Below are 111,835 nucleotides of genomic sequence, written 5' to 3'. Positions count from 1 at the left end.
CGCGAAAATGGACAGCCGAAACCCCTAACTTGTATCGTTGTGTGGTCAGCTTGCTCGATGAGCAGGGAGAAGTTGTTGATATAGAAGCTTATGACATTGGTTTTAGAAAAGTCGAAATAGTCGATGGGCAATTATGTGTAAACGGTAAGCCGTTGTTGATACGCGGCGTCAATCGCCACGAACATCATCCAGAGACAGGGCACGCTGTATCAGAGTCAGACATGATTGCAGACATTAAGTTGATGAAACAAAACAACTTTAATGCGGTACGCACCGCCCATTATCCTAATCACCCCCGTTGGTATGAGCTATGTGACGAGTTAGGTTTGTATGTGGTAGATGAGGCCAATATTGAAACCCATGGCATGTTTCCTATGGGCAGGTTAGCTGCCGATCCCCAGTGGGCCGGCGCTTTTATGTCCCGCTATACCCAAATGGTCGAGCGGGATAAAAACCACGCGTCTATCATCATTTGGTCTTTGGGCAACGAGTGTGGCCATGGAGCCAATCATGATGCGATGTACGCTTGGTCAAAAAGTTTCGACCCGTTGCGCCCCGTGCAATACGAAGGTGGCGGCGCAAATACCTCTGCTACTGACATTATTTGCCCTATGTATGCACGGGTAGACACCGATATCGAAGATGAGGCGGTACCTAAATATTCCATCAAAAAATGGCTGAGTTTACCAGGTGAAACTAGGCCCTTGATTTTATGTGAATATGCCCATGCTATGGGCAACAGCTTAGGCAGCTTTGATGATTATTGGCAAGCCTTTAAAGAATACCCAAGATTACAGGGTGGTTTTATTTGGGATTGGGTAGACCAAGGGTTATCTAAAACAGATGCAAACGGCCAGCACTACTGGGCTTATGGTGGTGATTTTGGCGATACTGTCAACGACCGGCAGTTTTGTATTAATGGCTTGTTGTTTCCCGATCGCAGTGCTCATCCTAGCTTATTTGAAGCCAAATATTGCCAGCAGCATCTTAAATTTACTCTAGCAGCCCAAAGCCGTCAGAATGAATATCAATTATCCATTTTTAGCGATTATGTATTTAGAACCACAGATAACGAAAAGTTAGTGTGGCGATTGCTACAAAACGGCGTTGAAGTTGAACAAGGTGATGTGGTGCTGAGTATTGTACCGCAAAGCGCTCAAGAGATAGTTATAAAACCACAAACGCCATTTGTGCAAGGGGCGCAATATCACTTAAACCTAGATGTTGAACTAATCAATGCATGCAGTTTCGCTCCAGCAGGGCATGTTATGAGCACCGAACAATTTGTACTGGCCAATCAGCAAAGTTTAACTCTAGGTTCATTCGACAAAGCTGTTGTAGCAACGCCGCTGCTGTTAACTGAAGATGCAAATGTCATTGGCGTTCAAGGCGCGGGTTTAGCTCTAACATTCGACCGTAAAACCGGACTTATTCAAACTTGGCAGCAAGATAACAAAGAGGTTATCGCCCGCCCGCTGGTTGATAATTTTTATCGCGCACCGCTTGATAACGACATTGGGGTGAGTGAAGTGGATAATCTCGACCCCAACGCATGGCATGCCCGCTGGTTACAAGCTGGGATTGGTCAATGGCAACGCAAATGTTGTCATATAAGTGCGATATCATCACAACAAGATGTACGCATTATTTGTGTATTCGAGTATGACTATCAAGAAACACGCTGCGCCCAAACAAAGTGGGTTTATTGCATCGACAATAGTGGCGAAGTGACAGTTAACATTGAGGTGCAGTTAAATGAAATTTTACCGCCACTACCAAGAGTAGGACTGAGTTTCGCTATATCCAAACAAGATAATATGCAGGTTAAATGGTTAGGCTTAGGGCCATTCGAAAACTACCCTGATCGTCAGTCGGCCGCACGTTTTGGCGAATACAATATGGGTCTAAGAAACTTGCATACCCCTTATATTTTTCCCACTGATAACGGATTGCGTAGTGATTGTCAGCAACTCAAGCTCGGCAAACTCCAAGTGCAAGGAGAGTTTTTGTTTGCTGCAAGTGAATATTCGCAAAACCAACTATCAATGGCTAATCACACTAATGATTTAGCAGCAGATGAAGTGATTCATGTTTACTTAGACAATCAACATATGGGAGTGGGCGGTGATGATTCGTGGAGCCCTAGTACCCACAAAGAATTTCTATTAACTCCTAAACAATATAGTTATTCGTTGCTGTTTAAAGTGTAAACACTGGTGATTACAACACCAGTGTTTTGGGAGGGGCTCGACTGATAATAGTGGTTGAATCGAGATCTGTTTCAGTAATGTCTTCAGGTTGGTAGACTAAAATATAACTGGCAATGAAAATCGCGTCTCCAGCTTGCAATGTATAGGGGCTTTCAATTGCCTTACCATTCACTTTGGTGCCATTCAATCCAATATTTTCAATAATTTTATCATCGCCTTTCGATGTAATAATGGCGTGTTTACGCGACACTTTAGAATCAGGAATACTCACAACACAGCTTGCGTCGCGGCCCAACACAAAGTCATTGTCATCAAGCTTAAACGAAGCTTGCAGTTCGTAATTCGCGTACATATCTAGCCGAGCCATAAATCTTAATTCCTAGTAGAGATAATGTGAAGTTTTATAATTTGGATAGTGAAATCATTGAGTTACCGCTAGACCACTGAACCAAGGGTTTCCCTTCGTTGATTTTAAAAGTGTACTATTCGGTTAGTAATTCGTACAGTAAATTGTATACTTTTTCTTCTCATCAACCTAGACTAGCTTTTACTGATCGGCCAGATTTAAAGCTTGTAGTTAACACACGCTGACTAGGAGTTACTAGGGTTTCTTAAAAATTGAAGTATTTAAGGAGCCTGTAGAGTAGTTTTACAAGTTGATGGAACACTATTTAATGGACACATCTGTTACCCGCAAGTCTAATGAAACAATAGCTGATACAGACAATAGTATTATGCTAAACGAGCAAGATCGCCAAATCCTTTCGGGTTATGGTGAAATAAAACTGCTATCTGCAAAAGATTATTTGGTTACCGAAGGTGCGGGCGATACCTGCTTTTATTTATTATTAGCAGGTGATTTGGTTAAAGAGCAGCAGGCGAAAGCCAATATGTTAGGGATGCATAAGCAGCTGGAAGTCGGTGAACTGGTAGGCCTACTGAGTTTCTTTACTAAAGAAAAACATACACATTCAATTGTTGCCCGTACCGAGAGCAAAATCGCAATAGTTACCCGAGAAATATACGATTCATTGTTGTCTGAACAACCTTTATTGTGGCGTAAATTGCAAAATATTGGTTTACATATGATGCGCAAACATCGATTAGCCATCCATCTGGATAAGCTCTTTGGGCCGTTTGGTGCCATGTTACCTTTTGTATTGGCCGATATAGAGAATGAACTGGAATGGGTTACGCTGCCAAGTGGGAAAACCTTGTTCCAACAAGGCGATGTACCAGACGGTGCTTATATAGTGGTGTCAGGGCGCTTGCAAATGACCACAAAGCTGCTCATAGGAAACGAAGTGGTTAATGATGTTGTTTCAGCTGGGGAAACCATCGGAGAAACCGCGCTTTTAACCCATCAGCCCCAAGCGCATACCGTCTATGCGGTTCGGGATAGTGAACTAGTTAAATTATCAAACTTTAGTTTTGAGTTAATGCTACAGCGAAACACTAGAGCTATACATAACATTGCTAAAATCTTGGGTAAACGCCTTAGTAACTTACCTACAGAAAAAGCCTTAGCAAAAACTCCGGTTCGCTGTATTGGCTTGCTGCCCGCAAATGACAGCGTGCAGCTAACAAACTTTGCACAAGAATTGTGCTCAACAATGTCTGATTATGGCACAACGCGCTACCTTAGTAGCGACATAGTTAATTCTGAGCTCGCCACAGATGGGATTGCTCAAAGTCAAGAAAATCAAGCATCGAGCTTGCGACTGGTGGAGTGGTTACATGCACAAGAAGAGCAGTGTCAGTTTTTAGTATATCAGTCTGATCCCAAATGGTCTGAGTGGAGTGCTAGATGTGTTCGACAAACCGACCAGATTATTGTTGTGGCTCGGGCTGGTTCAGATACCGATTTAGCTGCTTTGGTACCACATTTGTCAGGAGAGCGTCAGCGATGGAGTTTAGTCTTACTGCATAACGCTGATACCGATAGACCAAGAAACACCTCTGCATGGTTTTCTGCCAATCAGCCAGATGCTGTTTTTCATGTACGGGATCAACATGCCGCCGATTTAGCCAGACTCGCGCGAATATTGTCGGGCAATGCCGTTAGTTTAGTGTTGGGCGGGGGCGGTGCACGTGGCTTTGCCCATTTAGGCGTTATTAAGGCTATGGAAGAGTTAGGGGTTCCAATAGATATGGTGTGTGGTACCAGCATGGGTGCCCCCCTTGCGGGAATGCTCGCTCAAGGAGCGAATGCTCAAGAGGTGATAACTCGTTCTAAGCAGGCATACAATAAGATTATTGATTTTACCTTCCCCATAGTTTCGCTAATCGCAGGAAAGCGCATTAGCCAAGCAATAAAAGAGCAGACTTTGGGCTGGAATATAGAAGACTTTTGGTTACCGTTTTTCTGCGTATCAACTAATTTAACAACTACATTACCCGTTATTCATAATCGCGGAGATGCCTGCCTGGCGGTGCGCAGTAGCGTATCGATACCCGGAGTGTTACCACCTGTACCCCATGAATCCGATTTGTTAGTAGATGGAGGCGTGTTAAACAATTTACCTGTGGATATTATGCGCGAAATGAATCCCTTTGGAGACATTGTAGCGGTTGACGTAGCACCGCCTATTGGACCCAAAGCTAAGTCAGAATTTGGCACTGAAGTGTCTGGATGGCGTTTGTTATTCAAGCGTTTATTACCTTGGTCAAAAGCACCTTCTGTACCAGGGTTAGGGGCAACCATTATGCACGCTATGGTGGCGGGTTCGGCACTTAAACGTCAGAAAATAATCGAACAACAACAAGCTGATATTTATCTCAATATCCACGTAAAAGGAGTAGGTATGCTGCGATTTGATGCACAAACAAAAGCCACAGAGATTGGTTACCAAGCGAGTATTGATAGACTTAGAACGCATTTCGAGTCATCCGAAAAACATTCAATCGCCAGAAAGGGAGAATAATATGAAGGCTTCATTTGTAGCGACTACTCTTGTCGTGGCTAGCCTATCAACGCTAATGGTACAGGCAAGTGAGATCTCTTCAGTTGCTGCATTAGGAAGAATTGAGTCTGAAAATGGCATTATGCTCATTAGTGCAGCCTCTACCCCAGAATCATCTACTGGCTCGTTAATCTCTAAATTACATGTAAATGAAGGAGATAACGTGACTAAGGGGCAGTTACTAGCAGAAACAGATTCGGCAGCAGTCGCGCAAGCATTAATACTCGAGGCGGAAAAGGAGTATGAGTTAGCCCAAAGACAGTTTGATGCAGAAAAAAGCGTTGCCGACGCTGCCTGTGTACAGGCCGATACCGCAAAAAATGAAGCAGACAGACGGGAAAAATTGTTAAAAAGAGGCTTAGCTGCTGCCGAAGAAGTGGATCAGGCTCAAGGTGAAGCCAAGGCATTGAAAGCATCTTGTCAATCAGCGCGAGTGTCGGCGACTGCGGCAGAAATGGCCATTGAAGTCGCGAGTGCGAGGTTAGCGCGGCGTCAAGCCGAGTATCAGCGTAAAATGATCTATTCACCTATCGATGGCATGGTATTACAAATAAATGCCTATCCAGGTGAATTTGTGCATTTAGATGGCATCCTGGAGTTAGCTGCAGTACAAAAAATGTATGCCGTGGCGGAAATCTATGAGACAGATATCAAGCGAGTAAAGATTGGTCAAAGTGCAGTAGTAAGCAGTGATGCACTAGATGAAAAACTAACCGGAAAAGTGACCTACATCCACCCTAAAGTACAAAAACATGATGCAATTGGAACTGATCCCGCGTCGCGCAAAGATGCGCGAATCATTGAAGTTGATGTATTGCTAGACAAACCACAGGCGGTAAGGCGATTAATAAATCTGCAAGTTGAAGTCGTCTTAGAGTAATAAAAACATGATACCTATGCAGACCAAAGTTGCGTGGTTGCAACTTAAATATCGACCTGTAAGACTGATAGTCGCTTTGTGTGGAATTGGCTTTGCGGTGTTGTTGATTTTAATGCAATTGGGCTTTAGATCTGCGCTATTTGAAAGTGCGGTTCGTTATCATGAAAGACTCAACTACGACATTGCCCTATTTAGCCCTGACAGTGTGTTTATAGTCCGGCCCCAAGCATTTTCTAAACGCCGCCTTTATCAAGCGCTGTCTTTGGAAGAAGTAGAACAAGTGATGCCCATTAATATTTTCCCCGCAGTATGGAAAAACCCGTGGAATAATGGCAGTCGCAGTATCCATACTATGGGGTTTGATCCCGGCGACCCAATATTTGAAGGTGTCGAATTTGATAAACTTAGACTCAAAATGAAGGCGCGGGATGCCATGATATTTGATTCTGCTTCGCGACCTGAGTTTGGCCCTGTTAAGGATACTGTTACCGACGATGAAGTATTGGTAACTGAAATCAACAATCGCCAGATTGACGTGGTGGGCTTGTACCATATGGGCACATCATTTGGACTAGATGGCAGCGTGTTTATGAGTACAGATAATTGGTTTCGACTATTTCCAGACCGCTCCAGAGAAGATATTCAAATGGGCTTAATCAAGCTCAAAGATGGCAAGGACGCCAATATAGTGCGAGATAAGCTCAAAAATTACTTACCCAATGATGTGTTAGTGATGACCAAGAGTGATTTTGTTGAAAGGGAAACCGCTTATTGGAATTCAGCGACGCCAATTGGTTATGTGTTTACTTTTGGTTCAATTATGGGGTTTGTTGTTGGGGCTATAATCGTTTATCAAATCTTGTTTGCAGGCGTATCAGAATATATCAGTGAATATGCCACTTTAAGAGCCATGGGATATTCCAGTGCCTTTGTGTCTGGCATTGTGGTGCAACAAGCTATGTTGTTAGGGGCGCTGGGATTTATTCCCGGTGTGGCAGTGGTGATCTGGCTCTATTCAGTCGCCGCTGGTGCTACCAATTTACCTCTGTATTTAACGCAAGATAGAGCAATCTTAGTCTTTATTTTGACTATGCTAATGTGTGCGATTTCAGCCTTGCTGAGTGTCAGAAGAGTGGTAAGTATCGACCCTGCGGAGGTGTTCTAATGGCCGCAGAAATATCCATCAGTGTCAAAAACTTAGATTTTTCTTTTGGCAGTGGCGACCTTAAAAAACAAATTTTATTTGATATCAGTACCGATATTTATGCCGGTGAAATTGTCATTGTCACCGGGCCTTCAGGCTCAGGAAAAACCACACTTTTAACCATAGTCAGTGCCTTAAGGTCGGTTAATACCGGTAGTGTTCAAATACTCGGTAAAGAGCTTTGTGGTGCGAAAGGCAAACAATTAGAGGAAGTTCGCAAAGATATTGGATTTATATTTCAACAACATAATCTAATTGGCGCGTTAACTGCCTTACAAAACGTGGTGCTGGGCATTCGAATAAGTGGCAAATTTAAAGGTAGTCAACTTGAGCAAAGAGCACGTGAATATTTGCAGATAGTTGGGTTAGGAGAGCGTATACACTATTATCCCGATCAGTTATCCGGTGGGCAGCGCCAACGTGTTGCCATAGCAAGAGCTATGGCTGCTGAACCTAAAATTTTAATGGCAGATGAACCTACAGCGTCATTAGATAAACAGTCAGGCCGAGATGTAGTTGAACGCATGAAAACTTTGGCCAAAGAACAAGGTTCAACGATTTTACTGGTAACCCACGATAATCGTATCCTAGATGTGGCAGATCGTATCGTTTATCTTGAAGATGGTCATATCGCAAGCTTTAACGAAGCGGTCATCGATAATAGTCAGCAAATGATGAATGTGGTGGCCGATACGCCTTCAGCGTTACCCAATAACCAAGCAGAAAGTGATTTTGATTTTCAATATTTTATGGTGGATTTATCTTTACAATCACAGCGGATATTAGCATTAAAAAGTAAAATCAACCCCATAGCGTTCAACGGTGTAGTGACAAATGCACTTTCTAAATTTACTTCTCAAGCTGCTGAGAAATTTAAAACCCAAGGTTTTCCGTTTTATCTCGTCTCAGATGATGGCTGGATTGTATCTTCTCTTGGTGATGTAGCTGCGACAAATATCGCTAACTACCCAAATCAGGGGGGATTGGTCAATTTTGTAAGAGACGCTAAGCAGTCAATATTGATCACTGATTCGTTAGCTGATGCTCAAGTCACTCCAGTGATAGATATGCAAACTGATGCAGCACAAATGATAATGGCGGTCCCTTTAAAGAGACGAAGCGGCGAAGTATTTGCGGTATTACAATGTCGAGAATTAGTGACCCAAGCAAGCTATACCTCAGCAGACTTAAAATCCTTTGAACTTTTCTGCACCAGTATTACTGGACTGTTGGATGCTTATACGAAGTTGTAATGACTAAAATGGTATAGGTTTCGCTTAAGCCATATAAAAAAAGCGCCAATTCTGGCGCTTTTCAGTTTGTTGAGAATCAAGCCTCGGTGGGTGAGTTTTCAACTGTAGTCGATTTTTTTCTCTTAAATATCTTGCCAAATAGTGAAAAAAACCATCCGAATTTAGCTTTAAGATCTTCAAGTATCATGTACAAACAAGGTACCAGCACCAAGGTTACCAGTGTCGCATAAAGTACTGCAAAACCCAGAGCTACTGCCATAGGTACCACAATTTTTGCCTGAGTGCTGGTTTCAAACATGATGGGCAATACACCCACAAAAGTGGTAATCGAGGTCAAAGTGATGGCTCTAAAACGCGCGCAACCCGCTTCTGTTACCGCAGCTAATATAGAGTGGCCTTGTTTACGTCTCTGATTCACAAAGTCGGTCATGACTAAGCTGTCGTTAATCACTACCCCCGCTGCTGCAATCAACCCAAACAGCGATAACATACTGAGATCCATGTCGAAGATAAAATGCCCCCATATGGCACCAGTAAAACTGAACGGGATAACCGACATAATAATCAATGGTTGACCATAACTTTTTAATGGTATGGCTAATAATATATAAATCATCAACATACCCGCGATAAAGAAGGTAAGCTGCTCGGCTTCTTGAGCCTGCTCTTCTTCAATAGAGCCACCCAATTCAGATTTTACTCCTGGGAAATTAGACTTAAGTTGCGGTAACAAGGTGTCTTCCACTTCTTTAATCACGGCATTAGGCTCGACGACTTCTTCGTCGATGGAACCGTATACGTAAACACTTCTGTAGCCTTCTTCGCGGCGTATGTAGTTAATACCAGGCGCTTCGGTTAATGTGACCACATCACCAAGCATCACTTCTTTACCTTGAGGCGTGGTAATGACCGCATATTTCAATTCGGCAAAACGTTCGCGAGTGAGTTTAGGGTAACGTACCATCACCCTTACTTCTTCACCATCACGTATCACTCTTTGGGCTTCGCCTCCAAAGAAGCTAGCCCCCACTTGACTAGCAATATTGGATAAATCTAAGCCTAAATCGTAAGCAACAGGTAACAAATCCATTTGGATTTCTTTACTGGCTGGATCGATAGTAGAACTGATATCAAACAAACCTTCTTGTTGTTGCAACATGGCGATGAATTCGCGACCGGCGGAGTTTAATAAATCAATGTCGGCACCGAATAGCATAAAGCCAAATTCACCACCATTGCCACCGCCACCTCCGCCTCCCATGAGGTTATCTTGTATGGTGATAGATTTCATACCCGGAATAATAGGCATCACTTCGCGCCATCTTCTGGCCAGTTCAAAGGCATCAAAGTGGCGGTCTTCTTCGTTGACTAAAGGCACCATAATTCTGCCAGCGGTGCGGCCCTGATTAAACACCATAATATCTTTCATCATAGTGGAGCCAAATTCCGCGGTAATTTGTTTATCCACATCAAGTACCATTTTTTCTATGGTTTTCAGTGCGTTTAGGGTCGTCTCATCTGAGACGTTTTCGTTCATTTCAATATTGATACCGGGAAAGTCACTGGCAACTTTTGGGGTCATGACCGTTCTCACGTAATCACCTTGTATCATCCCAATGCTAATAAACAACAGCGCCATAAAGGTGGTAAAGACTAACCAGCGCCATTCAATGCAGCGAGTGATGAATCTTTGATAAGGACCGTTTACAAAGCCAAAAAAACCTTTATTAAACCGCGCTCGCCAACTGCTTTCTTTGATTGGGGTAAATTTCATATGAGCTAAATGGGCAGGTAAAATCCATTTAGATTCGATTAAACTAAAGACCAAACATAAAATGACGACCACCGAAATATTGGTGAAAAACGACGCTTGTGGCCCTGAAGCAAATAGTGATGGAGCAAATACCGCAATAGTGGTTAACACGCCAAAGGTGGCAGGTGTGGCCACTTTTTTGGCGCCTCGAACCACACTTTCTACGCCGCCGCCTTTTTCCTCAATCTCGGTATATGCGGATTCACCTATTACAATGGCATCATCCACCACTATGCCCAGCACCATGATAAAAGCGAACAAAGACAATACGTTAAGGGTAACGCCAAACACAGGCATCATCATGATAGCGCCTAAAAAACACACGGGTAAGCCCAACATTACCCAAAATGCCAGCCTGAAACGTAAAAATATGGTGAGCAACAAGGCCACTAACAGCGCGCCCTGAAACAGGTTGCTAATCATCATATCCAGACGCGAGTTTAAATAAAATGTCATGTCTACTAAGATTTTAAGCTGTAATCCTTCAGGCAAGGTTTTGTTGCGAGCTTCTATGTAGGACTGAACCGAATTGGCAATGGGCACTGTGCTTTGATCTTTGGTGGCTTTAACACTTAGAGAAATGGCATTAACCCCTGAATACTTAAAGTAACGCTCACCTTCAGTAAAGCCATCTTTGATTTGCGCCACATCTTCAAGTAACACTTTGGCCCCATTGGCACCAATTTTAACGGGGATCTTTCTGAATTCGTCGCCGCTATAAAGTTGGTTTTCGACCCTTACTGCTACAATGCCCGAATCGGTGCGTAGCTGGCCGGCAGATATGTCGGCAGAAAAACGTCTAATGGCTTGAGTCACATCAGCAATGGACAAGTTGTATTTACGTAGAGTGTCGGGTTCTATTTCTATGGCAATTTCGTCATCTGGTGCTTCTAGCTGCACTAAAGATACATTCTTTAATGCCATCAATTCGTCTTCAACTTGTTTCGCAATTGGCTTTAAATCTGAAATAGGTAAATCACCTACTAAGGCCATTTCAATCACGTCTTGTTGAAATTCAACTTGGGCGATATTGGGGGGCTCCATATCGGCAGGGAAAGTCGCGATGCTATCTATCCGTGCTTTTACTTTATCTAGTACTTCAGATAGATTTTTCTTGGGATCAATCTCTAAAGTAATGGTGCCACTGCCACGGCGCGCTCTAGAAGTACTTTCTTTGATTTCAGAAATATCTTTTAGGGCTTCTTCCATTTTGATGAGGATGCTTTGCTCAATTTCTTGAGGAGAAGCTCCCCGATACACAGCACTCACATTGATATAGTTGATCTCAATGTTAGGAAACATTTGTCGCTGCATAGTAAAATAGCTAAAGAAGCCCATGATAATGATGAATATCATCATTAAGTTAGCTGCAACTGAGTTATTCGCAAAAAAGGCGATTAGGCCTTTTTCTTTAGGCGCAACATTAGGGTTTGGGTTTACATTGGACATAATTTAAACCTTATGATGACTGCTGATTGACTTGAGCGTCGTTTGGCTTGGCCACTTTTACCTTCATGCCTTTTTGTGGGTATTCAGGTAAGGTTAAAATCAATTGGTCTTGATCTTTTAAGCCTTCGCTAATTAAGAAGTAGGCTCCTTCTTCACGTAATACTTCTACCCGTTGTGGTTGCATTTCTTGGTTTTCGTCTAGTACCCAAATGATTCTATTGTTTACCAATTCTTGAGGTAAACGGTAAATTTGGTTTAATGTTTTTCCAGCAAAACTTACTTCCACATAATGACCAAACTTCAATGGCGGCTGTGATGAGTTAAGACTATAGGGATCTTCTATTCTCACCACTAATTGGCTCATGCGAGTTGCTTGATCAATGATACCTAAATCGCGGCTAATCTTACCTTCGCGAACAATAGCGTTATGACCTTTAGTGGTGATTTGGGCTGTTTTTTGAGCTATGTCAGCCGGTAAAAAATCTCTGTCAAAACCCGCAATCGGAAACGACACCTCTGCAGTTTCAATATTGTACAACTCACCAACTTGGGCACCTTGATTGACATACTGGCCAACACCTAAATTGCGCTGAATGACTAAGGCATCGTATGGCGCTTTTACTGCACAATTATCTAAATCGCGTTTAGCAATTTTTAATCTGGCCTGTGCTGATTTTACAGAGGCTTGAGCGCTTAACATTTGAGGCTTACGTAAATACAAATCAGATACTTTGCTGCTTCCAGCTTCACGTTTTGCCACATTGGCTCTGGCCTGTTCTTCAATAAGGTTTGCTTGGGCTAAGCTAAGGTCGGCTTCAGCTTTTAGTAAAGCGGCTTCATAGGCGTCTTTTTCAATGGTAAATAAAGTATCACCACGCAACACTAAACCACCTGGAACAAAGTTGCTGTGCCACGAAAGCACTTCTCCCGAAACCTGAGCCGATACCATAGTGCTTTCAAGCGGTTTAACTTCACCGTAACTAGTAATTTGAACTTGGTAGTCTTGGGCAATAGCAGTTTCAACTTTAACAGTTGGGCGAATATCAACGGCTTCTTGCTCGCCTTCTTTTTCGCCCGATGCTTTAATAACATTCATGCCACCAATACCAATTACCAATATTACTAAGGGTAATATTTTCTTAAACCACTTCTTTTTCATATTTTGTGCCCATCACGCCTATTTTGAGCGGCGTATAATAACTTAGCGAAGCCAAGAAACATAAGTTCATTTGTAAATATATGTGATTTAGTAAGGTTGAGACCACTTCTTTATACTGAATAGTATTATAGTGTTTACACGTTCATCCTTTAACAATGAAAATACCTATGAAACGTTGTGCATTTCTATCCATGGACAGTCTTAAAGACTTTTTTGCCTACGACACTATGCTGTTTGAGCCTTTAAAAGCAAAAGGTTGGTTAGCCGAAGAGGTGTCGTGGCGAAAAACTGATGTAGATTGGAATAGCTATGATGTGGTGGTTATTCGTACCACTTGGGATTATCAAGACGATGTGGAAGCATTTAAGGCTTGTTTGCAACGTATCGAGGCGTCAACTGCACAATTGCAAAACAGCCTAAATATAGTTCAGTGGAATATCAGTAAAAACTACTTAAGAGATTTGCAAAACCAAGGCATTAATATTGTGCCAACCTTGTGGTTTGACTCGTTTTTACTATCAGAGTTGCAGGCTGGTTTTAAACATTTTGATACCCCTGAAATAGTGTTAAAACCTTTGATTAGTGCCAATGCCGATCATACTTATCGATTAACACCAGAAAAACTGAGTGCCCAGGCCGACCAATTAAAGGCGGTATTTGCAGAGCGTGAATTTATGCTGCAACCCTTTTTGACTGGCATAGTAGAAGAAGGTGAATATTCACTGTTTTATTTTGCTGGCCATTATAGCCACAGTATTTTAAAGGAGCCTGAGTCTGGTGATTTTCGCGTGCAAGAAGAGCACGGTGGGCAACTTAAATCGATCCAACCTTGCGAACAGATGTTAACCACAGCGCGGCACTGCTTAGCAGCCTTACCCGAAGATGTGTTGTATGCGAGGGTCGATTTAGTCAGGCACAAAAGTGAATTTGCGGTGATCGAAATAGAGCTAATTGAACCCTCTTTGTACTTCAATATGGACGAAGGCTCGCCGCAGCGTTTTGTTGATGCTTTTGTGGAAATGTTATGACGATCTATAAATAAAAACTAACCGGTAATCACCTTGATTATGTTATGTTTTATGGATTAATTTGAAGTTGAGGGCGGTCTGTTGGCGCTAGAATTACAAGATGTTAGTTTGCTGGTCGACGCGCAACCTTATCTTACTGATATTTCACTCGAGTTTGCACCAGGCTCTTTTAATGTGCTGTTAGGCCGTACATTAGCAGGTAAAACCTCGCTATTACGAGTGTTAGCTGGCTTAGACAAGCCCAGCCAAGGACGGGTTTTTTATAACCAGCAAGATGTCACAGGTGTTGCCGTGCAAAAGCGCGGCTTGTCTATGGTGTATCAGCAATTTATTAATTACCCACATTTAACCGTATGGGAGAATATTGCTTCTCCCTTAAAATTAGCGCGGGTATCGGCCAATGAAATCACTAAGCGGGTCAATCACATTGCCGAAATGTTGCATATTGGCGAATATTTACAACGTTTGCCGTTAGCGCTTTCCGGTGGTCAGCAACAACGCTGCGCTATGGCAAGAGCCTTAGTAAAAGACGCTGGCATTGTATTGTTCGATGAGCCCTTAGTGAATTTAGATTACAAATTACGGGAAGAGCTACGCAGCGAACTTAAAACCTTATTTAAAAGCCGCGAAACCATTGCCATCTATGCCACCACCGAAGCCCATGAAGCCTTAGCGTTAGGCGGCACCACCACTTTGTTACATCAAGGTCAGGTGTTGCAAACGGGCAATGCGCAACAACAGTTTGCTAAGCCGATAAACTTAGCGGCTGCCGACTTATATAACGAACCTCCGCTCAATGTGTTTTCAGCTAAAGTACAAGATGGCAAACTGTTACTTCACGATGCCATTAACCTAGCCAGTACTGCTCATTTAGCTCAGTTGCCAGATGGCGAGTATCAATTTGCGATCCGTCCAAACCATATCTCATTGCAAGCCAATAAAGCGGCCAATATTGCTTTAAAAGCTAAAGTTGATTTGGCAGAAATAAGTGCGTCGGAAACCTATTTGCACATAACCACCCTCTTGGATAACAACCAACCAAGCATGAACTGGATGGTGCATATTCTCAGCATTATGAATTTTCCCACTGGCAGTGACATTGAAATTTTTTTACCCTTAGAAGATCTCTTTGTGTTTGACCTTACAGGTAACGCAATTTGTTGGCCTGCAATGCAAATTGTGGGGGCAAGATAATGGCCACTATTACTCTAAAAGGGTTAGCTCATAGCTATCAAGCCAAACCAGAGGCCCCCCAAGACTATGCCATTCAAGCGTTAGATCATGTGTGGCAACAAGGTGGTGCTTATGCGCTGCTGGGTCCATCGGGTTGTGGAAAATCGACCTTGTTGAATATTATTTCCGGGTTGCTTACTCCCTCAGAAGGCCAAGTGTTATTTGATGAAAAAGTTGTTAACGACCTAAGTCCAGAGCAGCGCAACATTGCTCAAGTGTTTCAGTTCCCTGTGGTGTACGATGCCATGACGGTGGCCGAGAATTTGGCCTTTCCGCTGAAAAACATCAAAATGCCTAAGGGGCAAATTCAACAAAAAGTGCAAGAAATTGCCGAGCTTTTAGAATTAACCGACTCGTTGCATAAGAAAGCCCAAAATTTAAGCGCCGATCAAAAACAAAAAGTGTCGATGGCGCGGGGCTTAGTGCGCGAAGATGTATCGGCCATCTTGTTTGATGAACCGCTCACCGTTATCGACCCTAATTTAAAGTGGAAATTAAGACGCAAACTTAAACAAATTCACGAGCAGCTGAATATTACTATGCTGTACGTGACCCACGACCAGCTTGAAGCCGCCACCTTTGCCGATGAAATTGCCTTGATGTATCAAGGAAAAATTGTGCAGTTTGGTACGCCTCAAGAATTATTCGAGCGCCCTAACCATACTTTTGTTGGCTATTTTATTGGCAGCCCCGGCATGAACTTTATTCCGGTGGAAAAACATCAATCCGGTGTCAGTTACCAAAACATCAATATCCCTATTAATGCGCAACAACAACTTGCCTTGCAAAACAGCAGGTCGAGCAACCTAAAATTAGGTATTCGCCCCGAGTTTGTTGCGCTAAGTGACACAGCTTCACCACATAGCTTTGCGGCCACATTAGAGTCTGTGGAACATTTAGGCAGTTATCAATTGGTGTCGGTAGTGTTTGCTGGTTTAAAAATGCAGGTTAGAGTGTCCGAAAAAATGCAATTTAAAGGTCAAGAGCTACACCTAAGTTTTCCAAGCCAATGGTTAAAACTCTATATCGACGAGTATTTGGTAGCCGAACCGGCACCACAAGCACAAGGCCATAACCATGAATAAAGTTAAAAATAACAAGGCATGGTTATTGGTGTTACCTATGTTTTTGTTGGTGGCGTTTTCGGCGATCATCCCTTTAATGACAGTAGTGAATTATTCTCTACAAGATATTTTTGACCAAAATACAGCCTATTTTGTCGGGGTTGAATGGTATCAAGAGGTGCTGCGCGACACCCGCTTACACGACTCGTTATTGCGCCAATTTGGATTTTCGTTTTCGGTGTTAATGATTGAAATTCCTCTGGGTATATTGGTGGCGTTAATGATGCCAACAAGAGGCTGGCAAGCGTCAGCGGTGCTTATTTTATTGGCCTTGCCGCTGCTCATTCCTTGGAATGTGGTAGGCACAATTTGGCAAGTATTTGCGCGAGGTGATATTGGTTTATTTGGTTGGAGCTTGGCAAGTTTAGGTGTTGATTATAACTACACCGCCAATCCAGTTGACGCTTGGTTAACTGTGTTATTGATGGATGTGTGGCATTGGACATCGCTGGTTGCGTTGTTGTGTTACTCGGGATTACGAGCTATTCCCGATGCGTATTACCAAGCGGCTAAAATCGACCGAGCTTCGCGCTGGGCAGTGTTTCGTTTTATTCAATTACCGCGCTTAAAAAACGTTTTGGTGATAGGTGTGCTACTGCGATTTATGGATAGTTTTATGATTTACACCGAACCTTTTGTATTAACAGGCGGCGGCCCCGGAAATTCCACCACCTTTTTAAGCCAAACCCTAACCCAAATGGCGGTAGGGCAATTTGACTTAGGCCCAGCGGCGGCGTTTTCTTTGGTGTATTTTTTGATTGTGATGTTGGTGTCATGGCTATTTTTTACCACTATCACTCACATGGACAAAAGCGAGAACAAACATGATAAGTAGACGCAACTTAGGCATGATCATCTATCTTATTTTTGTGTTGTTGCCGATTTATTGGTTAGTGAATATGTCGTTCAAAACCAACGACGAAATTTTAGGGCAACTCACATTCTGGCCAGAAAACTTCACCTTTGATAACTACATCACCATATTTACCGATGCCAGTTGGTACATGGGTTATGTGAATTCAATTACCTATGTGGCCATGAATATGGCGATCACCTTGCTGGTGGCGCTGCCCGCCGCTTATGCCTTTAGTCGTTATAAGTTTGTAGGCGATAAACATTTGTTTTTTTGGCTGTTGAGTAATCGAATGGCACCGCCAGCGGTATTTTTACTGCCGTTTTTTCAATTGTATTCATCGGTGGGGTTGTTCGATACTCACTTGGCTGTGGCCCTTGCCCACTGTTTGTTTAGTATTCCGTTGGCTGTATGGATTTTAGAAGGCTTTATGTCGGGCGTACCCAGAGAAATAGACGAAACCGCCTATATCGATGGATACAGTTTTGGTCATTTCTTTATTAAAATTTTTATCCCGATGATCCGCTCGGGCATAGGTGTGACCGCCTTTTTCAGCTTTATGTTTTCTTGGGTAGAATTGCTGTTAGCTCGCACTTTAACCTCGGTCGAAGCCAAACCTATTTCAGCGATTATGACCCGCACAGTCGGTGCCGCTGGTATTGATTGGGGCGTGTTAGCCGCTGCTGGTGTGCTCACTATTATTCCGGGCATTTTAGTGGTGTGGTTTGTGCGCAACCATGTAGCCAAAGGTTTTGCCTTGGGGAGAGTGTAAAGATGCTAAATTGGATGGCTTGGACTCTGCCCAGCGGGTTATTTTTTATCGGCATAGCCAGTATTTTATTGGTGATGACCATTTGGGAAATCCGCAAACCTTGCGTTGAACGAAAAGGCTGGTTACCCATCAGCACCACGCGGGGCGACAGACTATTTATTGGGTTACTCAGCAGCGCCTTTGTGCATTTGCTGTTTTTAGGGCTAACGGATTTATCTCTATGGATCGCCTTCGCCATATCGATAATTTTATTGGTGATACTGATCCGTTGGGGATAACGGTTCACATTTTTTACGCGTAACAATATGCACGGGGATACTATGCAAAACAAAAAATACTTAGCGAGTTTAATGTTGCTGTTAGGTCTATTAGCACCTAACGCTATGGCCGATGAAGAGGCTGCTAAACGTTGGCTTAAATCAGAATTCAGCGACTCTACTTTAACGCCCGAGCAGCAATTGCAAGAGATGCAATGGTTTATCAAGGCTGCCAAACCATTCGAGGGCATGAGTATTAATGTGGCCTCTGAAACCATAGTCACCCATGAATACGAATCAAAAGTGCTGGCTAAAGCCTTTAGCGAAATCACAGGTATCAAAATCACTCATGACCTAATTCAAGAAGGTGATGTAGTCGAAAAATTGCAAACCCAAATGCAGTCGGGGCGCAATATTTACGATGCTTATGTGAATGATTCTGACTTAATTGGCACCCATTTTCGTTACGGCAAAGTGGTGGCCATTTCTGACATGATTAAAGGCGATGCCAAAGATGTCACTTTGCCTACTTTGGATTTAAAAGACTTTATCGGCTTAAGTTTTACCACAGGCCCAGACGGTAAAGTGTATCAATTACCCAGCCAACAGTTTGCCAACTTATACTGGTTTAGGGCCGATTGGTTTGAACGTGAAGACCTAAAAACTAAGTTCAAAGATATATACGGTTATGAATTAGGGGTGCCAGTGAATTGGTCAGCCTATGAAGACATTGCCGAATTTTTTAGTAAAAAAGTCAAAATGCTCGATGGTAAACCTGTGTATGGCCACATGGATTACGGCAAAAAAGACCCGTCACTAGGCTGGCGCTTTACCGATGCGTGGTTTTCAATGGCAGGCGCTGGGGATGTAGGCATTCCAAATGGTTTACCTGTTGATGAATGGGGTATTCGCGTAGAAGGGTGTCACCCAGTTGGCTCAAGTGTGTCTAGAGGCGGCGCAACCAATGGTCCTGCGGCTGTGTACTCCACCCAAAAATACGTGGATTGGTTACGCCAATACGCGCCACCCGAAGCCCAAGGCATGACTTTCTCAGAGTCTGGCCCAGTACCCGCCCAAGGCGCGATTGCTCAGCAAATATTTTGGTACACAGTATTTACCGCCAGTATGAATCAACCGGGCTTGCCAGTAGTCAACGAAGACGGCACACCAAAATGGCGTATGGCACCTTCACCTAAAGGACCTTACTGGGAAGAAGGCATGAAGCTAGGCTACCAAGATACAGGCGCTTGGACCTTCTTAAACTCCACCCCCACTAAACGCCGATTAGCCGCATGGTTATACGCCCAGTTTACTGTGTCTAAAACTGTATCGTTAAAGAAAACCTTAGTGGGCTTAACGCCATTTCGTGAGTCTGATATCAACTCACAACAAATGACAGATGCCGCACCTAAGTTGGGTGGTTTAGTGGAATTTTACCGCAGCCCTGCTCGCAAACAATGGACCCCAACAGGTACTAACGTGCCAGATTATCCAAAACTGGCACAACTTTGGTGGAAGTACATATCTGAAGTCGCTAGTGGCGAAAGCTCTGCGCAAAAAGCCTTAGATGGATTGGCCGCGGCACAAGATAAAGTCATGCGCCGTCTTGAGCGCGCCAAAGTGCAAAAAGAATGTGGTCCTAAGTTGAATAAACCTAGAGATCCTAGTTATTGGCTTGCTCAACCCGGCTCACCGAAAGCCAAATTAGCCAATGAAAAACTCCAAGGGCAAACAGTGGCTTATGGGGAGTTGTTGAAGAGTTGGCAAGGGGAGTAATGGTTTTAATAAGGGGTTCGACTGGATTCTTTAGAAGCACTGCTTCGCCTAGTTGAATAAGCTGACAAGGATGTCAGGTTTGGGTGACGATCATCAAGGATGATGATTGACTAATTCGAAGTTTTTACGGGTGTCTAATAAAAGAGCATGCGCTGGCACTTACAGGCGTCCTGCCTGTTTTGACTCGAATCCTTTCGAGCCAGTTACTCTTTTTTCTACAGCAAAAAAGAGAGTAACCAGATAAACGCCGCTCGATACAATGCACTTCATCCGATTATTTTGCGAGCATTCATTCGAGGAAAATCAAAAGCAGTGGCTGCGCCACCTAAGGCTATCGGCTTTGCCGAATGTGTCTTTTTCTTGTTTTTCCAAAACTAAAAAACTGGACAAGTAAATGTCTCGTTATTGATAATAGAGAACTAGAGGATTTCCCCCATTTTTAGTCATCATTACTTTTTATTATACTTCGCCGTGAGTGCAATCTCGCTTTCATCCTCAGAAACCCAGTCACTTTGATTTCTATAATAAACCGTAATTCGGTCATCATTTCGTTTTGCTGCAATCATATAATATTTAGCTGTGTCGGATTTGGAGTAAATTGTAAATCCCGCTTCTGCCAGGCTCTTTCTATAAAACTCTATAACGAACTCACGTGACTGTTTGGTAGAAAATTTTGCTACTGATTCTTCCCTATCTCCTGTCGGACTATCGAATACATCACTAATCACCAATTTTGCATTGGGAACGGTAGTTAATCCAAATGGCAAGGTAAATTCTGAGTCAGCAGCTGTCGCTGTGCCCGAATTTAGCGCTGTGATTAAAGTCAATATGGATAAAATGTTTTTCATTTTTGTGCCCCGCTGTATCTTTGCAGATAAGGTATATTTGTACTCTACTAAGTCTCGCTAGTTTTGTCATTAAAGGTCACTGGATACCCGATAACAGCTCTCGGGTATGACATTTTTGCACTGTCTTTTTCGAGAGATTTATTGTTTTGTCATTCCCGAAGTTTTTTGATCGGGAATCCAGAGACTTGTGTTATTTGCGATAAATTGTATAAGCCTAGCTAGTTATTCTGTCTAAAGTGATTACGAACTAATTTAATTCTCAAATGCTAACTCTAAACTAGCTGTTGGGAAGGTATAGAAGGCAATATTCAGCGCCCATGTCACTTGTATGTCTTTAAATTGTCGTGTTAGTGTCAGTTTGAAAAGTTAATTTTTGCTTTAGTCTTAGAATTCCAAACACAACTATGAGTGTTCAAAGTGATTTCAAGTGATCAAGTTAAGTTTATGCGTTTGCAACATGGTTGGTCTCAGCAACAACTTGCTGCAATTACGGATATTAGTGTTCGTACTATTCAAAGAATTGAAAAACAAGGTGAGTGTTCTCTCGAATCGAAAATGGCTTTAGCTTCTGCTTTTGGTGTTGCACCAAATGAACTGGACACACTTCCAAGCGTTGCTTTAAAAACTCACTCTCAATCTATCAACGCGTGGTTATTCATAGCCTTGTGCGCAGGAATATTAACTTTGTTGTATCTTTTTACGGGTACATTACAGATATTACTTGCTCCAAAAATTATGCTTTTTTTCTTACTGTTTTTCATTTCCATGTCCACAGTTTCAAGTGGAATTGAAAATTTTTTTGGGGTGTTCAAGGTTGTTAACTGGTTAATATTTAATAGAACGAATATTGAAGAACCTCGATGCCATATAAAAACCATAAGTAAACAAATTGGTCACTGTTATGCAGCTGGTGTTGGCGCGTTTCTTATAAACTGTCTCATTTTGTTCAGCAGAGAGAGTCATTTGTCTATGGAAGTTATCCATGTTCAAATAATTGTAGGAATAGTTCTTAGCACTTTTTATTCGGTGGTTTTATCTGAACTAATATTAAGGCCTTTAAAACAAATGTTAGAATTGGAGTTGTCTAATAATCGATAGACAACAAGAATTACGAATGAATTTCGAAGACACCCTTGATAATTCCTTAGTAGCAAAGCCTTCTCAAACTCTCAGTCGGCAAAGCCGATGCTTTTAATTTTCACTCGAATGAATGCTCGCCAACTATCTCATGAATCTAGCAGGTGGAATACATGGACGAATTTCTTAAAAGAGTAACTGGCTCGAAAGGATTCGAGTCAAAAACTGACAGGGATGTCAGTAAGCGCTAGCGCATGCTTTAAAACAACGATAATTAACTACTTCAAGTGATTTTGAGGCAATTGTGATCGACCTAAAACAGCAACTACTAGGATAAAGTTGTTTTCTTTGGTGAAGTAAGCAACATGTTTTCCGACTGGGAAGTAGAATCCACTTGGATATATTTCACTACAACTTCTTCCCAAATCTGGATTGTCAGCTAGCATTTGGAAACCAGTTAAGAGTGTTTCTTTGTAGGATTTCCACTGTGATTCGGAGAAGTTTTCTAAAGTGTAGCTTTTGATTTTAAGTAGGTGTTCTTGAGCTAAACTACTAAGTTTGTATTCTTTGCCAAGCATGTAGATTGATACACGAATGGGTATTAAAGTGCATTTAGGAAATTCTGGCCATCAACGGCATGACCATTAGCTAAGTCTTGTTTGGCAGATTCAAAACAGTGTTTTAGGTATTCAGCTTTCATCACTTCAAGCTCTTTATAATCTTTGATGGACATAACCACCACGGCATCTTTGCTGTTTTTGCTAATCTTAATTGGCTCTCGTTGAGCATTTAAAAGTAACTCACCAAAGTTTCGTTTGGCATCATTTGCGGTCAGTGTATGCATTTGTTTCGTGTCTTTGTTCGGATGGATAGCAATATTATAGTTTTTCCAATGAAGTAATCAATTTAATTAAATCGTGCGATTTGTGTGAAGGTGAATGAGAGAGAGCAAGTTCTTAAATGTTCTAAAGGTGGTTTTTCTGAAACTTGCAACGTTGCAGGTTGCACTTTACAATTAGATAAAAGTCCTAGAGTTACTCTAATGATTGTTAGCTTTAAGTCCAAGAAATTAGAAACCCTTTGGATGACAGGTGATTTAACGTTATTACCAAGCACTTACGCTTGGGAAGTTGCAGAGATCCTCGACCTTTTAAATGCGGTTACTGTTGTTAAGGATTTAGAGTTGTTAGGTGGATTTATATTGGATGAATACAAGCCCAATCAATGGGCTGTTACTGTTACCGTGAATAATGTGGAGCCGATAGGTAGCGTGACATGTCATTATTTTGATGGCAGAGCTAGCGAAGTAGATTTAAATGAATTTTCATAGGGTCGTTAATGATGATTGAAAGAAGCAATAAATTACCTGTAAAGCATCCTGGGCTTATATTTAATGAGCGTATTTTGGTTCGTCATGAAATTAGTATTACTGAAGCAGCTAAAAAGCTGCATATGAGTCGCAAGCAGGTGTCTTTGTTTGCCAATGGTAATAGTGATGTATCTGTTTCTTTGGCTAAGAAGTTAGAAGTTTCAACAGGTATCTCAGCTGGTTTTTGGCTAAATACTCAAAAATCTTATGATCTTTTTAAATCTAAGGATGTTGTAGTTGAGGCTGAACCATTATATTCATTTGGTTAAAAACTCTGTTGCCATTCCTGAACTACTCTTCCTCCAACGCATAAGCAATCACATAACCACCTTTACCATCTACTGGGCTACTTGAGTCAGTGTATGTGTTGGTCTTTGGATCCCGAGGATAAATCCAACTGGGATTGGGTACAGTTACAATGACATACTGTTTACCGGTTTTTCGTGACAAATAACTCATAGGTGTAGATTGACTGTTACCGGGCAAAGCATGGGACCATTTTACTTCGCCAGTGCGTACATCATAAGCTCTAACGGTTGAGTCCATAGTTGAACTAATAAAAGTTAAACCGCCGCGAGTGGTTAAGGTGCCTGCTCGCACCGCAACACCTACATCTATGGGTAAACTAGACTGCCAGCCAAATGGACCGGCGTTTTTCATATTGCCTAAAGGACGGCTCCACAACAGCTCTTTGGTATTTAGATCCATTACTGCAATTTTTGACCAAGGGGGTTCAAAGCAAGGTACGCGAGTGCCTAACTTAGACATAAAGGGTTCGGGGAAACCATAATATTTAATGCGCACATGATCAAAAGGGTCATCTGGATTGGGCTCTCGTGGCTCTGGCATAGGATCATCTTTGTTCATTCTCACTGCGGGATGATGGGAGCCTAATATTAAGCGAGCCATTGGTCCTGCCGCAGCAATTTGTGCGGGTGTGGCCATGTTTAAGCGATGAGCCAACATTTGCGGCGCGGCAATTAATAAGCCGTTGTCAGCATCAACCGAGACACTGCCCCAGTTAAATCCACCAAAATTGCCCGGCGCTAACATAGTGCCACCTATAAATAGTGGCCCATCAGCAGAGGGCGGAGTAAACATGCCTTGGTAATTCATAATATTATATTCCACCCGGCACAAAAGCTGATCGATGGGGGTTAAGCCCCACATGTCTTTTTCGTGTCTGTAGGGATGAAAATTGGGTAAAGGTGATACTGGTTGAGTAGGGGACAGAATTTCGCCATACAAGTCACTTTGCGGTACTGGGCGTTCTTCGATGGGATGCACGGGTGAACCGTCGCGCCTGTCTAATAAAAATATATCGCCCATTTTAGTGGGCACGGCAACCGAAGGTATGGTTTCGCCATCACGCTCTACATCCACTAATACAGGTTGTGCCGGTAAGTCGTAATCCCACACATCGTGATGCACAGTTTGGTATTTCCAGCGGGGCTCGCCGGTCGCGCCATCGAGAGCGACCACAGCTGACGACCATTGGTCGTCTTCTTCACGCCTTACGCCGCCCCAATAATCCGGTGCCGCATTGCCTGTGGGGGCGTAAATGAGATCCAGTTCTGGATCGTAGCTCATAATAGTCCACACATTGGGTGTACCCGGGGTGTAGATTTCACCTGCTTTAGGCTCGCCGTAGTAACCTGGGTTACCTAAGTCCCACGCCCATGCGAACTCGCCAGTGGTGGCGCTAAATGCTCTTACTACGCCAGATGGCAGCCCTAAATCTTGGGTGTCTGCTACTAGGCCACCAACCACAGCCACATCATCGGCGATAAGCGGCGGCGACGTAATGTAGTATTCGCCTAAATTAAATAACCCCATGTCTTTGGTTAAATCTACTGCGCCGTTTTCTCCAAAGTCGCTGCATGCTTGACCTGTTAAAGCATCAACCGCTATCAGCCGTGCATCCACTGTGCCTACTAAAATGCGTTTTGGGCATTGTCCGCTGTAATCAGCGGGGGCTTGGTGATAACTAATGCCTCGGCAAGTGCGGGCATATTGGCTGCTGCCTGTTGGTACGGCTTTGGGATCATGGCGCCAAACTTCGATGCCGCTATCGCTGTCTATGGCCATTAAAACGTTGGATGCGCCGCAAATATACAAAAAGTTGTCAACTTGTAAGGGGGTCATTTTGAAGGCTTTTTCCACACCAGTTCGGTAGCGCCACACTTCTTTAAGTTTGCCTACTGTTTCGGTATTGATCTGCTGCATTTGAGCAAAACGAGTGCCGCCATCGGTGTTGCCGTATTGTCGCCAATCGGTGATTTCAGCGGCGCGGGTAATATTGCGATCGGTTCCTGTGGTATGTTGTTCATAATCCTGGAAAAACGCGGCAATCAATACCACAACAGATAAACCACTTGGAATAAGGATCCAAGAACGTTTTAGTTGTTGTTCATTGCTATCAGGTTTAAGAGATACAGCATACCAAGGGCAGATAAACCAGAGTCCCAACACCAGCCAAAAAGCCAAGCGTGGCAGCAATGCTAACCAATACATATCAGATTCGTAGATAGCCCAAACAAGTGTGACGGCTATTAGCGCGGCAAATATTTTGTATGCTTTGGTGTTACCTTTGAACATATAAAAAGTAGTAAACAACAGCGTTAGACCTGCGGCAAAGTAATAAAAGCTGCCGCCCAGATACACTAAGTAACCGCCAAGGGAGATTAAAATCAAACTAATAACTGAAAAAACAAGCAGTAACGCCCAGTGGAAAATTCGCGGCATCATAAGCGGGGTAGCTCCCATAAAATAATTATTACAAACAGGTGAAAGTAAATAACTTTAACTACTAGCCCATGCCGTTATTTTTAAAGTTTTTGGCTGAAAATGGTGACGCAGCTGGCAAAGCTTGGAAACCTAGCAAGTTACCATCTGGATCTCGCCCAAAAAAGGTCTCGCCATCGGTGAAGGTTTGGCCTTCTTTAACTAATGTGCCCCCCGCCTCTAAGAACTTGGCTTTTGCTGCTGTAAGGTTAGTTACGTCAAACATGATCATATTGAAACCAGTGGCGTCTATGGGGCGCGGTTTGTTTAGGGCTTTTGCCTCTGGATTAAAATATTGGATAATTTCTAGCTCAAGGTTTCGCACTTGAAACCATGCCATTTCAGTTTCGCTGTCTGGCAAGCCTGATACTTTATCTAGAGACTCACCGCTATTGTGGAAAAAACGCCCCCAACGACGAGGATCTTTGGTTTCAAGCAAAATAGAGTAAAAATCTATCAGTCTTGGCATATCTAAGGTAGCCAGCGATATATGACGAATACGCCTGTCGTTAGCCGGTGGTTTGGGTAAATCAAGAGCAGCAACATCGACGTGTTCGACTTCAACGATAGCATCGTCTAAATCAAAAGCGTATGCATAGGAAACATGGGTTTTAGGGTTTTTCCACATCTCTTTGGCTCCAATGTGCTTGGCACCACCGGCTAAGAATTGTTGATAGGTTTCGGTTCTATCGACTACTTGGAAAGCTAAGTGTGCCAAGCCCGGGCCATTTGCCTTGATTGGCACAGTATTTTTAGCGGCTTCTGAAGGTTGGGCAAATTCCATAAAGAGCACTTGGGCATTGACACTTTTCATTAAGCGGGTTTTTATTGACGTATCTGCGCGCTGAGTTAGCTCATTTATTAGAGGATGGTTTTCTATCACACCGTTTTGTACAACTTGGACATCGGCGGCGTCGCTGTATAGTTTTTCGCTGCGGTCTAAATCACGCACAGTCATGCCAACATAATTCACCCCTTCAACAATAGGGTTTTCAACACGACTAGGTGATGTGATTAGCCACGAGCAACCGCTAAGCAACAATGTTGTAGCTAGCCCAATTAGAATGTTACGCATAGGATTTTCCTGTATTTAATTATTCTTATTACGTTTAAAAGGTAAAAAACCATAGCATGCAAAATTACCATAAAGGATTTATTGAACACAAGTTCATTAACAGGTGTTATTTTGACGTATCAGTAATTTAAACTCTTTGATATTGCATTAATATTAGCTTTTTGTGATGATTAAAAGTCAAATGTTCAATAGAGACAACGATGCGACGTTTTCTGTTTTTCGCTTTGCTGGCAAGTGCATTTACAGGATGTACCGATACCAGTAAATTCAAGGCGCTTACCACAGCTAAAAGCCACATGGGGCTAGTATCTAAAACTATTACCGTTAACAGTCTTAATTTTCATTATGTGGAAAAAGGTAGTGGCGATTTGATGTTGTTTTTGCATGGTTTTCCTTATTTTAGTGAAGTTTGGTATAAGCAGATACATGCTTTTGGAAACCGTTTTCATGCAGTGGCTCCTGATAATAGAGGCTATGGCTATACCGACAAACCTGAAAATGTGTCTGATTATCATTTAGCAAAATTGGTGTCTGATGTAGAGCAACTCATCACTAAGCTGTCACCCAATAAAAAAGTGATTTTAGTGGGGCATGACTGGGGAGCCGCGCTAGCTTGGGGTACCGCGCAATTGCATCCTAATCTTATAAAAAAAATCATCATTATAAATGGTGTGCCTTCTAATGCTTTTTTGAATGTGCTCGGCAATAGTGAAAAACAACGAGAAAAATCTAAATACATTGGCAAATTAGATAGTTGGCTAGTAAAGCTGCTATTTGCGGTGAAAGGACCAGAGATGATTTGGCAAGGCGTGTCGCGGCTGCATGAGGCGGGTCAGGTTGATGATGCCTTTAAGCAGGCATTTTTAACCGCATGGGACCAACCACAAGCCGCTCAATCTGCTATCAATTGGTATGCGGCCAACTTCCCTGAATTCGATAACATTCAAGCACAAGACTATTGGCCCAGTAAACAGGCCCGAGTGACAGTACCTAGTTTATTGATTTGGTCTAAGAATGACCCTGCATTCACAGATGAGGTGTTTAACGCCATTCCTCAATATGTAGATGATTTAACTATTAAAGTCATTGACACTGATAGTCATGCACCTTTTATTGATCACTCTGAAAAAGTGATAACCTTTATGGAAGAGTTTATTCAAAATTGACAGCATGGTACTAGTGAATAAGGTGCTAGATAATGTCAGGAATTCGATAACATAATTGGAGAATAAAATGGCAAAGTGGTTAGATGCAAAAGTTGTGGGCAGAACAGACTGGAATGATCATTTATTTAGTTTACGCTTCGCATGCGAAGATTTTCCTCGGTTTAAAGCTGGGCAATTTACTAAAGTGGGAGTTGAGCAAGGTGATAAGGTTTTGGCTCGTCCGTATTCTTTAGTAAGTGGGCCGGATGACAAAGAAATCGAAATTATCGCTGTGCCCGTTGAAGATGGCATGTTGTCGCCCCAGTTACATAAATTGCAAGTGGGTGATCCATTAAAAATCATGTCCCCCGCCACTGGGTTTTTAGTGTTAGATGAAGTGCCAAAAAGTCGAGATTTATGGCTAATGGCAACGGGAACTGGTGTTGGTCCTTTTCTATCAATTTTAGCCACAGAGCAAATTTGGCAAACCTATGAGAATGTTGTTTTGGTCTATGGTGCTCGATTCGAACACGACTTGGCGTATACAAAATTAATTGAAACTTACGCAGAACACCATCCAGATAACTTCCATTTTGTACCTATTGTTAGCCGTGAAACTATAACCAATGGCTTGCATGGCCGTATTCCTACCTTGCTTAAAACTCAGTCTATTCAGCAAAAAGTTGGATTAGATATTCATCCAGATAATAGCCAAGTGATGTTATGCGGTAATCCAGCCATGATCGAAGATGCTACCCAAACTTTAATCGAGCTAGGATTGTCTAAGCACCTAAGACGGTCGCCTGGGCATATTTCCTTGGAAAGGTATTGGTAGGGTAGGAACAGCTTCTCGCTTAGAGTCGCAAACTTCGAGCAAAAAGTAGGGGCATAGTGTCATTTTTGTATGCCTCTACCCAGAGTTACTGTCATTAACCCCAATTCGGATTAGTTAAATCTTTCCCAGTAATCGACTCACCAAACTTATATCGTCTTCACTCCAATTTTCAAAAATTTGACTGCACTTTTGTTGCATAGTCACAGTGGCATCTTCAAAAATGGTGGCACCTGAATCGGTTATTTTAACAAGGCTTACTCGTGCATCTCTTTCTCTGATGTCTTTGGTAATCAAGCCTGTTTTTTCCATAGGTAACAATACCCTAGTTATGCCTGACGCCGACTTCCCTAAATTATCGGCAATATCTATGCGTTTAAGTGCTCTTGTTGAAATAGACATAAGGGTGTCTAACACTAGATACTCAGTTAACCCAATGCCGTGAATCGAGCCTAAAGCACTATCTAAACGCTTTGAAAGCGTTGTTGTTTTTTTTATAAGCCGTAATGCTACAGCGATATCGTTCGATCTGTTTTCCATATTCTTCTCCTTTTGGTCCTGAAAATATCAGCTTCTCCCAGTTATTTAGTTGCATAATACTTCATTAATCAAGTTTTATGCAACTAAACATGCAATTAAAATTAGTGCGGCAATCGCGATAAGTGCGTATCAATAACTGTGAATCCATTGGATGTGTTTACTTCAAGCCCAGAGAGTTGGCTTGTTAACCCTAAGTAATTGCACCTAAGGTCTAGATTTAAAAAAGGATACCAATTATTGCGCCAATAATGTTTAATAATTGTACTTCTACTAATTTGAGTGTCAGGACACCCGTAATAATGACTTTTGTGGACCATTGTTTGAAGCATCACAATACCTTTGACTACATATTCACTGTTGACGTTTATTCTGTATGCTTTTAAAAGAAGAATTATTGTTAGAGATTATTGATCAACTGCCTATAGCGGTATTTGCGAAGGATCCTAAGAACGATTTTAAGTTTGTTATTTGGAATAAAAAGATGGCATCGATGTTTGATGTTCCATCAGACAATATCATCGGTATTACTGATTTCGAGCTCTTTGATGATATTGAGGCAGCGAAAAAATTCAGAAAAATAGATGAAGAGGTGATGGCCCAAGGCCGAGTGGTCGATATCCAAGAGGTCGTCACAGCGGCAAAGGGTGACATAACCTGTCATACATTAAAGTTACCCCTAAAGTTGGCTGATGGCCGTGAGCTCCTGGTGGGTATGCTTGATGATATAACGGATGACAGCGCCAATAAAAAACAGCTTGAGGCGTACCGCAATGACTTGGAGTTATTGGTAGAAAAGCGTACTGCACAATTACAAGCCTTAGCCAATACTGATTCTTTAACAGGTTTAGGCAATCGAAATTTTTTCATAGCGGAAATAAAAGAGTTAATAAAAGGCCGTGACCGCTCTGTGCCATTTTCAGTTATGTTTATTGATCTCAATGGTTTCAAATTGCTCAATGATAGTTACGGACACCGATTAGGTGACGAATTACTGCGCGAGATGGGAAAACGGCTTTATGAATTTAACACTCATGCCCCAATCGTTGCTCGTCTAGGGGGGATGAGTTTGTTCTTGCAGTTGAGTCGGGAGAAAAGCACACATTAGTTGAGCTTGCAGAAACTATTTATGACGCCATTTCATTACCTTTTAGAATGCAACGGCAAAATTTTCAAGTAACCTGCGCGATAGGAATTAGCACTTGGCCATACAACGGTGATGAAGCCACATTATTATTGCAATCGGCAGATTTGGCAATGTATCACGTTAAGCATTTAGACTCTAATGAAGTACATTATCAATTTTATGAAGAAAAAATGCTGGTTAATAGCCAACGCACCCTTGAGGTACAACAGCATTTGCGTAATGCCATAGCTGAAAATGAATTGTATCTGGTGTTACAACCGCAATTTTCTTTGGATGACTCACAAGCTTTGTGCGGTGCGGAAGTATTATTACGTTGGCAATCAAAAAAGTTAGGCTTAGTTTCGCCTGCTGAGTTTATTCCTATCGCTGAAAAATCGGGTTTAATTTTGACTATTAGTGCTTGGGTGTTAGAGCAAAGTTGTCGCCTAATTAAGCAACTACAAGAGCAGTTTAGCAATTTTCCAAGAGTCAGTGTCAATTTATCGGGAGATGAAATAAGCGTAGGGTTAGCCAAGCGGATCAATACTCAATTGACTGCGTTTGGTCTATCTTCTCAATCAATCATGTTAGAAATAACTGAAGCGCAATTAGTGAAATTTAACGACCAAGTGACCTCAGAAATCGATCAATTACGCCGTCAAGGTGTGCGAATATCTCTTGATGATTTTGGTACAGGCTATTCTTCCATGTCATATTTATCTTCACTAAGGTTTGATGAAATCAAAATTGATCGGACTTTTATAACAAAGATTTCTACTGATAAAAAAATTTTACTGCTGGTAAAAGCTATCGTCAGTATGGCTCAGGCACTTGAATGTAAAATTGTGGTTGAGGGGGTTGAAACAACCGAAGAATTAGATTGCTTAACAAATATGGGGATTGATGTGCTACAAGGATATTTATTTGGTAAACCAATGCCTTGCGAGAAATTAGTTGCTCACCTCAACTCTGGTAAATATAAAATTTTAGAGTCTAGCTTTAATATTTAATCTCTACATCAGATTATTTAATCATCGTTTTACTGTTGGTCACTTTCTTCCATGGCGGCTTTATATATGCTGTTCAAAGGATGAGCAAAAATTGTCATCACCATAGGCTCAAAAAACGCTATCGGCAATGTGTCATATTCAGGATCAAAAGCAGGGCAGTCATACTTTTCAATAAATTCTTCGGTAGCAGCAAAATACTGATGCCCTCGAAATTGCTCGCGCATATCAGGATCGAGCCCAATATGATGAAAGAAGTTTTTACCTTGAAATATACCGTGATGCTGCACAATCCAGTGTAATTCTTCAGATACAAAAGGTTTGATGATGGCCGCCGCCACATCGGGGTGGTTATAGGCCCCTAAAGTGTCGCCAATATCATGTAATAGAGCCATCACCACATAGTCGTCTGGTCGCCCGTCGCGATATGCTCGTGTGGCAGTTTGCAAACAATGGGTCAGTCTATCAACGGGAAAGCCACCATAATCGCCAGCCAGTAAACTCAAGTGCTCAAGAACCCGCTTGCCACCATTTGCAGCAAAGGGGATCTGCTCTTTTATAATAATGCCCCAATCTTCTGGTGTACTTTTTGCCATATTGTTAAAGCTTGCTTTTGGGCGAGTGATCTTGGTCATGAGAAGCCTTTTGCACTTGTGATTAAAAAAACAGTCTGAACTATATCTTATGTTGCGATTATAAATTTTTAGCTCTGGTTTTTTCAGCATACTCTATAAAGGAGCCATCAAAATACTTTTTATGTGGGCCTTCTATCAAAACGCCAAACCCTGCCGAAAGAACCATACCTTCAACTAACGCTTTTCTGGACTGCCAACTCCTTTGGGAAATCATATTGCTTTCTTTTTGGATGAATAGATTTTCTACATGTCGCACTTCTGCTGCAAACATATAAAATCCAAAGTTGAGTTCGTCTTCTGATAGGGCTTGCGGATTTTCACGAAAAAGAGTACTTATTTTGGATGATTCTATAGAACTTCCCATTCTCAATAAAAGATCAATATCTAAAGCGGCAATGCTATGAAAGGCGTTTGCTTGCGTTGCGCGGGTATTTTCCTTTATTTGGAAGCCTACAAAAATCAACGATATTATAATTGCGATGGCGGAAATAATTTCTGCAATTAAAGCGAATTCTTTTAGTATATCGGTCATGGCCACTCCAAATCGAACAACATAAAAATGTTTTTCTTTTGTAACATACCATCTAAGTGATTGCATTTACGCAAGTTTAAAAAACTAGATTTTTTACGCTTTGATTTCTAAGTGAAAAAGGCCAATAAAGTTAGGGAAAGATAACAAAGTAGTATTTTACTCGAAACTAGCTATCACTTCGCCAATTCAACTTTTTATGTAAACTCACCACCGACCCCACAATGATTAGCGCGGGTGGCTTAATCCCAGCGTCTTCTGCTTTTTGTTGAATATCTTTAAATGTTCCTGTTATCACTTTTTGATGAGTAGTCGTTGCTGACTGCACCATAGCAATGGGTGTTGTATTTGCTAAACCGTGTTTAACCAGTTGTTCACAAATAATAGCTAAGCCGGTTAATCCCATATAAAACACTATGGTTTGGTCAGGTTGGGCTAAACCTTGCCAGTTGAGGTTAATGCTATTGTCTTGCAAGTGGCCTGTGGCAAACACAACGGATTTGGCGTGATCCCTGTGCGTGAGAGGAATACCAGCATAACTAGCGGCGCCGTTGGCGGCAGTAATACCAGGTACAACTTGAAACCTTACGCCATGTTCGACTAAGGTTTCGAGTTCTTCTCCGCCTCTGCCAAAAATGAAGGGGTCTCCGCCTTTTAATCGGACGACGCGGTTGCCAGCTAAGGCTTTTTTAACCAGTAAGTCGTTAATTTCGTTTTGGGGAACACTGTGTTTACTTTTTGCTTTGCCCACGTAAATTTTTTCAGCGTCGCGCCTTACCAGCTCAAGTATTTCTGGTGATACTAGGCGGTCGTAAACCACTAGATCGGCTTTTTGCATCAAACGTAGGGCTTTAAATGTGAGTAAGTCTGGATCGCCAGGGCCTGCACCGACTAAGTACACTTCGCCTCTTGTTTTAGCAGTATCCGTAGCGTTTAGTTTGGTTAAGAACTTTTGCTGAGCAACTTGTGCGTTACCTTGCAATACACTTTCGGCTATATCGCCTTCTAACACGTCTTCCCAAAAGTAGCGGCGCTCGGTAACGGATTTAAAACGTCTTTTAACAGATCCTCTGAATTTATTGGAAAATTGTCCTAACAAACCCACATTGTGGGGAATAACCGACTCGAGTTTTTGGCGTAGGTATCTTAATAACACCGGCGCAACGCCACCGCTACTAATGGCAATAGTAATAGGTGCGCGATCCACAATTGAGGGCGTAATAAATTGGCAAAGTGGCGTGTTGTCGACCACATTGACCAGTATCTTTTGGGCCCGCGCTTGGTCATGAATTAGGGTATTTAACTCACTATTATCGGTAGCAACAAAGACCATTTGCTGGTTGCTTAAGTCTGCTTCACCGTAAGCTCTATTGATAAGCTTGATTTTCCCTTCTTTAGCAAAGGCCTGTACGGTGTCGCATACAATTGGGGCAACAACTGTGATGCTTGCAGAGGTTTTTAACAGTAACTCTACTTTGCGAGCGGCGACTTCTCCAGCGCCCACCACTAAGCAGTTTAGGTCTGTTGTATCTAAAAATATTGGGAAGTATTGCATCTGTTGCTACTCGTTAAATAATGGAGCTAAGTGTGCCTTTTTATTATAGAACTGAAAACCTTCAAAATCCGAATTGTTATTCCACAAAGTTATTAGTGATCTAGTTAAATTAACTTTGAGGCATAAAAAAGGGGCTAAATAGCCCCTTAATCAATTTCATAAGCTAAAAGCCTAGTCACGATTGGCTGGATTACCACGTTTCTTAGGTGGTTGATCTGACCATTCACGCATACCTAAACTACGACCTGCAACGCGGGTCTTTTGCAAGGTGTCTTGGGTCGCTCTAGGCATATCTTTAGGTAAATCTACTGTACTGAAATTATCGTAAATTTCGATAGAGCCAATATTTTTACTGCTGATATTGGCTTCGTTAGCAATCGCACCTACTATGTTGCCAGGCTTGACTCCATGAGTGTGGCCTACTTCAATACGGTAACGTTGCATGCCTTCGCTAGGTGGACCAGATTTACGTTCGCGCTTACCACGTTCACCGCCACGTTCGTTTCTGCCACCGCGTTCGTTACGGCCACCGCGATCGTTTCTGTCGTTACGATCATTTCTTGGAGGACGCGCATTTAAGTCAGGGCGGTCGCTTTCTTTGAGAATAAGAGGTTCGTCACCTTGTGCAATTTTGGCTAATGCAGCCATGATCACTTCTGGCTCGGCCTCGGTTTCAGCTTGAATCGACTCAACTATTGGGATCAGTGTTTCAATGGATGAATCACCAATTGCATCAATCACGCTGCTTTTGAAACGAGACAAACGGGTCTCGTTCAATTGTGAAATTGAAGGAATAGTCATCGCATCAATTGTCTGCCTTGTAGCACGTTCGATTGAGAACAACATGCGTTTTTCACGGTGTGAAATAAACAATATTGCATCACCTTCACGGCCCGCACGACCGGTACGGCCAATACGGTGAACATAAGACTCTGTATCGTAAGGCACGTCATAGTTGATAACGTGACTAACACGTTCAACATCAAGACCCCGGGCTACTACATCTGTTGCAACGAGAATATCGACCTTACCTTTTTTAAGGCGGTCAACCGTACGTTCACGTGAATTTTGCGGAATATCACCATTAAGAGGTTCGACCGCATAACCGCGGGCCGATAGTTTTTCAGCCAATTCCATAGTAGCGGTTTTAGTACGCACAAAGATGATTACGCCATCAAAGCTTTCTACTTCTAATATGCGCGTCAGGGCTTCCATTTTATGGTGACCCGCCACTTGGCAATAACGCTGGCGAATAGTACTGGCTGTGGCGACTTTCGATTCAATTTTCACTGACTTAGGATCGCTCAAATAACGCTTGGTTATTTTACGAATTGGGTCAGGCATAGTTGCTGAGAAAAGCGCAGTTTGGCGCTCTTCTGGAGCATGGCCTAATATCCAGGTCACGTCGTCTATGAATCCCATACGTAACATTTCGTCGGCTTCATCTAGCACTAAAAACTTCAATTTATCGAGTTTAAGGGTGCCTTTTTTGATGTGATCGATCACGCGGCCAGGTGTGCCCACAACCACTTGGGTGCCACGTCTTAGTTGGCGAATTTGATTGTCGTAAGAAGAACCGCCATAAATAGGTAGCACGTTAATTTTCTTAGAGAAGCTGGCATACACTTGAAAGGCTTCAGCTACTTGAATAGCTAACTCACGAGTAGGCGCTAACACTAAAAGCTGAGTGTTTTTATCGTCAGGATCAACATTCGCTAACATAGGTAGGGCAAAAGCAGCAGTTTTACCGGTACCCGTTTGCGCTGTACCTAAAAGGTCATGGCCTTCTAATATAAGAGGAATACACTGTGCTTGAATAGGTGTTGGTTTTTCATAGCCGACTTTTTCTAATGCTTGTAGCAGTGTTTCGGGTAGGTTTAAATCTCTAAATGTAATTTCAGATGTGGTAGTAGTCATCAATTTTCCCAGGGTACTGGCAGGCACAGCATTATTTGAATCGGTAATACAATTTCGAAAATCGGTAAAACAATTATTTAAGGCGAAGCCGGCACGGTTTCAAAGGTCAAATTATATTCGATATTCAACCTTTACACCATGTAATGCTTTGTTTAATTGCATTTTTTTATATAAATATCACTTTGTTAGCTCCGACTTTTAAGTTTATTGTCAATGATGTTGCAAATATGTGGTTTAGTTGTCTTGGTTGATTAACATGCAGCGAAAATTTTCATCATCTGTACAATTATCTTTTAAAAACGTGCTTTTAGGATCAGCTTGCCGATGCAACCTAATATCAATATAGATCGCTTTATCCCAGTCAGAAAAACAGATTTAATACAAAAATGTGTAGACGACGACCGTTTACCCTACGAACAAGTCGATTCATTTAAGCAACTATGTCAGCTGATAATAAGTACCTTACATTTTGAATATCACCAAATTCTTGAGGAGCTTAAAGACAGTTATGCACCTTTTGATCCTAATTCGGATACCTTACCTAGTGTGAATTTTACCGAGGATAATGCGCAAACCCAGCAGAGTGTTTTTACATCTAGGTTTATTGAGGTACTAAACGCCGCAAATTTTGAAAAAGTGACAGACAAAGACTTACAAGACGCACTACAAGAAGAGTCCTTGTTTAAGGTGAGATTGGCCGTTGAGTTCGAAGACTTTGCGGATATGGTGTTTTATCGTCGAGGAGAGTCTCATAAAACCGAAACTATCAGTAAGTTTTGGGGACTACACAAACAATCCATCACTTTTACTCATTACGATAAAGTCGCGGTATATATCAAATTCAAAGACGCCGAATACTTTAATCAAACCAAAGGCTCGGCTCTGCCTGTGAAGCCCGATTCTACCATAATTAAACTATTTCAAAATGTGCCTAAGGCAGACTTAGAAATGCTCTTCCCCAATAGCCAGGTACGTATGCGAACCATAGACAAAGCTATTATTGGTGGGTCTGCGGTTGTAGGAGGTGCTGTGGTATTGGTGACCAAACTGGGCGCGTCTCTTATAGTACTAGCCGGATTACTGGGTTATTGGATGGGATTAAGTAAAGAGGAAGTTAGCATTAGCTCTCAGCAGCTGATTGCGTTAGGAGTGGGAGCAGGGGTATTGGGTGGTTTCATTTTTAAAGAATGGAATAAATTTAAAACCCGTAAATTGCGCTTTATGAAGGCCTTAGCGGATAACTTGTATTTCAAAAGCCTCGATAATAACGCAGGGGTTTTTCATCATCTAGTCGATTCAGCTGAAGAGGAAGAGTGCAAGGAAGCCATACTGGCATATTACTTACTGCTTACTCACAATAAAGCCATGACTAGTGCACAACTAGATGAGCTGGTCGAGCTGTGGTTTGCAGCGCAATTTGACTTCCAAATAGATTTTGAAATAGCCGATGCTTTGGCCAAATTACAGCGTTTTGGTATAGTCTCAGAGAGTGGCGGGAAATATACTGCATTACCCATAAATGCTGCACAAGTTCAACTTGATGCAAAGTGGGGCACCTTATTTAATTTCAGTCACACATGAAGGCAAGACTAAGTGCCAAGTAGCTGTTAATAATAGCAATCATTTATTTATGCGGAATGACATAAAGTTGATGGTGATGGGTCGCATAAGGTAAAAACACATGTCATTATACCTTCACAGAATTTATTCAAGGATCATATATGAAAAGCTTTAATTCTAGTCAGTTAAAATACGCATTAGCCATAGTTGCTTTAGGTGCTTTATCAGGGTGTGGTAAACAAACTAGCGACGAGTATATTAGCGATGCAAAACAATATGTGGCAGAAAATGATATTGGGGCGGCAATTGTTTCGTTAAAAAATGCCGTACAAATTGACCCAAAGTCAGCCCAAGCTAGATTTGAACTTGGTGCGCTTTATATTCAACAGAAAAAATTTGAAAGTGCAGAAAAAGAGCTGGGTAGAGCGTTAGAGTATGGTTATCAGCCATCAAAGGTGTTGCCCCTTTTAACGCAAGCGTATCAGAAAACAGGTGCCTACTCAGCGATCACTAAAGTGCAGCATAAAGAGAAAGGCTTAACCCCTGCCGAAAGAGCCGAGATTGGCTATTCCAAAGTCATTGCTTTGGTTCGATTGGAAAAGAACGACGAAGCCCGTAGTTTAATAAACGAACTCGCTATTATTGATACAACTTCTGTTTTTAGAGGGCTAACGATTGCGTATCTGCAAGTGTTAGACAAAGAGTATGAAGCAGCAGCAACGGCTGTCTCAACGCTACGGGAGCAAGAGCCACAAAATGCTGAAGTGCTAAAACTACTCGCACAGTTAAAATTATCCCTTAATGCACCAGCAGAAGCAGCTGAAGTATTTAAAGACTACGTTCAGTTTTACCCTGAAGATAAACAGATTGCTTTTGTCCTTGCTAAGTTGTTGGTAGACATAGGGGAATTTACTGCTGCCGATCCCTACTTAGATGATTTACTGACACTAAATGATCAAAACCCTCTGTTGAATCAGCTAAAAGCCGCAACAAGTGCCCAAGCAGGAGACTACGCAAATGCTCTTAAGCGAGCTGAGGTTGCTATTACAGGGGGCATAGATGATCCGATGTTGCGATTGATGGCTGGTTATGCGGCTTATCAAATGCAAGACTATTCAGGGGCCAATCGGCATTTGACTTTTATTGCAGGAATATTGCCTGATAGCCATCCCGGCCTTAAATTGCTAGCGGCTAGCCAATTGCAGTTAGGAATGACCTCTGAAGCTGGCGATGTGTTAGGAAAACTAGATAAATTAACCGATGAAGATGCCCCGTTACTGGCCAAGGCTAGTTACGAATTGTTGCGTGATGGGTTTGAAAAAGAAGCCAAAGTACTCATAGAACGAACATCCAATATTGGCCGCAGCGCAGAAGATTTAACTCGTCTGGGTCTACTGCAACTTTCACTTAGTAATTTGGATGGTATTGTCAACTTAGAAGAAGCCGTTAGTAAAGCTCCAGAATTGATGAGCGCTCAGACAACACTAGCTCAAGCCTATATTGCCACCAAACAGTATGATAAAGCCTTAGAGCAAGCAAATGCGTGGAAAGACACTAGCCCAGATGATGCCAAACCCTATTTACTGGCGGGCGATGTATATACTAGGCAACAAAAATTTGTAGAAGCTAAAGCAGAGTTCGAAAAAGCAGCGGCTTTAGATAGCTCCAGTGCGTCTGCTGGATTGGCATTGGTTAACTTGGCTATGACACAAAAGAATACTGAAGAAGCTAATGTCAGGCTGAAGCAATTGCTAACTGAGTTTCCAGATAGTGTTTCGGTATTGGCAACCAATTACCTAGTCAAAAGACAAGGAGAGCAAAAATCCTTAGGCGTTGCAGAAATCCAGTCAGCGTTTGAGCGCGAGCCTACAAGTATAGCTAAAAGACTATTATTAGCGCGCGTTAAAGTGGTTGAAGGCGGCTATACAGATGCCATTGAATTATTGACTGCCATTAGCGATGAAAAAGAGTTACCAAAAGCTTACTGGAAAATTTTGGGTCAAAGTTATATTAAAACCAATCAAGTGAGGGCAGCGATTGCCCACTACGATGCTTGGCTACAGAAAAAGCCAAATGATAAAGACGCTATCTTAGGTAAATTACTCACGCTTGATAATCAAAATAAATTTGAGGAAGGAGCAACATTAGCGCAAGGTTACCTCGATAACCGAGACGATGTGCAAATGCAATTGCTAGCGACTCATTTTTATCTGATGCAACAGGATTATACAGCCGCTCAAAAATCATATGACTTATTGCCTGAGAACGTATTAGCCCTACCTTTAGTCAAAGGGTTTTTGGCGCGTTTTCAACTAAATAATAAGCAGCCTGAGGTTGCACTAGACAACGTGCTGACCGCTTATAATGCTGCACCCAATTCCAGAAATCTAATTCTGTTAGTTTTCACTTACGATATGTTAAAGCAGTCTGATAAGAGTTTGGATGTGCTTAAACAGCATAACCAAAAGCACCCTAAAGATTTAGGGGCAAAAATGCTATTGGCAGAAAGGCAAATTGGTGGGGACTTGACAGGTGCAATGGCAACTTATGCTGCAGCCATTAAGCAAAACCCAAATAACTATATTGCCAACAACAACTTAGCGTATTTATATTTGCAGCAAGGTGATGTAGAGATGGCGAAAGGTTTTGGTGAAAAAGCCGTAGAGCTAGAGCCTACTAATCCTGCTGCTTTGGACACGTTAGCGCAAATTCATGTAGCCGAGAAAGAGTATAAAAATGCTCTTAAATTATATGATCGTGCCATCTCGGATAAAATGCAGAACGAAGAGATCTATCTTAATTATGTAGAAGCACTGTTGTTAGCGGATGAGACCTTTTTAGCTACTCGTAAGTTAAATCAACGAATCATGAAGAATAAAGAATCAATCGACCGTGTAGCTAAGTTAAAGGTTGAATATGGCATTGAATAAAGTTTACAGAGCAAAGTTTTAATAGCAGATAAACTCTTAGTAAAGGCCACGCTTGTGGCCTTTGGTATAAGCCTTTTAAAGCTCGTCTAAGGCACAAATCCGCTTATACATTTTGAGTGACCCAATAGCCCGAGTTCGGGCTAATCACTTATCTAGAATGGTATTCGTTAGTCCAATAGGATCAAGTATGGCTCGCAACTCGGTTTCGCTAAGAGAGGTTTCTCTAATGGCGACGTCTAACACTGTTTTGTGCTCATCAATAGCCATTTTCGCGATTTTTGCTGCCATATCGTAGCCGACTTTAGAATTAAGCGCTGTGGCGAGCATCGGATTTTTCCCTACTTTTTGTGCGAGTGACTGTTTATTAATATGCAAATCACTAAAAACTAATTTAGTTAACGCGTTACAAGCATTTGTCAGTAGCTTGATACTAGAATTTATCTTCTCGCCAATTATAGGCAACATGACATTTAGCTGAAAGTTGCTCGATTGCGCAGCGACCGAAACCGTTTGTTCATTCCCCATTATTTCTGCAGCAATCATAGCGACAGCTTCAGGAATGACCGGATTAACCTTACCTGGCATAATGGATGAACCAGGTTGCAATGGCTGAAGTTGGATTTCTTGCAGACCAGCTTGAGGACCAGAGTTCATCCAGCGTAAATCATTTGCGATTTTTAGTAAGCAGGTGGCTAAATTTTTGAGCGCAGCCATCAGTGCGAGGTGGTGGTCTTGGCTGCTCATTAATACTGCTGGCGTAGCAGCCGGCTGCCAATCATGGTGGTCAAGGAGTTTCAATTTTTTACAGCAAAGGGCCGCAAAATCTTTATGAGTGTTAACCCCTGTTCCCACTGCCGTGCCACCAATGGGTAATTGAAGCAACGACTGCTCAGCCAGTTTAATGCGTTCCTTGGCTGAGTCTAACTGGATCCGCCAGCAACTAAGCTCCTGACCTAATGTGATTGGCATTGCATCCATAAGGTGGGTACGACCTGTTTTAACTGTGTCACTATGTTCATCAGCTAGAAGAATGAGTCGCTGATTCAGCGGGGTGATAGCCGCATATAAATGTTGTAACAAACGAACGGCAGAAATTTGGATGGCTGACGGAATCACATCATTGCTACTCTGGCCTAAATTGACATGGTCATTGGGGTGCACTTCTTGGTTAATAGTGTCTGCTGCTAACTTTGCCAATACTTCATTAACATTCATGTTGGAACTGGTTCCTGATCCTGTTTGAAATACGTCAAGAGGGAAATGTTTACTAAAATCTAACTTCTTAGCCTGACTAGCAGCAGCTTGAATGGAGTCTGCTAATCTAGTGTCAATGAGTCCCAGCGAGCAGTTGACCTGCGCTGCGCAGGATTTAATGTCAATTAATGTAATGATTATGGCATGGGGAAACATGCGATCAGAAAACTGAAAATTCTCCAGCGCTCGATGAGTCTGCGCTTGGTAATAGGCATCTTTCGGTACTTTTACTTTACCCATGCTGTCATGCTCAATTCGAAAATTACTCATTGCCCCTTACCTAAATGTTATGCTTTTTGTTAGTGTAGTAATGAATTATCGACTAATTTTTAATTTGGCTAATTATTTTTCGGGAGTACAAATATGGCGAATTCAATGCAGTTCAAAAAACAAATTCAAATCCTTGAACAACACTACCAGATATATAGTTTTGAACCACTGTCCCAACGCTTTGATCTTTCTCGGTTACCGTTTTCCGCCAAATTACTATTAGAAAACCTAATAAGGCATGCCGATTCAGATTTTGTGCAAACTGAAGATATCGAAGCTTTAGCCAAATGGGATCTAGATAACTGGCAAGATAAAGAAATAGCCTTCGTTCCATCTAGAGTTGTATTACAAGACTTTACTGGCGTACCTGCAGTTGTGGATTTGGCCACTATGCGTGATGCTATGGCGTCACTCGGCTCCGATCCGAATACAATCAATCCACAAAATCCGGTGGAATTAGTGATTGATCATTCCGTAATGGTGGATTTCTATGCCACCGATGATGCGCTTCAAAAAAATACCGAGCTTGAGATTCAGCGTAATAAAGAACGTTACCAATTTCTACGTTGGGGGCAACAAGCCTTTAATAATTTTAAAGTGGTTCCACCGGGTCGTGGAATAGTTCACCAAGTAAATCTTGAGTACTTGGCCAGAGTAGTGTTTTGCAATAATGACGGCGATGAACCAGTACTTTATCCTGATACTTTGGTCGGCACAGATTCACATACCACCATGATAAACGGTCTAGGTGTACTAGGTTGGGGCGTGGGGGGAATTGAAGCCGAAGCTGCCATGCTAGGACAGCCTGTGACTATGCTGTTACCCAATATTGTCGGATTTGAATTAACGGGAAAATTGCCAACGGGCACCACTGCGACAGATTTGGTTCTAACAATTACCCAGCAACTGCGTAAGGCCGATGTGGTCGGTAAGTTTGTTGAATTTTTTGGGAAGGGGGTTGAGCAATTGTCTCTGGCAGACAGAGCCACTATAGCGAATATGGCGCCTGAGTATGGCGCAACCTGTGGTCTTTTCCCTATAGACCAAAAAACCATTGACTATTTGCGTCTAACTGGACGAGAAGAGCATCATATATCCTGCATCGTCAGCTACTTAAAGGAAATGGGCATGTGGGGCACAGAGTCTCAGCAAAATGCTCAGTACCATCAACGCTTACAATTGACATTAGATTCGGTTGAGCCTTCTATAGCTGGCCCCAAAAGGCCGCAAGATCGAATTCCTGTTGCGCAAGCTGGACAGCAATTTCGCGAATGGTTAGCACTACAATCAACCGTGGCAACGCCATCTACTAGCGATGATGCTGAACAATTTGAGAATGAAGGAGGGCAACTTACAGGCGCAGTCAACAAGCTGGAAGATGGCGTTATTTGCCAGTTACATGGAGAAGAATTTGTACTTAAACAAGGTGCAGTTGTTATTGCCGCAATTACAAGCTGTACCAACACCTCAAATCCAGCGGTGCTAGTGGCAGCAGGTCTACTCGCTCGCAATGCAATTAAACGTGGATTAGGTGTTCAGCCCTGGGTCAAAACCAGCTTTGCACCTGGCTCGCAAGTTGTAACGGACTATTTAGCAAAATCCGGTTTAAATGAAGATCTTGATGCCTTAGGGTTTCAGCTTGTTGGCTATGGATGTACCACTTGCATTGGTAACTCAGGCCCATTGCCGACTCAGATTAGTGATGCAATCATTGCGGGAGACATCACCGCCTGCTCAGTGTTATCTGGCAATCGTAATTTTGAAGGGCGTATACATCCCGAAGTAAAAGCGAACTATCTTGCATCACCGCCCTTAGTCGTTGCCTATGCGTTAGCCGGAAATATGAGTGTCGATATTTCACGTGAGCCTTTGGGTCATGATCAATCTGGAAAGCCAGTATATTTAGCTGATATTTGGCCAAAAGCGGAAGATATTCAAGAGATTATTGATAGAGATATTAATAGTGCCATGTTCACAGCTCGGTATAGCGACGTATTTGAAGGAAATCAGGATTGGCAGCAGCTTGATTTGGTCGCAAGTGAAAAGTATGACTGGCCAGATTCCAGCTACGTTAAACGCCCCCCTTTCTTTGACAACATTAGTAAACAAGTTCCCGCAGGGAGCTCAATTGATAATGCTCAATGCCTGTTATTGTTAGGCGATAGTGTAACCACAGATCATATATCTCCGGCTGGATCGATTGCCATAAATAGCCCCGCTGGCGAGTATTTAAAAGCTGAAGGTGTGTCTCCCAGTGATTTTAATTCCTATGGTTCAAGGCGAGGTAATCATGAGGTGATGATGCGTGGTACTTTCGCCAATATTCGTTTACGCAATTTACTCGCCCCAGGTACTGAAGGTTGTTGGACAAGATTATTGCCTGAAGGTAACAAAATGAGTGTTTATGATGCTGCTATGGCTTATCAGCAAAGGCAAGTACCTACTATTGTTTTGGCTGGGAAAGAGTATGGAACCGGAAGTTCCAGAGACTGGGCAGCAAAAGGACCTGCTCTATTAGGTGTCAAAGCCGTTATTGCACAAAGTTATGAACGGATCCATCGTTCTAATTTAATTGGAATGGGCATACTTCCACTGCAATTTAATAAACAACAAAGTGTTGAATCGCTAAAATTAACTGGCGAAGAGCAGTTCTCAATACCAGCTGTTTGTGAAGGGCAAAAAACACTTGAAGTGACAGCCATCAATAGTGAGGGAGAAAAAGTCTGCTTTGAGGTGGCAGTACGAATAGATACACCCAACGAGCTGTACTATTATCGTCATGGTGGGATATTGCATTATGTACTTAGGAAATTATCAACCACTCAGAAATCTTGATCGGGTTAAATACGATTTATGTGCTTCAATTAAAAAAGCGCCTCTCGGCGCTTTTTTATGTGTTGCATAAACCTACTTGAGATTCAATTGTGTTATTTTCCTTTAGGATTTTTCATATATCTGAAAAAGTCGCTATCTGGTTCAACCACTAACACGTCTTGCTTATTACTAAAGCTGGCCTTGTAAGCATCCATACTTCGCAAGAAACTATAGAACTCAGGATTTTTGGTATAAGTTTCGGCGTATATCTGTGCCGCTTGTGCTTCACCTTCACCTTTGAGTTTACGTAAGTTACGTTCAGCATCTGCAAGCATAACGGTGATTTTGGCATCAATATCGGCCTTGATAAACTCAGCCTTCTCTTTACCTTCTGAGCGATGTTCGCGGGCTACTGCTTCACGTTCAGTTCGCATGCGCTGAAAGATAAAGTTACGTACTTCAAGGGGTAAGTTAATTTGCTTAACCCGTACGTCTATAATCTCGATTCCTAATTCATCGGAGCTTGTAGAAGCTTGTGCCATAGCCTCATCCATTAACTCGGAGCGCTCACCAGACACAATTTGTTGAATGGTGCGGGTACCAAACTCAGAACGAAGTCCGTTATTAACTTTTTGTTGTAGCAATACCTCAGCGCTTGACTTAATACCGCCAGTGGCGAGGTAGTATTTAGCAAAGTCTTCAATTCTCCACTTAACGTATAAGTCGACAATGAGATCTTTTTTCTCTGAGGTGACAAATCTGTCAGGTGCTTCATCTAATGTTTGAATACGTGCATCTAAACTCACTACGCGATCAAAGAAAGGCAGTTTTAGGTGTAAGCCAGGTTCGAACACACGGGTTAAATCGGTTTCGCTGTCTCGTTGTACTTTACCAAATTGGATAACAATAGCCTTGTTACCTTCTTTTACGACAAACAAAGAACTAAATGTAAGTAGACTTAAGGCTACGATTATTAAGGCAATAAAATTTTTCATAGCTTAGTTTCTCCCACTACGTATGCCGCTTGAACGACCAGTTCTGGAATTGTTGTTTACCGGTTGCGGGTCTGATTCCTGATTGCGCAATCCTTCTAATGTACTGCGGATATTAGCAGGGATAGAGGGGCCAGATTGTCTATCTAAAATCTTATCTAATGGTAAATACATCATGTTGCCTGTACCTTCGGTGTCCACCAAAATTTTGCTGGTATTACCGTACACTTGCTCCATAGACTCTAAATAGATACGACTGCGAGTAACTTCAGGCGCAGCGATGTACTGAGGCAATAACTCTTCAAAGCGCGCGATAGCACCTTGGGCTTCTAAAGTGACACGCTCTTTATAAGCTTGTGCTTCTTGGGCCATACGGTTTACTTGACCACGGGCACGAGGTTCAATTTCACGAGAATAAGCTTCTGCTTCATTGATAAATCGCTGCTCGTCTTCTTGTGCTGCTATGGCATCATCGAAGGCTTCTTTTACTTCCTCTGGCGGGCGCGCATCTTTGAAGTTCATATCAATCACCGCGATACCCATGTCGTATGACTCAATTATGCTGGTTAACTCGTCACGAACACTTTGTCTCGCTGATTCACGGCCACTGGTTAGAACGTCATCCATTTTTGAATGACCCACAACATAACGGATGGCACTATCAAAAGCCTGACTTAAACTTTCTTCAGGGCTGGTCACGGCAAAACTATACTTATAGGGTTCTAGAATGCGGTATTGCACTTCCATTTCAACTCTGACTACATTCTCGTCTTCCGTTAACATTGAACCGGAAGAAGGCATGGAGCGAATGGTTTGAACATCGACTGGTTTCACTGTGTCAACAAAAGTGGGTTTCCAACGTAGGCCGGGTTCAACTAAATGGCTAAATTCGCCAAAACGTAAAACTACACCGCGTTCAGCTTCACGAATGGTATAAAAGCCGCTAAACACCCAGCCGATGACTATAATGCCTACAATGACAGCGAAACCAATTCCACCTAGGCTCTTGCCCCCAGATGCTCCGCCATTTCCACCACCAAACTTACCGAATTTATTCATTAAGTTTTTAAATACCTCGTCTAAATCAGGGGGCCCTTGATCGCGGCCGCCCTTATTCTTCCAAGGATCATTATTGTTTCCACCGGGCTCATTCCAAGCCATTATCACTCTCCAACTAGTTAATTCAATAAATGGCTCTGCTGTAGGGCCATTACGAGTTTGTAAAAATTGTTTATTCTGATTTGAATTGTTAATGCTTTATTATATATGACTCTAAATCTACGTCGATACGCTTAAGCAATCTGTTCCAATCTCTTTGTTCCATACGTACATCAACTTGCCAATCACCATTTTCAGCATAATCTTGTGAGGTAATGCAGTTCATATCAAAAAATACCCCTCGCAAATTGCTGTGTTGCGGTGGGATCAATAAGCTGTGTTGTACCATATTTTGTGATAAACACTCAGTTATGGCGCTATACAGCAAGTCAATTCCCACTCCTTGCTGGGCAGACACCCAAACACGAATAGGCATACCCGACTCATCGCGGTCTATTTTGGCATTTATGCCATCCATGCGATCGATTTTATTGCATACCACGAGTTGCTGAATGTCATCAGCCTTTATCTCTTCTAACACTTCATTGACCTGCTCGGTATTCTCTTGAAACTGATCATCTGAATAATCAACTACATGCAATAGCAAGTTTGCTTGCTGAGTTTCTTGCAGGGTTGCTTTGAAGGCTGCAATTAGATCATGGGGGAGATGACGGATAAAACCAACCGTGTCTGCAAGAATTGCTGCGCCTACATCTTGTAACTGGATCTTTCTAAGCGTTGGGTCAAGTGTGGCAAACAGTTGATCTGCGGCATAAACAGCCGACTCTGTCATGGTATTAAATAAAGTTGATTTGCCTGCGTTAGTATAACCCACTAAAGAAACCGTTGGGATCTCCGCCCTTATCCTAGCGCGTCTGCCTTGTTCACGTTGTTTTTGTACTTTATCGAGGCGTTTTTGAATCGCTTTGATCCGCGCTCGCAATAATCGTCTGTCTGTTTCAAGTTGACTCTCACCAGGGCCACGTAAGCCTATACCACCTTTTTGTTTATCTAAGTGAGTCCAGCCTCGAATTAATCGCGTGCTGATGTGGCGAAGTTGCGCCAACTCTACTTGTAACTTACCTTCGTGGGTACGGGCACGTTGCGCAAAAATATCGAGGATCAGCGCCGTGCGGTCGAGCACTCTACACTGACATAATTGCTCTAGGTTACGTTCTTGCGAGGGAGACAAGCTATGATTAAAAATCACCACGTCAGCTTGCTGGGCTCTGACGGCATTAGCAATTTCTTCAGCTTTACCGCTACCTACGAAGTAACGTGCTTGGGGTGCCTGCCGCGAACCTGTGACTACATCTATGGCATTCACACCTGCTGAAGATACCAGTAGTTGCAACTCTAATAAATCTTCTTTGCTATTTTCATCAGCAAAATCAACATGTACTAAAACAGCTTGTTCACCTGCTTCATAACGGTCAAACAAGCCGCTCTCCTAAAACCATATTTAACTGTCGTCTGCGTCCGTTTGACCAGCAGTAGGCATTGGAATTGCACGTGATGGAACAACGGTAGAAATTGCGTGTTTGTACACCATCTGGCTAACCGTATTTTTAAGCAAAATGACAAATTGATCGAAAGATTCGACTTGTCCTTGAAGCTTAATACCGTTAACAAGATAAATGGATACTGGAATACGTTCTTTACGAAGCGCATTAAGAAACGGGTCTTGTAGGGATTGTCCTTTTGCCATGATATTACCTTTTTTATTATTATTAATTTTTTACCCTGAAAATGATTATACAGAAAAACATATAGCTGTATAGGCCACACAGGGGGCTGTTTATCTTTGCTTTAGAACTTTTGACATATTATCAGAAGCAAAGGTTTCAAGCATATGAAGATCTTTCCACCCTCTTAGCCAAGTGAGTTGTCTTTTGGCTAATTGTCGTGTTGCGGCAATAGATTTTTCACGCATTTCGTTAAAATCAAAATCGCCATCGAGATACTGCCACATTTGACGATAGCCAACGCATCTAATTGAGGGTAAGTTTAAATGCAAATCGCCTCTATCTTTAAGCATCTCTACTTCTTCTTGAAATCCTGTATCGACCATTATTTGAAAACGCTGAGCAATACGTTGATGTAATACTTTACGATCATCTGGAGCGATACAAAACTGCTTGATGTTATATGGAATGGGGGCAGACTTGGTGGCCATCAAGTCTGTCATTGAGCGTTGCGTAAGCTGATATACTTCCAATGCCCTGATTAGGCGCTGTGGATCATTTGGATGAATACGTTTTGCAGAACTTGGGTCGACATGGGCAAGTTCGTCATGTAGGGCTTGCCAGCCGTTTTCTTCGGCTTTAGCTTCTATACCTCGTCTTACGCTTTGATCAGATTCAGGTAATGGAGAAAGGCCGTCAACTAAGGCTTTGTAATACATCATAGTGCCGCCAACCAAAAGTGGGATCTTGCCCCTCGATGTGATGTCTTGCATGGCTAAAAGGGCATCTTTGCGAAATTCTGCCACCGAATAACTTTGCGCGGGATCGAGAATATCGATTAACTGATGTGGTGCTCTTGCTAATTCTTCGGCATTAGGCTTGGCTGTGCCTATATCCATTCCACGATAGATCAATGCAGAATCGACACTGATTATTTCGCAGGGCAGGTTTTCGCATAGTTCAATAGCGAGAGCTGTTTTCCCCGATGCAGTAGGCCCCATTAAAAATATCGCTGGTGGTAAAGCTTGCTCGGATTGGTTTTTATCTGTTTTCATGGGTACTTAACAATTCTTGTAAGGGCACAACTTTACCTATTCGAGACATTGCGTGTTCTAAGTCTTTCGATATATGAACAAACTGTTGCCACAATTCTTGGATTTGATTAACGCTAATTTCTTGGTTCGAGGCAATGCAGCTAAGTAGGTGCTCGCAAACTTCTTTGCTATCTGTTGCTTTGCATTGCAACACATGTTCTAAACATTCTGCCCACCTAAGCTGCCGTAGTCCAGCGGGTACTTTACGTAAAATAATTCTGTTGGGTGTCCAACCAATTTCCACACTGTTTTCTATTAGTGGCTGGTAAAGAGACTTGGCTTTCGCCAGTAACTCTGGTGTGGCAGATATGGAAATGGGCATCAGTAAGGGCTGGCTTACTGGCTTGGTATCTGAATAGAGTTGGGATAAAACAGCCAGATACAAAGCCTGTGTTTCTAGCAAATAAAATTGTTGTGCAATGCTGACCAATAGTTGATTGTCGTTTATTTGCAGCCATTGCCCTATAGCTGCATGGCTTTGTTCCGCAACCTTAGGCTTGCCTAACTGGGCAGGGGTCATGAGTTGTTGATAGTTTACCGATGCTTGATTGATAACCTCTGAAGAATTGACTAAGTGTTGCGCCTTATCTTTGCTAGTTAGGTTTCTAGAGGCGCTAGGGTGTTGCGTGCCAAAGCCGGAATGTCGAGGTAATTGTTCATGAACCATAGTTGCAGCGCTAGCTCGCTGTAAGGGTTGAATATAGTCATGTTTTGGTATGGCTTGTGGCAACACTTTTGCTTCAGGAGTTGAGGATTGCTGTCCTTGTTTAAAAAACTGATTTAAAGAATCAGTTAAAGCGCGGTAAATAAAGTCATGAACTAAACGGGCTTGGTGGAAACGCACTTCATGTTTGGCGGGGTGAACATTAACATCAATTTGACTGGGCTCTATGCTTAAATAAAGCACATAAGATAGGGAGACCTCATCGCCAACTAGCCCCTCAAAGGCTTGACGAACCGCGTGGTTAATCAGTTTATCGCGCATCATGCGGCCATTTACATAAAAATACTGAAAGCCACCATGGGATGCCATTTGATCGGGTTGAGCTAACCAGCCTTTTAGCTCTAGTTGTTGATACTGACTATTGAGCTCGATGCAATGCTCTGAAAATGCGTTACCACAAATGGCGCTGATGCGTTTTAGCTCGGTGTTTTGCAGTTTTACGGCTGGATATCTGCGCAGTAGTTTACCATTATGTTTAAGACTAAAACTGACATCAAATCGGCTAAGGGCAATGCGCCTGACTACCTCATCTATATGGCTAAACTCAGTTTTTTCGGTCTTTAAAAATTTACGTCTGGCAGGGGTATTAAAGAATAAATCCACCACATCAACGCTGCTGCCATCGGGGTGGGCGACTGGATTAAGTTGCACTTGCATATCTCGCCCTTCACAGTGAGCTTGCCACGCTTGACTTTGCTCTTTAGGTTTAGAGCTTAAAGTCAAACGTGCCACCGAACTGATACTGGCCAGGGCTTCTCCCCGAAATCCTAAACTGTTAATGGCTTCTAAATCATCTAATTTGGCAATTTTACTGGTGGCGTGACGGCTTAAAGCTAATGGGAGTTCGTCTTGGGGAATGCCGCTGCCGTTGTCGCGGATAAGTATTTTTTTATGCCCGCCTTTCTCGATTTCAATATCAATAGATGTGGCTCCAGAGTCTAGACTATTCTCCACTAGTTCTTTGACCACAGAAGCAGGTCGTTCGACTACTTCACCAGCGGCAATTTGGTTAGCTAATCTAGCGGGAAGAATTTGAATTGGCAAAACAATGACCCTAGTATTTATGCTGAGTGTAAGATGAAATTAGGTGCTAGGTATCGTCAGAACTTGTCCAATTCGCACCATATTGCTATTAAGATTATTGGCCTTTTTTAGCTGACTAAGCTGCACATTATAACGTTGTGCCAGTAAGGATAAGGATTCACCACTGCGGACTCTATGAGTGCGTTTTTCTTGCTTCCATTTGGCCCATAACGAACCATCTGGAGGTGAGTCTTTAAAGTGCTGCTTTAGTCCGTTAAATACAGATTGTGCCAACTTTTGTCGGTACTTTGACCAGTTCAGATTTTTCTCCTCTTGAGGATTGGAAATAAATCCAGTCTCAACCAATATTGACGGGATATCAGGTGAGGTTAGAACCGCAAGACTGGCTGCTTGCGGGATCTTCTTGTGCAGTTTTGTGACCTTACTGAGGTGCTTGATCATATCGCGACTGACGTCGTAGCTGGTGGTTAACGAATGATCCATCGACATATCGAGTAAGGCTTGGGCCAAATATCGTTCATTGGCCGTATCTTGAATGATTTCGGCGGCGCCGCCTAACAATTCAGAGTGGCGTTCGGTTCTTTCCATCCAGCGACCTAGTTCGGTATTGGCTCTTTTCATCGATAATACCCACACCGAGGCACCTCTAGGATGAGGTGTGGTAAAAGCATCGGCGTGTATGGATATAAACATATCTGCTTTGTGTTTTCGGGCGAGTTGCGGGCGCTGATTAGGAGAAATATAATAATCACCGCTGCGTGTCATCACAGCTTTCATGCCTTTTTCTTTGTTAATCAAATGCTTAAAGCGTTTTGCTATGCCTAAAGTGACATTCTTTTCATAACTGCCACCTGGGCCTATTGAGCCTGGATCTTCACCCCCGTGCCCCGCATCTATCACTATCACTATGTCTCTGTCGATGCTAGATTTTGAATCCAATACAATCTGTGGCGCAGTCGAAATAGGATCGTTTAAATCAATTACTAATCTATTACCGTAGGGTGCGGTGGGTGGTAGCGCAAAAATATTCTTTTCGAGTTTTTTGTTCAATTCTATGACTATACGAACGGATTGAGCATTTTTAGCTGTGCTATATCGCACTTTTTTAACGAGTTTACTTTCATTAACTATGTGGCTGAAATCGAAATTTTTTGGGGTGTTTTCTACGTCTATTACTAATCTTTGTGGGCTTTTTAAGGTGAAGTAGCTATATTTTGGTGCTTCGGCTAAATCAAACACTAAGCGTGTACTATTAGGAGAGGGCCAAATGCGCAGTCCTTCAATGGTATTTTTGGCAAAACCTGCAGGGCTGAAAGCCACCAGTAAGCAACTGGTTAATATCGCTATAAGTTGTATGGAGCTAAAGGTTCGCATTATTATTTTTCTAGTGTAAATGGCTAAGCAAGTCGGCGCCTTGTGCAGACTTAGCCTGCATAGATAGCACTCGTCCTGATTGTTTAAATTCAATACTAATGTGTAAATCTGCTGCTGCCAAGAGGCCAGCGCCTTTGTCTGGCCATTCGATCAAACAAATGCAATCTAGATCGAAATAGTCACGAATGCCCATAAATTCTAATTCTTCAGGATCGGATAGTCGATATAAGTCAAAGTGAAACACCCGCCAACCAGATATTTCATAGGGTTCAACCAAAGTATAGGTAGGGCTCTTAACCTTCCCTATATGCCCTAAAGCTTGAATAAAGCCGCGGCTAAAGGTGGTTTTTCCGGCACCTAAATCACCTTCAAGATAAATGACCACGCCATGATGGCAATGCTTTGCTAGTTTGCCAGCTAGGGCAACTGTGGCTGCTTCGTCGGTCAGCTCAAAATGTGTTGTGGCTATATTAGCCTCGGAAGGCGATAAAGAAATGCTCATAGTCCGTTAACAATGGCTCGTAAAGGTTGCAATAAATCTGACGCTATCATACCACGTTGACCGTATTGGTTGGCAACTCTGTCGCCAGCTTCACTATGGGCACATACACCATATACTGCTCCTTGCTGCGCCGTTAATCCTTGGGCCAGAAAAGCGCCTATAATGCCAGTTAATAAATCACCCATACCAGCCGTTGCCATGCCAGGGTTGCCACCAACGCATATCCAGCATGGAGGCTTTTGTTGAACATTATGGGAGTGAATGATAGTACCTGCTCCTTTTAGTACGCAGCCCGCCTGAAATTCTTGGGCGATATTTTCAGATGCAAGGTATCTGTTGTTTTCAATCTGAGAGATAGTGCACCCTAATAAGCGGCTGGCTTCTCCAGGATGAGGGGTTAACACTAAAGCTGGTAATTGCGCCAAGGTATTGAGAATGTCTCGATCCTCTTTGTTACTTGCCAGCAAATTGATAGCGTCCGCATCGATGATTACTGGCTTAGGATGTTGTTTGAGGTGCGTTAATACTTGGAAAAACTGCTGCTGGGCCCATTCATCTTGTCCTAATCCCGGGCCAATTATTATGCAACTACACCATTTTAGCGCTGCTGCAAGACTGTTATTAGTCAACATTATTTCAGGACAACTGGCTGAGATACTGAGTTTACTGGATTCATGACAATGCACTTTCACCAAACCCACACCGCAGCGTAGTGCGGATTCGGCGCTAAGGCGTATTGCTCCTGCCATGCCTTGGTTACCACCCACACACAATAGTTTACCAAAAGAGCCTTTATTTTGGTGTGCTTGTCTTACTGGGAGTGCTTGCAACATTGACCAGCTTACTAATTGTGCAGTGCCTGTTGCTAAGGCGAAAAACTCAGAGCCTACAGCTAAATCAGCGAAAACCAGTTTGCCGCAATATGCTTTGCCTATACCGCTGACTAAACCTGGCTTAGTGGCCACAAAAGTGACAGTTAAATCTGCCTTAATACAAATAGGTAAGGCTTGCCCAGTATTGGCTTGCATGCCAGAGGGCAAATCAATGCTGAGAACAGGGGTCTTAGCTTGGTTAACGTGATTGATAACAGATTGAAAAGCCGGTTTAACTGCACCGGTTACCCCTGTGCCTAATAAGGCATCAACGATGAGATCATATTGACTCGGCTCGAAGGTAGCGAATGCCTGAGTGGCACCATTTATGTTTTGCCATGCCTTTTGGGCTTGTTTTGCATCTCCGGTTAATTCTTTTTGTATTTGCTGACAGATAACCACCACATTCATACCCTGTTGTTTGGCTAATGTGGCTAAAATGTAGCCATCGCCAGCATTATTGCCGTTGCCGGCCAGCACTACAATATTGTTGGCCTGTGGCCATTGCTGTCGTAGAGCATTAAGCGCCGCTTCGCCCGCTCTTTGCATTAACGCAAACATGCTGCAGCCGGCATTTTGTGCAGCTATTGGCTCAAGGGCTTTGACTTGTTCTGAACTCACAATTTTATGTGATAAACTCTGCGACGCTTGCTCGGTTAACAGGTTTGTCAATGTCATCACTCAACAGCTCCCAATTGTTATCTTTAGCTGAAAGTATCAAGGCTTGGGGTAAAGCGCTAGGTTTTCAGCAAGTGGGGATTTGCGATGTTGATCTACAACAACATGAGTCCCACCTACAAGCATGGCTAGAAAATGGCTATGCAGGGGAAATGAATTACATGTTGGAACACGGCATGAAGCGCGCCAGACCGGCAGAATTGCTAAGCGGCACCTTGCGAGTTATCAGTGTCAGAATGGATTACTTACCGCCGGATGCTAAGTTCGCCCATACCCTCAAAAATAAACAACAAGCCTATATTAGCCGTTATGCCCTTGGTCGTGACTATCACAAGTTATTACGAAATCGCCTCAAAAAGCTGGGTGAAAAAATCAAAACCGAATGCGCCGAGTTGAATTTTAGGCCATTTGTGGATTCTGCTCCGGTGCTTGAGCATGCCATTGCCGAAAAAGCCGGAATAGGGTGGACCGGTAAGCACTCACTTACTATAAACAAGGCAGCAGGCTCTTGGTTCTTTTTAGGTGAGCTATTTGTTGATATTCCCTTACCTGTGGATAAAGCGGTAAGTGAAAACTGCGGCAGCTGTACCGCTTGTCTCACAATTTGCCCTACTCAAGCAATTGTTGAACCATACGTGGTTGATGCAAGGCGCTGTATTTCTTATTTAACCATAGAGCAAAAAGGTGCCATTCCTGAGCAGTATCGGGCTTTGATTGGCAATCGCGTATATGGCTGCGATGATTGTCAGCTCATTTGCCCGTGGAACCGTTACGCCAATATTACCGATGAAACAGACTTTCACCCCAGACAAAAATTAATGAGTCAGGAACTAATTCAATTATTTGCATGGGATGAAGCGACCTTTCTTAAAAATACCGAAGGATCAGCTATCAGGCGCATTGGGTTTGAGCGTTGGCAACGTAATTTAGCGGTAGGCTTAGGTAATGCCCCTTATTCCGAGCAAATAGTCTCTAGCTTGCAAGCTGCATTGCTGCATAGTACAGAAATGGTCAAAGAACATATTGAGTGGGCGCTACAACAACAGCAAGAAAAAGCCCAACAAGATGTAAAAGTCGATAATCGTTTAACCCAAAGGTTAGTGCGTAGCATTGAAAAAGGCCTAGTGAGAGATGCCTAGTGCCAGATATGGTCTATTGAAGCTATAAATAGTGCTTAACAATCTTCCCCACAGCCCCGTTGGTTGCTGAAAGTTGTTTATCTAGCTCAATGTGATCGGCAGGGTAGCCATATAAACCAAAACAGTTGCCGCGACTATGGCTAATAATCAGTGCGTAGTTGGGATAAAAATCAATATCACCTCGAAACGGATCGAGAACAGGGATGGTATACCGCGACAAAGTTAAAAGGCCAATTTTCCTGCCCCGTCTAATCACCACTTTATGAAATACAGGTTTTTCAATAATGGCATAAACCGCAAATTTGGGGATTTGAACCGCCACGTTCTGCCACACCATTTGTACAATTTGTAGCTGGCTCGCCAAAGAAGAGATCGATTTGGGTAATTCAAATGTTTTCATCATTCCTCCCAGATAAAGCGCGTATTGTTAAGTACTACTTATAAAAAGATAGAGGATTAAGGTAAAAACTGTCAAAAATTAAGATAATAATCTTTGCATAGGGCGATATAGTCTGTTGAATATTCGTTTAACTGATTGTAAATACTGATGTTTTCAGTAGCTGTAGGCGTTTTAGTGCGCTTAAACGCCAGTAAAAGTCTCGTAATACCAACATCTTGCTTTGGTTGCACCTCTAAAGCCCGAGTGCAATGCAAACCTAGTGTTTGTGCCTCATCAATAAATTGATGTGCCACGCTTTCTGGCAGAACGCAATTAAACTGGCCAGCAACAGATAGATGCTGCGCGACCGCTTGTAAAAGTGTTGCGTGATCTAATGCTACTGTCTGCCTTGCTTGGGTGCGGCTCGGTGAGGTTTGGGTTTTATTGGCCGTTTTATTAGTACAAAAATATGGCGGATTACTGATAATCAAGTCATAGGCTTGATCCGTTTGAAAATTTTGCAGGCTAGTGTGATAGAAAGTTAAGCGCTGGGTCCATGGGCAATTCTGACCATTAATTTTAGCCTGTTTGATAGCGGCGGCATCTAGGTCTATACCATCAATCAAGCAACTTTCAGGTGTTTTTTGCGCCAACATAATGGCTAACAAGCCACTGCCGGTGCCGATATCTAAAATGCGCTGGGGATGATTAGTTTGTACCCAACTGCCCAGCATAATGCTGTCGGTGCCGACTTTCATTCCGCAAGCTTGATCTTCGATAGTGAACTGCTTGAACTTAAATCCCATCTTAGAATACCTGTAAACGGATCATATGAGTCGCGACTTCTGCCGCCTGCACCGGCCGATACTTTTTTAATCCGCCGAGTAAAAACGGCGAGATGAGAGGGCTGAACATGGCGGCGAGTTTCTCGGCGGGGCGCATCTCGTTGCGCTCACCTAACAATAACGAAGGTCTTACCGCTGCGGCGTTGGGTAAACCCGGCATATTTAAAATGGCATTTTCGAGCTCACCTTTAACCCGCAAATAAAAATTAGGGCTATGGGCATTGGCTCCAACCGAAGAAATCCACACAAAACTGCCGGCCTTTAGGGTTTTAGCCAGCTGCGCCGCCACATGCACATATTCGAAATCGACTTTGCGAAACGCTTGCTTGCTGCCAGCTTGCTTAATGGTTGTGCCTAAACACACATAGATATGCGCTGCGGAAAAATAGCCTTGGTAATCCTGTAACTGCTCAAAATCAACCACTATTGCTTGCACTTTATGGGAATTATCGGCGAAATAATCTTTAGGCAGTGGCTTTCGGATCAAGCAAGTGACCCTTTGATAGCGTTTATCTGCACACAGTTGTTCAACTAAGGACTTACCCACTAAGCCTGTTGCACCTAAAACTAAAGCGGTTTTTAACATTTTCACCCTGTGATTTTACCTGTAGGCAATAAATCCCTACAATATGCCGAATGGCCCGTTTGTCACTGGCCTTTATTATAATAAAGTATCTTATCCTAATTCTTGGAGGTAAGAACAAACAGTAATGGGAAAATGTGAATGAATAAACTTTCTTGGCTTTTAGTCAGTGGTTTGGCAGTCTGGTCTGTCAATGTAACAGCCAATAATCAACCGCAATCAACACTTAGTATTGAACGTATCTTCCAGTCTCCGAGCTTGCAGGGGGCATCTCAAAAAAAACTGAAAGTTTCTCCCGATGGCAAACGCGTGACTTTTTTACAAGCTAAAGAATCTGATTATGAACGCTTAGATTTATGGGAGTACGATATAAAAAGTGCTAAAACGCAGTTGTTATTTGACTCTGATGACTTGAGTTCAGGGCCTGAAGTCTTATCCGATGAGGAAAAAGCACGACGAGAACGTCTGCGTCTAAGTGGGTCTGGTATTGTCAGTTACCAATGGTCAAATGATGCTAGTGCCTTGTTATTCCCGCTAGCGGGTGATGCCTATTATTACCTTTTAGGTGATAAAAAAGCGCAGCAGTTATTGCAAACCCCAGAGTTTGAAACTGATATCAAGTTGTCACCAAAGGGCAATTACTTGTCTTTCGTTCGAAACCAAGACTTATATATCAAACACATTAAAAGTGGCAAAGAAACTCGCTTAACCCATGATGGTAATGGGCCTATTAAAAATGCTATGGCGGAATTCGTAGCACAAGAAGAAATGGGCCGAATGACAGGTTATTGGTGGTCGCCAGATGAGAAACATATTGCCTTTACCCAAATAGACGAATCGCCAGTTGAGCAAATTACCCGCAGCGAGATATATGCGGACTCTATAAAAATGATTAAGCAACGTTACCCTAGTGCGGGCACTAATAATGTCTTGATTAAATTAGCCGTGCTTGACCTAGCCTCTTTGCAAAAAAACTGGGTAGATTTAGGTGACGAGCAAGATATTTACTTGGCTAGAGTAAATTGGATGAAAGACAGCACTAAGCTGACCTATCAAGTGCAAGATCGCAGTCAACAATATTTGGCACTGAAAGCATTTGATTTATCCAGTAAAAAACAAAGCACGTTACTCGAAGAAAAAAGTAACACTTGGGTTAATTTGAACAAAGATCTACGTTTTTTAAACGACAAGCAGCACTTTATTTGGGCATCTGAAAAAGATGGCTACAAACATCTGTATTTACACAAAAACAACGGCGAGCTAGTGCGTCAGCTAACCAAAGGTGATTGGGTAGTGGATGAAGTAGAGGCTATCGATCAAAAGAATAAAGTGATTTACTTTACTGGCCGTGCCGACACCCCCACACAAAGCCATTTATATAAGGTAGGCTTCGATGGTGCAGCCATCACTAAAATTACCAAACGTAGTGGTTTCCATAAGATTTCCTTTAGCCAAGATGCCAGTGTCTATGTTGATAACTTCTCTACTACCAACACTCCACAACAAGTTAGCTTACACCAAGCACAAGGTAAGCAGTTAACTTGGTTGAGTGAAAATAAAATAGACGATAATCACCCGCTCAAGCCTTATCAAGCAAATTGGATAAAACCTACTATTGCCAGCTTTAATACCCAAGATGGCACGGAAATATTCTATCGTTTGTATAAGCCAGCAAAAATTGAAGGCAAACATCCTGTGATCGTGTATTTGTACGGCGGCCCAGGTGCGCAAGTGGTGAAGGATAGTTGGGGTGGAAATCGCGGTTTATTGATGCAATATTGGGCCAACAAGGGCTATGTGGTCTTCAGTATCGACAACCGAGGCTCGGAAGCGAGGGGCAAAGCTTTCGAAGATCCTATATACAAAAAAATGGGCAGTGTTGAGGTCGCCGATCAAATCGAAGGTGTAAAATTTTTACATAGCTTGCCATATGTGGATCCATCACGAATTGGTGTGCACGGCCACAGTTACGGCGGTTACATGAGCCTAATGGCGATGTTTAAAGCCTCAGACTACTTCAAAGCGGGGGTTGCTGGTGCACCTGTTACCGATTGGGGCTTGTACGATACCCATTATACCGAGCGTTTTATGGGACATCCTAAAACTGATAAAGGTGCCTATGCCGCAGCATCGGTATTTCCCTATGCTAAAGATCTTAAAGGGGATTTGCTGATCTATCACGGCATGGCCGATGACAACGTGCTTTTTACCAACAGCACTAAGCTCTACAAACACCTGCAAGACTTAGCTATCCCATTCGAAAGCATGGATTATCCCGGCAAAAAACACAGCATACGCGGTAAGAATACCGGAATTCACTTGTACAAAACCATTACTAATTTCTTTGATAAGCACTTAGGCATGGAGTAGCAAGTTTGGTATTGGGATCCTAAATTTGAGACAGACAAGAGACCGCCATGGATGGCGGAAGGTAGAATAACGCAGGAGCAGTTATCGAGATGCCTGTAAGCGTTAGCGTATGCTTTTTTATGCCCTAAACGGGCACGATATCCCTATCGTTTTTCACATAGAATCCCTTCTATGCGACTTACTTTTTACCAACAGCAGCAAAAAGTAAGCAAAAAGTGCCGCTCGACACAATGCTCTTCATCCGTTTATTGTTTCAATTTGGCAGGTCGCGCTGAGCCGTTCCAGACGGCGCACCGCTTAATCGCCTATCCCTGGCGATTAACCTCCCAAATTGAAACAATAAACGGCGAGCATTCATTCGAGGGTAAATCAAGCGCATCGGCTTTGCCGACAAAGCTTTATTTCTTTGGGTGGCGCCGCCACTGCTTTCTCGCCTGTAAAGTTTCAGCACAAAAAGGCTTATTTTAGGGGCAAATGACACGACGTCATTTGAGCGGAAGTTGGAGGGACACATTTGTAGCGACCCTAAAATAAGTCTTTTTGTGCGGTTAAGAACTTTAATAGCGGCGGCGTTTTCTGGCTACTCTTTTGCGCTGTTGCAAAAGAGTAGTTGGCTCGAAGGGATTCGAGTCAAAACTGACATGGAGGTCAGAAAGCGCCAGCGCATGCTTTTTTATGCCCTAGCGGGCACTAAAACTCGAAACTCGTTTCTGATCGCTACTCTTAAGCAAACATTTGTGCAGCTAAGGTTTGTTGGATACCAACTACGGTATCTTTCTTAAGTTCTTTTTCTATAGGGTTGCTTTGTCCTGATATCCAGATCTTAAGCTCGGCATCTAAATCGAAGTGGCCGGCGGTTTCTACTTTAAATTGTGTAATGGCGCGATATGGGATCGAATGGTAGTCCACTTTACGGCCGGTCATACCTTGTTTATCAATTAAAATAAGGCGTTTGTTAGTGAACACATACATATCTCTAATCTCTTTAAATGCCTGTTGTATACTTTCAGTTTCAGCAATTATAGGTGCCAATTCATCCGCTATTTCACTGATATCAATTTCAGAAGCATTGCCTAATAAACCATCGAGTAAACCCATCTTTGTTTCCTTCAAACTTTTAGTGAATAAACAGCATAAATGTTGATGCGAAAATAGCAACTACAGGCTACCATCTTGCTTCCTGTAGCAACTATTAATAGTGATCTTTTATATATGTCCAGTGTGACTATTGCCGATGTGCAAGCTGCCGAACAACGCATCCAGCCTTTTATTAAAAACACCCCAGTATATGAATCGCAGTTATTAAATGACTGGTTAGGGCATAACATAATGTTTAAAGCAGAATGTTTGCAAAAAACAGGTGCATTTAAGCTCCGTGGTGCCATAAATATGATGCTTAAGGCACGAGAAAACGGGCAACTTGGTTCACATGTTTTGGCCAGTAGTTCGGGTAATCACGCCCAAGCGGTGGCGTACGCGGCAAAGCTACTTGGTGTGAAAGCCACTATCTTTAGTGCTCAAAATGTATCTAAGGTGAAGGCTGCGGCCACCGAGTATTATGGTGCAAAGCTGGACATAAGTGCATCTCGTAAAGAAGCCGATGAAAAGGTAGCTGAAGCAGCCAAAAAAAATGGTGTGCTGTGGATGCCTCCGTTTAATCACTATGACATTATTGCCGGCCAAGGCACCGCTGCACTCGAGGCGCTAAAACAAACAGGAGAAGTCGATAGCGTTTTTGCTCCCGTAGGCGGTGGTGGATTAATTTCTGGTTCGTTGGTGACTACCAAAGCACTCTATCCTAAGGCAAGTGTTATAGGAGCTGAACCTCTGGTGGCAAACGACGCTATTAGATCTATTCGAACCGGTGTTATTCAATCACTGGAAAATCAGCCAGATACCTTAGCTGATGGTGCCGCAACCTTAGCCGTAGGAGAACTAACCTTTCCGTTTTTACAGGCTTTAGATGGTTTTTATGAAATTGACGAAACAAAGATTGCCTATTGGACTCAGTGGTTACAACACTTACTTAAAATTCATGTAGAGCCTACTAGTGCTATGAGTATGGGAGCCGTAGTCGAATGGCTCAAAACGCAGTCAACCAAGCAAAAAGTATTAGTGATATTGTCTGGTGGTAATATAGATCAACAAAAAATGCTTAGAGTATGGCAAGATGATCACTTACACCAAGTGCCTAGTTTGTTGATTTAACAGTTAAAAACTGATTTAGTATAGGTATAGGAAAAATGTGTTTTGGATAAAATCTTATAATGGGATTACAAGATTGCGGATATTTTCGGTAGTTATCATATTAAGCGTTTTAACATTATTATCGTCCTCAAGTCATGGGCAAAGCCCGCTTTTTGATAACGCGTCTTGTGTCATTATTTATTCATTAAAAGGTTCTGAAAATAAAAGTTTTAATGATCAAATATCCCAATTAAGTAGGCAAATTGATAGAAAAAATATTCACTTTATTGATTTGAACAATTGGCGTAAAACTCAACCTCATATTGACATTAGTGGCCGTAGTCGCAATCAATTGCGTCAGCAACATCAATTGACTAAAGGTATCAACCAAACCATTGTTTTAAATAGCAGAAGCCAAATTGTGGGACGTTATTTTGGTTCGGTAACCTTAGTGAATGTGCTACTCGATTGCCATTAAAGAAATTAACGCTAGCTGAAAACTAGCACTAAGAACATCTCATTTTAGGAGTCCACGTGAAAAAAGTACTTATCATCTGTTTGTTTTTTGTTAGCACCTTAGTGTTGGCAGCACCTAGTCAAATTGGCAACGTAAAAGGTTATACCCTCAACAATGCGGGTAAATTGGTTCAATTTTCAAATATAGTGTTTGATGGTGGAAAAGTGGTAGCCATTGGAGGCAAAGAGCTTGAGCAAGACTATGCAGACGCGACCTATATAGATGGCAAGAATAAAGTCATGTTGCCAGGACTAATCGATGCTCACGGACACGTGTTAGGGTTAGGAGAGTCCATACTGCAAGTAGACTTGCGAGAGAGCAAAACAGCGTTAGACGCGGCAAAAATGGTGCAAGCCTATGCCAAAAAACAACAAGACTCACCATGGATTATCGGGCGAGGCTGGAATCAAGTACTTTGGCCAAGTAAAACTTTTCCCACGGCTAGCATGTTAGATGAATATGTAAAAAATAAACCTGTGATGTTGTCACGAGTAGATGGACATGCAAGTTGGGTCAATAGCAAAGCCCTTGAAATAGCCGGCATTACTAAAGACACCCTTGATCCTCCCGGTGGTAAAATTGTTCGAGATAAACAAGGCAATCCCACCGGCATACTGGTAGATAATGCCGAAAGTTTGCTTTATAAACATTTGCCCAAAACTTCTGAAAACACCTTAAAAGCGCAACTAGATGCCGCCGGAAAACAAATGTTATCCGAAGGTATCACCAGTGTTCACGATGCTGGCATCAGCAAAAAGGTATACGACTATTTCAAAAAAAGAGTCAGTGAACATTCATTGCCGGTGCGCATTTATCCTATGATTGCCGCAACATCGCCAATTTTAAAACAGCTGTTAGAAACAGGCCATGTACAAGATCAATACGATTGGTTATCTATACGCAGTGTTAAAGCCTACGGCGATGGCGCTTTAGGTAGCCGTGGTGCCGCACTACTAAAACCTTATTCAGATGATCCCCATAACAAAGGATTGCTAGTCACCCGTGAAAAAGACTTAAAACCACTATTCGACTTAGTGTTAGGCCACGGGTTTCAGCTAAACTTTCATGCTATTGGCGATAGAGCCAATCGTTTAGCCTTAGATCAGTTTTCAGATACCTTTGATCGTTTAGGTGGCAAATCACAACGTAACCGTGTTGAACATTCGCAAATCATTAACGTGGACGATATTCCACGTTTTAAAAGTTTAGGCATTATTCCTTCTATGCAACCCACTCACGCCACTAGCGATATGAATATGGCCGAAGACCGAGTAGGGGCAGACCGTTTAAAAGGTGCTTATGCGTGGCAAAGCTTTTTAAAACAAGGCTCACCTGTGGCTTTTGGTTCTGATTTTCCGGTAGAACTGTCTAATCCATTTTTTGGGCTACATGCAGCCGTAACAAGGCAAGATAGGAATAATTCCCCAGATAAGGGCTGGATCCCCATCGAAGCCGTAACTGTTACACAAGCGTTCAAAGGGTTTACCTTAGATGCTGCCTATGCGGCTCATCAAGAAAAAATATTGGGTGGATTAACTCAAGGTAAATGGGCTGACTTTATTTTGGTTGACCAAGATATATTCACTATTTCGCCACAAGATATCTGGAAAACCCAAGTGCTTGAAACTTGGATCGCTGGTGAAAGACGTTTTAAGAAATAGCCTTAGTTGAGAGCTGGATTTGGGGTTAATTTAAAAAGTATGGATCCCCGATAAAAGCACTCGGGGATGACAGTGCTGGTGGTGTTTGAACTAGGTTGATATTTTGTCATTCCAGCGTGCTTTTAGGCCGGGATCCACGCTTTTTCAGGTTAAACAGTAAGTCTGAACTCTCAACTACCAATAAATGACTGAAACGTCATCCCCGCATTCTTTTAGCGGGGATCCATAGATGTTAAATGATTCACTGACCTTTATATAAAGTGGTTATCCACTTTTCTTCGGTTATAAAACTCCAAGACCAGTCTTGGTACTTTTCACCTAAACCTTGTGTCACGGCATCTTCAAGGCTTACACCTTTGGTTTTCATGCTTTTTACCATAGAAGCGGTATCAACAATCATCCCTAAGGCTTTTTGATAGTCGGCTTTTGTGGCTAAATTTCCATGACCGGGAATAATTTTAGTTCCCTCTTTTAACATACCAATAAGTTGAGTCACGTTCTTAATATAACCCGCCACTGTACCGCCACCGTTTAAATCAATATAAGGAAAACGCCCTTCAAAAAACAAATCACCTGGATGCAACACATTGGCCTTCTCAAACCAAACAACGCTGTCGCTGTCGGTATGTCCTGCGGGTAAATGCATGACCTTAATAGTGTCGTTATTGAAATGAAAGGTCACGCCCTGTTGATAAGTCACAACAGGTAATTCGGCATGTTTGTGATCATCTTTTGCCGCTAAACGTTTACGAACGTTGTCATGAGCAAAGATAGTACTGTGTTGGACTTCGCTAAAATAAGCGTTCGAACCTGTATGATCGCCATGATAGTGCGTATTAACCACATACTTCATTGGCGTTTTAGCAATATCACCTATGGCAGAGGCAATTTTTTCGGCTAAAGGAGCAAATTGGTCGTCTATAATTAATATGCCTTCTGCACCTGCTGACACGCCAATATTGCCACCCATACCTTGCAGCATATGTACTGAACCACTCACAGCTTGGCTGGTGATTTTAGTATCCGCCCATTGGTCTTGAGCATTCGCTGAGCTAATTGAAAGTACAGCGATAACCGCGGCGACTAAATGTATTCTTGAACCCATAACCTTGTTCCTTGACGATCACTTGATTGACTACAATTACACCAAACCTAATTGACAGCAACAATAACTTTCATGTTGAAATTTACAAAATGTATATGTTTTAAACAAGTAACTCTGCAAGTTTCGATCTATTACGTCTAGACAGAGTTAATGCATCGCCACTTTTCAGCACGACGGAGTAATCACCGTTATCGTTTGGTTTTAATTCACAAATACTAGTTTTGCGCACTAAAGATGATCTATGGATACGAATAAATTGATTGGGATCTAACTGAGCTTCAAGTTTGGTTAGGGTCTCACGATGTAATATGCAAGTTCCATTAAATAAGTGCACCTCAGCATAATTGCCTGCTCCGGAAATAAAATTAATATGTTGTACTTCAATGATACGGATCCTGCCTGGCTCTTTAACTATTAGGCGGCTTCTATATTCAAGCCCTTTTTCTTCGTCTAAGTGCTTAAGCAACTCACTCGCTTGGGAATGATTACTATGCTTTTGCTCCTGAATGTGTCTTCTGGCTTTTTCTAAAGCCGTGTAAAAGCGTTGGTCTGGAAACGGTTTGAGCAAATAGTCGATTGCACATAACTCAAAAGCTTCTACGGCATATTTGTCGTAAGCGGTGACAAAAATGACCACACAATCTGAAGGTAAGTTTTCTGCTAGTTGGATACCAGATTTTCCTGGCATTTGAATATCTAGAAATATGATGTCAGGTTGGTATTTAGTCGCAAGTTCAAGGGTTTGAGTACCATCTTTGGCTTCATATACTTCTGTCATATCTGGTTGATCATTTAGCAACAACTTTATAATTTTGCGTGCTATATGTTCATCATCGGCAATTAGTACTTTAAACATTTGCACCTCCAGCAGGTAAGGATAAAAGTGTTTCAAAATATCCATCTTCTATTTCATGAGACTGAAGGACATATTGATCTTTGTAAATATGGTGTAATCTTTTACGACAATTTTGCAATCCAATGCCAAACCCCTTGTGGTCGTCTCCTGTAGAAGCTTTGTTTACCAAGCGAATATGCAAATTTCCGTCTCTTAGGGACACGACTAATTTCATCATGTTATCGTTGCTTTCAAGTTGTGAGCCATGTTGTACGGCATTTTCTACTAAGGTATGCAACAACATAAAAGGTAACTGAGCATCCAGACATTCTTTTGCTACATCAACCTCTAATGAAATTTTGCTTTCAAATCGGCGCTTCTGAATGGCAAGGTAACAATCAATAAATTCCATTTCGTTACTAAGAGAAGTGAGTTGCTTGTTCTGGTTTTCTAATACGCTGCGAAACATCTGACTTAATTCGCTTAACGCTTTTACCGCGCCTGATTTTTGATCGAGTCGTACTAATCCAGATATTGTATTTAAAGTATTAAACAGAAAATGAGGGTTTAACTGGGATTTCAGTGCATGGAGTTCAGCCTTAAGAAGCTGATTAGATAATCGCTGACTGGTAAGTGCGTATTCTTGACTTTTGACATAATAACTTTGAGCTAGACCAGCACTAGCCACAGTCAAATAAACAAAAGCATCCATGTGCATTGGGCTTAACAATAGGCGCCCGACACTAATTTGAAATTCTTCGAAAGTTAATTGTCCTTGATTACTAATTAAAATTACTTCAATTAGAGTGAGTGTCCAATAAAAAACCATCAACACCAAAGCTGAAATTAAATGTAGTAATATTTTCTTTAATAGAGCATGTTTAGAAGATTCAATGGACATGACTGCCGCACATATTAGCGGCGCCATCAACGCCCAATTTCCCCACCAAGGTAAATAATCCAGCCACCAATCTATCCAAACACTTGGGCGAGCATTACGAACACTGGCTCTATGAGCACTGTCAGCAGCAATGGTATTGAGGACTAGCCAGAATAAAATATTCGCCAACCAAAACACTCTAGGAGGAATATTTTTAATAAACAGTTTAAACATAATAGTAAACATGCCCTCATTAAGTTTTTATAAGGAGTGTGTTGGAAGAGAGGCGTTACCCATGAAAGCAAAATATTACTGAATCACAGATTAGAGATATATACCTTTTATCACTGATTTAGTGTCGCCTATCACGTACTGAACTCGTCCGACAAAAATGATTCCCTAAAAAAACGGCCTGACAGTTAGGATACTAAGCTTTTGACTGCAATATTAAAATCCTCATAAGGTAATTACGCCTTATAAAGCACTCTTCAAATAGTCTCACTATCCATTCGACACGCATATACCGCCAGTGATCACGTCACCACCTTCACTCGTGGAAAGCTAATAGTACAAAGTTGTCTATGTCTCTAAGTTGGTACCTGATAACAGTGTTATCACACATAATCATAATTATATTTTGTTCATCAAAAGATGAACAAATAGGGAGAATACATATGACTACTTTTAAAAAAAGTATCTCAGCTTTGGCTGTGGCTACTTCATTAGGCTTAGCAATTCCAGCTTACGCTGACAATACCACCGCTAATATTACAGGTGCCATTACAGCAAATGACTATTCGCAATATGCTGTAACTGCGACAAACCCAAAAACAGGCGTAAGCCGAAATGTATCCGTGAGCGATTCTGGCTCATTCCGATTTTCTCAACTACCAACGGGTCAATACGATATCACTATTACCAAAAATGGTGCTTTAGTCGCCAAAGATACCGCCCGTATCACATTGGGATCAAATGCTTCCTTAGAATTTAATTTTCTTACTGATGAGGGGACAGAGGTAATAGAAGTGACATCGGCGAGAATATCTGCAGTTGATGTAACGTCAACCGACTCAGGTTTAGTGATAGGGGAATTAGATGTTGACAGAATGCCTATTTCTCGGAACATTACTGCTATCGCAATGTTGGCGCCTGGTACAGTAGAAGGAGAAAACAACTTTAGTTCACCCAATTCGGGAGGTTTAGCTTCGTTTGGTGGTGCATCTGTTGCTGAAAACTCTTGTTATATCAATGGTATGGAAGTAACCAATACTAGCCAAGGCTTAGGTTGTGGTTCAGTTCCATTTGAGTTTTATAAAGAATTCCAAGTTAAAACAGGTGGCTACTCAGCTCAATTTGGTCGGACTACAGGTGGGGTACTTAATGCAGTCACTAAAAGTGGCAGCAATGACTGGGAATTTGCGGCCACTGCACTATTTACACCAAAATCTCTACGTGAAGATGGCGGAATTTCTTATACCGCAGGTGGCGCAAATGGCCCTTCAGTATTTCGTAATCAAAGCATGGATGAATACAGCAAATTTGAATATACCGTTTCTGCTTCGGGTCCCATCATTGAGGATACATTGTTTATTTATGCGTTAGTCAATCCACGAGATATTGACAATAACTTTGGCTTTCAATCTAGTGGTCGTCAACAATATGCATTGGATGACAATTATGTGAAGCGTAGTTCAAGCGGTAGTGACAACCTGTTTTGGGGAGCAAAAGTAGACTGGATTATAACGGATGATCATAAACTCAGTTTATTTACCTACTCTGACCGCAGTGACACTGTTTCTGAGACCTTTTTATTTGATGCCGATAATGGTGTCATAGGCGATTCTGTACAAAACACTATTCGCGCAAGAGGGGGGGAGCTTAAAAGCTTAACCTACAAAGGGTATATCACCGATGATTTAACGGTTTCAGCTATGTACGGTGAAATTGAAACTGAGTATACCAATACGCCGAGCAACCTAGATTGCCCTACAGTACTAGATAATCGACAAGTTCCAGCATCTCAACTCATTACAAGTTGTGGATCAGGCGGTACGACCGGCGAAAACACTGACAATAATAAGCAGCTACGAATTGATGTGGAATATGCTTTCGAGGACCATTTAGTTCGCGTAGGTTACGATAAGCAAGAGCGTGAAACATTTCATACTACAGCCCCGATTACCGGACATGCATGGACTTACGCCACTCTAGCACCAAACGGCAGCATTCAAGGAACGGCCGGAAATTTGTATACTAACAATACTGGTGCTGCCCAAGACTATGTGTTCGACCGCGTATTTGTTGGTGGTGGCGGTTTTACCACAGAATTAAATGCCTGGTATATAGAAGATGAATGGCAAGTAACCGATGACTTGCGTTTGAATCTAGGGGTGCGTCAAGATGAGTTTGAAAACTCTGGAGTAACTGGACTAGTTTTTTCATCATTTAAGACAGATGTTGCACCACGTTTAGGTTTTAGCTGGGATCCAACTGGAGAAGGAGAGTCGAAGTTCTACGGTACTTTTGGTCGCTATTATTTACCTGTTCCAAACAATACCAACTATCGCGCCGCGTCAGGGATAAGTGACATTACAACCTATTATACTTTTACAGGCTCGGACAGTACCGGTGCTGCAACTGGAACCAATCCAATAACTGGTAATTTAGGTAGCTCACAGGTTGTCAATTCTGTGCCTAATCCTGCAATTCAAGCTACTTTCCAATCTGAAGAAGCAGAACCTTTTAGCAAAAATGAATTGATTTTAGGCTACGAAACGTCTTTAACCGATGAGTTTTCACTATCATTACGGGCAATTTATCGCGAAGTAGCCTCAGCTTTGGATGACTATTGTGGTCCATTTGCCTCGCAAGCCACTTGTACTTTGCTTAACCCTGGTTCAGAGGGTACATGGCAGCTAGATAATGATTTTGACAGTGCTCCAGACCCAGGTAGTCGCCGTACTTATACAGCTGATGAACTTGGATTACCTGAAGCAGAAAATGAATACACTGCATTGCAAACTCAGTTTAACTATGTGGGTGATAATTCGCGGATGACAATGATCTATACGTGGAGTCGCAGTGTGGGTAATTTCGAAGGAGCGGTTAAATCCGATATAGGCCAGCGAGATCCTGGTATCACCCAAGATTTTGATTTCCCTGCATTGATGGATGGTGCATCGGGTTATCAAGCCAATGACCGTCGCCATGTGTTTAAATTGTTCGGGTCATATGATGTAACCGATGATCTAACAGTTGGCTTTAATTCAACATTAGCAAGTGGTCGCCCATTAAGTGCATTTGGACAGGGATATCCTTCAAATGATGCCCGTATTTATGGTAGCTATGGAGATACTTACTATTTATATACTAATCAGTGCCCAGATAACAACGGTAACGGCGCTTGTGACGTGGAAGAAAAAGTTTATGAGTTTTCACCTCGTGGCAGTAAGGGTCGTACACCTTGGACATTTAAGTTAGATTTATCAGCAAACTATAGTTTCAATGTGAATGATTTAGATATGCGAGCAACTTTAAATATTTACAACGTGCTCAATTCTCAAAGTGTCACTTCACAAAATGAACACTATGAGGCTCGTAGAGCTGAAGGAATTTATAGCCCTTCATATGGAGCGGCATATTCATGGCAGGCGCCTCGCTACGTTGAAGTTGGTTTTGAAGCTCGTTTTTAACTAAAAGCAACTGTAATGTAAGGGGCTTCGGCCCCTTTTTTACGTTTTAGTCGCTTAAAGTAGGTTCCTAGTTAGCCCTCATTGTTATCAAAAATTGATAGTTACAGGCGTTGCTAACCCAGAATTAGGACTATTTGTCAGCGATAAATTCAAATCGTAAGACATTAGAGCCAGCAACTTCAACTGTTTCTTCAAACATCTCAAGCGGCCTAACCCATAAGCCCCTGTCACCATAAAGAGGCTGATAAACCACAAGTTCGGTTTCATCTTCTGAATGTTTAGCCACACCAACTACTTGGTATTCATTACCTTTATAATGGCGATAACGCCCCGTTTTTAGTGACATATTGATTCCTACTATTAAAAGGTTTGCTGAGGTATAGAAGTGCGTTTTTGGCGGTTTTGTTGCCAGATAATCATAAGTAACTGCGCTGTTATGATAGCAAAACTAACTAACAATAAACCGCGCCAATCTATGATATTAAGCAATACACCTGCACTTAATGCTGCCATTGCTTGACAGCCAAATACTAAGAACTCGTTTAAGCCCTGAACTTTAAATCTTTCATTTGGTTGATAACTTTGGGCCAGTAAAACCGTGCCACCTACAAACAAAAAATTCCAACCTATGCCAAGCAATACTAGAGCAACCCAATAATTCAGCCACTCATTGCCCACAAGAGCCACTAAAATTGTGCAGATGTAGGCTGATAAACCGAAAAATAGTATTTTTGAAGTACCTAGTTTAGTGATTAACCAACCGCTAAATATCGACGGAAAAAACATCGCAAAAATATGGCTTTGGATCACCCACTTTGTTTCTTGCAATGAATAGGCCTCATGTACATGCATATGGACGGGCGTAGCAGTCATAATAAAGCTCATTAAGGCATACCCCACCACTGATGACGACACGGCCAGAATAAAAATAGGTTGTTTGGCAATAATCAAGAGTAATCGCCCTGTATCTGCTGATTTATCAATAGTTACATGGGTATTTTTGATCCGAGTAAACAATAAGCTGCATAGTACTAACAGACCTGCCATCAAATAAAACGCACCGACAAAATCTTGCTCTGTCACCAAATTTCCCCAAGTGACCAACTCTGGCCCTAAAATAGCGGCGACTAAGCCTCCTAATAATACTGTGGATGCGGCTTTAGGCATAAGGTCAATGCCCACAGACTCCATTGCAGCAAAGCGAATTTGCTGAATAGCAGACAGAACCATACCTAATAAAAAAGCCGATGCCACTAGCCCCCAAAAGTTGCTGTTCGCGATACTAGAAGCGGCAAATAAAGTAACCATAACACCGAATAAAGTCGCCCCAATAAAAATGGGTTTTCTACCAAAATGTTGCATCAACCGAGTAATAGGTACCACACCACAGGCGGTGCCCACAATACTCATGGCTAAAGGTAAAGTTGACCATTTAGGATCTGGGGTAAGCTGTGCACCCAAAACGCCGCCAGCCAGCACTAGCATAGTACCAGTGCTCATGGCGAGGGCTTGGATCAAGGTAAGTAACCATACATTGGCAGGCATTTTAAGCACGGATGATTGTCTCTCTACGTCGGTATTAATTAACTTTATTATATTGGTGTAGTGTATCGATTTCCTTGTAATACTAGTGTACTTATTTTGTCCTTTATCTGGAATATGTTAGGTTATTTAACGTAACAGACTATGATGGTGGCAAGGCACTTTTGGGGCGTTAACGATGCAAACTGAGTTTATTTTTGGCTACTATTTTAATATTGGTGAACCAGATAACAAAATACTTTCACTGGATTCACTGGATACCGATAAGCAGCATTGGCTACATTTTGATTATACCTCGGACTCTGCAAAACAATGGCTTAATGAACAAAGTCAATTGCCAGAAGTCGTCGTTAGTGCGCTATTAAATGAAGAGACTCGACCACGCGCTACAGTCTTAATGGATGGTGTACTAATTTCGCTGCGAGGTGTTAATTTATCGCCTAACAGTAATCCAGAAGATATGGTTTCAATTCGCCTATGGTTTACCAAAGACAAAATCATCAGTACTAGGCGGCGCTTATTATTGTCCACTAAAGATATCGCGGTTGATTTTGATAAAGGAATTGGCCCACAAACGCCCTCAGCGTTTATTACCTTATTAGCCGATCGCTTAATTTCTAGAATGAGTCATACGATTTACGAAATTGAGGATAAAGTGTCTGATATAGAAGAAAATATATTAGTTTCAAGTAGTTATACACTTAGAAGTGAGCTTTCAGATATTCGCAGGCAAATTATTTCTTTGAGGCGTTATTTGTCACCACAGCGAGAGGCAATGACACAACTGCTCAGTGACAAAATTTCATTATTTTCAGTAGAAGAAAAAATTCAATTAAGAGAAACGGCAGATCATTTAACTCGCCTAATTGAGGACTTAGATTCGGCTAAAGACAGAGCAATAGTCAGTCAAGAGGAATTGAACAACACTTTAGCAGAACAGATGAATAATAGGATGTTTGTGTTATCAATTGTGGCTGCTTTGTTTTTACCCTTAGGCTTTCTGACGGGTTTGCTAGGTATTAATGTGGGAGGCATTCCTGGTGCTGAAAACAGTTATGCCTTTGCTATTTTTGTAGGGATATTAATAGTGATAGTCGCTTTTCAAGTATGGTTGTTTAAAAAGAAAAAATGGTTTTAAAAGTTTTTTTTTGAGTATAGGTAGTTACAAATATGTAGCGTTTTGTTGTATTAAGGTCTACCGTTAACGTCTCTTCAATTCTTCACGTCAAGCTCAGAAAAACGCTACTTTTTGAGTACTGGAAACATTATGAAAATTGCTATTTTATCCCGAAATAAGAACCTCTATTCTACCCGTCGATTAAAAGAAGCGGGGGAAGCTTTAGGACATGAGGTTGATATCATCGATACCTTGCATTGCTACATGGATATAACGAGTAGCAGGCCGACGGTGCGTTATCGCGGAGCAGAACTTCCCAAATATGACGCAATTATTCCTCGAATTGGCGCTTCAGTAACATTTTACGGTACCGCTGTCGCTCGACAATTTGAAATGATGGGAACCTTTAATATCAATGACTCTGTGGCCATAAGTCGCTCACGAGACAAGCTTCGCTCCTTACAACTCTTGTCTCGAAAAGGCATAGGCTTACCTAGAACAGGGTTTGCAAGCAAACCAGATAACATTAAAGATTTGATCAAAAATGTGGGGGGAGCGCCTGTTGTTATCAAGTTATTAGAAGGTACACAGGGTATTGGCGTGGTTTTAGCGGATACGGCTAAGGCAGCCGAAGCAATAATCGAAGCCTTTATGGGCCTAAAAGCCAATATTTTAGTGCAAGAATTTATCAAGGAGGCCGGTGGAGCGGATATTCGTTGTTTAGTTGTGGGCGGAAAGGTCGTTGCAGCTATGAAACGACAGGGGGCCGAAGGTGAATTTCGTTCTAATTTGCATAGAGGCGGCTCTGCTGAAATCGTCAAGTTATCGAAACAAGAACGAGAAACAGCGGTTAGTGCGGCTAAAGCCATGGGCCTAAATTTATGTGGTGTTGACTTGTTGCGCTCACAAAATGGGCCAATGGTAATGGAAGTGAACTCATCACCAGGCTTAGAGGGGATAGAAAAAGCTACAGGCAAAGATATAGCTGGCATGGTTTTTTCATTTATAGAAAAAAATGCCAAGCCAAATAGTAATAAAACCCGTGGTCAAGGGTGAGCTGAGATAATTCTATGAACACCCTACGTATTGGTGAATTTGATATTTTGCCCGGTGAGCAAAAGAAGATAGAGCTGCCCGTTGCTAAGTTATATACAGATGCGAATGTGTCTTTGCCTGTACATATCATTCGAGGAAAAAAGCCAGGCCCAACTATATTTCTTAGTGCCGCGGTGCACGGTGATGAGCTAAATGGTATTGAGATTATTCGAAGACTAATCAATCAGAAAAAGTTCAAAATTGTTAATGGAACTGTCATCGCTGTACCTATGGTTAATGTGTATGGCGTTGTTAATCAAAGTCGCTATATGCCCGACAGGCGTGATCTAAACCGTAGCTTTCCGGGTTCTGCTAGGGGCTCTTTAGCGGGCAGGGTGGCCCATATTTTTCTGAATGAAATCGTTAAGCATTGCGATTATGGGATTGATTTACATACTGGTGCGATCCATCGTTCAAATTTACCGCAAATTCGAGCGAACATGTCAGATGCTGAGACAAAAGAGTTGGCTGAAGTGTTTGGTGTGCCAGTGTTACTTAATTCAAATTTGGTAGATGGCTCACTACGAGAAGCCGCCGCTAAAAGCCAAACCAAAATATTGTTATACGAGGCAGGCGAAGCATTGCGTTTTGATGAGTTTTCAATTCGTGCTGGTATGAAAGGAATACTTAATGTGTTGCAGCATCTAGGTATGACAAAAAAGGCAGCGCCTTCAAAAAGGAAAAAACTCGCTCCTTTTGTTGCAAATGGTAGTCAATGGGTCAGAGCCAATGCCAGTGGTATAGTGCATAACCTAGTAAACCTAGGAGATCAAATGACTAAAGGCCAAATATTAGCTGAGATTGGTAGCCCTTATGGCGAAGTTATTGATTCTGTTAAGGCGAGCCGATCAGGCATATTAATAGGCAAACAAAATATCCCTCTAGTGCAGGAAGGGGAAGCGATGTTTCATATTGCTTATTTTAGCGAAGATGATGAAGAAATCGCAGAGCATATTGAAAACGTACAAGAACAATTGTTACCCGAAAACGTCTAAGCCTAGGAAAAGTTGTGACTCAAAAAAATAAACCCATAATCGGACGGATAGAATCGATTGCATTGCCTGAACTTGCAATTAGTGAGCTTCAAGTGCGAGTCGACACCGGCGCAAAGACCTCGTCACTGCATGTTGATAATATTGAAAAAAAGATGGTCAAAGGTGTCCATTGTATTCAGTTTGATATTCACTCTGACATTCACAATGTAGACACAGTTGTACAATGTGTTGCGCCTATAAGTGATGTTAGAAATGTAAAGTCTTCTAATGGCACCACAGAGCAGCGCTATGTTATTCGAACGCCTGTAGTGCTAGGTTTGGAAAAGTGGGAAATTGAAATTACATTGACCGACCGCTCTGATATGAGTTATCTCATGCTATTTGGTCGTGAAGCTATAGGCTCTAGATTCTTAGTTGATCCTTCAAAGGTATTTTTAGGCTCAAGTTGATTAGGGGGTAGCATGGATTTAGAGCAAATTAAGGCAATGTTGTCTTCAACAGTGATCACAATTGCCGATCAACCTGTGAGCTTAGGCGGCTTACTTTTTATTCCCTTTATAATCTATGGAGGACTTCTATTAACAAGGTGGACGATTAGGGTCATTACTAACCGCTTAGTGTCGAATAAAACGGATCCCAATATTATTCACCTTTTACAGCGAATTCTGTATGTAATTGTCATTACCATATTGTTACTCACAACTTTAGATATGATGAATATTCCGATTGCCGCTTTTGCGTTCTTGTCTGGCGCAATTGCAATAGGATTTGGTTTTGGAGCACAGAATATTATCAATAATTTTATAAGTGGCTGGATTTTGTTATGGGAACGTCCTATACGGATAGGTGATTTTTTAGAAGTGGAAGGTGCAAAAGGAATTGTCGAAGAAATTAACACCCGTTCAACCAGAATTAGACGGGTTGATGGCGTACATTTACTCATCCCCAATAGTAAATTGCTCGAAAATACCGTAGTAAATTGGACATTACTCGACAGTTTAGTCAGAACAAATGTTCGTGTAGGTGTGGCCTATGGTACGCCAGCTAAAACTGCCGCTAAACTTTTATTAGAAGCGACAGTCTCGCTACCAGAAGTGTTGACGGATCCCGCACCCGTTGTGAGTTTTGAGGATTTCGGAGATAACGCACTTATTTTCGAAGTGAATTTTTGGATTAACTCTAAAGTTGAAGGTGGTTTACGCGTAACCCGCAGCAATATTCGTTTTAAACTAGATGAATTACTCACCGAAAATAATATTGTCGTGGCTTACCCACAACGAGATGTGCACCTTGATGGCGCTATCACTATTGTTAATACTAAGGCTTAGAATTGATTACTAGGCCTTAGGCTCTTAGCAATTAAATGGTTCAAAGGGATGTCATAATTTCGGCTGTGAGGCCTTTTGTTCAAACCACATGCTCATAAAGTCAGATGTTAGTTGTTGCTCAATTTCTAGTGCTCGGTCTGTTGGGCAAAAAATTGTAAAGAACACTTGGGTGTCGCCTAGTTCAGATGTGGCTACCTGAATATGTGGCATCGGCCCTGCTATGCTAACTTCTAGTCTGTTTTCTATTAATTGATTATATCTTATGGCTACATCCTTAAAGTCCTCACAATACGAGCAAGCTTTTTCGTAAAGTACATCAATAAATTCAAAAGGGTTTACGCTGTCGTCGCGAACAATAGTGAAATGATGCATGGCGTAACGCTTTAGAAAATTGAGGTTTTTTATGGTGGCAGTAATCAATTGGCTGTTAGGCACAAACATGGTCTTACCGGTGTAGTGATAGCTATCCTTGTCTACTTCTAATAATGTGAGTTTTATCCAATCAGTGGCATAGACTTCTCCATAGTGTGTGCCTACTTGGATCCAATCTCCAATACGAAACGGCCTGCTCGATAATAAGTATAAAAACCCAATAAAACACTGAATGAACTCTCTTGTGGCTAATACGATAGCAACGATAAAGGCGGCAATAGAAAAAGCAAATTTTTGAATTTCTTCAGACCATATGTTAAACACCATCACTATGATTAATATGGAAAAAATATTATTTAGCATATTAATTTTTAGTCGTTTCTGCTCTTTGGATTTTCTATTTATGATCTTGAAGATAAAAAACTTAATCGCCAGAAACACTGCAAAAGCAATCAATGTAGTTGCAAATTTGTTGTTACTTATAAATTGGAGTAGCTCTACTACATTGGGCATTATTTTTATTCACTTTTTTAAAAACTAAGATGATATTTTAAATATCAAAAACCTGACGCACTGTGTGCTCCTAGTTTACGTGAACCAGATTTTAAGTCTCCTACTTTTGCCGATAATAGCTTATAGCAAAAATGCTATGAATTAGGCTGATGTAAACGAAAACGCCAATTGCTGGTCCTTTTGAGGATCTGCCAAACCTACGTGTAAGCCTACTAACCTAATGCCACGACCGGCTTGGCGAGAAAGGCCTTCGGTTAAAAGCTTTAAGAAATAGTCTTTATCTAACAACTGACATTTATGCTCGACAGTGGTTTGCTGAAAATCATCGAATTTAAGTTTAATGCCCTGACTTTGAATAGTAGCGCCTGACTTAGTTAAGCGCTTTTCTAACATGGGGAACAAGCTATCTATCATATCAATGCACGCTTGTTCTGAGTGAATATCTTCGGCCATAGTGCGTTCAACCCCAACGGACTTTCGGCGTCTTTCGGTGCTTAAATTACGCTCGTCTACACCATGGCTTCTATCCCAAATAATCGGCCCAAATTTACCAAAGCGTTTGATTAAATCATCGAAAGGATAATGGCGCACATCGGCGCAGCTGTATAAGCCTAAATCAGCTAACTTAGCTTGGGTGACTTTGCCGACACCGGGAATTTTTCCAAGAGGAAGCTTGACAACAAAAGCGTCGAGAGTCTCAGGCGTGACCACGCATATACCATTGGGCTTGTTTTCATCGCTGGCGATCTTGGCCACAAACTTACAAGGAGCCACGCCAGCAGATGCGGTAAGTTGGGTTTCGGTAAATATAGCGCGGCGAATATCTTCAGCAATGAGTGTGGCGCTGCCTGAAAATAGTGTGCAATCCGACACATCTAAATAGGCTTCATCCAAAGATAACGGCTCTATTTTATCGGTGTATCGCCTAAATATGTCACGAATTTGCGCAGATATTTCGCTATACAACTGCATTCTGCCCGGAGCTAAGACTAAATCGGGGCAGAGTTTTAAAGCATGAGCGGTGGCCATAGCAGAGCGCACCCCAAATTGACGGGCTTGGTAATTACAGGTAGAAATCACCCCGCGTCTGTCGCTACTGCCACCTATGGCGAGGGGAACATTGCGATAGGCAGGATTGTCACGCATCTCAACGGCTGCATAATAACAGTCCTTTATGCGACACTTATTTTAACTAGTACTTTTGTACGTATATCATTATAATAATCTAAGTATAAAATAAGAGCAATAAATGAAAAAAGTTAAGTATACAAACATTACCATTAACGGTGAACTAATCGATGAGTTACACGTCTTTTACGATAACGATGGGAACTTAATAGTTTTACCTTTACTATTTTCGATAGACTTAACCCGCACAGGCACAGTCTTTTCTTTCAAAACTATTTCTAGTATTGACAGGTTTAAAACTTCTGAGTTTAAAGAAAAAACTATCCTAACAAGATGTGATGTATCTCATAACACCGAAACAACTTATCTCAGCCATTTACTGAAGTATCTTGAGTATTGTGAATCTAATTCTTTACCTGATGACGAGCTAGAGCACTGTACTGAAATAGCTGATAATGAAGATATCAGTTTATTTCTAAATTATGAATATCCAGATAAAATCGAAAAGTACACAACATTGAAAGGTATGAAGTCAGCTATTACTGCTTACTATAACTTCCTTACTCACTTAGGAATTACAAACCAGCGCTCATTTAAGATAAAGAAAGAAGTAAGAAAAAAACTATTAGAAAAAGAAGCACAGAACTTTCAAATCAAATACATCCATTCAAGTATAATAAAAGAACTGCTTTTAGCTTCGAAAACCAAAGCGGATAATTTGGTCATACAGTGCGGATATCATTTAGGCTTAAGAGCTAAAGAATGTGCTGGTTTAATTCTTAATGGTAAAGGCGGCTTATCAGAACTTATCGAACAATACAAAAAAGAAGAAAAGGATACATCTAGCTATCCAATTCGAACTGAGTACTTCGAATACCAACTTAAATCTAAATACACGAAAGGTGGGAAATCGAGACTTCTTTATATACCAAGAAATATGGTAAGAGACATCGAATCATATATTGCAACTGAGCGTGCTGATATTATTGCACTAAGTAAATATCCAGAACCAAATGGGTTACTTTTAAATGCAGCTAAAAGTCATTTCGGCAAAGCGATATCGACGAAGCATGCAAGCACCGTATTCAGACAATTAAAAACTAACGTAACCGCCCTAAAAGAATATCACTCATTCCATTGTTTACGTCATACATTTGCAACTTTACTTTACGATAAAAAAATTAAAGAGGGACAAGGAAAAAATGACGCAATAAGAGAAGTCGCCAATGCTTTAGGGCATGCACTTAATAAATACGGCGACGCATATAAAACTACCGTTCGGTATATTGTGATGCGCGATTATATGAACATTGTGGAGAAAGCAGCATGAAAGAGAATTTGATAGAAAATCCTCATATCTTTTCCGTTTCAGAGGTCGCTGCAAACGACTGTATTAACTATATTGATATTATTAGAAAAGAGCATAAAGAAGGTTTTAAGGCGCTACTACCAAACAAACCCAAGTTAATCGATCCGCGCCCTCGTCGAATTGCTATTTTTGATAATTTAGGACACAAGCACTTTATTGGCCCAAATGAAAAGATCTTCAATACATTTTCTGAAGCTATTTTTCTAGCCATCGCTGATGGAATGATATCGGACTACTTTAATGAACAAGCGAAAACCAGATCTCATGTCAGAAGTGTTCGAGATTTCTTAATTTGGTTAAACACCTTTGAGATCGACTCTATTGCCCGCTATGACGTACTTCACCAGTATGAAGTATTTCGCATTAATGAGCGTGGACTTTTACCTCAATCAACAGGACTAGACAAATTAATAGTAATAATGAAACACGGGTTAGGCTCAATTCACCTTTCTGACGACCAATACTATTACCTTTTAATGTTGCTGGAGAGTACGACTTTAAGTGCGTCGGAAGGTAGATCTCAAATAACTTTAAGTTCATGGTTTAGCTTACCTTGGTTAAGACCAATTATGGGAGAGCAGGCATACTTGAAACTAGAAAGTGCAAAGATCTTGATGGATAGCTTCAAAATAACAGTTGGTACTGTACTTCAAATACTTTTATCTGCAAAAGAGGAAATAAACTCAATACTGACCTATAACTCAGTAAACAGCTATTCACTGATCGATACTGAAAGTATAGAAAACTCAGAACTTGAAAAAATAGATAGTGATAAGATTTTTAAGAAAGTCACCACACATGCAAGAAGAAAATACTCTAGCTCTTTGTTTTGGTTAGTCCACAAACACTATGAACATAGTGAAACAATTAGTAAAGAGAACTCAACAACTTATAGAATTCTTAAATTGGACGCTTTTAATAAAGCAGTCTTCACGAAGTTGGAGCATAAACTATCCATTCATCCTTTGAGTCAGCCTCCTCTACAATATTCAGAGGAAAACATCCAAAAAAAGCAGAACTTTAATTGCCCATTACTTTTCGAGCCTAACTACCTTGAAGCTACCAACCCGTTGGAAGAACTTTTAGCGGCATGGATATTATCAACGCTATGTATACAACCAAGTGATGTTAGTAATGGACAAATAGGACAGTTCATTCGTGAATACAACAAATCAGGTAAACTAATATCTATTTTCAGTCAATCGTATAAGTCTCGAAGCGACGTCATACATAGTCACCCTATTTTAGATGGTCAGCTCGCAGAGTCAAAAGCTCTAGAAAGTTATTTTGTAAATATAGAAAAGTCACGAAAAAATTTATTCTCGAATAATAAAATTCACGCTTTCAGATACGTTACGCGAAATAATGAAGGTGAAGCTCAACCAAGCTATTCAGCACTTCTAACTCGTATATTAGATGACAAAGTGATTAAGAAATTAGTTATTGAAGAACATAGGAAAAGAAAAGTTGAACCGATCTTTTTAAAAGCATATCTCGCACTTGATAAATCTACTGCACCTGCTTTTGAGGCTTTCTATCAAGAGAATAGGGATAAAATTGATGAACCTCGAAAGGTATATACACAGAGGTATAGTGATGCTGTTCCTGTCTCATTATTCAAACTTTCGCATATCAAGAATTCATCGGTTCACAGTCGTTATGACTTGTATCGTGAAAGTGACCTAGTAAATCAAAACTCTCACAATGCTGAAGTAGAAAGATTAAGTTATATCGGAGAAGCCAACAAAGACGCAATTAATCAAAGAGGTCGTATATCAAGACTGGTAATGAACGATATATCAGAGAACCTGTTTAAACCAAGCATTACAAAAATATTAAAGAAAGCTCGTGATATGCAATTGCAGACATCACTTCGAAAAACTTCTAATGACGAAAATTACGAAATAAATACACTTGGTATTGCTGTAAATGCAAAGGTAGAAGATGAAAAGTTTGGAGATCACATTATAATTGAAAGCAAAGAAACAGCCTTTAATATGATTCACTACCTTAGCCAAGTAGAAAGGTTTGGAGCTGTACTTGCTGAACGTAACCTTCCATTTTTTGAATCAGAAGTGTTACCTAGGACCTTGTGGATAGAGGATACTCTTCAACGATTTTCAAACAAATCTCTACTTTCAGAAACTTATAAAAAACACAAAGAGCTAGAAAGTAGACTCCCAGACCTATTTGAAAACGAGTTACAAGGAGGAGTCGCATAATGAATTATCAAAGTTCACTCTCGCATCACACCCCAGCGATAGAAGGTTTAGACTATGATGAGTTGCAAGCTCGTCTTTCAACGCGATTAAGTAATGTTGATAATGACTTCTTGAGCCTTGAGTGGAAATTCAGGTCAGATAAGCAACTATATGTATTTAACTATGCGCCGCTTTACCAGTTATTGAAAAACTCGGAAACCTTCAAGGAAAGAGTGAATCAGACTCTTGTTGCTATAAAAATCTATTGGTTAGAAGCTACACAAAGCTTTACGAGTTGTGCGTCTTATCGCACAGCATTTAATGGACTTTGTTTAATGGTTCACTTTCTTGTTAAAAACAAAACCACTGTTATTGATAAGAAAAATATTGAACAGTACATTGAATATTTGCTGACTCATACATACGATAAAAACAAAGTCCTAAAAATACTTAACTTTAAGTCTTATGCTACATACAGGATGTTCGCTTCAGTAAGTAACATTAAACAGTCCCTTATTTCAAGAAACGAATTTTCGTTAGCTCATGCTAGCATTAATACCAAAGGCGTCACTCAAGCTGAAAAGAAAATAATTGAATACCTTTCATCTGGCGAAATGTCTATGAAAGACTGGAAGGCAGGAAAATCTTTCAACTATCTTAAATTAGACTATGGAAAGTACTATATAGAGCACTGCGCTTTGTTTTTTAACAAACATTACGCTTTAGCTAGAGCACTTTATGACACCCTTCAGGATGCAGATGAATTGATCGTGCAAGCTGGGTGGCCTGTAAACCGTGACACAAAGCCTTATGTAAGTCTATGTTTGTTAAATTTGTCCCCCGAAGAAATAGCGAAAGGACGGAGTATAAACCTCGATAAAACTAGAGCCTTAAAAAAAATGGTAGAAGCTCGTTTTCTATCTTACTTAACAAAATATGATACACATATGAATAAGTTGGATAGAGTGGCCAGAATTGATTTCTTTACTCATCTAGGAATAGAAGATTTAACTGAAAGCCAAGTCGATAAGCTGAATTTCATTTGCGATCATCTGGTGTATAGTGAAGAGTCTGAAAAAATCAAACGTTGGATTGATGATATAGATAATGACAATATCACTTACGATAAGGTCTATCATTCATATTCTCAAACATTGGGCGAAAGAATAGGTGTTAATCATAATCAAATTGGAGATAAGCAAAAGCTGCCTACCAAAGACTTTTACATCGGCATAGGTCTTGAAGAACCAACAGGGTCTGGAAACGGTTATATCATTCAATTTTATAGAAAAGTTCTGGCTGCTGGTTTTACTGAAATTGCGTCAAACTTAGGATGGAGAGAAAGTGAATTTGGTTTTAACTTTGACGCTATAAAGATTGAAAACAATCTTGATTTCATTGACCAAGAGCGCTTTCCAAACCGCTACGTGGTCAACTGGGAGGTGCCTAAAACACATGGTGATAAGCGCTTAGATCGTGAAATTACCTATGGGACTTTCTCAAAAATAAAATTGATAAAAGATTTTATTGGCAGTAAAAAAAATATGCCTTGCTTATACACTATTGAAAGTTCAAATAAAAAGCCAACTGCTTCAGCCACTCCTTTACAAAGAGCAGTACAATCAATGTGGGTCCATTTTGTAACTCACTATGCACCTTTCAATATTGTTGAGCAAATAGAATTACTGGAAGATCTTCAGCACAAAGTTAAAGAAGGTGTATGTATACCTCATAACGATTTCAAAAAACTGAGAGAGTTAGAAAAAAAATATATCGATGAAAGTTGGGAACAATTTGATCAAGATACAATGCTAAAAAAAGCAAAAGCTAGGGCAAGAAAAGAATTACCAGTAGTCAGGTTCCACTTAATGAATAATGACACTAAAGCGAAAAAGGACTGGGTCATTAGATATAGAGACCGGACTCTTTCACCTGAAATAATGTCCATTCTTGATGAGAACTTTAGTGAAGAAACTAAGGCCTATATCAGTCAAATAACTGACAAGCCAACTGCGCCGCTAACAAAGCAGCTTTCGAGTGAGCTAGTATCAGACTGCATTTACCCTACCCCACATGCCTTAAGACATATGTGGGCAGAAGCTGTCTATAGAAGATTTGATGGTGATATAGGCTGGATGATTAGAAGCCAGTTCAAACACATTAGTCCATCTATGTGGTTGGCTTACATAGCTGATAAAGCAAATGGCCCTATTAATGACAAAGCCAAACTAGATGTAATTAATTCCGTTGTAAAGTCGTTCATAGAGAAAAATGGCCAAGGATACGCAGGAAAACTATCTAGCTATTTAAGACGTGCAGTTAAAAAGACAAAAGTTGTTAATTTGAAAACCTTTGAAACGGACCTTGAGCAATTTATTGCATCCGAGTTTGTGTCTATTAAAGCAAATCCTTGGGGGTTTTGTTTATTGAAAAGGAGAAATCAAGCAAAAGCTAAATGTGCTGAAAATGGCATTCCAAGAAGGGAAAAAGCCGCACCGAAGTATTGCTTAGGTTGTAGCAATAACCTAACTCAGATAACTAACATAGATTATATCTATTTTATGATTATGAAAGATGTAGCATTGCTTAATGATAGTGAGTCTATCCCTAAAGCATTTCTGAAAGAATCATTTGATTTCGTTTACAATGCGTTCAAGCATATTAAAAGTCTTGACCCACTACATAAAGTACTTGATATCTTAACCCCAATCATAGCTAGAAAGGCGTCTTATATATGATTGACTACTTCGAAGATAAAGCAGACGAAAAACCCGACTGGGTTTCCGATAAAAATTGCTCGATCAAAATATATAAGGCTTTCTTAGTTCTTGAAGAGGAAAAAAGAGACTTTATTAATAGGCACCGCCTGAAAGGTGACTTTAAGAAGAAGAAGTCGTATACATTTTCAATGCGAGAAGCTTCGACAAAAGCAGGAATAAAACATACTAATGTTACCAGTTTAAGTCGTTTTGACGATATTAAAACCTTCTTTGAACAAATAAATCTCCAACTAGCAAAAGAGAAGGAGGAAAGGCTCAAAAAGTTTAGCGGGAGATCACGTGGCAAATATGAGTCTTCCAAAGGTGAGTTGGTTGAAGAGATATCTAAGGTTAAGAAAGAAAATAAAGGACTGGAAAAAAAGGACGTAGAAGCTCAATTAAATGCTTTAATTTCTAAAATGAGACCTGAAATTAAGAAGTTACTATTTATTTAGCTCCAAGTCGGCTTCTGTCGCCGACTTGCGGAAGATCAACTTTCGGAAACTAAACATTTAAAATTTGTTGATAACTTATTTAGCACTTGAGTTTTACTATTATTCCATTCAATAGATAAATATTCGACTAGAAGCCCTGCGTCTGAAGGAACAAGAACTTTACCATCAAATTTAGCAAATGGCCCGTCAGTCTCTAACAAGACTCTGTCCTGAGATATCCAAGATATAACTTTTCTCGCTCTAGCAGAAGCAAGCATTGCTGGCCCTATGGAAAAGTAACAACCTAGTTCTATCGCATCTTCAACTTGCTTCTTCGTAGCTAAAAACCAGTGAAGAATAGGTATGCCTGCCTGCCGATGATTACGCAGGCAATCTAGCACCTCATTTACTGCGTTTAAACTATGGATCGTTAATATCTTGTCATGGTATTGCTCACATTTTTGTAGAATGTGATTAAAAACTAATAGCTGATCATCAAAGTGTTCTTTATACCCTCGTGATCCATCAAGACCTATTTCACCGATATATCTAGTTTTTGAAACAAGCTTGTCGAACAGCGGTAGCTCATTTTTCCGTTCGTGGGCTAATTGGGGGTGTAATCCTAAAGCTGTCCTACAATTTTTTATATCTCTTGTCAGATTAACAGTACCTTCAAATGCCGAAGGCACTGTTGTGACAGATAGTACATAATAGTTACATTGCTTTATGTCATCCAAAACTACGTCATGATCTGAATACAAATCCACATGACAATGCATATCCATCACGATTACTTTTCCGAGTCCAAGAATGTTTTTACTTCAGCCAAACCTCTTTGAATTGTAGATTCAAGTTTGTCACGAATGTTACTATCCTGAGGAATAGATCCTGAACTACGAAGCCAAGAACGGTAATTATCAGTTTTTTTCAACCTAATAATGGCCGTTTGAACAGCTTGCAAGTCATCTCTTGTATCTTTCTCTTTGATAAGACCTTTCAATCGCTTCGTCTTATATTCAGCATCATCTGTAAACCCGGCATGATAAACCGATGCTCTTCTAATTAGGCAAGGTACACAGTGCCCGCATTGCTTATTATCTCGATGCCAATGGCTACACGAGACACTTAGCGGTACGGCATTTTTAATAGCCTTTTGGTCCGCACACTCAGCTAGCATTTCCCCCTTTGTCTTGAACTGGTAGGGGTTTATAAATTTCACATTAAAGCCTGTATCCTTAAGCAGCGACTCGAAACGCTCAAGGAAGTTTGGATGTGTTGTTCTGGTGCTATGGCTACCGATACGTCTTCTCGTCAAAGGAGGGTTTATGGAGATATAACCGTTTTCTGGCACTACAATAGTTTCAATGCTGCTATCACAGTTTGCATTCCTTAAAGCTGATATACCTAAAACAGCCACTGCTAGAAAATTGAAACTTCTACCTCTCATACTAATATCAGTTTTTCCTTCCAGCCTCTTAATAATATGTGGAGAGACTGAATAGGAAATTTCGCCGAAAGGCGGGGATAATAGTTGTTTGATTTCTTGCTGTTTAGCGCCATCACCACGGTATGCATGGCTAACAAGCAGTGGTTTAAGGTCAGATTTCCCATTAAGAATATCAATAGCCCCAACAGCACTGTCTAAGCCACCAGAAAAGAGACAAACAGAATTTAACCCAATCAGTGATTTCGCTTTAGCTTTTGCTTGCTCACTTGTTTTAGGCTTTGGCATTAACATTGTGGTTTTTTCAAACGTGAATTGCCATTGATCGCCAGTCAAAAAATTTAATAATGAGCTTAATTCTGGCTCGTTAAAGTTCCACATATCATCATCTGTTACTGGAACATGTAAATGCATTTTCCTCGCCCATGCATTTTCCGCTTTTTCTCTTTGTTCAAATGTATCAGCAGCAGTGACTGCTGTTGCAATAGTAACCAAATCAATTACATCGGCATCTACGTTTAGACCCAAGTCACGTACAGTTTGAAGTAATTGTCGAGAAGCTAAACTATGTTTATTAATGTCATGTTGATGTGTATGAAATATCTGAACAGGGTGACAGTCTTCCGTGAATGCAGGTAAATTCGAAGGGTCATGATTAAAATAGAAATTAGTCATCAAAGCTCTCCCATTCATCTACCGTCATTGCAATAGCATCAGCTTGTATTTTGGTTATATTATCCTTGCTAATACTGCTGGGGTTGCCATCGGTAACTTTGTCCAACTTCTCTTGTGTAATCACTTTTATCAATTCCCTTAGTTCAACTTCCATTTGGTGATGTTTACTTGCTGGTTCAACATGAAACCAAGCACGCCCCATACCTTCGACCACATCTTGAAAAATAAGATCTGTTAAATAGCAGCCAATAGCCTCTTGGATAACTTCATCTGTAAAACAATTTGGATCAAACTCTTCTGTATCAGGCAACGCTTCTTCTAGTGCGTAGTCTAGTGCAATTCTAACTGCATCAGAATCTGCATTGTCAGGAGCCAAATGAGTCGCAATTTTGTCAATTGCTTGGTCTGTCGATAACCCACTTAAATCACCAAGCGACAAACTTTGACTGTTAACCGTTACAGTGTCACCACGCATGACACCTAGTAAGCCAGAACCCGCAGTAATACCACTAGCGAGCCTACGGCTTGTACTTTTTCCTCCGCCTGAACCTTTTTTAGAATAGCTTTTTAATGAGCTTCTAAGGTCTGACGATGAACCGCCTGATTGAGCATATTTACCAAAAGCCCTTCTAGCACTGGCAAACCTATTTGGAGGTGGCACTGCCGTAGGTGAACCACCAATTTCTTGCTGGACCTTATCGTTATCAATATCGTTATTCTGGTTATCGGGTTGATCATTATCAGAACCAGCTTGATCATCCCCATCAGTGCCTGACGCAGGCTCTGTTGTTACGGGATCACCTTGTTCTGCCCATGATGGTACAAGCGGACTTTTATTATTCGGTCCTGTTGATGATGCTGAAGTACCCATATTACTTAGTTCCTTCTAGTTCTGTTAAAATTGGCTTAAACCATCTTTGGCGAGGTAAACTTTTTAAAAATGTCAGGAAGTTTAAGCGGCATTTATCATCTTGCTTAGCAAGTAGCACGGCTCCATACATTCCTATAGGCATTTCAGTCCAGTCTCCAACCAACTTAAGGTTTTCAATCATACCGTCCATTACAGACATGTATTCTTCCTTTGGAGTAGCGAAAATAGCATTAGAGTTAACACCGCTAACTCTAACTTTCTGCTTCATCAACTCTTCTACAAGTTTTTGAGCGGCTCCAGACATCACCGCGTTAACAACACCCATAGGTATACTTTCACGACTTAAGTACGCCGCCGAAGTTAAGTTCTTTTCAGCAAACATCGGTTGTAACTTCGACCATTTATCGAGAAAAGCCAGATCCAACTTCCATTCTTCTGGCAAGTCAATATCATCAAACTCAATTTTAGGGTTTTCCAAATCAGCTAATACTTTGGGACTACCATTTTCTTTATCAATTAACTCGTATAGCTTATTCGTAGCTTGCGTCCCCAAACATCTCTCAAAAAGAACCAGCTTGGTAATTGTTTTTTCATCAAGTTGCATACCTCGTCGGTGAGCGGTTTTCTTTCTCATTTTTACTTGGTTTAGTAAGCGCTTAACTATTCGAGGATTACCATTAATATTTGTAGATTCGGCTAACAATGGGGCCAACTGTTCAGCAACCACAAATTTGCCTCTTAGCTCCGTATGCCCCTCTATTTCCCGATCTTGAAGTAGTTCATCAACTGTAATTTGTGGCTGTTTCCACGAAAAACGTAAAGACTCTTCAAGAGCACTTCTTATAATTTCTAATTGATCTTTTCCTACTCCATGATCTTGCGCAGTGAGCATCATTAAGTACGCTCTTATCTCAACAACACCGGGTCTTGGAACATGTACGGGAATTTGAATTAGCTTGTCTAAATAATCAGTTTGATGTCGTTGAGATGCACCTTTGTGATATTCCGGTACAGCCAAGCGGATCATGTCTTCATCGGCGGCAATTACAAATGCAGTATTTGGTAAGAACAAAAATAATCTAATTGCTTCAAGTGTTGAAATTGCATTAAACGGCGAACAGCGATCTAAATTGTCTACATAGACGATGAGTGGCTTATTAAATTCATTTAATAATTCAGAATATGCTTTTCGAAATTCTTTTATTTCTTTAGGAGGTGAAAATGATTTTTTGCCTTTAAACAATCCTTTGTTTTTCTTTGCGACATCTTGAACTCCATCAGCAGCATCTTTTACATCACCAACATCTAATTCACCATCGTCGCCGCCACTGAACAAGCCCATTAACTTCTGCATACCTCCCATAGTGGGTATACCAGCTAGAGCTGCACCGCCATCCATAAGTAGCCCCATCAGTCTAATTTTATCTATTCGTCCAGCGAATTCTTTTGCTTTTGCACTAAGGTCTTTATCGTCGGCAGCTTTATTAACTAAAGTGGTTGCTATTGTTTCGAGTAATGCTGCTTTAGCGTCATCGTAACCTTGAAATGTCCATGCATCGAAGTGGACTTGTATATAGTCCTGTTCGTCAGCTTCTAATGATTTTTTTGTAAGCTCTAAAATGGTTGACTTGCCTGCGCCCCAGTCACCAAAAACACCAACGGAAATCGGCATCAAACCCTTTTCAGTTATAAGATCTTTAATCGATTCTGCCGTTTCATTAAAGTTTAAAAAATCGATATCTGATTCTTTATCCGACCACATAACATCTCCTTTTATTTATTATTTTGCAGTTCCATTCGTTCAATAGTGCGGTGCACCGTTGGGCGGCTTACTTCAAATTTTCTTGCGAGAGCTGAAATAGATTTGCCTTTTAGTTTTGCTTTATATAACTCTTGGGCTTTTTGATCACTTAATGCAGGCGTTCGCCCCATATGCTTACCATTAGCTTTTGCATCAGCTCTACCCTCTGCTGTCCGCGACTTTATTAAATCACGTTCAAGTTGAGCGAAGACTCCACACAAGTTAATCATGGCGTTTGAGAAAGGATTATCATTACTAGTATTAAGTGAACCGTCAATGATATTTAAGCAAGCACCCTTATTGTGGATACTATCAATAGAATCAAGAATGGACTTTAATGATCGCCCAAGGCGATCAAGGCGAGTAACAATAACTTCGTCACCTTCACGAATAAAATCGATCAGTTCCTTTAGCTTTTCTTCATTTTTGATAGAAGCACCAGATTGCTTTCCTTGAAAAATTTTTTCACAACCGAATTCATTCAATTTAGATAATTGAACATTTAAATCTTGTTCTTGAGTTGATACTCGTGCAAAACCAACTTTCATATGTACGAAACCTATAACTTTCGTACACACTAGCAACCAGATGAACGAAAGTCAACAAATACAGTTTCGTACATGAACGAATTAAAAAATATACATACGTTCACATTCGAGATAAAACGTTCAAAATAATCCAATATTTTATCGAACAGCCTAAAAGTGACTTTATTTGCACATTTAATTGAAAAAATCAAAAAACATACTAAAGTTAATTAAGTTAAATAACTTAATTAACTTATTTTGAGGGTGATATGGGTAGAAGAGCTGAATTTTCAGATCAACAGATAATTGAAGCTGGAAAAGCGATTACCGCTGAAGGTAAATTAGTTAGTCCATTTGCAATACGAAACAGGTTGCAAGGTGGAAGTTCTGAGCGTATTAAGATCGTTTGGTCTGAATATTTATCCCAACAAGAATCAATAGTTGAGGAAAAAGTAGAAGAAATTGAACTACCAACGGAAATAGCTGAAAAGTTGGAGAAGAACCAACAAACAGCTATAAATCAACTTGAGAAGCTAGCAATGGAAAGCTACAAAGTCGCACAACAAGTTGCAGAAAAAAGAGTTAAATCAACTATTGATGATTACCAATCAAAAATCCTTGAATATGAGGAATCTGAAAATCAAGCAAGCCTCGCTATTGAATCAAGCGACAATAAAATTGACGAACTAGAAGCTGAAATAGATGTTTTGCAATCTAGAAACGAAGAGCTAGTGGCAGAAAACTCAAGACTACTTGGGTTACTAGAAGCAAATGAGAGTCGTATCAAACAACTTGAAATTAAAGAAGTAGAGTTTGATAAGCTCCAACGAGCTTACGGCAAGCTAGAAGGGAGATTTGAGTTATTAAGCAAATAACCCATTAATTGATTTTAAATTACCTTTAAAACTCCGTGGTACATTTTCATCTGGTAATGAAACTCACACTCACCGGGTATTAGTTCTTTAATATTCACTTGATTTACTTCATTTAATTTGAGCTGTTCGTTTATATTTCGTGGAATATTTCGAAGACAGCTTTGATAGTCGGAAGAAGAAATAGCACTTAAATCTAACTGATGTTAACTGACCATATGATTTATTTATAAATAAACATGATTTCGATTTTTTTATGCATATTGAGCTTGCATTGTTTTCTGTTTATTGGGTTTTAAATAAAGATAATTAGAATTAAATGAGAGCACTTTTTGAAACTAATAAAGGAAAAATCGATACGAAGTACCCAATAATTTCTCACCTGCGCGTTGGTACGAATATTGAAAGTATTTTAATAATCTCGAAATATAGAAGTTATTTAAGAAAATATTTCAAAACATACGTATTACCGAGTAAATATTACATATGAAATGCATAAATTTGTAGCGATGATACTAACCTCGATAATTGTAATGTTTATTCTGATGAAGATAACGTTAAAGTAACTACCAATAATAAAGGTCAAGAAAATTAAGGAGATAACGATGAGTAAGACCGCAATAGTTTACAGGATGGTATCTAACGATCATATCTGTCCTTATGGGTTGCGCTCAAAAGACTTATTAAAAAGAGAAGGTTATAAAGTCGAAGACAACCATTTAACTTCGCGTGAAGATACCGATAAGTTTAAAGATAAGTACGGAGTTAAAACTACACCACAAACTTTTATTGATGATGAACGAATAGGCGGATATGACGACTTGCGCAAATATTTCGGTAAAGCAGAAGCAGGTCAAACGGGCACCACTTACACCCCCGTAATTGTAATCTTTTCCATAGCAGCGTTATTGACTTGGGCTTTTCAGCATTTTGTTACAGGTGAATATTTATCCACTCGAACCCTGATGCTTTTTATCGCGTTCTCTATGACGATGCTCGCAGTACAAAAACTCAAAGATTTGTATAGCTTTACCAATTCATTTATCACATATGATTTACTAGCGATGAAATGGATTCGGTACGGATATATTTATCCATTTGTTGAGGCATATGCGGGTATTGGAATGGTTGCACAATTACCAGCCTTGGCGGTAGCGCCCTTTTCTCTATTTATTGGAACAGTAGGCGCTATCTCAGTATTTAAAGCTGTCTATATAGATAAGCGAGAGCTAAAATGCGCCTGCGTTGGTGGTGATAGTAATGTCCCTCTCGGATTTATATCACTGTCTGAAAATTTATTCATGATCGCTGGAAGTTTAATTATGCTTTTGAAATAGTTAAACGTATATCAAGCCTTCGATTCACGGATGAGTCGAAGGCTTGATAAGCATCAGATATCGCCTAATACTAAAAACGTCAATATAGTTTATATAACTGACAAGATATCACCAAATTAACTGTGACAAAATCGCGCAATGATTATGCCGCCAATATTTCTTAGTAATCACACTGCACATTTTAAATTACCTTTAAAACCCCGTGATACATTTTCATCTGGCAATGAAACTCATACTCACCGGGTATTAGTGCTTTAATATTCACTTGAGTTATTTCATTTAATTTGAGCTGTTCACTTATTTCCAAGGACGGAAATAATAATGTTTCAGAGCAAGGATTCTGATCATTACGAAAAAACGTCAATAAAATAGGTCTGTCTGCTGCCACTTGAATTAAGGCTGGCGAATAAATTCCATCTTTTACTTCAATCATAATTTCATTATTTTCGACAACAGTTTCTTGTGGCTTATATAGCCAAAACCACCAAACTATTATTGCGATCAAAACTAGTCCAATTATATTGATTACAATCATGTGTATTATCCTTAGTGCTCTTGAGCTTTAAACAAACGGAGTCGATTAGCGTTAGACACTACTGTCAACGATGAAAGTGCCATCGCAGCGCCTGCTATTACAGGGCTTAGCAAGATACCGAAGAATGGATACATCACGCCTGCTGCTAATGGGACACCAGCTACGTTGTAAATAAACGCTCCAAATAGATTTTGCTTAATATTGCGAAGGGTTGCCTTACTTACTGCGATAGCATCTGCCAAACCATGCAGAGAGCCTCTCATCAAGGTAATATCTGCACTTTCAATAGCTACATCTGTACCTGTACCTATAGCAAATCCAACATCAGCTAATGCAAGCGCTGGCGCGTCATTTATTCCATCTCCTGTCATGCCAACAATTTCACCACTGCGTTGTAATTCTTCAACTTTATTGGCTTTATCTTCTGGCAAAACTTCAGCTAGAAATTCAGTAATTCCTACTTTCGTAGCAACTGCGGTGGCAGTTTCCTTATTATCGCCAGTTAGCATAATTACGCGTATGTTATTCGCTTGAAGTCGCTTGATAGCTGAAATGGAATCAGGTTTTATTGGGTCAGCCACTGCAATAAGAGCTGCAAGGTGTCCATCAATAGCAAAGTACATTGGTGTTTTTGCTTCTTTAGCTAAGGTTTGAGCTTGTTCAATATGACCAGTTACATCGACACCTTTTATTTTCATCAGCTTTTCGTTGCCGAAAAGTAAAACGCGATTTTCACAGTTTGCCTCTACACCAAATCCTGTGATGGCTTTAAAAGAATCGATTTTTAAAAGTTCAATGTCTCTTTCCAAAGCACTCTCTACAATGGCTTGTGCTAAGGGGTGCTCTGAACCACTCTCTAGACTAGCGGCAAGCTGTAATACTTTTTTATCGTCCTTTGAATGTGCCAAAACGATATCTGTTACCTTAGGTGCCCCTTCGGTAATTGTGCCTGTTTTATCTAATATCATTGCTGTGATTTTGGAGGCTGTTTGTAATGCTTCTCCATTTCGAATAAGTACACCTGCTTCGGCTGCCTTGCCCACCCCAACCATAACCGACATAGGCGTTGCCAAACCTAATGCACAAGGGCAAGCGATAATTAACACCGTAGTTGCAGAAACGATTGCAAATGCTATCGCAGGAGCTGGCCCAAAGTTAAGCCATGCTAATGCGCTTAAAACCGAAATAATCATCACCACAGGAACAAAGTAGCCTGAAATCACGTCAGCAAGACGACCTATTGGTGGTTTAGAGTTTTGTGCTCTTTTCACCATATTGATGATCTGTGCTAGCGCAGTATCTTTCCCTACTCGTGTTGCCTTAAAGAAAATCACACCTGACTTGTTTAAAGTGCCCGCAACAACTTCATCTCCTTCAGTTTTCTCTACAGGCATTGGCTCACCAGTAAGCATTGATTCATCAATAGATGTGTGACCTTCAATGACAACACCATCAACAGGCATTTTTTCACCGGGCTTTACTTTAACCACATCTTTCAAAAGGACTTGCTCAATACCAATTTGAACTTCTTTTTTATCGCGAATCACCGTTGCTGTTTTAGCTTGCAGCCCAATGAGACGCTTTATCGCTTCCGATGTTTTTCCTCTGGCTTTCAGTTCAAGTGCTAAACCCAAATTAATCAAACCAATGATCATAGCGGTTGCTTCAAAATACACATGCCTAGCCATCATCGGGATAGCATCAGGCACAAAGACAACAACCATTGAGTAAATCCACGCTGTACCAGTTCCTAATGCAATCAGAGTGTCCATATTGGCAGAATGGTTTTTAAAGCTCTTCCAAGCACCAACATAAAAATGCTTACCTGAAAAGTACATAACGCCAAAAGTTAAAACACCAACCATGAACCACGACATTCGTTCAGCGTTTGTTTCTACTGTCATTTCGCCAATAACAATACTGTAGATCATAAGGGGTATGCCTAGTGAAAGTGCAATAAACGTATCTCTCATCAGCTTTTTGTAATAAGCCCAATCAGCCGCTTCTTTTTCATCTAGTACATCAGTTTCCGAGCTATCATCAATTGGTTTCGCGTTATAACCCACAGACTCAACAGCTTTGATCAATTCTTCGGTTTTAGCTGTCCCTGATACTATTACAGTCCTATCAGCAAAATTCATTTCCGCACTGACTACACCAAGAGTTGCCTTTAACGCCCCTTCAATTTTGCCTACACAGCTAGCACACCCAGCTCCTTCAATAATGAGATGAATATCGGATTTAGTATTAGTCATGGGAACCACCATATTCCTTTGTAGGTTCAAAACTATCTATGAGGTGACATACCATAGTTGACGTTGGAGTTTTATCTTCCTTGACATCCCATTGTGCTAGCGCATCGTTCATATTTTTACGCAACGCTAACATTGCCTGAAATTGTTTTTCGGTGTCAGCTAACCTTTCTTTAATAAGAGATCTAACTAAAGGGCATGCTGATTTTCCGAGACTTGCCTCATCAATAATATGTCGTATATCCGACACTGAAAATCCGAGATGTCTTGCACTTAAAATAAACTTCAGTCGAGAGATTTCTGTTAAAGGGTAATACTTATATCCGTTTTCTGACTTAGCTGGGTTAAGTAACTTTAAGCGAGTATAGTACCTGACAGTATCGGGTGTTGTTCCAAACTCTTTGGCTAATTCGGTAACTTTCATAAACAATCCTAACTCAATAAATTGATTAACTAAGCTCAGTTTAAACCTGTGTGTAAGACACAGGTCAAGCCTAATATAATAATTTCTAATTTAATGTGACCAGTGGATGTGTTTGATTTTACATTCACCGTTTTGTTTTTCTAGCACCATTGTTTTCATACCTTGGTAATCGCGCTATTTACGCTTGTGAATACCTATGGAGTGTCTACGCGAGGCTGATATTGGGTATTACCAAATACCATCACTTGGTGCTCTAGTGATTCGCTCTTCATAGCCGCAAAGCACTCATATCAGACAACATATGATGATGAGCGTATCCGTCTGCACTTCTTTGTTTCGACATGCCCCTCATAAATGGTGACATCATCAGCTAATTGAGCACGCGCAAGCTCTTTGTTACTTGGTTTTAACGCTTCATTAAAAGCTAATACAACCATTGCGGCAGGGGTATCTAGTCCTTTGAATATTCTTTTATCTTTTTGTTTGTCACCATGAGCCTGAACTCCAAAGTTAAACGTCATTAATAGAACGAGTAGTATATTTATTTTTTATTTTCATTCTCTTTTTAGGTTTAATTTACAGGGCCGACAATACTAGTAAGCACTGCTGTTACAGATAAAATGGCAATAGCTACAAACATTTCAATTGAGATTGATTTGGATAATGCTTTTCTGCCATCGTTGCTTTTGAGTTGCGGAACTAATTTCAATTTGTGTGTAGCGGCTATCGTCAATATGCTAGTCACTAGTAACAATTTAACTAATATGGTTTGTCCATAATTACTAGTAAGAAGAGCCTCTATTCCGCCAACCAACTGAATTACCAATAATAAGCCTGCGATTAAAAGTAAGCTCACCATGACGCTAGCTTGTTTTCCAAACCTTTCCATTATTTGATAGAGCTTTTCAAGTTCCAACATATCGCAGGCTTTTTTAAGAGGATAAAGGGCACCAAACCACCATGCCATAACTATGACATGTACCATTAATAGCCCTTTTTCAAATACTCCCATTTCGGAAACATGCCCAACCAACGTATAAGAGTAAGAAAAAACAAGTAGACATATGACTAGCAAGAGTTGTAGGACATTTAAACTTCGATTTCTTACTGTCATTTGAGAAGAAAAAACTACTAACATCATTGCCCCAATCAAACCAATCGAGCGCCAAATTGCAGTATCGCCTATGGATGAATCCCACATGATAATAATCATATCTAGGTCTAAAACCCCACCAATTCCTTCTTCAGCTATTGCACCCGTATTAGCAAAAAACCAGACAGTATTTGCTATAAAAGCGATTAAGGCGGTCATAAAGGTAATTTGACTAAACGACCTTTTATCTTCAGTTTTCATCGTATTGCCGCTATACGATCCTCCCCAAAATGTATATCCAGCTATGCAAGCAAAGCCCACGTAAAACAAAATTTTTGACAAAACTATGATTGCATTCCAGATATACATTTCCATAATGATTACTCTAATTAATGAACCATGAATCCAAAGCTATTCTTCATTTTATGACCGTCATTACCTAAGAAAGTCACACCCACGATATAATTGGCGGGAGCCAATTTAGGTAATTTCCACGAAAATGTGCCGTTTGCTTCTTTTGAAGGTATAAAACCAAATTTTACTTTTTCCCCTTGCTTATTTTTTAACGATACTTTGACTAAACGCACTTCTTTACTGAACTTAAGTTTAAGTTCTTCCGGTGTTTTCATTAACATTGCATTATCAGCAGGCACGGTTTTTTCAAGATGCACATGCGCAAATACCGCACTACTAAAAACGACACTGATTACGGTTAAAAATTTAATTAATGTTTTCATATTTACCTCTTTTTTAAGTTTATAATTTAACGACGAAATTTATTTTTTGGATAACGCTTGGTTGAAGATATTTATGTCTCGCTTCTTAACAATTGAATAAATTGCTGGCAGTACAATGAGTGTTAGTAATACTGCGCTCGTCATACCACCTACCATTGGCGCAGCTATGCGACTCATTACCTCCGAACCTGTTCCTGTTCCATATAAAATAGGGAAAAGACCAATGATGATTGTAGCTACCGTCATCATGACAGGGCGCACACGCAAACCAGCTCCATGCAGTAAAGCTTCGCGGTACTCACCATCTGATATAGGTTTTACTTGCTCCTTGGCTTTTTCCTTAAGCTCGGTAAGAGCTTGATTCAAGTAAACCAGCATGATCACCCCAATCTCAACGGCAACACCTGCTAGCGCAATAAAGCCTACGCCTACTGCAACAGAGAAGTTAAACCCTTCTAAATACATCAACCATAGACCGCCAATCATCGCCATTGGCAATGTCACAACAATAATGGCCACTTCGCTAAATGAGCGGAAATTCAAATAAAGCAAGATCAAGATTATCGCTAGCGTTAAAGGCAATACATAAGTTAATTTTTCTTTTGCTCTTTCCATATATTCATACTGTCCAGCCCAAGACATTGAGTAGCCTGCTGGTATGTCTAAATTTTTATCAAGATACTCTTTGGCATTTTCTACATATGTGCCGACATCAACGCCTTCAATATCAATAAATGCCCAGCCATTAATGCGAGCGTTTTCACTTTTTATTCCCGGTGCGCCATTTTCAACACGGATATCTGCAACATCACCTAGTGCGATGCGCTGACCATTCGGTGTAATAACAGGTAATCTTGCGAGTTGCTCTGGCGAATCTCGATAGTCTTGTGGGTATCTTAAATTGACGGGGTAGCGCTCTTGTCCCTCAACTGTTTGAGTGACGTTCATGCCTCCAATAGCCGTCGATACCACCTGCTGGACGTCAGCAATATTTAGCCCGAATCGACTCGCCTTTTCACGAGAGATATCGACCTTGATATAACGGCCTCCTGCAACACGCTCAGAATAAACAGACGCTGTTCCTTCTACCTTTGGCAACAATTGTTCTATCTGTTGACCAATTTCTTGAATCGTATCAAGATCAGGTCCAGCTACCTTTATTCCAACAGGCGTTTTGATGCCTGTCGCTAGCATATCTATTCGGGTTTTTATTGGCATTACCCAAGCATTTGTTAAGCCGGGGAATTTAACCAACTTATCAAATTCAGCTTTTAAACTTTCAGTGGTTACACCTTCTCGCCACTGCTCTTGTGGTTTCAACTGAATGAAAGTTTCAATCATAGTTAAAGGGGCTGGGTCAGTGGCGGTTTCAGCACGACCAACTTTACCAAAAACGGTTTCAACCTCAGGTACTGTGCGAAGTAACTTGTCCGTTTGTTGCAATAACTCACGAGCTTTACCAATAGAAATGCCCGGATAAGTGGTTGGCATATACATCAGGTCACCTTCATCTAGTGGCGGGATGAATTCACTACCAATCTTATTAACAGGCCAAAAACCAACTACCGTAATCAATATTGCTATTACAATTGTCGATTTAGGGAATTTCATCACTTGCCTTAAGACAGGCATATATAGCGCCGTTAGCACGCGGTTCAATGGATTTTTCTTTTCAGATATAACCTTGCCACGAATAAAATAGCCCATAAGAACGGGAACTAGCGTGATTGCTAATCCAGCAGAAGCTGCCATTGCGTAGGTTTTTGTATAGGCAAGAGGGGCAAACATTCTTCCTTCCTGCGCTTCTAAAATAAAGACGGGTAAAAATGATACTGTGATAATTAACAAACTGAAAAACAACGCAGGTCCAACTTCACTTGCTGCTTTAGCAACGATTTGCCAGCGATTTTCATCCGTTAAAGGTGTCTTTTCCATATGCTTATGCATATTTTCAATCATGACAATTGCGCCGTCCGTCATAGCTCCAATCGCTATTGCAATTCCGCCTAATGACATAATGTTGGCATTGATACCTTGCATATACATGATGATAAAAGACACCAAAATACCTAACGGCAACGTAATAACTGCCACAAAAGAAGATCGCAAGTGAAACAAAAATGCTGCACAAATAAGTGCTACCACTATTAATTCTTCAACCAATTTATCTGATAGGTTACTAACTGCTCGATCAATTAACTTAGATCTGTCATAAACAGGCACAACTTCAACTCCCTCAGGTAAAGAAGACTTCAATGAATCAAGTTTGTCTTTAACACCAATGATTGTTTGTTGTGCATTCTCTCCAAAGCGCATGACTATAACGCCGCCTACAACTTCTCCTTCACCATTTAATTCAGCTATCCCACGACGCATCTGTGGACCCAGTCCAACATCAGCAATATCGCCAATACGCAATGGCGTGCCCTGCTCATTAACGCCTAACGGAATTTCTTCAATGTCACCGACAGATTGAATATAACCAGTCGCCGTTACCATATACTCAGCTTCGGCCATTTCAACTACAGATGCACCTGTCTCTTGGTTACCTCTTTTCAGCGCCATTTGAACGTGAGTCAATGGTATGCCGTAAGCTCGCAACTTATCTGGGTCAACTTGCACTTGATATTGTTTAACCATGCCACCAATTGCAGCTACTTCAGAAACTCCCGGCACAGTTTGGAGTTCATACTTGAGGAACCAGTCTTGAATACTACGTAACTGACTAAGATCATGATTTCCTGACGTGTCCGTAAGCGCATATATATAAACCCAGCCCACACCTGTTGCATCAGGCCCTAACTGTGGTTTTGCCGAATCAGGTAAACTCGGAGCTACTTGACTCAAATACTCCAACACCCGACTCCTTGCCCAATAAAGGTCTGTATCGTCGTCAAATATAATGTAGACGTAAGAGTCACCGAAGAAAGAGTACCCTCGAACCGTTTGTGCTCCCGGCACTGAAAGCATTGCGGTTGTTAAAGGGAAAGTAACTTGATCTTGTACTACCTGAGGTGCTTGGCCCGGATAACTGGTTTTGATAATTACTTGTACGTCTGACAAGTCAGGCAGCGCATCGACTGGTGTATTTTTTAACGCAAACATACCACCAAAAGCGATGATAAGCGTGGTTAATAAAACAAAGAAACGGTTGCCCACTGACCATCTAATTATTGATTCAATCATTACTAATCTCCCTATTTAATGATTCGAATGATCGACAACAGCTTTCTGTACATGATTTGTCTCATGCTCGTTGCTGTTTTGTTCATTTGATTCAAGGGACATTTCAGTGATAACCAATTCACCTCTCTCTTCAAATGTGAATATGACGCTGTCACCAACACTAAAGTAAGCGATTTCTATATTTTCCCCGACGACAAAATCCTTCGTCGCAGCAGGTCTATCCCACTTCTCTATAGGGCCTCGACTAATATTGAAAGTGCGATTGCCTAAGGTTATTTCATTAATTAAACCTGAGACTGTTGCAGAGGATACTTCTGGCTCACTCATGATATGAATACCAGTTACTTCATATCCACTATCTTCGGTTTTAGACACCTCGAAGTGTAAAGATTGACCTGACTTTAAAGAGTCAAAATCAACATTCTCAGCCACATTAAAGTCCATTGTCATTTCAGGCCAATCCCAAGCTTCAGCCGGGCCATGTGTAATATTGACCATACGATGTCCTGTCATGACGCTATTTACTTCACCTTGCATCCAAATTGAGTTCGGCACCTCATCATGGGTCATACGTTTAAAGTCGGATGATTTACTTGATTCAGAATCAATTAAGAATTGAGCAGACGTAACAACCACATCTTCTTCAGTTAATCCATGCAAAATCTCGATACTATCGATATCGACTCGACCAATAGTGACTTCAATAGACTTAAATTGTCCTTCACCTAAAGCAAGTACCACTCGGTCTTGCTTACCTGTGCGAATGACGGCCTCTTTAGGGACAATAATCGTACTGTCGGTTTGATTTGCATGAATCGAAACTTGTGCGAACATATTGGGCTTTAATTGAAAATCAGGATTATCAAATTTCAACCGAACTCTAAGGGTGCGAGTTTTGTTGTTTAAAGTTGGGTAAACATAATCAACAACACCAGTCCAATCTTCACCGGGCAGATAGTCCAGAGTCATTGATACTGGCAACCCTTCTTTGATCATCGCAGCATCTCGTTCAAACACTTCAGCTTCTACCCATACTTGGTCAAGTTTGCCGATACTAAGCAACGTATTTCCCGGCTTCACATAAAAGCCTTCTCGTATCTTTAACCCATCCACAACACCAGCTTGAGGTGAATAAAAAGTAATGGATTGCTGAACTTTTCTTGTTTGCTCTAATTCTTTAATAAAGTCTGCTGAAAGTTGCAGCGCTTTAAGACGATCTTTAGCTGCCGTAACTAGAGAGCTGTTATTGCGCTTTAAGGCAATTAACAATTCTTCTTGAGCATTAACTAACTGGGGAGAATATAAGGTGTAGAGTGGCTGCCCTTTTTCTACAGGGTTACCAGTAGCCTTGACATAAAGCTTTTCGATCCAGCCATCAACACGTGGGTGGATATGAATTAGCTTATCCTCGTCATATTGTACATAACCTACCGTAGAGATTTCAGTATGCATATTTTTTAGTTCAACAGGTGCGGTACGAACACCAAGATTGTTTACGACATGAGGAGAAACTTTAACTGCGCCGGGGCCGAAGTCATCACTTGATGATTCATCATCATATACGGGAATTAAATCCATCCCCATAGGAGACTTACCGGGCTTGTCCCGGCGGTAGTTAGAATCCATCGGGGCAACCCAATAAAGCGCCTTCTTTTCTTCAGATTTGGCGATCGAGCTATCATAGTTCGAGTTTTGGAATATACTCAAGGTCCCAGCACCTATTGCAGCTCCTATGATGATTGCGATAATTATTTTCGTATTAGATGACATTACTTTTCTCCAAATTTACTGGTGTGCGCAAGTACTGGTTTGGTATTTGACTGTGCGAAGAAATAATTGATACGAGCGACTGTTTTTAATGCATCAACATCTATTTTTAAGGCTGATATTCTGGCATTAAGCCCAGCTATTCTTGCTCGAACCACTTCAGAAAAATCGCCATCATCGTTGGTGTAAGCAGTCAATGAAGACTCAGCCTGTTCGTTGGTTTGTTTAAGCAATTGATCTTTATATATCGATTGTCTTTCTGATAATCTTTTTAGCTGACGTAGCTCTTTTTCAATTGCGCTAATCATTTGTTTTATTAATAACAATTTCTCTGTTCTGATAGCTTCTGATTCAGCGATTGATGCAGCAACTTGTTTATCTTGTCTATCTTCAGTGAATAACGGTAAATCAAATGTCACGCCAACAGAAAACAAGTCCGATCGACTATCTCCTGATGGCATATCATCACGATAGGCATAGCTAGCGTTAACTCCCCACTGGGGCTTATATTGTTGTTTGGCTATAGTAATTGCTTTTTCAGACACTTTTTTCTTAACATCAATTGCACGAATGGCAGGATGGTTTTCTAATGCTAATGCCAGAGCATTTCGCGAATAATGAACCTCAGTTAAAACAGCAGGATTTTGCAATCGAATTGCAGGTAGACCTTCTGAGACATTGAACTCTATTGGCTGTGAATCAAAATCAAACGCTTTTTCAAAATCACTGTCATTATAAAGATGAAGCCATTCGTTTAGACGAGCGATAGACGTTTCTAATTTTTGCTTTTGAACTGTCAATCTATCTTCTAATTGAACGATTTCTAGCTGTGCTCGAATGACATCTTGTTGCCTTGTTTTTCCTACCGCATTCGAATAACTAGCTTTTGCAACCTCCGCCATTTGCTCGAATAGCTCCCAATCGTTTTCGATTAACTTAATCGTTTGTTGCGCTAAAAATACATCTAACCAAAGTTGGGAAACTTCACTTTTTAATTTTGCTTTACGGTCTTCACGTAACAATGGGTATTGAGTTGATTCTATTTTTAACTGTTGTTGTTTGAGTGCCAAACTATCTCCTCTAGGAAACATTTGAGACACTCCAACTTTAAATTGAGTCATACCTTCTTGATCGAAGTTCCATGTATCTGTTGGCAAGTTCATCATACCAACAGATATTTTAGGGTCAGGTAATGTCCCGGAAGCTATACTCATATTCTCTACAGCCTTTTGTTTCAAGCTGCTGCCGTGTAACCAAGGATCATTTTGTTGAGCTAACTCTATAGCCTGTTGAAGTGAAATAACTTTTTCGGCTTGGGCGTAAAATGCAGAAAACCCAATCATTAAACCAACAGTAACCTTTGATAAGTTTTGAATTCCTAATTTCATTAGAATTGCTCCTCATAGGTATTCACTTTTGCATAGACTTTGCTAGTTCCATCCTTAAAAAAAACCAACACGTTATAAGGCATAAAACGTTCACCGACTTCCATTCCCGGAGAGCCAATAGGCATCGCAGGAACTGACAAACCAATGGCGTTGTCGTGTTTTTCAGATAAAAATTGTTTTATGAATTTGGCAGGTACATGACCTTCAAACACAAAGCCATTTCTTGTAACGGCTGTATGACAAGAGCGATAATTAGGTTTGATACCGTACTTAGTTTTTATATTGGAGATGTTTCGGAAATCTTTGGAGTCCGCAATAATTCCTTCATCTTCAATATGAGATATCCATTTTTTACAACATCCACAAGTAGGAGTTTTATAAACTAATAACTCGATTGGTTTAACTTCAGCATTACTTTTATGATTATGCTCGGTTGCGTGAGTAAATGCTGGTACTAGCAGCACAACTACCGCTAACTTAAAAAATATTTTGATCATTTTTGCCCCCAGACAATGCTGGACAATATTTAGGCGCAATAGCGCTTAATTAATTAACAAGAAAAGTTATTTTGTGCGTAAATTTTGGACGCACTAATCCTGTGTTAGGCAAATATTGGAGGGCGGTAAAGGGAAGTAGAAATTGACTTTGGGTGTTCAGCACCTTGGTTCACTATAGTGTCAGTAAACCCTAAAATATCAGTTGAACCACTGTTTGCATTCAAAAATGTGACTGATGTACATGCATTTGCAGGACAAATACAATCTTGGTCGCAGCAGTCTTCTGAACTTGAAGCACTAGTTTTCATATCACTATGATCCATTCCCTCATGAGAATTCATTGAAGAATGATCCATAGTCATAAGAGATTGATGAGAATTTTCCGACATTTCACAAGACATAGCTGTATAAGCTAATGCTTGCCCAACAAAGGCAATCAGCATAGCTACTAAAACTAAGACTTTTGAAAGTGGTTTAAACATAAAGTTCTCTAGATAAAATACCGAATAAATATTAATGTATATTTCGCCCAATGTAAATTAAGAACTATTTTTTAGTCGATTGAATTAACCCTAATGATAAGAACATTGATCACTTTTCGGATTAAGCGACCTTTGTAACCTTATATCTTTGGCAGATATGAGCCTAAAGCTGTCCTTATATAATCACAATAGTTAGCACAAATTAAACATTCACTTATGCTAACTGGCGCAACAATTATGTCCTTCTTGAATAGGTGGGCATTTTACTGTTCCATACGAACAGTAAACACAGCAGTCACCCTTTAATGGTTTTAACAAAACTTTGCATGATTCGCATTCATAATACCACTGACAAGCGCTAGTCGGCATTTTTTCCATTTTTCTATGCCCACATTCAGGACATGTAATAGTCGATTTAAGCTCTATATTTTGCATGCTTGTACCCTTACTGGTTTTACGATATCTAATACAGACATAACAACCATTAAACAAATACCTAAGTAAAATAGATATGTGCTCCAATCATATTGCCATAGAGGATAAAGCGTTAATAGCACTGCTACAGGCCCTAGAATGCTGAAGATAGCTCTGGTATGGCTTTTATTTTTATGCCAGTTGTATAAGTTTACTAATAATGCCAGAGTTGCAAATATAGGTAATAAGGTATTTACAGCAATCCCCTCAAAATGAGAAAGAAATCCTAACCCCAACGCTGATGCTAAAGAACCGAGTGCAGGGAAACACCCTGTACAACTAAGTGCCGCTAGCCAAACACCACCAGAGCCTACTTTGTCTAATATTTTATTTATCATTTGAAAGTCTATTGATTGATATGACCAACACTCTAAACTCCGTACATAAGTACAGAGTCAATCATTTTAATGCATCAATAATAGGGCAATATGTTGGATCATCGTTTTGTATACAGGTATTTGTCATATCCACAATTACTTTCTCTAAACGTTGAAGGTCGCTAATTTTTTCTCGAATGATTGCTAACTTTTGTCGGCTTAATAACTCAACTTGAGCGCAGTCGTTGTCCATAGACATTAGCGATTTAATTTCTTTTAACGTAAAGCCGAGCATTTTGGCTTTTGTGATGAACCTAAGTTGTCCTGCTATTGTTTCGTCATATTGTCTATAACCTGATATTGGTTTTGTAGGTTGTGTAATAAGTCCTTCTCGCTCATAAAAACGAATGGTTTCTACGTTTAAATTTAATGATTGTGCTAATTTACCAATGGTTTTCATAATTGCCTTTGCGACTAAGAATAGTTCAAAGCAGAATTTAGATTAACTATCCAACGACTTAATAATACCGCATCCTTCAATGGTATTATCAGAATTGCATGTACTTGCCATATGTTGTAATTCATTTTTTAAGGCCTTTAATTCTTTCATGCGTTTGTTGACTAAATTTAATTGCTGCTTAATCAATTCATTCACACTAGAGCAGCTTTCTTCTGGCTTATTCTTTAATTCAATAAGACGTTTGATATCATCAAGAGATATATCGAGGCTGCGACAATGCTTAACGAATTCCAGCTCTTTTAACGCCTTATTGGAATACAACCTAAAGTTACCCTCAGAGCGCTCAGGATCTGAAAGCAACCCTTGTCTTTCATAATATCTAATCGTTTGAATAGAACAGCCTGATGTCTTCGATAATTCGCCAATTTTCATAAAGCTTCCCAACAAACTTGACCCTATAGTTACTATAGGGTTTATAGTTAAAGCATACAAGTGAATAAGGGGTGAAAATGTGTGATAAGTATCTAACCAAGACCAGCATAGTCAATTTTGAACACAAAAATATCCAATCCCTCATAAATCAACGAAGGTGGAAAAGCTTGGATGATTTCAACAAAATTGGTGTAGCCTACCAATTTGTGAAAGATGAAATGTTGTTTGGCTACAACAAGAGCGATGATATTTCAGCGAGTGAAGTGCTGTCTGATGGTTATGGTCAATGTAATACCAAAGGCAATCTATTGATGGCTCTATTGCGTGGATTAGGCATTCCATGCCGATTTCACGGGTTTACTATAAATCAACAGTTGCAAAAAGGTGCCATACCAACCTATGTTTTTTGGTTAGCTCCTAAATACATTATCCACAGTTGGGTGGAGGTATACCTTGATGGTCGTTGGATCAACTTAGAAGGCTTTATCTTGGATGCACAATATCTAACATCCTTACAGCAAAGGTTTAGCCAAGAAAAAGATGTTTTTTGTGGCTATGGTGTTGCGACAAAGTGCTTTTCATCACCTGATACGGATTGGCGTGGAGAGGATACCTATATTCAAAAAGAAGGTATTCATGACGATTTCGGACTTTATGATTCCCCTGATGAGTTCTATCGTGAGCAAGGAACTAACTTATCAGGCGTGAAACGTTGGATGTATCAACGAGTGATCCGTCATCTGATCAACTTCAATGTCGCTAATATTAGAAAAAAGACAGTACTGGAGGTACAAAATGCACAACCATAACCACAGTCATCAACATGGACAAGACAACCGTATTGGTTGGGCATTTTTTCTGAATGTGACATTTACTATTATCGAGTTTATAGGTGGCTGGCTTACCAACAGTACGGCGATAATGGCAGATGCAGTTCATGATTTGGGTGATAGCCTGTCTATAGGGTTTGCTTGGTTATTGAGTCGTTTTTCAAATAAAGAAGCATCAGATAGGTTTAGTTATGGTTATCGTAGACTTACACTATTTGGTGCTTTGGTAAATAGTATTGTTTTAATTATTGGCTCTATTTGGGTTTTATTTGAAGCCATACCAAGGTTGTCCAATCCTGAAATGCCTGTAGTTGAGGGGATGCTGGGACTTGCCATACTCGGTGTTGCCGTGAACGGATATGCCGTATTCAAATTAAAAGCGGGTGAGACATTAAATGAAAAAGTACTGACATGGCACCTACTTGAAGATGTACTTGGTTGGGTTGCCGTTCTTATAGTCTCTATTGTACTGCTGTTCGTTGAACTGCCGATATTAGATCCTCTACTATCGATTGGCTTCACGTTATTCATCTTATTTAATGTTTTCAGAAACCTGAAATCAACACTCGTCTTGTTTCTTCAAGCCGCACCCGATAAAGAAACTCAAGAGCGTATTAAGCAATCATTAAATGAATTTCCTGAAGTTAATGGTATTCACCATATTCACTTTTGGTCATTGGATGGTGAAAGTCATGTTCTAACAGCGCATCTTGAGCTGAGAGACAACTTTGAAGTTAAAGAATTAATTAGACTTAAACAAGAAATTGCAGCTAAATTATCTTCCTATCACTTATCGCACACGACGATAGAGTTTGAGTTTTTAAATGAAAATTGTAGAGATGAAGCTCAGTAAGCTTTATCAACCAAATGTTAGGCATAAAATATAACAAGCAGCTTAATTAGGCATAACCTAGTAATTAAGCTGCTTTTTTGATTTTAAATTTCGTCGGATTGCTGTTTGCTACTCTCAGAGCCATGCGCCCATTGATATAAAATAGGTAATACAAATAAAGTTAAAATTGTAGAAGATATAATACCGCCGATAACAACTGTTGCTAGTGGTCGTTGTACTTCTGCACCAATACCAGTATTTAGCGCCATTGGAATAAAACCTAAACTAGCAACCAGTGCCGTCATTAAAATAGGTCTTAAACGAATGATGGCACCTTCAATGATCGCTACGTAAAGGTCGCCTTTTTCATGCCAAAGGTCTCGAATAAAAGCCAACATAACCAAGCCATTTAATACGGCAACACCTGACAATGCAATGAAGCCGACACCTGCCGAAATAGATAAAGGCATGTCTCTTAAATAAAGAGAGAATACGCCCCCAGTTAATGCTAAAGGCACGCCACTGAAAATGATCAATGCATCTTTTAATGAACCAAATGCAATAACCAAAATACCTAAGATAACAACTAATGTGATCGGCACAACTAAGCTTAATCTTTTACTCGCTGACTCTAGTTGTTCAAACGTTCCGCCATAATCAAGCCAGTATCCTGCTGGGATTTCTCCTTCCTGATTAATTTTAGCTTTCACTTCTTTGACAAAACCGCCTAAATCTCTACCACGTACATTGACGGTAACCACAACTCTTCTTTTTCCGTTCTCACGGCTAATTTGAGCAGGTAAATACTCTGATTTAAGCTCTGCAAATTCTTCAAGTGGCACATAGTTACCATTCTCAAGTGGAAGCGGCAGATACTTCAAGCCATCGATATCCGTTCTTATTTGCTCTGGTAAACGAACAACTAACTCAAACCGTCTGTCACCTTCATAAATGATCCCCGCAGATTCACCGCCTATTGCTGTGGCAACCCAGTCTTGCAGTTCAGTAACACTCAAACCATACCTACCAAGCGCTTCGCGTTTAGGGATTACCGATAAAGATGGAACACCTGTGACTTGTTCCATTCGGGCATCTGCTGCACCATCGACGGTTTTCACAATATTTAGAATATCTTTTGCGGTCAGTAATAACCGATCCAAATCATCGCCAAATACTTTGATACCTACGTCTGCTCTAACACCTGAAATCAATTCATTGAAACGCATTTGAATAGGTTGAGTGAATTCATAGTTGTTGCCAGGAATGTTTTTCAATACCTCTTCCATTTCTTCAACTAATTCACTCTTCGGTTTTGAAGGTTCATTCCAATCTTTGCGTGGTTTTAATATAACAAAGATATCAGCAATACTCGGTGGCATTGGGTCAGTCGCAACTTCTGGAGTACCGATGCGCGAAAATACTTTATCAACCTCAGGAAATGCTTTAATACGTTTTTCAAGTACTTCTTGCATTTCTACTGATTGCTCTAGGCCAGTCGAAGGAATTCTTAACGCCTGTAGTGCAATATCACCTTCATTTAATTGTGGAACAAATTCTGTCCCAAGCGTAGTTGCTAACCAAAGGCTATACCCCATTAACAGCGTTGCAAATGAAACAATAATCCAACGAAATTTCATTGCCATAATTAGCAATGGTTTATAGATAGACTTGGTTGAACGAATAACAACACTTTCTTTTTCGCTGATTTTACCTTTCATAAATATCGCAACAGCAGCAGGAACCAGTGTAACTGAAAGGATCATGGCTGATATTAACGCCATTACGACAGTTGCCGCCATAGGATGGAACATTTTCCCTTCAACACCAGTTAGGGTGAAAATGGGTATGTATACCACTGTGATAATGGCTACACCAAACAGGCTTGGACGTATGACTTCTGAAGTGGCTTCAAAAACAGTATTTAGTCGTTCCCTTAGGTCTTGCCTATGACCGTTGTGTTGCGCCTCAGCTAACCGACGAACAGAGTTTTCAACGATGATGACAGCCCCGTCCACTATCAAACCAAAGTCCAATGCACCAAGGCTCATTAAGTTAGCAGATACTCCTGCTTGTACCATACCTGTAATTGTCATTAACATTGATAGTGGTATTACGGCGGCTGTTATTAATGCGGCGCGTAAATTTCCAAGCAACAAGAAAAGTACAACGATAACTAATAGCGCACCTTCAACGAGGTTTTTGGTAACGGTTGCAATCGCTTTATCTACTAACGTTGTTCTGTCGTAAACAGGCTC

At 40.9% G+C, this 111,835-nt stretch carries 95 protein-coding genes and 1 pseudogene; 41 read left to right on the top strand and 55 right to left on the bottom strand.

The annotated features are described in order from the left end of the window. Nucleotides 1-2,210, top strand: a 2,210-nt coding sequence (locus tag Q0688_RS22205; RefSeq protein ID WP_299082518.1) for a glycoside hydrolase family 2 TIM barrel-domain containing protein, incomplete at its 5' end; no start/stop codon positions are given. 10 nt (nucleotides 2,211-2,220) lie between these two features. On the opposite strand, the gene Q0688_RS22200 is transcribed toward Q0688_RS22205, so the two are convergent. Further along, nucleotides 2,221-2,577: an FHA domain-containing protein gene (locus Q0688_RS22200; RefSeq protein ID WP_299082516.1), complete on the bottom strand. Its 357-nt coding sequence runs from the start codon at nucleotides 2,575-2,577 to the stop codon at nucleotides 2,221-2,223. A gap of 307 nt (nucleotides 2,578-2,884) precedes the next feature. On the opposite strand from Q0688_RS22200, the gene Q0688_RS22195 reads away from it, so the two are divergent. From Q0688_RS22195 to Q0688_RS22180, 4 genes are read left to right on the top strand one after another with little or no spacing between them, the layout of a single operon-like run. After that, entirely contained in the window at nucleotides 2,885-5,134 is a 2,250-nt protein-coding gene (locus tag Q0688_RS22195; protein WP_299082514.1) for a cyclic nucleotide-binding domain-containing protein, read from the top strand. Between the two features lies 1 nt (nucleotide 5,135). Then, nucleotides 5,136-6,053 carry an efflux RND transporter periplasmic adaptor subunit gene (locus tag Q0688_RS22190; RefSeq protein ID WP_299082512.1) on the top strand — a complete coding sequence of 306 codons (918 nt, stop codon included), beginning with the start codon at nucleotides 5,136-5,138 and terminating at the stop codon, nucleotides 6,051-6,053. A gap of 16 nt (nucleotides 6,054-6,069) precedes the next feature. Then, nucleotides 6,070-7,218, top strand: a complete 1,149-nt coding sequence (gene devC, locus Q0688_RS22185; protein ID WP_299082511.1) for an ABC transporter permease DevC — start codon at nucleotides 6,070-6,072, stop codon at nucleotides 7,216-7,218. Further along, nucleotides 7,218-8,510: an ATP-binding cassette domain-containing protein gene (locus Q0688_RS22180; RefSeq protein WP_299082509.1), complete on the top strand. Its 1,293-nt coding sequence runs from the start codon at nucleotides 7,218-7,220 to the stop codon at nucleotides 8,508-8,510. The genes devC and Q0688_RS22180 overlap by 1 nt, the downstream gene beginning before the upstream one ends. Before the next feature lie 76 nt (nucleotides 8,511-8,586). Here the strand turns inward: Q0688_RS22180 and Q0688_RS22175 are convergent, their stop codons facing one another. Both Q0688_RS22175 and Q0688_RS22170 read right to left on the bottom strand, forming a co-directional pair. Next, nucleotides 8,587-11,772, bottom strand: coding sequence for an efflux RND transporter permease subunit (locus Q0688_RS22175; protein ID WP_299082507.1), 3,186 nt, complete (start codon nucleotides 11,770-11,772; stop codon nucleotides 8,587-8,589). A gap of 10 nt (nucleotides 11,773-11,782) precedes the next feature. Further along, entirely contained in the window at nucleotides 11,783-12,931 is a 1,149-nt protein-coding gene (locus Q0688_RS22170) for an efflux RND transporter periplasmic adaptor subunit (protein WP_299082505.1), read from the bottom strand. Nucleotides 12,932-13,098: 167 nt separating this feature from the next. Here Q0688_RS22170 and Q0688_RS22165 point away from each other — a divergent pair, with 167 nt between their 5' ends. The 7 genes from Q0688_RS22165 (at nucleotide 13,099) to Q0688_RS22135 (ending at nucleotide 19,974) form a co-directional block, all read left to right on the top strand. After that, complete coding sequence (locus Q0688_RS22165; protein WP_299082503.1) at nucleotides 13,099-13,959, top strand: hypothetical protein; 861 nt, start codon at nucleotides 13,099-13,101, stop codon at nucleotides 13,957-13,959. Between the two features lie 81 nt (nucleotides 13,960-14,040). Continuing rightward, a complete protein-coding gene (locus Q0688_RS22160; protein ID WP_299082502.1) occupies nucleotides 14,041-15,153 on the top strand; it encodes an ABC transporter ATP-binding protein in 1,113 nt (370 codons plus the stop codon). Further along, the gene (locus Q0688_RS22155) at nucleotides 15,153-16,277 is read left to right on the top strand and encodes an ABC transporter ATP-binding protein (RefSeq protein WP_299082500.1); all 1,125 of its coding nucleotides are present in this window, start codon (nucleotides 15,153-15,155) and stop codon (nucleotides 16,275-16,277) included. Before Q0688_RS22160 ends, Q0688_RS22155 begins: the two co-directional genes overlap by 1 nt. Beyond that, nucleotides 16,270-17,151, top strand: a complete 882-nt coding sequence (locus Q0688_RS22150; protein ID WP_299082498.1) for a carbohydrate ABC transporter permease — start codon at nucleotides 16,270-16,272, stop codon at nucleotides 17,149-17,151. The genes Q0688_RS22155 and Q0688_RS22150 overlap by 8 nt, the downstream gene beginning before the upstream one ends. Next, complete coding sequence (locus Q0688_RS22145) at nucleotides 17,141-17,941, top strand: carbohydrate ABC transporter permease (RefSeq protein ID WP_299082496.1); 801 nt, start codon at nucleotides 17,141-17,143, stop codon at nucleotides 17,939-17,941. The genes Q0688_RS22150 and Q0688_RS22145 overlap by 11 nt, the downstream gene beginning before the upstream one ends. A 2-nt stretch (nucleotides 17,942-17,943) precedes the next feature. Next, nucleotides 17,944-18,219 carry a DUF2160 domain-containing protein gene (locus tag Q0688_RS22140; RefSeq protein ID WP_299082495.1) on the top strand — a complete coding sequence of 92 codons (276 nt, stop codon included), beginning with the start codon at nucleotides 17,944-17,946 and terminating at the stop codon, nucleotides 18,217-18,219. Nucleotides 18,220-18,261: 42 nt separating this feature from the next. Beyond that, nucleotides 18,262-19,974: an ABC transporter substrate-binding protein gene (locus Q0688_RS22135; protein WP_299082493.1), complete on the top strand. Its 1,713-nt coding sequence runs from the start codon at nucleotides 18,262-18,264 to the stop codon at nucleotides 19,972-19,974. 449 nt (nucleotides 19,975-20,423) lie between these two features. Here the strand turns inward: Q0688_RS22135 and Q0688_RS22130 are convergent, their stop codons facing one another. Then, nucleotides 20,424-20,822, bottom strand: a complete 399-nt coding sequence (locus Q0688_RS22130; protein WP_299082492.1) for a hypothetical protein — start codon at nucleotides 20,820-20,822, stop codon at nucleotides 20,424-20,426. A gap of 417 nt (nucleotides 20,823-21,239) precedes the next feature. On the opposite strand from Q0688_RS22130, the gene Q0688_RS22125 reads away from it, so the two are divergent. Further along, nucleotides 21,240-21,920: a helix-turn-helix transcriptional regulator gene (locus Q0688_RS22125; protein WP_299082490.1), complete on the top strand. Its 681-nt coding sequence runs from the start codon at nucleotides 21,240-21,242 to the stop codon at nucleotides 21,918-21,920. A gap of 257 nt (nucleotides 21,921-22,177) precedes the next feature. Here the strand turns inward: Q0688_RS22125 and Q0688_RS22120 are convergent, their stop codons facing one another. Both Q0688_RS22120 and Q0688_RS22115 read right to left on the bottom strand, forming a co-directional pair. Next, nucleotides 22,178-22,477, bottom strand: a complete 300-nt coding sequence (locus tag Q0688_RS22120) for a type II toxin-antitoxin system RelE/ParE family toxin (RefSeq protein ID WP_299082488.1) — start codon at nucleotides 22,475-22,477, stop codon at nucleotides 22,178-22,180. Between the two features lie 23 nt (nucleotides 22,478-22,500). Beyond that, nucleotides 22,501-22,743 carry a type II toxin-antitoxin system Phd/YefM family antitoxin gene (locus Q0688_RS22115; protein WP_299082486.1) on the bottom strand — a complete coding sequence of 81 codons (243 nt, stop codon included), beginning with the start codon at nucleotides 22,741-22,743 and terminating at the stop codon, nucleotides 22,501-22,503. Nucleotides 22,744-22,833: 90 nt separating this feature from the next. On the opposite strand from Q0688_RS22115, the gene Q0688_RS22110 reads away from it, so the two are divergent. Continuing rightward, nucleotides 22,834-23,229 carry a hypothetical protein gene (locus Q0688_RS22110; RefSeq protein WP_299082485.1) on the top strand — a complete coding sequence of 132 codons (396 nt, stop codon included), beginning with the start codon at nucleotides 22,834-22,836 and terminating at the stop codon, nucleotides 23,227-23,229. Nucleotides 23,230-23,237: 8 nt separating this feature from the next. Further along, nucleotides 23,238-23,537, top strand: coding sequence for a HigA family addiction module antitoxin (locus Q0688_RS22105; RefSeq protein WP_299082483.1), 300 nt, complete (start codon nucleotides 23,238-23,240; stop codon nucleotides 23,535-23,537). Nucleotides 23,538-23,559: 22 nt separating this feature from the next. On the opposite strand, the gene Q0688_RS22100 is transcribed toward Q0688_RS22105, so the two are convergent. Together Q0688_RS22100 and Q0688_RS22095 are read right to left on the bottom strand one after the other, a co-directional pair. Further along, the gene (locus Q0688_RS22100; protein WP_299082481.1) at nucleotides 23,560-26,016 is read right to left on the bottom strand and encodes a pyrroloquinoline quinone-dependent dehydrogenase; all 2,457 of its coding nucleotides are present in this window, start codon (nucleotides 26,014-26,016) and stop codon (nucleotides 23,560-23,562) included. Nucleotides 26,017-26,077: 61 nt separating this feature from the next. Beyond that, nucleotides 26,078-27,127, bottom strand: a complete 1,050-nt coding sequence (locus tag Q0688_RS22095; RefSeq protein WP_299082480.1) for a VOC family protein — start codon at nucleotides 27,125-27,127, stop codon at nucleotides 26,078-26,080. 200 nt (nucleotides 27,128-27,327) lie between these two features. Between Q0688_RS22095 and Q0688_RS22090 the strand changes: the two genes are divergently transcribed. Then, a complete protein-coding gene (locus tag Q0688_RS22090) occupies nucleotides 27,328-28,293 on the top strand; it encodes an alpha/beta hydrolase (RefSeq protein WP_299082478.1) in 966 nt (321 codons plus the stop codon). Nucleotides 28,294-28,360: 67 nt separating this feature from the next. Continuing rightward, nucleotides 28,361-29,107 (top strand): ferredoxin--NADP reductase, encoded by a 747-nt coding sequence (locus Q0688_RS22085; protein ID WP_299082476.1) that lies wholly within the window; start codon nucleotides 28,361-28,363, stop codon nucleotides 29,105-29,107. A 114-nt stretch (nucleotides 29,108-29,221) separates the two neighbouring features. Here Q0688_RS22085 and Q0688_RS22080 read toward each other — a convergent pair whose 3' ends face one another. Further along, nucleotides 29,222-29,644 (bottom strand): MarR family transcriptional regulator, encoded by a 423-nt coding sequence (locus tag Q0688_RS22080; protein ID WP_299082474.1) that lies wholly within the window; start codon nucleotides 29,642-29,644, stop codon nucleotides 29,222-29,224. A 373-nt stretch (nucleotides 29,645-30,017) separates the two neighbouring features. Here Q0688_RS22080 and Q0688_RS22075 point away from each other — a divergent pair. Further along, nucleotides 30,018-30,868, top strand: a pseudogene (locus tag Q0688_RS22075) (diguanylate cyclase); the annotation flags it as partial. 30 nt (nucleotides 30,869-30,898) lie between these two features. Beyond that, a complete protein-coding gene (locus Q0688_RS22065) occupies nucleotides 30,899-31,777 on the top strand; it encodes an EAL domain-containing protein (protein ID WP_367179826.1) in 879 nt (292 codons plus the stop codon). A 29-nt stretch (nucleotides 31,778-31,806) separates the two neighbouring features. Here the strand turns inward: Q0688_RS22065 and Q0688_RS22060 are convergent, their stop codons facing one another. From Q0688_RS22060 to Q0688_RS22045, 4 genes are all read right to left on the bottom strand, one after another. Beyond that, nucleotides 31,807-32,409 carry an HD domain-containing protein gene (locus tag Q0688_RS22060; RefSeq protein ID WP_299082470.1) on the bottom strand — a complete coding sequence of 201 codons (603 nt, stop codon included), beginning with the start codon at nucleotides 32,407-32,409 and terminating at the stop codon, nucleotides 31,807-31,809. A gap of 58 nt (nucleotides 32,410-32,467) precedes the next feature. Continuing rightward, nucleotides 32,468-32,941: a hypothetical protein gene (locus Q0688_RS22055; protein ID WP_299082468.1), complete on the bottom strand. Its 474-nt coding sequence runs from the start codon at nucleotides 32,939-32,941 to the stop codon at nucleotides 32,468-32,470. 166 nt (nucleotides 32,942-33,107) lie between these two features. Continuing rightward, entirely contained in the window at nucleotides 33,108-34,493 is a 1,386-nt protein-coding gene (gene cysG, locus Q0688_RS22050) for a siroheme synthase CysG (protein ID WP_299082466.1), read from the bottom strand. Nucleotides 34,494-34,664: 171 nt separating this feature from the next. After that, entirely contained in the window at nucleotides 34,665-36,410 is a 1,746-nt protein-coding gene (locus tag Q0688_RS22045) for a DEAD/DEAH box helicase (RefSeq protein WP_299082464.1), read from the bottom strand. Nucleotides 36,411-36,746: 336 nt separating this feature from the next. Here Q0688_RS22045 and Q0688_RS22040 point away from each other — a divergent pair, with 336 nt between their 5' ends. Then, the gene (locus tag Q0688_RS22040) at nucleotides 36,747-37,991 is read left to right on the top strand and encodes a TMEM143 family protein (RefSeq protein ID WP_299082531.1); all 1,245 of its coding nucleotides are present in this window, start codon (nucleotides 36,747-36,749) and stop codon (nucleotides 37,989-37,991) included. Nucleotides 37,992-38,131: 140 nt separating this feature from the next. Continuing rightward, on the top strand, nucleotides 38,132-40,900 hold the full coding sequence (prsT, locus tag Q0688_RS22035) for an XrtA/PEP-CTERM system TPR-repeat protein PrsT (protein ID WP_299082462.1): 2,769 nt from the start codon (nucleotides 38,132-38,134) through the stop codon (nucleotides 40,898-40,900). 144 nt (nucleotides 40,901-41,044) lie between these two features. On the opposite strand, the gene Q0688_RS22030 is transcribed toward prsT, so the two are convergent. Continuing rightward, on the bottom strand, nucleotides 41,045-42,424 hold the full coding sequence (locus Q0688_RS22030) for a lyase family protein (protein ID WP_299082460.1): 1,380 nt from the start codon (nucleotides 42,422-42,424) through the stop codon (nucleotides 41,045-41,047). 105 nt (nucleotides 42,425-42,529) lie between these two features. Between Q0688_RS22030 and acnA the strand changes: the two genes are divergently transcribed. Next, nucleotides 42,530-45,259, top strand: a complete 2,730-nt coding sequence (acnA, locus tag Q0688_RS22025) for an aconitate hydratase AcnA (RefSeq protein ID WP_299082529.1) — start codon at nucleotides 42,530-42,532, stop codon at nucleotides 45,257-45,259. A 92-nt stretch (nucleotides 45,260-45,351) separates the two neighbouring features. Here the strand turns inward: acnA and hflC are convergent, their stop codons facing one another. The 9 genes from hflC to Q0688_RS21980 all read right to left on the bottom strand — a co-directional run bounded on the left by hflC (nucleotide 45,352) and on the right by Q0688_RS21980 (nucleotide 55,301). Beyond that, a complete protein-coding gene (hflC, locus tag Q0688_RS22020) occupies nucleotides 45,352-46,233 on the bottom strand; it encodes a protease modulator HflC (protein WP_299082458.1) in 882 nt (293 codons plus the stop codon). A 3-nt stretch (nucleotides 46,234-46,236) separates the two neighbouring features. After that, complete coding sequence (hflK, locus tag Q0688_RS22015; protein ID WP_299082456.1) at nucleotides 46,237-47,391, bottom strand: FtsH protease activity modulator HflK; 1,155 nt, start codon at nucleotides 47,389-47,391, stop codon at nucleotides 46,237-46,239. Between the two features lie 88 nt (nucleotides 47,392-47,479). Further along, nucleotides 47,480-48,769, bottom strand: coding sequence for a ribosome rescue GTPase HflX (gene hflX / locus Q0688_RS22010; RefSeq protein ID WP_299082454.1), 1,290 nt, complete (start codon nucleotides 48,767-48,769; stop codon nucleotides 47,480-47,482). Nucleotides 48,770-48,790: 21 nt separating this feature from the next. Further along, nucleotides 48,791-49,036: an RNA chaperone Hfq gene (gene hfq / locus Q0688_RS22005; RefSeq protein WP_299082452.1), complete on the bottom strand. Its 246-nt coding sequence runs from the start codon at nucleotides 49,034-49,036 to the stop codon at nucleotides 48,791-48,793. Between the two features lie 90 nt (nucleotides 49,037-49,126). After that, nucleotides 49,127-50,068, bottom strand: coding sequence for a tRNA (adenosine(37)-N6)-dimethylallyltransferase MiaA (gene miaA, locus Q0688_RS22000; protein ID WP_299082449.1), 942 nt, complete (start codon nucleotides 50,066-50,068; stop codon nucleotides 49,127-49,129). Beyond that, a complete protein-coding gene (mutL, locus tag Q0688_RS21995; RefSeq protein ID WP_299082447.1) occupies nucleotides 50,055-51,875 on the bottom strand; it encodes a DNA mismatch repair endonuclease MutL in 1,821 nt (606 codons plus the stop codon). The genes miaA and mutL overlap by 14 nt, the downstream gene beginning before the upstream one ends. 39 nt (nucleotides 51,876-51,914) lie before the next feature. Further along, nucleotides 51,915-53,249, bottom strand: coding sequence for an N-acetylmuramoyl-L-alanine amidase (locus Q0688_RS21990; protein ID WP_299082445.1), 1,335 nt, complete (start codon nucleotides 53,247-53,249; stop codon nucleotides 51,915-51,917). 10 nt (nucleotides 53,250-53,259) lie between these two features. Then, entirely contained in the window at nucleotides 53,260-53,751 is a 492-nt protein-coding gene (gene tsaE, locus Q0688_RS21985) for a tRNA (adenosine(37)-N6)-threonylcarbamoyltransferase complex ATPase subunit type 1 TsaE (protein WP_299082443.1), read from the bottom strand. Then, nucleotides 53,748-55,301 (bottom strand): NAD(P)H-hydrate dehydratase, encoded by a 1,554-nt coding sequence (locus Q0688_RS21980; protein ID WP_299082527.1) that lies wholly within the window; start codon nucleotides 55,299-55,301, stop codon nucleotides 53,748-53,750. Before Q0688_RS21980 ends, tsaE begins: the two co-directional genes overlap by 4 nt. On the opposite strand from Q0688_RS21980, the gene queG reads away from it, so the two are divergent. Then, the gene (gene queG, locus Q0688_RS21975) at nucleotides 55,295-56,440 is read left to right on the top strand and encodes a tRNA epoxyqueuosine(34) reductase QueG (RefSeq protein ID WP_299082441.1); all 1,146 of its coding nucleotides are present in this window, start codon (nucleotides 55,295-55,297) and stop codon (nucleotides 56,438-56,440) included. The two genes, Q0688_RS21980 and queG, sit on opposite strands and share 7 nt — an antisense overlap. 22 nt (nucleotides 56,441-56,462) lie before the next feature. Here queG and Q0688_RS21970 read toward each other — a convergent pair whose 3' ends face one another. From Q0688_RS21970 to Q0688_RS21960, 3 genes are all read right to left on the bottom strand, one after another. Next, entirely contained in the window at nucleotides 56,463-56,840 is a 378-nt protein-coding gene (locus Q0688_RS21970; protein WP_299082440.1) for a hypothetical protein, read from the bottom strand. A 71-nt stretch (nucleotides 56,841-56,911) separates the two neighbouring features. Further along, on the bottom strand, nucleotides 56,912-57,625 hold the full coding sequence (locus Q0688_RS21965; RefSeq protein WP_299082438.1) for a methyltransferase: 714 nt from the start codon (nucleotides 57,623-57,625) through the stop codon (nucleotides 56,912-56,914). Nucleotide 57,626: 1 nt separating this feature from the next. Continuing rightward, the gene (locus Q0688_RS21960; RefSeq protein WP_299082436.1) at nucleotides 57,627-58,250 is read right to left on the bottom strand and encodes an NAD(P)H-binding protein; all 624 of its coding nucleotides are present in this window, start codon (nucleotides 58,248-58,250) and stop codon (nucleotides 57,627-57,629) included. 138 nt (nucleotides 58,251-58,388) lie between these two features. Between Q0688_RS21960 and Q0688_RS21955 the strand changes: the two genes are divergently transcribed. Beyond that, nucleotides 58,389-60,617, top strand: a complete 2,229-nt coding sequence (locus Q0688_RS21955; protein ID WP_299082434.1) for a S9 family peptidase — start codon at nucleotides 58,389-58,391, stop codon at nucleotides 60,615-60,617. Nucleotides 60,618-61,340: 723 nt separating this feature from the next. Here the strand turns inward: Q0688_RS21955 and Q0688_RS21950 are convergent. Next, nucleotides 61,341-61,715 carry a PH domain-containing protein gene (locus Q0688_RS21950; RefSeq protein ID WP_299082432.1) on the bottom strand — a complete coding sequence of 125 codons (375 nt, stop codon included), beginning with the start codon at nucleotides 61,713-61,715 and terminating at the stop codon, nucleotides 61,341-61,343. Nucleotides 61,716-61,829: 114 nt separating this feature from the next. Here Q0688_RS21950 and Q0688_RS21945 point away from each other — a divergent pair, with 114 nt between their 5' ends. From Q0688_RS21945 to Q0688_RS21935, 3 genes are read left to right on the top strand one after another with little or no spacing between them, the layout of a single operon-like run. After that, nucleotides 61,830-62,825 carry a serine/threonine dehydratase gene (locus Q0688_RS21945; RefSeq protein ID WP_299082526.1) on the top strand — a complete coding sequence of 332 codons (996 nt, stop codon included), beginning with the start codon at nucleotides 61,830-61,832 and terminating at the stop codon, nucleotides 62,823-62,825. 37 nt (nucleotides 62,826-62,862) lie between these two features. Beyond that, entirely contained in the window at nucleotides 62,863-63,282 is a 420-nt protein-coding gene (locus tag Q0688_RS21940; RefSeq protein ID WP_299082430.1) for a hypothetical protein, read from the top strand. Between the two features lie 56 nt (nucleotides 63,283-63,338). Then, the gene (locus Q0688_RS21935) at nucleotides 63,339-64,982 is read left to right on the top strand and encodes an amidohydrolase (protein ID WP_299082428.1); all 1,644 of its coding nucleotides are present in this window, start codon (nucleotides 63,339-63,341) and stop codon (nucleotides 64,980-64,982) included. A 241-nt stretch (nucleotides 64,983-65,223) separates the two neighbouring features. Here Q0688_RS21935 and Q0688_RS21930 read toward each other — a convergent pair whose 3' ends face one another. The 3 genes from Q0688_RS21930 to Q0688_RS21920 all read right to left on the bottom strand — a co-directional run bounded on the left by Q0688_RS21930 (nucleotide 65,224) and on the right by Q0688_RS21920 (nucleotide 68,036). Next, complete coding sequence (locus Q0688_RS21930; RefSeq protein ID WP_299082426.1) at nucleotides 65,224-66,087, bottom strand: MBL fold metallo-hydrolase; 864 nt, start codon at nucleotides 66,085-66,087, stop codon at nucleotides 65,224-65,226. Between the two features lie 100 nt (nucleotides 66,088-66,187). Further along, on the bottom strand, nucleotides 66,188-66,943 hold the full coding sequence (locus Q0688_RS21925; RefSeq protein WP_299082424.1) for a LytTR family DNA-binding domain-containing protein: 756 nt from the start codon (nucleotides 66,941-66,943) through the stop codon (nucleotides 66,188-66,190). Then, nucleotides 66,936-68,036, bottom strand: a complete 1,101-nt coding sequence (locus tag Q0688_RS21920) for a sensor histidine kinase (protein WP_299082422.1) — start codon at nucleotides 68,034-68,036, stop codon at nucleotides 66,936-66,938. Before Q0688_RS21920 ends, Q0688_RS21925 begins: the two co-directional genes overlap by 8 nt. A gap of 434 nt (nucleotides 68,037-68,470) precedes the next feature. On the opposite strand from Q0688_RS21920, the gene Q0688_RS21915 reads away from it, so the two are divergent. Beyond that, a complete protein-coding gene (locus Q0688_RS21915; RefSeq protein WP_299082524.1) occupies nucleotides 68,471-71,494 on the top strand; it encodes a TonB-dependent receptor in 3,024 nt (1,007 codons plus the stop codon). Between the two features lie 130 nt (nucleotides 71,495-71,624). Here the strand turns inward: Q0688_RS21915 and Q0688_RS21910 are convergent, their stop codons facing one another. Next, a complete protein-coding gene (locus tag Q0688_RS21910; protein WP_299082420.1) occupies nucleotides 71,625-71,840 on the bottom strand; it encodes a DUF1653 domain-containing protein in 216 nt (71 codons plus the stop codon). 14 nt (nucleotides 71,841-71,854) lie between these two features. Beyond that, nucleotides 71,855-73,039 (bottom strand): MFS transporter, encoded by a 1,185-nt coding sequence (locus Q0688_RS21905; protein WP_299082522.1) that lies wholly within the window; start codon nucleotides 73,037-73,039, stop codon nucleotides 71,855-71,857. Nucleotides 73,040-73,214: 175 nt separating this feature from the next. Between Q0688_RS21905 and Q0688_RS21900 the strand changes: the two genes are divergently transcribed. The 5 genes from Q0688_RS21900 to Q0688_RS21880 all read left to right on the top strand — a co-directional run bounded on the left by Q0688_RS21900 (nucleotide 73,215) and on the right by Q0688_RS21880 (nucleotide 77,571). After that, the gene (locus tag Q0688_RS21900; RefSeq protein ID WP_299082418.1) at nucleotides 73,215-74,174 is read left to right on the top strand and encodes a zinc transporter ZntB; all 960 of its coding nucleotides are present in this window, start codon (nucleotides 73,215-73,217) and stop codon (nucleotides 74,172-74,174) included. A 129-nt stretch (nucleotides 74,175-74,303) separates the two neighbouring features. Then, the gene (gene rimK / locus Q0688_RS21895; RefSeq protein ID WP_299082416.1) at nucleotides 74,304-75,209 is read left to right on the top strand and encodes a 30S ribosomal protein S6--L-glutamate ligase; all 906 of its coding nucleotides are present in this window, start codon (nucleotides 74,304-74,306) and stop codon (nucleotides 75,207-75,209) included. 14 nt (nucleotides 75,210-75,223) lie between these two features. After that, nucleotides 75,224-76,243 carry a succinylglutamate desuccinylase/aspartoacylase family protein gene (locus Q0688_RS21890; protein WP_299082412.1) on the top strand — a complete coding sequence of 340 codons (1,020 nt, stop codon included), beginning with the start codon at nucleotides 75,224-75,226 and terminating at the stop codon, nucleotides 76,241-76,243. Between the two features lie 14 nt (nucleotides 76,244-76,257). Then, nucleotides 76,258-76,692, top strand: a complete 435-nt coding sequence (locus Q0688_RS21885; protein ID WP_299082411.1) for a RimK/LysX family protein — start codon at nucleotides 76,258-76,260, stop codon at nucleotides 76,690-76,692. A 12-nt stretch (nucleotides 76,693-76,704) separates the two neighbouring features. Beyond that, nucleotides 76,705-77,571 (top strand): mechanosensitive ion channel domain-containing protein, encoded by an 867-nt coding sequence (locus tag Q0688_RS21880; RefSeq protein WP_299082409.1) that lies wholly within the window; start codon nucleotides 76,705-76,707, stop codon nucleotides 77,569-77,571. A gap of 51 nt (nucleotides 77,572-77,622) precedes the next feature. On the opposite strand, the gene Q0688_RS21875 is transcribed toward Q0688_RS21880, so the two are convergent. Together Q0688_RS21875 and dinB are read right to left on the bottom strand one after the other, a co-directional pair. Further along, nucleotides 77,623-78,456: a mechanosensitive ion channel family protein gene (locus tag Q0688_RS21875; protein WP_299082407.1), complete on the bottom strand. Its 834-nt coding sequence runs from the start codon at nucleotides 78,454-78,456 to the stop codon at nucleotides 77,623-77,625. A 141-nt stretch (nucleotides 78,457-78,597) separates the two neighbouring features. Next, entirely contained in the window at nucleotides 78,598-79,632 is a 1,035-nt protein-coding gene (dinB, locus tag Q0688_RS21870) for a DNA polymerase IV (protein WP_299082520.1), read from the bottom strand. A 73-nt stretch (nucleotides 79,633-79,705) separates the two neighbouring features. Here dinB and Q0688_RS21865 point away from each other — a divergent pair, with 73 nt between their 5' ends. Genes Q0688_RS21865 through Q0688_RS21850 form a run of 4 tightly spaced genes read left to right on the top strand, consistent with a single transcriptional unit; the run spans nucleotide 79,706 to nucleotide 86,368 of the window. Beyond that, complete coding sequence (locus Q0688_RS21865; protein WP_299082405.1) at nucleotides 79,706-80,914, top strand: site-specific integrase; 1,209 nt, start codon at nucleotides 79,706-79,708, stop codon at nucleotides 80,912-80,914. Beyond that, nucleotides 80,911-83,175, top strand: a complete 2,265-nt coding sequence (locus tag Q0688_RS21860) for a hypothetical protein (RefSeq protein WP_299082403.1) — start codon at nucleotides 80,911-80,913, stop codon at nucleotides 83,173-83,175. Before Q0688_RS21865 ends, Q0688_RS21860 begins: the two co-directional genes overlap by 4 nt. Then, nucleotides 83,175-85,892 carry a hypothetical protein gene (locus Q0688_RS21855; protein ID WP_299082401.1) on the top strand — a complete coding sequence of 906 codons (2,718 nt, stop codon included), beginning with the start codon at nucleotides 83,175-83,177 and terminating at the stop codon, nucleotides 85,890-85,892. The genes Q0688_RS21860 and Q0688_RS21855 overlap by 1 nt, the downstream gene beginning before the upstream one ends. Further along, on the top strand, nucleotides 85,889-86,368 hold the full coding sequence (locus Q0688_RS21850) for a hypothetical protein (RefSeq protein WP_299082398.1): 480 nt from the start codon (nucleotides 85,889-85,891) through the stop codon (nucleotides 86,366-86,368). The genes Q0688_RS21855 and Q0688_RS21850 overlap by 4 nt, the downstream gene beginning before the upstream one ends. A 35-nt stretch (nucleotides 86,369-86,403) precedes the next feature. Here the strand turns inward: Q0688_RS21850 and qatD are convergent, their stop codons facing one another. The 5 genes from qatD to Q0688_RS21825 are packed head-to-tail and all read right to left on the bottom strand — an operon-like array spanning nucleotide 86,404 to nucleotide 91,686. Continuing rightward, nucleotides 86,404-87,132 (bottom strand): Qat anti-phage system TatD family nuclease QatD, encoded by a 729-nt coding sequence (gene qatD / locus Q0688_RS21845; protein WP_299082396.1) that lies wholly within the window; start codon nucleotides 87,130-87,132, stop codon nucleotides 86,404-86,406. Nucleotides 87,133-87,137: 5 nt separating this feature from the next. Further along, entirely contained in the window at nucleotides 87,138-88,466 is a 1,329-nt protein-coding gene (gene qatC, locus Q0688_RS21840; RefSeq protein WP_299082394.1) for a Qat anti-phage system QueC-like protein QatC, read from the bottom strand. Next, a complete protein-coding gene (locus Q0688_RS21835) occupies nucleotides 88,459-89,337 on the bottom strand; it encodes a hypothetical protein (protein WP_299082392.1) in 879 nt (292 codons plus the stop codon). Before Q0688_RS21835 ends, qatC begins: the two co-directional genes overlap by 8 nt. 1 nt (nucleotide 89,338) lies before the next feature. Continuing rightward, nucleotides 89,339-91,099: a P-loop NTPase fold protein gene (locus Q0688_RS21830; RefSeq protein WP_299082390.1), complete on the bottom strand. Its 1,761-nt coding sequence runs from the start codon at nucleotides 91,097-91,099 to the stop codon at nucleotides 89,339-89,341. 11 nt (nucleotides 91,100-91,110) lie between these two features. Further along, entirely contained in the window at nucleotides 91,111-91,686 is a 576-nt protein-coding gene (locus Q0688_RS21825) for a recombinase family protein (protein WP_299082388.1), read from the bottom strand. Between the two features lie 248 nt (nucleotides 91,687-91,934). On the opposite strand from Q0688_RS21825, the gene Q0688_RS21820 reads away from it, so the two are divergent. Then, nucleotides 91,935-92,540 (top strand): DNA-binding protein, encoded by a 606-nt coding sequence (locus Q0688_RS21820; protein ID WP_235312866.1) that lies wholly within the window; start codon nucleotides 91,935-91,937, stop codon nucleotides 92,538-92,540. Nucleotides 92,541-93,142: 602 nt separating this feature from the next. Then, nucleotides 93,143-93,874: a MauE/DoxX family redox-associated membrane protein gene (locus Q0688_RS21815; RefSeq protein WP_299082386.1), complete on the top strand. Its 732-nt coding sequence runs from the start codon at nucleotides 93,143-93,145 to the stop codon at nucleotides 93,872-93,874. A 181-nt stretch (nucleotides 93,875-94,055) separates the two neighbouring features. Here Q0688_RS21815 and Q0688_RS21810 read toward each other — a convergent pair whose 3' ends face one another. From Q0688_RS21810 to cadR, 15 genes are all read right to left on the bottom strand, one after another. Beyond that, the gene (locus Q0688_RS21810) at nucleotides 94,056-94,409 is read right to left on the bottom strand and encodes a cupredoxin domain-containing protein (RefSeq protein ID WP_235312862.1); all 354 of its coding nucleotides are present in this window, start codon (nucleotides 94,407-94,409) and stop codon (nucleotides 94,056-94,058) included. Nucleotides 94,410-94,420: 11 nt separating this feature from the next. Beyond that, nucleotides 94,421-96,664 (bottom strand): heavy metal translocating P-type ATPase, encoded by a 2,244-nt coding sequence (locus tag Q0688_RS21805; protein WP_299082383.1) that lies wholly within the window; start codon nucleotides 96,662-96,664, stop codon nucleotides 94,421-94,423. Beyond that, nucleotides 96,657-97,085, bottom strand: coding sequence for a MerR family transcriptional regulator (locus tag Q0688_RS21800; protein WP_235312859.1), 429 nt, complete (start codon nucleotides 97,083-97,085; stop codon nucleotides 96,657-96,659). Before Q0688_RS21800 ends, Q0688_RS21805 begins: the two co-directional genes overlap by 8 nt. A gap of 290 nt (nucleotides 97,086-97,375) precedes the next feature. Then, the gene (locus tag Q0688_RS21795) at nucleotides 97,376-97,606 is read right to left on the bottom strand and encodes a hypothetical protein (protein ID WP_299082381.1); all 231 of its coding nucleotides are present in this window, start codon (nucleotides 97,604-97,606) and stop codon (nucleotides 97,376-97,378) included. 50 nt (nucleotides 97,607-97,656) lie between these two features. Continuing rightward, nucleotides 97,657-98,553, bottom strand: a complete 897-nt coding sequence (locus Q0688_RS21790) for a CopD family protein (protein ID WP_299082379.1) — start codon at nucleotides 98,551-98,553, stop codon at nucleotides 97,657-97,659. 14 nt (nucleotides 98,554-98,567) lie between these two features. Then, nucleotides 98,568-98,915 (bottom strand): copper resistance CopC family protein, encoded by a 348-nt coding sequence (locus Q0688_RS21785; RefSeq protein ID WP_299082377.1) that lies wholly within the window; start codon nucleotides 98,913-98,915, stop codon nucleotides 98,568-98,570. A 39-nt stretch (nucleotides 98,916-98,954) separates the two neighbouring features. Then, nucleotides 98,955-102,101, bottom strand: a complete 3,147-nt coding sequence (locus tag Q0688_RS21780; protein ID WP_299082375.1) for an efflux RND transporter permease subunit — start codon at nucleotides 102,099-102,101, stop codon at nucleotides 98,955-98,957. A 15-nt stretch (nucleotides 102,102-102,116) separates the two neighbouring features. Next, complete coding sequence (locus tag Q0688_RS21775) at nucleotides 102,117-103,871, bottom strand: efflux RND transporter periplasmic adaptor subunit (RefSeq protein WP_299082373.1); 1,755 nt, start codon at nucleotides 103,869-103,871, stop codon at nucleotides 102,117-102,119. Beyond that, nucleotides 103,871-105,256: a TolC family protein gene (locus tag Q0688_RS21770; protein WP_235312850.1), complete on the bottom strand. Its 1,386-nt coding sequence runs from the start codon at nucleotides 105,254-105,256 to the stop codon at nucleotides 103,871-103,873. Before Q0688_RS21770 ends, Q0688_RS21775 begins: the two co-directional genes overlap by 1 nt. Further along, nucleotides 105,256-105,753, bottom strand: a complete 498-nt coding sequence (locus Q0688_RS21765) for a DUF411 domain-containing protein (RefSeq protein WP_235312849.1) — start codon at nucleotides 105,751-105,753, stop codon at nucleotides 105,256-105,258. Before Q0688_RS21765 ends, Q0688_RS21770 begins: the two co-directional genes overlap by 1 nt. Before the next feature lie 104 nt (nucleotides 105,754-105,857). Next, the gene (locus Q0688_RS21760; protein WP_235312848.1) at nucleotides 105,858-106,235 is read right to left on the bottom strand and encodes a hypothetical protein; all 378 of its coding nucleotides are present in this window, start codon (nucleotides 106,233-106,235) and stop codon (nucleotides 105,858-105,860) included. A 219-nt stretch (nucleotides 106,236-106,454) separates the two neighbouring features. Then, nucleotides 106,455-106,670, bottom strand: coding sequence for a GDCCVxC domain-containing (seleno)protein (locus Q0688_RS21755; protein ID WP_235312847.1), 216 nt, complete (start codon nucleotides 106,668-106,670; stop codon nucleotides 106,455-106,457). Further along, nucleotides 106,658-107,047, bottom strand: coding sequence for an organomercurial transporter MerC (gene merC / locus Q0688_RS21750; protein WP_235312846.1), 390 nt, complete (start codon nucleotides 107,045-107,047; stop codon nucleotides 106,658-106,660). The genes Q0688_RS21755 and merC overlap by 13 nt, the downstream gene beginning before the upstream one ends. Before the next feature lie 61 nt (nucleotides 107,048-107,108). Beyond that, the gene (locus Q0688_RS21745; protein ID WP_299082368.1) at nucleotides 107,109-107,486 is read right to left on the bottom strand and encodes a MerR family transcriptional regulator; all 378 of its coding nucleotides are present in this window, start codon (nucleotides 107,484-107,486) and stop codon (nucleotides 107,109-107,111) included. 42 nt (nucleotides 107,487-107,528) lie between these two features. Next, nucleotides 107,529-107,918, bottom strand: a complete 390-nt coding sequence (gene cadR / locus Q0688_RS21740; RefSeq protein ID WP_235312842.1) for a Cd(II)/Pb(II)-responsive transcriptional regulator — start codon at nucleotides 107,916-107,918, stop codon at nucleotides 107,529-107,531. 77 nt (nucleotides 107,919-107,995) lie between these two features. Between cadR and Q0688_RS21735 the strand changes: the two genes are divergently transcribed. Together Q0688_RS21735 and Q0688_RS21730 are read left to right on the top strand one after the other, a co-directional pair. Further along, nucleotides 107,996-108,727 (top strand): transglutaminase family protein, encoded by a 732-nt coding sequence (locus Q0688_RS21735; RefSeq protein ID WP_235312841.1) that lies wholly within the window; start codon nucleotides 107,996-107,998, stop codon nucleotides 108,725-108,727. Further along, nucleotides 108,714-109,601: a cation diffusion facilitator family transporter gene (locus Q0688_RS21730; protein ID WP_235312840.1), complete on the top strand. Its 888-nt coding sequence runs from the start codon at nucleotides 108,714-108,716 to the stop codon at nucleotides 109,599-109,601. The genes Q0688_RS21735 and Q0688_RS21730 overlap by 14 nt, the downstream gene beginning before the upstream one ends. Before the next feature lie 83 nt (nucleotides 109,602-109,684). On the opposite strand, the gene Q0688_RS21725 is transcribed toward Q0688_RS21730, so the two are convergent. Next, nucleotides 109,685-111,835: CusA/CzcA family heavy metal efflux RND transporter (locus tag Q0688_RS21725; RefSeq protein ID WP_299082364.1), on the bottom strand; the 2,151-nt coding region annotated here is incomplete at its 5' end.

Source organism: uncultured Paraglaciecola sp., assembly GCF_937123705.1.
Classification (GTDB): domain Bacteria; phylum Pseudomonadota; class Gammaproteobacteria; order Enterobacterales; family Alteromonadaceae; genus Paraglaciecola.
Note: the sequence above shows the minus strand (reverse complement) of the source record. Positions and strands in the feature narration are given on the sequence as shown.

What these genes read in the sequence shown, in the direction of transcription:
- hflK (WP_299082456.1), bottom strand. Translation starts at nt 47,391, where the DNA reads ATGGCTTGGAATGAGCCCGGTGGAAACAATAATGATCCTTGGAAGAAT.
- Q0688_RS22170 (WP_299082505.1), bottom strand. Translation starts at nt 12,931, where the DNA reads ATGAAAAAGAAGTGGTTTAAGAAAATATTACCCTTAGTAATATTGGTA.
- Q0688_RS21735 (WP_235312841.1), top strand. Translation starts at nt 107,996, where the DNA reads ATGTGTGATAAGTATCTAACCAAGACCAGCATAGTCAATTTTGAACAC.
- Q0688_RS21820 (WP_235312866.1), top strand. Translation starts at nt 91,935, where the DNA reads ATGGGTAGAAGAGCTGAATTTTCAGATCAACAGATAATTGAAGCTGGA.
- Q0688_RS22115 (WP_299082486.1), bottom strand. Translation starts at nt 22,743, where the DNA reads ATGCATACACTGACCGCAAATGATGCCAAACGAAACTTTGGTGAGTTA.
- Q0688_RS21800 (WP_235312859.1), bottom strand. Translation starts at nt 97,085, where the DNA reads ATGAAAGTTACCGAATTAGCCAAAGAGTTTGGAACAACACCCGATACT.
- Q0688_RS22055 (WP_299082468.1), bottom strand. Translation starts at nt 32,941, where the DNA reads ATGACCGATATACTAAAAGAATTCGCTTTAATTGCAGAAATTATTTCC.
- Q0688_RS22080 (WP_299082474.1), bottom strand. Translation starts at nt 29,644, where the DNA reads ATGGAAAACAGATCGAACGATATCGCTGTAGCATTACGGCTTATAAAA.
- merC (WP_235312846.1), bottom strand. Translation starts at nt 107,047, where the DNA reads ATGATAAATAAAATATTAGACAAAGTAGGCTCTGGTGGTGTTTGGCTA.
- Q0688_RS22130 (WP_299082492.1), bottom strand. Translation starts at nt 20,822, where the DNA reads ATGAAAAACATTTTATCCATATTGACTTTAATCACAGCGCTAAATTCG.
- Q0688_RS22120 (WP_299082488.1), bottom strand. Translation starts at nt 22,477, where the DNA reads ATGCTTGGCAAAGAATACAAACTTAGTAGTTTAGCTCAAGAACACCTA.
- cadR (WP_235312842.1), bottom strand. Translation starts at nt 107,918, where the DNA reads ATGAAAATTGGCGAATTATCGAAGACATCAGGCTGTTCTATTCAAACG.
- devC (WP_299082511.1), top strand. Translation starts at nt 6,070, where the DNA reads ATGCAGACCAAAGTTGCGTGGTTGCAACTTAAATATCGACCTGTAAGA.
- Q0688_RS21785 (WP_299082377.1), bottom strand. Translation starts at nt 98,915, where the DNA reads ATGAAAACATTAATTAAATTTTTAACCGTAATCAGTGTCGTTTTTAGT.
- Q0688_RS21730 (WP_235312840.1), top strand. Translation starts at nt 108,714, where the DNA reads ATGCACAACCATAACCACAGTCATCAACATGGACAAGACAACCGTATT.
- Q0688_RS22085 (WP_299082476.1), top strand. Translation starts at nt 28,361, where the DNA reads ATGGCAAAGTGGTTAGATGCAAAAGTTGTGGGCAGAACAGACTGGAAT.
- Q0688_RS21990 (WP_299082445.1), bottom strand. Translation starts at nt 53,249, where the DNA reads ATGCGAACCTTTAGCTCCATACAACTTATAGCGATATTAACCAGTTGC.
- Q0688_RS21875 (WP_299082407.1), bottom strand. Translation starts at nt 78,456, where the DNA reads ATGCCCAATGTAGTAGAGCTACTCCAATTTATAAGTAACAACAAATTT.
- Q0688_RS22165 (WP_299082503.1), top strand. Translation starts at nt 13,099, where the DNA reads ATGAAACGTTGTGCATTTCTATCCATGGACAGTCTTAAAGACTTTTTT.
- Q0688_RS21925 (WP_299082424.1), bottom strand. Translation starts at nt 66,943, where the DNA reads ATGTTTAAAGTACTAATTGCCGATGATGAACATATAGCACGCAAAATT.
- Q0688_RS21790 (WP_299082379.1), bottom strand. Translation starts at nt 98,553, where the DNA reads ATGGAAATGTATATCTGGAATGCAATCATAGTTTTGTCAAAAATTTTG.
- qatC (WP_299082394.1), bottom strand. Translation starts at nt 88,466, where the DNA reads ATGACTAATTTCTATTTTAATCATGACCCTTCGAATTTACCTGCATTC.
- Q0688_RS21890 (WP_299082412.1), top strand. Translation starts at nt 75,224, where the DNA reads ATGAACACCCTACGTATTGGTGAATTTGATATTTTGCCCGGTGAGCAA.
- Q0688_RS22155 (WP_299082500.1), top strand. Translation starts at nt 15,153, where the DNA reads ATGGCCACTATTACTCTAAAAGGGTTAGCTCATAGCTATCAAGCCAAA.
- Q0688_RS21760 (WP_235312848.1), bottom strand. Translation starts at nt 106,235, where the DNA reads ATGTTTAAACCACTTTCAAAAGTCTTAGTTTTAGTAGCTATGCTGATT.
- Q0688_RS21810 (WP_235312862.1), bottom strand. Translation starts at nt 94,409, where the DNA reads ATGATTGTAATCAATATAATTGGACTAGTTTTGATCGCAATAATAGTT.
- Q0688_RS21960 (WP_299082436.1), bottom strand. Translation starts at nt 58,250, where the DNA reads ATGTTAAAAACCGCTTTAGTTTTAGGTGCAACAGGCTTAGTGGGTAAG.
- Q0688_RS21930 (WP_299082426.1), bottom strand. Translation starts at nt 66,087, where the DNA reads ATGGGTTCAAGAATACATTTAGTCGCCGCGGTTATCGCTGTACTTTCA.
- Q0688_RS22100 (WP_299082481.1), bottom strand. Translation starts at nt 26,016, where the DNA reads ATGATGCCGCGAATTTTCCACTGGGCGTTACTGCTTGTTTTTTCAGTT.
- Q0688_RS21795 (WP_299082381.1), bottom strand. Translation starts at nt 97,606, where the DNA reads ATGACGTTTAACTTTGGAGTTCAGGCTCATGGTGACAAACAAAAAGAT.
- Q0688_RS21850 (WP_299082398.1), top strand. Translation starts at nt 85,889, where the DNA reads ATGATTGACTACTTCGAAGATAAAGCAGACGAAAAACCCGACTGGGTT.
- Q0688_RS22175 (WP_299082507.1), bottom strand. Translation starts at nt 11,772, where the DNA reads ATGTCCAATGTAAACCCAAACCCTAATGTTGCGCCTAAAGAAAAAGGC.
- Q0688_RS21965 (WP_299082438.1), bottom strand. Translation starts at nt 57,625, where the DNA reads ATGGGATTTAAGTTCAAGCAGTTCACTATCGAAGATCAAGCTTGCGGA.
- Q0688_RS21825 (WP_299082388.1), bottom strand. Translation starts at nt 91,686, where the DNA reads ATGAAAGTTGGTTTTGCACGAGTATCAACTCAAGAACAAGATTTAAAT.
- Q0688_RS21815 (WP_299082386.1), top strand. Translation starts at nt 93,143, where the DNA reads ATGAGTAAGACCGCAATAGTTTACAGGATGGTATCTAACGATCATATC.
- Q0688_RS22060 (WP_299082470.1), bottom strand. Translation starts at nt 32,409, where the DNA reads ATGACCAAGATCACTCGCCCAAAAGCAAGCTTTAACAATATGGCAAAA.
- tsaE (WP_299082443.1), bottom strand. Translation starts at nt 53,751, where the DNA reads ATGAGCATTTCTTTATCGCCTTCCGAGGCTAATATAGCCACAACACAT.
- Q0688_RS21880 (WP_299082409.1), top strand. Translation starts at nt 76,705, where the DNA reads ATGGATTTAGAGCAAATTAAGGCAATGTTGTCTTCAACAGTGATCACA.
- hfq (WP_299082452.1), bottom strand. Translation starts at nt 49,036, where the DNA reads ATGGCAAAAGGACAATCCCTACAAGACCCGTTTCTTAATGCGCTTCGT.
- Q0688_RS21970 (WP_299082440.1), bottom strand. Translation starts at nt 56,840, where the DNA reads ATGAAAACATTTGAATTACCCAAATCGATCTCTTCTTTGGCGAGCCAG.
- Q0688_RS21855 (WP_299082401.1), top strand. Translation starts at nt 83,175, where the DNA reads ATGAATTATCAAAGTTCACTCTCGCATCACACCCCAGCGATAGAAGGT.
- prsT (WP_299082462.1), top strand. Translation starts at nt 38,132, where the DNA reads ATGAAAAGCTTTAATTCTAGTCAGTTAAAATACGCATTAGCCATAGTT.
- Q0688_RS21945 (WP_299082526.1), top strand. Translation starts at nt 61,830, where the DNA reads ATGTCCAGTGTGACTATTGCCGATGTGCAAGCTGCCGAACAACGCATC.
- qatD (WP_299082396.1), bottom strand. Translation starts at nt 87,132, where the DNA reads ATGGATATGCATTGTCATGTGGATTTGTATTCAGATCATGACGTAGTT.
- Q0688_RS22195 (WP_299082514.1), top strand. Translation starts at nt 2,885, where the DNA reads ATGGACACATCTGTTACCCGCAAGTCTAATGAAACAATAGCTGATACA.
- Q0688_RS21905 (WP_299082522.1), bottom strand. Translation starts at nt 73,039, where the DNA reads ATGCCTGCCAATGTATGGTTACTTACCTTGATCCAAGCCCTCGCCATG.
- Q0688_RS22190 (WP_299082512.1), top strand. Translation starts at nt 5,136, where the DNA reads ATGAAGGCTTCATTTGTAGCGACTACTCTTGTCGTGGCTAGCCTATCA.
- Q0688_RS21955 (WP_299082434.1), top strand. Translation starts at nt 58,389, where the DNA reads ATGAATAAACTTTCTTGGCTTTTAGTCAGTGGTTTGGCAGTCTGGTCT.
- Q0688_RS22095 (WP_299082480.1), bottom strand. Translation starts at nt 27,127, where the DNA reads ATGCGTAACATTCTAATTGGGCTAGCTACAACATTGTTGCTTAGCGGT.
- Q0688_RS21910 (WP_299082420.1), bottom strand. Translation starts at nt 71,840, where the DNA reads ATGTCACTAAAAACGGGGCGTTATCGCCATTATAAAGGTAATGAATAC.
- Q0688_RS22045 (WP_299082464.1), bottom strand. Translation starts at nt 36,410, where the DNA reads ATGACTACTACCACATCTGAAATTACATTTAGAGATTTAAACCTACCC.
- cysG (WP_299082466.1), bottom strand. Translation starts at nt 34,493, where the DNA reads ATGCAATACTTCCCAATATTTTTAGATACAACAGACCTAAACTGCTTA.
- miaA (WP_299082449.1), bottom strand. Translation starts at nt 50,068, where the DNA reads ATGAAAACAGATAAAAACCAATCCGAGCAAGCTTTACCACCAGCGATA.
- hflC (WP_299082458.1), bottom strand. Translation starts at nt 46,233, where the DNA reads ATGAAAAATTTTATTGCCTTAATAATCGTAGCCTTAAGTCTACTTACA.
- Q0688_RS22145 (WP_299082496.1), top strand. Translation starts at nt 17,141, where the DNA reads ATGATAAGTAGACGCAACTTAGGCATGATCATCTATCTTATTTTTGTG.
- Q0688_RS22140 (WP_299082495.1), top strand. Translation starts at nt 17,944, where the DNA reads ATGCTAAATTGGATGGCTTGGACTCTGCCCAGCGGGTTATTTTTTATC.
- Q0688_RS21780 (WP_299082375.1), bottom strand. Translation starts at nt 102,101, where the DNA reads ATGATTGAATCAATAATTAGATGGTCAGTGGGCAACCGTTTCTTTGTT.
- Q0688_RS21980 (WP_299082527.1), bottom strand. Translation starts at nt 55,301, where the DNA reads ATGACATTGACAAACCTGTTAACCGAGCAAGCGTCGCAGAGTTTATCA.
- Q0688_RS22105 (WP_299082483.1), top strand. Translation starts at nt 23,238, where the DNA reads ATGATGATTGAAAGAAGCAATAAATTACCTGTAAAGCATCCTGGGCTT.
- Q0688_RS21830 (WP_299082390.1), bottom strand. Translation starts at nt 91,099, where the DNA reads ATGTGGTCGGATAAAGAATCAGATATCGATTTTTTAAACTTTAATGAA.
- Q0688_RS21775 (WP_299082373.1), bottom strand. Translation starts at nt 103,871, where the DNA reads ATGTCATCTAATACGAAAATAATTATCGCAATCATCATAGGAGCTGCA.
- queG (WP_299082441.1), top strand. Translation starts at nt 55,295, where the DNA reads ATGTCATCACTCAACAGCTCCCAATTGTTATCTTTAGCTGAAAGTATC.
- Q0688_RS21950 (WP_299082432.1), bottom strand. Translation starts at nt 61,715, where the DNA reads ATGGGTTTACTCGATGGTTTATTAGGCAATGCTTCTGAAATTGATATC.
- Q0688_RS21770 (WP_235312850.1), bottom strand. Translation starts at nt 105,256, where the DNA reads ATGAAATTAGGAATTCAAAACTTATCAAAGGTTACTGTTGGTTTAATG.
- Q0688_RS22200 (WP_299082516.1), bottom strand. Translation starts at nt 2,577, where the DNA reads ATGGCTCGGCTAGATATGTACGCGAATTACGAACTGCAAGCTTCGTTT.
- Q0688_RS21865 (WP_299082405.1), top strand. Translation starts at nt 79,706, where the DNA reads ATGAAAAAAGTTAAGTATACAAACATTACCATTAACGGTGAACTAATC.
- Q0688_RS21835 (WP_299082392.1), bottom strand. Translation starts at nt 89,337, where the DNA reads ATGGGTACTTCAGCATCATCAACAGGACCGAATAATAAAAGTCCGCTT.
- Q0688_RS22180 (WP_299082509.1), top strand. Translation starts at nt 7,218, where the DNA reads ATGGCCGCAGAAATATCCATCAGTGTCAAAAACTTAGATTTTTCTTTT.
- rimK (WP_299082416.1), top strand. Translation starts at nt 74,304, where the DNA reads ATGAAAATTGCTATTTTATCCCGAAATAAGAACCTCTATTCTACCCGT.
- Q0688_RS21920 (WP_299082422.1), bottom strand. Translation starts at nt 68,036, where the DNA reads ATGTTTAAACTGTTTATTAAAAATATTCCTCCTAGAGTGTTTTGGTTG.
- Q0688_RS21745 (WP_299082368.1), bottom strand. Translation starts at nt 107,486, where the DNA reads ATGAAAACCATTGGTAAATTAGCACAATCATTAAATTTAAACGTAGAA.
- acnA (WP_299082529.1), top strand. Translation starts at nt 42,530, where the DNA reads ATGCAGTTCAAAAAACAAATTCAAATCCTTGAACAACACTACCAGATA.
- Q0688_RS22150 (WP_299082498.1), top strand. Translation starts at nt 16,270, where the DNA reads ATGAATAAAGTTAAAAATAACAAGGCATGGTTATTGGTGTTACCTATG.
- Q0688_RS21755 (WP_235312847.1), bottom strand. Translation starts at nt 106,670, where the DNA reads ATGCAAAATATAGAGCTTAAATCGACTATTACATGTCCTGAATGTGGG.
- Q0688_RS22135 (WP_299082493.1), top strand. Translation starts at nt 18,262, where the DNA reads ATGCAAAACAAAAAATACTTAGCGAGTTTAATGTTGCTGTTAGGTCTA.
- Q0688_RS22030 (WP_299082460.1), bottom strand. Translation starts at nt 42,424, where the DNA reads ATGAGTAATTTTCGAATTGAGCATGACAGCATGGGTAAAGTAAAAGTA.
- Q0688_RS22065 (WP_367179826.1), top strand. Translation starts at nt 30,899, where the DNA reads ATGTATCACGTTAAGCATTTAGACTCTAATGAAGTACATTATCAATTT.
- Q0688_RS21805 (WP_299082383.1), bottom strand. Translation starts at nt 96,664, where the DNA reads ATGACTAATACTAAATCCGATATTCATCTCATTATTGAAGGAGCTGGG.
- Q0688_RS21900 (WP_299082418.1), top strand. Translation starts at nt 73,215, where the DNA reads ATGCAAACTGAGTTTATTTTTGGCTACTATTTTAATATTGGTGAACCA.
- Q0688_RS22090 (WP_299082478.1), top strand. Translation starts at nt 27,328, where the DNA reads ATGCGACGTTTTCTGTTTTTCGCTTTGCTGGCAAGTGCATTTACAGGA.
- Q0688_RS21860 (WP_299082403.1), top strand. Translation starts at nt 80,911, where the DNA reads ATGAAAGAGAATTTGATAGAAAATCCTCATATCTTTTCCGTTTCAGAG.
- Q0688_RS21765 (WP_235312849.1), bottom strand. Translation starts at nt 105,753, where the DNA reads ATGATCAAAATATTTTTTAAGTTAGCGGTAGTTGTGCTGCTAGTACCA.